The organism is Acidaminococcus hominis (genome assembly GCF_022484025.1).
GTDB classification, from domain to species: Bacteria; Bacillota; Negativicutes; order Acidaminococcales; family Acidaminococcaceae; genus Acidaminococcus; species Acidaminococcus hominis.
The window spans coordinates 1,090,690-1,204,381 of record NZ_JAKVMG010000001.1 but is presented as its reverse complement, the minus strand read 5'-3'; the positions used below and the strand labels follow the sequence as shown (position 1 = coordinate 1,204,381).

Genomic DNA, 113,692 nt, shown 5'->3' with positions numbered 1-113,692 from the left:
CCCCGACGGCGCAGGGGACCGCATCCGGAAGTTTCTGACGGAGCGTTTCCCGAACGCCGGGCAGGCCTTTGTGCCTAAGGCGGAAGCCCTGGCCCACCACGATGTGGGTATTGAACAGGCGCAGCCGGAGGCCATCCGCAAAGCTCTTTCCAAGGTGCATTTTCAGGAAATGAATCCCCGAAAGGAATTTTCCTCTCGGGATTTATTTTTGTCCGGGTTGTCCGGCAGTCCTGAGGCCGCCAGGCGGCGGGACCGGGTAGGGGCCATCTTGGGCATTGGCTACGGCAATGCCAAGCAGTTGGTCAGTCGTTTAAACAATTACGGCATCACCCGGGAAGAATTCCGCCAAGCGGTGGCCCAGGTAGCTGAAGAAGAGAAGTAGGGAGGAACAGTATGCTGCATCCTGTCATTGCCAGTCGGGAAGTGACCCATTATATTTTGCAGACCTTTGGGCTGAAGGCCAAGAAGCGCTTTGGCCAGAATTTCCTCATTAATGAAAAGGTGGTGCAGGCCATTGCCCAGGCTGCCCAAATTGGACCTGGGGACCTGGTACTGGAAATCGGTCCGGGCATTGGTACCCTGACCCAGGCCCTGGCGGAAACCGGCGCCCAGGTAAAAAGTGTGGAAATCGACCAAAGCCTTTTGCCGGTACTGGCCAAAACCCTGGAAGGTTACACCAATGTGGAAATTATTCCTGGGGACGTGCTGAAAGTGGATTTGGGGGAGATTACCCAGCACGAACCTTTCACGGTAGCCGCCAATCTGCCCTACTACATTACCACTCCGATTATTTTTGCTCTCCTGGAACAGCAGCTGCCCCTGAAACGGCTGGTGGTTATGGTCCAGAAGGAAGTGGCTGAACGGATGACTGCTGGCCCGGGCACCAAGGATTACGGTCCCCTGTCCCTGGCTCTCCAGTACTACTCCGAGCCCCGGTTAGCGCTTTCCGTGCCGGCCCGGGATTTCATGCCGGCACCCAAGGTGGATTCCATGGTAGTGGTTTGTGAAAAACGGGAGCAGCCGCCGGTGGACGCAGATCCCAAGCTGTTTTTCCAGGTGGTGCGGGCAGCCTTTTCCCAGCGGCGGAAAATGCTCAGCAATTGTCTAAAGAGTCTGGGGCTCTCCAGTGACCAGGTAAAGACCCTGATGGAACGGGCAGGGATTGACGGCAAGCGCCGGGGAGAATCTCTTTCCATGGAAGAATTTGGCAAACTGACCAAAGCCTACGCCGAAAGCCTGAAGCAAGCATGAGCCAGCGGTATAAATTCTTTTCTCACAAGGACTGTGAATTTTTCCCCTGCCACCCTGGGGCGGACCGGGAAAACTTCAACTGTCTGTTCTGCTTCTGTCCCCTGTATGCTTTGGGGGAGAACTGCGGCGGCAGCTACAGCCTGCTGCCAAATGGCGTAAAGGATTGCAGCCGCTGCCTGTATCCCCATGAAAAAGAGCATTACGATGCCATAATGGCCAAACTGAAAAAATAAAAAATCAAGCCTTTTGAAAAAAAATAGTCAAAGGGCTTGATTTTTTTTTGAAACATGCTATTATAGGTAATGTAGTTAGCACTCCTGTTAAATGAGTGCTAATAAAATCAAAAACACCAATTTGTGATATAAGAAAGGGGATTCGTAACATGTTAAAGCCTTTGGATGACCATGTTGTAGTAGAACCGATTGTACAAGAGGAGAAAACCAGTTCCGGTTTGTATCTGCCCGATACGGCCCACAAGGATAAACCTCAGACTGGCAAAGTGATTGCCGTTGGTACCGGTCGTCTGCTGGACAATGGTACGAGAGTTGCCTCCGAAGTTAAGGTGGGGGATGTGGTTGTATTCGCCAAATACTCCGGCAGCGATGTAACGCTGGATGAAAAAGATTACATCATCCTGAGAGACAGCGATATCCTGGCTGTTGTAGAGTAAGCAATTCCTCTCTGCAAGCAAGACACAATTACCCGATAGAATTTGGAATTAAGGAGAGATTTCAGAATGGCTAAAATGATTAAATTTGATGAAGATGCTCGCCGCGGCCTGGAACGCGGTGTCAATGCCCTGGCTGATGCTGTTAAAGTAACCTTGGGACCCAAGGGCCGCAACGTTGTTCTTGAAAAGAAATTCGGTTCTCCTACCATCACCAACGATGGCGTAACCATTGCTAAAGATATTGAACTGGAAGATCCGTTTGAAAACATGGGCGCTGCCCTGGTGCGTGAGGTTGCTACCAAAACCAACGATATCGCTGGCGACGGCACTACCACCGCTACGGTTCTGGCCCAATCCATTGTGCACGAAGGCATGAAGAACGTAGTAGCCGGTGCCAACCCCATGGTTCTGAAGAAGGGCATCAAGAAAGCTACCGATGTTCTAGTTGAAGAACTGAAGAAGAGCGCACAAGATGTTAAGACCAAAGAAGAAAAAGCTCAGGTTGCTTCCATCTCCGCTGGGGATGAAGAAATCGGCGGCTTGATTGCCGATGCTATGGAAAAAGTTGGCAACGATGGCGTAATTACCGTTGAAGAATCCAAGACCATGGATACTTCCCTGGAAACTGTAGAAGGTATGCAATTCGACCGCGGCTACATTTCCCCGTACATGGTAACGGATCCGGATAAGATGGAATCCGTAATGTCCAACCCGTACGTATTCATTACGGACCGGAAGATCACCCTGATCAACGACATTATGCCCCTTCTGGAAAAAGTGGTTCAACAAGGCCGTGAACTGCTGATCATTGCTGAAGACGTGGAAGGCGAAGCTCTGGCTACCTTGGTTGTAAACAGACTGCGTGGCACCTTCAAGGCTGTAGCTGTTAAGGCTCCTGGCTTTGGTGATCGCCGCAAGGCTATGCTCCAGGATATTGCTACCCTGACCGGTGCAACCGTAATCAGTGAAGAAGTTGGCCGTAAACTGGACAGCGCTTCCCTGCAAGACCTGGGTACCTGCGGCCAAGTTCGGGTAACCAAGGATATGACCACCATTGTTGATGGCGGCGGCGACAAACAAGCCATTGCTGACCGGGTTGCTTCCATCCGTGCCCAGATTCCGGAAACCACTTCTACTTTCGATAAAGAAAAACTGCAAGAACGTTTGGCTAAATTGTCCGGCGGCGTAGCTGTAATCAAAGTTGGTGCTGCTACCGAAACCGAACTGAAAGACAAGAAACTGAGAATCGAAGATGCCCTGAACGCTACCCGCGCTGCTGTGGCTGAAGGTATTGTTGCCGGCGGTGGTACCGCTCTGCTGCAAGTACAGCCTGCTCTGGAAGAACTGGCTGCTGCAGCTGAAGGCGATGAAAAGACCGGCGTTGAAATCGTAAAACGCGCCATTGAAGCTCCGGTTCGTCAAATCGCTGACAACGCAGGCCTGGAAGGCGCTGTGATTGTTGAAGCTGTGAAGAAAGCTGAAAAGGGCATTGGCTTCAACGCTCTGACTGGCGAATATGTTGACATGATCAAATCCGGTATTGTGGATCCCTGCAAAGTAACCCGCAGCGCTCTGCAAAATGCAGCCTCCATCGCTTCCATGATTCTGACCACGGAAGCTGTTGTAGCTGACAAACCGGCTAAGGAAGCTGCTCCTGCTGCTCCTGGCATGGGCGGCGGAATGCCTGGAATGATGTAAACATAAACCCGGAAACCCGCTTCCAGCCTAGGTTTATAGGCCAGAAAACCCGTTAAATTGGGCTGAAATTGGGCTGGAATTGGGCGAAAAATTTTCATAATAAAACCCCGTGTATATTATGCACGGGGTTTTATTTTTATGCAAAAGGGGAAACTATGGGAAACCGTGGGAAAAATGGGAAAAAATCTGGTGAAAATCTGGTGAATGTCTGGTGAAAATCTGGGCGGGAAAAACATGGGAAAAATGATGGCAAAACGTGGGGATTGACTACCGTTCCATCAGTTCTGCAAATTTTTCCGCCGCCCGGCGTTTCATGCGTTTGGTAACATGTAAGTAAATCTTACGTGTTGTGGTATCGTCGGAATGGCCTAACCGTTCCATAATATCTACGAGGTCAACGCCCGCCTCGGCCAGCAGCGACGCATGGGTGTGGCGGAAAATATGGGGATGTACGCGGCAAGGAAGCGGCGGCTTAATAACCTGCTGTATATGATCGATATGGTGCTGGACGCTGCGCTGCGTAAGGGGATACCCCGGGTGCATGGGTGCCGTAAATACAAACCCGGCACGGCTGCCTTCGGGATAATGCCACAATTCCCCAAAAGTAAACCGGCGCGCCGTTACATCCAGGCGGTATTTTTTGAGTTCCGCGACCAACTGGGCGGGCAAGGATAAAATCCGCGCTGACGTCCGCGTTTTGGGTGGCAAGAACGTATAGGCATTGTAACGGCTGGTGGGGTTGTACAGGGTTTTGGTGACTTTAAGGGTCCCGGCGTCCAGATCAATATCTTCCCACGTCAGGGCAAGGGCTTCCCCAATCCGGAGGCCAGTATATGCCAGCAGCATAAAAAGCGCTGTATAATCGCCGTGCTGAGTATGCCGTCTGGATTCGTCCAGAAAACGTTGCAAATCCGCTTTTTCTAGGTATTGCGGTACGTCTTGTTCCGGATCAATGATTTTTCGGGACGGGCGGGGAGGCGATGCGAACTCCGTAGGATCGTTGTAAATGAGTTCAAATTCCCGGGCCTTTTTAAAAATCATTTTGGCCGTTGCGTGTACCCCGCATATCGTGTTGGGCTGTAATTTGTCTTTGAGGTCCAGCAAAAACATCTGGTAATCACGTTTTGTAATCTGCTGCAAGGGGATTTTTGCAAAATACCGATTCAGCCAGGCGATATTATGCTTCCGGATTCGGACCGTCGATATTTTGACTTGCTGGGCATAGATTTTTAACCAGTCCGCGGCAAAGGCTTCAAGAGTTACGCTGGATCCGGGTACGTATTGCTGTTTTTTGACCGATTCCTGGATTTCCCGCAATGCGGCCTCCGCGTCTTTGCGGCGCTGGAAGCCGAACCGGGATACGCGCTTGCGCTTTCCCGTTGCCGGATCAAGGCCAATGACGGTGCGGAAACCCCAGGTGCCATTGGGCGAATGGATGATTTCCATAGTTAGTCCTTTTCTAACTCGTCCCCGTCAATTTCCACTTTAGTCATTGTTCCGTTTTGCTTAAAGTCAAACGAAGCACTAAAAGGGGTGCGGATCATAGCACCAAAAGAATTCTGAGCGTCAACAAAGCCAGATACGATCCCGACGCCGTGAATCTTTCCGAACTTGAAATTGCTAAATTTTGCGGTAGAAGGTGCTTTCAAGTTGGCTTTTACTACCTTTTCAACTTGCTTTTGCATATGTTGCATTTCTCTCTCGGATGGGATATTATCCGTTATTTTTTCAAGCACCTTTCCTTCTTCATACAATGTTACGCCTGAATACATTACAGAATGGACTGTGAAATTTGGATTCAACCATAATCCATAGCTGTACCCTTTCCCGTCCGTAGAGAAGCTATAATATTTTCTTCCGTTTGGGTCCGCTCTGTCCGTTACTTTCCACGCCTTTATTTTCTCCGGATCTATTTCTGTTGATTTTAACGCTGCCGTTATACCGTCTAACTGTTTCTGGTTTTTAAGTTGCATTATTTTGGTAATCTTATTGTTCTCAAAAGCATATTTTCCTCCAGACGGCGATGTGGCATACACGCCTAAAATGATTAGTAGTCCAATTCCTGCAATAGCAATTTTCTTCTTACTCATAATAATATCCTCCTTTATTTAATAACAGATTGTTTTAGCACGGCCAGGCCCAAACAGCGGAAATCCTGGCAATTGTCGGCGTTGAAAACCATGGGCGCATATTTCGGGTTTTCGGACACCAGCATGACGCCGGTGTCCGTTTTATAAAATCGTTTAAGGCATACCCGTTCGCCGCCAATCTCGAAACAACCGATCTGCCCGACTTCCACCTCCGGCTGCTGCTTGATAAAAACTATATCGCCGTCATTGATGCCAGCGTTGACCATAGAGTCGCCGGATATGGTAATACAAAAATCTACTTTATAACAATTGTCAATGTCATAATACGGCGTATCCTGGTTTATATCTTCCAGGGGCGCGCCTGCTGCTGCATATCCCAACATGGGCACACGTTTAAAATTAACAGACGTTAAGCCCGCTTGCATGGGTACGTCTAACCCCATTAGCCAGGCCGGGTTTACGTTTAACGCTTTTGCCATTAAGTATACCTTGTCTTGCTTAGGCACTACTTTCCCGTGGTAATACTGAGCAATGCCAGATGTACCTATTCCGGTCAACCTAGACAACTCTGCTTGCGTCATATCACGGATTTCAAGTGCTTTCTTCAATCGTTCAGCAGTGCTCATTCTTTCACCTTCTTTCCTTAGTATTATACAATTTTTTGAGCAAAAGTTCAAGAAATTTAAATTTATCTATTGATTTTTTGAGCAAAAAGTCGTATTATTAAGTTACTCAAGAAATTGAGCAAAAAAGGAGGTGATGGTAATGAGGTTCAGTTACAAAAAGCTGAAAGGGAGAATCAAGGAAATTCTTGGAACGCAAGAAAAATTTGCCGCGGCTATGGGTATGAGCCAGCGCACGGTGTCTTTAAAGCTAAATAACGCCGCAGCGTGGAGCCAACCGGAAATTTTATTAGCAAGCAAATTATTAAGACTTTCCGTTGCCGAAATCCCGGTTTATTTTTTTACCGTCGACACTCAAGAAATTGCGTAAAACACAAGGAGGTAGCCATGGTTAAAACGGTAGAAATTGATATGAAGAAGGTTAAAGAAATGACCCTTAAAAAGCTTATGAGTTTTGCAGACCTTGCAAAAAGCGCTAATTTATCGCTTGCAACATTATTTGCATTGCAAGCAAAACGACGCAAGGCCAGTGAAAGAACACTGTACAAGATTGCCGCGGCCCTGGACGTATCCCCGGCCGACATTATAAAGGAGGAAACCTTATGAAACGAGATTACACATTGCCGGAAATCCTGCTGACGCCGATACTGGCACCTATCGCCGATTTTATGGACTGGCCAGATTTTGCCAAAGGGATGATGGCGGGGGCAGCTACGACCATCGCGGTGTTTATCATCATCGCGGGCGCGCTGTGTGCAAAGCCATGAGCCGGGAAATATGGAGGGTTATTAGCCGTTGCCGGGGTATGGCCTGGGCCGTTCAGAAAAAAACCTACATCGACGGTTTGCCAGTTTGGGAAACGTTAACGACAGACCCCAAGTGGTCATTTTGCGAATACCGGCAAAGCGACTGGGCAAAGGCGCGAGAAATCTGCGACGAACTGAACGAAAGGGGAAAAAACCATGGAAAATGAAATCACAGAAAAACAAGCCTTTGATTTGGCAGGCAGTGCATTACAAGGCGCTGGATTTAAGCAAGTGTTAATCCTTGCAACGCGTCTGGACAGTGCCGACGACGCGGAAAGAATCGACAAAAAGGAACTCAAGAAATACGGCTCCCATGTATTTCAGGCCATGGATACCGCCACTATGCTGGCGTCCTTAGGGTCTCACATAGGGCAGTTAATCAAGGAGCATCCGGAAGAAAAGGAAAAAGTGGCACATTTTCTTATGAAGCTGATTGATGCCGTCATTGGCGATGACCTGGAAGCCATGAATTAAGAACCTACTGAATTAAAGGGGTGGTTTTATGGAAACCATTGACGCCCGCATTGCCGTACTGGAGCAGCGGGTGAAAAATCTGGAAGCCCGGTTTAAAGGGCCGGTGTTCGGGGCCGCGTTGCCGTCCGTGCTGGATATTGAATCCATCATGAACGCCTTGGATTGTAGCGAATACAGAGCGCGGGAAATCATGAAATCCGGGAAACTGAAGGTTTTTCGGATTGGCAAGAAATACCTGGCCACCAGGGAGCATTTTCTGGAATGGCTGGAGCAAGGAGGGGATGCTAGTGGACAATGAGATGGCAAACAACTTTCGAGATTGGGTACGTTATATCAGAATAACACGGCGTATTACGGGTACAGAGGTTGCAAGGCAAACGGACCACGACAACTCTTGGCTGTCACGGTGGGAAAGGATGCCTCAGTCCACCATCCTGGAGCCGTGGCAATACCTAAAAATCCGGGACTATATCGCGCCCGAAGTACCCATGCGCAGCCTGGTAAAAACGGCCCCGATGCGGATACCGTTCCTGAACCGGGAACAACGCAAAAAGGCCGCGGAAATACTGGAGCGCGCCCGAATTGCTAAATGTGTCGCAAATTTTACTCTGTCCGTTAAAATCGGGATAAGCCCAAACTCATGGGCTTCCTTAATCAGCATAGGCGGGGCGCCCAGTGAGTCTACCATTTATCTGGCCTGCAAGGTTTTGGGTCTGGATTACAAAAAATTATTAAAGGAGGTTGGAGTTGATGAACCTTAAAAGTGCAACGGAGCAGCTGCTGAAGAACATACGGAAAACCAGGTTTAACGACCTGGTGGAGGTCCCCGCGGATTGCGTAGAAGCGTTGCAAAAAGCCCTGGAAGCTGAAAATAAGAAAGAGGTGAATAAGGATGCTTGAATCTGATTACCTGGATTTTACAGCCCCCGTACCTGCTGAGAGCCGGGAGCATTGGAAGCCGGAAAACGATGACCAGGCGAACTGGTGCCTAGAAAAAATCTCCGAAGCGAAAGCGGAAATCATGGACGCCCGGGCTTTTTATGAAGCAAAGAAACGGCAGCTGGACCAATGGCTGGAAAACACCATTGCCCCGTACAACCGGGACTGCGAACATTTCGAAGCCTTGCTCGCCGGATATGCAGAGGAAGCACTGGCCGGAAAGAAGAAGCGGACTATTTCCCTGCCTGGTGGAAAATTGGGATTCCGCAAGGTCCCGGCGAAAGTCGACCGTGACGAGGCCGCGCTGCTGTCATTTGCTGAAAGTGGCGCGCCGGAGTTTATCAAGGTTAAAAAATCCGTTGATTGGGCGGGACTAAAAAAATCCTGCAGGGTGGACGGCGGCCACATGGTCACAGCGGACGGGGAAATCGTGCCGGGCGTAACCGTAACAGAACTGCCGGACAAATTCGTGTGCGAGGTGGTTTAAAAATGGGTATGCCTGTATTGGTCCTGGGGGCCAGCGGCAGCGGAAAATCCGCAAGCCTGAGAAATTTTGAACCTGATGAAATCGGTATCTTCAACGTTGCCGGGAAGCCGCTGCCGTTTCGAAAAAAACTGCCGGTTTTCAACAACGCGGGATACAAAGAAATCGAAGCCGCGTTGAAGCGGCCAAAGCTGAGAACCTACGTTGTCGACGATTCCCAGTATTTAATGGCGTTTTTCTTGTTTGACCATGTTAAAGATATGGGGTACGGAAAATTCACCCAGTGCGCGGTAGATTTCCGCAATCTGATTGACTTTATCGTACGGGAGACGCCTCCAGCCGTGATCGTTTACCTGCTGCACCACACCGAACGGGACGATAACGGATTTATCAAAGCAAAGACAAGCGGGAAAATGCTGGATAACCAGCTGACGGTGGAGGGGCTGTTTTCCATTGTTTTATTGGCTGAGACGGACGGCAAGAATCATTGGTTTACCACTCAAAGCGACGGGTTTACACCGGCAAAGTCCCCCATGGGGTTATTTCCCGAAAAAATCGAAAATGACCTGAAAAAGGTGGACACGGAAATCCGCGAATATTACGAAATGGCACCGATTAAGAACGATGTGAAGGGGGAAACGAACAATGCAGAAAGTTAATTGGAATGATGTAAATGAGTCTACGAACGGTGGTAATCGCCCGCCCGTTGGCGGCTATGTGCTGACCATCATCAACGCAACGGAAAAACCGGAAAAACAGTATTTCCAGGTTGAATGGGACTACAACGAGGGCGAATGGGCTGGACATAACCAAAAAAACGCAACAACAAATAACTGGGGGCTGCCGCGGCTGTTCCGGAGCTATAAACCGGCGGCCCTGGGGATGCTGAAACACTTCCTTCTTGCCCTGGAAAAATCCAACCGCGGCTGGACCATGGACCGTTGGAACAGCTTGCCCGACGCGCAGCAGGCACCGGCCCTGAACGGCTTAATTTTTGGTGCCGTGATCGGGGAAGAAGAATACATCAATAAGGACGGCAAGGTCAAAACGCGGCAATATATCGCCGACACGTTGCCCGTCGCAGATATTCGCGCCGGGAAATTTAAGGTTCCCGCCCTGAAAAAGCTGAAAGGAAACGACAGCAGCGCCACCCCCGCCCCCATTGAAACGGGCGTTGAAGAATGTCCGTTTTGAGCTATGAAGAAATCCTGGGAAAATTAAATAACGTCCATAAGCGCGGCGGTGCCCTGGTGGCGCAGTGCCCAGTGTGCGGTGACGAGGACCATCTGTACATCAACCAGGACGGGGATAAAACGCTGGCATTTTGTCACAAATGCCACGCGTCCCTCCCGGCGGTGTTAAAAGCCCTGGATGTGGGCGGGGAACCGCCTGCACCCGTTGCGCCGTCAAGGCCAAAGGACCACGGGCGGAGAGTAGAGCGGATTGTATACACCTACCGGAACCCGGACGGGAAAGAAGCCTATTGCAAAATTCGGGAAAAATTTGCAGACGGGCACAAAAAATTCAGCTTTTTGTATACTGGGCCGGACGGAACGGTGATTTATAAAAAGCCAAAGCCCTGCAATAACCTGTACAACCTGGACCGGCTGACGGCGGCAAAGAAAACGGAAACGCTGTACATCGTTGAGGGCGAGAAATGCGCCGACGCGATGACGAACGCGGGATTCCTGGCCACCAGCACAAACACGGGGGCAGAGTCGCCGAACTTGTCTGAAACGGACCGAAAGGCCGTCGATAAATTTGCCAAGAAGGTTATCATCCCGGACAACGACGGCCCAGGGGCTGTGTACGGCAAGGCATGGGAAGCACGCGGTGCGAAGGGCCTTCCGCTGCCCGAAATCTGGCCAGAGTGCCCGGTCAAGGGTGACGTTGCCGACTACCTGGAAGCGGGCGGGGATCCGGAAAAAATCCGCGGGTACAACTTCCCAATGGTGGAGTTTTCCGAGGAATATTTCCGGAACCTTGACCGCGCGGACCTTGTTTCCGAGGATTTCCTTTTAAAACTGATTCAGATTGACGACCCGGTGCAGCAGCAGCGGGCGGAGAGCCTGGCCACGTTCCGGGCGTCCGATCTATCCATCAAGCGTGAGTTTTGCAAAAACCTGCAAGCGGCCAGAATCAAGCTGGCACAAGAGCGCAAGGGGAACGAAAATGTTACCCATTTTACGGGGCAGCCGCTGGCCTTGCGGTGCGGCGACTGGATCGCCGATGATGAAGGGATCCGTCGCATGACCACAAAAGGAAATAACGGTGATTTTACCTATCAATGGGCCTCCAGGATTCCCACGTTGCCTACGGGTATTTTGGTTAACGCGGAAACGGGTGAGGAACGTATCCGGCTTGATTTTTACAAGGCGGGCAAATGGGCCAACGTTACAGCCGACCGGGCCGACGTTGCCAATAAAAACCGTATTGTAAACCTGGCAAATAACGGTCTGGAAGTCACGACGGACAACGCACAATACCTTGTTAAATACATCAGCGAATGCGTGACGGAAAACCCGGCAGATATGCCACGAGAGACGTTTATCGACCATTTTGGATGGACGGAGGACGGCGGCTTTGCTCCGTATGTTGACGGGCTGACCATTGACGCCGGACCGACCGGCGACGCCCTGGTTAATGCAATCAAGCAAAAGGGCACACTGGACGAATGGCTCAAGATCGTGCGACCGTTGATGGACAACATTTACCTGCGTTTGACCGTTGCTGCGAGCCTGGCCGCGCCCCTGCTGGAAATCATCAAAGGGCTCCCCTATGTATTTCATCTCTGGGGCGGCACCGGCAGCGGAAAAACGGTTGGTATCATGGTGGCGGCCAGCGTGTGGGGAAACCCGCAATTTGGCGCGATGGTCCGGACCATGAACATGACGGATAACGCATTGGTGGGCATTGCATCGACGTTGCGAAACATCCCGTTTTTCGGCGACGAACTACAGACCATCAAAGACCGTTTTAACGGCTATGACCGCCTGTTATACCGTATCACTGAAAAGACCGGCCGGGCACGCATGACAGCGGACCGGCGCGTGGAAAAGCCCGAAACCTGGAACACTGGATTTATATTTACAGGAGAAGAACCCGTTACCGGCGAAAATTCCGGTGGCGGCGTAAAAAACCGCGTGATTGAAATCGAGTGTGACGGCCCGGTTGTGGAACACGGAAACCAGGTGGTCAGGGCGATTAACGAGCATTACGGCACATTGGGGCCGGAATACATCAAAAAGGCCCTGCAGGTTGACGTCCGCGCTGCCTACGATATGACGTTCCGGGAGCTGATGAAGCTGGGGACGACAGATAAACAGGCAATGACTATGGCGCTACTGACGGTGGCGGATGATATATTTCGGATTTATTTCCTTAAATCCGAAATTCCCGGGCTAATGCCTTCCGACGTTGCCCCGTTTCTGCTGAGCAAAAAACAGGTGGATGTATCGGAGCGTGCATATAGCGCCGTCATTGACTGGATCGCCGAAAACACCGATAAATTTTACGTTGCCCATGTGGGCGAAGCGGAACACCGGGACTGTGACGGGCGTATTTGGGGCGGACGAAGCGGAAATGAAGTGAGCGTAAACAAGTCGGTGCTAATGCGGTTTATGGCCGAGGAAGGATTTAACTTTACCGCGGTCAAGAAAAAATGGGCAGCAACGGGGAAAATCGTTGCAAGGCCAGACGGGAGGGTGCTATGGACTAAATCAATTTGCGGCGTTAAAGCGTCGTACGTGGTTTTGGTGACTGGCAAGTAGTTGCGAGAAAATTCTGAAAGGGTAGAAATGGTAGAACGAGGGTAGAATTTTCGAAACCCGGAAACCCGCACCACGCCTATATATTTAATACTATTTCTACCATTCTACCATTTCTACCATATATATATAGATACGTATGGGATTAAAAATTCCGGAATAAACTGGCTTCCCGGATATATTTATATATTATGCTACCCCCTCTACGAAAAAAGGGTAGAATGGTAGAAAAGTGGCGTAGAGCTAGTATCCATGCGGGTTTCCGGTTCTACCCTGGGGGGGTGCAAAATGGTAGAACTTTGAGGAAAATAAGAAAGTGGGTGTAAAAAGTGGATAAGCTTTACGAAATGTGCGCAATGCTTGACGCAGACGAGGAACGTATCGACGACCTAGAACAGCAAAACGAAGCTTTGCAGGAACGTATCGAGAAGCTGGAGTTTGAAAACCATAAGCTGGGGGCAACGATTGACAGCGATAACAAGATTATCCTGGCGTTAACCCGGGCGTTGCATAAGGGAAGGACGGAGCGGGGATGATTGACCAAAGGGCTTTATGTCACGCTAAAGCAGCCTTGCGCGATGCGCAGAAAATCGCACGTGGCCTGAACTGGAACTTGAGATACCGATACGGATACAATCTGAGATTAAACGATTCTGTGCAACGGCTTGTTGACGCAGAGGATGCAATCGCCGATGCCATTGATCGTTTACGACTGGCGCGGTATCGTTTGCGGGATGCTATCGCGCAGGAGGTGGAGCATGAGCAAAGAAACGGCCATTAATAATGCTACGTTAGTTTTTAGCATGATGGAAAACGCGGGACGGCTTACCATGGCTTCCATGAGCGCTCGCCAGAATGAAATCACATTCCACCCGGAGAGGGGGGAAGAAATCGTTAACACGGCAATCAAGAATCTTGACGCCGTAAAAGACGTCATTAAGGAGCAGCGCCGAAAATTGGTTCGGGCGCGATACGAACTGAGAAAGGAGCAAGAAAATGAGAAAAACGACTAAACTACCGGTGGTGAAAATCAAGGTTTTCCAGGGCGGGCACATGCCCGTCAAGAAAACCAAAGGCGCGGCGGCTTATGACTGTTACGCCCGGATTGATGGGACAGGGGAAGATCAGTATTACGATTCCGACCGCGGCCTGCATTACATCCCTGGCATTAACGGGGTTACGACTAAAACCCCGTTAGGGTTTGCCCTGGAAATTCCAGAAGGGATACACGCGTTTGTCCTTGCCCGGTCCAGCATGGGTTTAAAAACAATGCTGGTTTGCCCCAACGGGGTGGGGCTGATTGATAGCGATTACCGCGGCGAGGTTTGTATGCTGTATCGCGAGATTGACCCCGACTATGACGTCCCTAGTTGGAAGCAGGAGGACGCAATCTATCACGGCGACCGTATCGCACAGCTGCTGTTTAACGTACCGGTTGAGCTGGTGCAGGTGGACGAACTGACACCAACAGAGCGGGGCAACGGCGGCTTCGGGAGCACCGGCCAAACAGACGACCTGGAAACAGAATGGGAGGAGTAAATTATGGATATACTTTTTAAAGCGTTAATGCTGTTTGCCACCATCGACCTGGCTATTTTCGCCATCGAGGAAGGGCGAAAAATCTACCGGCGTTATCAGGCCAAGAAAGCCCTGGAAGCGTTTGCGGCGTGGGCGAAGAAATGCATGGAAGAACGAGCCCAAGCACAGAGGGAGGACAAAAAGAAAGAAGGGTAACGGATGGAGCTGAGGCCATATCAAAGGGACCTGGTGGATAATATCCGGACGGCTATTAACCGCGGCAACCAGCGCGTGTGCGCCGTCCTGGGATGTGGGGGTGGTAAATCCGTTATCATTGCCACCATTGCCAGGGCGTCAACGGACAGCGGGGCACGGGTGTTGTTTTTAGTCCACCGGCGCGAGCTGGTGGAGCAAATCAAGCGGACCATGCACCGGCAAGGCGTGGACTCTGACCTGGGCAGCGTGATGATGGTACAGACGGCCAGCCGACGTTTGCGCAGCCTAGCCCCGCCGGTGCTGATTATCGTGGATGAATGCTTTGTTGCTGGCACACTGGTTGACGGCGTGCCGATTGAAAACATCAGGCCGGGCGACTACGTAAGGTCGTTCGATGAAAAAACAAGAAGGATAATGCCCAAGAGAGTAACGAAAGTCTTCAAGAATCCAATAGGGAACGCCCTGGTTCGTTTAATTATCAATGGAAAAAAGACGGTTTGTACACCGAATCACCCGTTTTTCGTGGTTCCTGGAATATGGAAAGAAGCAGGAGCACTAAAGAAAGGAGATTGCGTATATGTATGTATGCCCAAAATGCGGGGGACCCATGAAGAGTTCGCCGGAGAAAGTCCATCGGTGCATTCGCTGCTACCGAAAAGAAATGGCAGAGCGAAACCGGAAGACGGCTTCAGAAAGAATGAAACTTCACAACCCAATGAAGAATCTGGCAGCAAAAGAGAAGATGCAGAAAACATTAAAGCGAATAGGCCACAGACCATGTATACGCGGCGGAAATGGAACCGGGGATTCTATCCCACAAAAACTACTGAGCAAGGCTTTAGGATGGCCAACAGAGGTGGTCGTTGTAACAAAAATGCGCAACCTAGGGTATCCTCCCTGTTACAAAGTAGACATAGCCAACAGGAAACAAAAGATCGCAATCGAAGCAGACGGAGGTTCTCATGGAGCGCTGCGGGTGAAGGCAGCGGACACAAAGAAAACCAATTATTTGAAATCGCACGGGTGGAAAGTGTTGAGATTTACAAACGATCAAGTTCTGAAAGATTTAAAGAGGTGTGTGGAAACGGTTATGTCTATAACCTAGAAGTGGAGGGCAATCATAGTTATTTTGCCAACGGGATTGCGGTGCACAATTGCCACCACATCTTGTCCAGGACTTACCAAAAAATTATTGAGTATTTCCCAAAAGCCCTGGTAGTCGGTTTTACAGCGACACCCCAACGGATGGGCGAGGGAGGACTGGGCAAGGTATTCCAGCAGCTCATAACGTCGGTAAGCACAAAATGGCTGATTGATAACCATTACCTGGCACCGTACCACCTTTATTCCGCGCCCCTGGCCGACCCCAAGGGACTGCACACCAGAAACGGGGATTACGCCCCCGAGGAGGTTGCAGAGCTGATGGAAAAAGGAGCGATTTTCGGCGACACGGTAAAAAACTGGAAGCATTACGCGGACGGTAAGAAAACCATTGTGTATTGTGCCACTATTAAATCCAGCAAGGGGACGGCGGCCGCTTTTCAGGCCGCCGGGATACCCACGGAACACCTGGACGGACAGACACCCGCGGCGTTGCGACAAAAAATCGTTGAGGATTTCCGCGCCGGGCGTGTCCTGGTGCTGTGCAACGTTGACCTATTCGGGGAGGGTTTTGACGTTCCCGATTGCGAGGCCGTGTGTTTGTTGCGACCCACAAAATCGTTAACGCTGTACATCCAGCAGGCAATGCGGCCCATGAGGACGGACCCGGGCAATCCTGGTAAACAAGCTATCATCCTGGACCACGTGGGCAATTATACCCGCCATGGATTCCCGGACGACGACCGGGAGTGGAGCCTGAAACCGAAAAAGCGGAAAAAACAGGCGGAAACGACGGTGACGCAGTGCCCGGTGTGCTTCCATGTTTTTAAACCGGCGCCGATGTGCCCATATTGCGGCTATGAATTTAAAGCCGCAAAGGACAGCAGCGGCGTGGACAAAGAGCGAGGGCAGGAAACGGTGGACGGCCTGACGCTAGAGGAAATCAAAGAATCTCCGTATGGAGATTACAAGCGTTGCAAGACGTTTACTGAGCTGGAAATTTTCCGCAAGGCCAAAGGGTACAAGTTCGGGTGGAGCCTGCACAAGGCGGCAGAAATGGGTTTGGAGCTGCCCCCGAAATATAGAGGGGTGGCACGGAAATTCAGCGAAGGATGGTTTAGGGGGGACAAATGACAGAAACAGACTTAATGCACGAAATTGAAATCGCTTTATCAGAGCGCGGATGCTACGTCGAGCGCATCAACGTTGGCAAGGTTCAGACCAAGGACGGCCGGTGGTTTTCCACCGGCGCGCCCAAGGGCCGCCCGGACCTGTCCGGGTTCCTTCCCACAACGGGGCGTATGTTTTTCGTGGAGGTAAAAGTTAAACCCAACAAGCCGACGGAAGATCAGTTGCGGTTTATCCATATGGCCAAGTCGTCCGGCGCCCTGGCCTGTGTTGCTTATAGTGTTGATGATGCTGTAAAAATGGTCAATGATGCTATTTTTGACGGTATGGGGCTGGTGGTGATGGACCCAGCGGCGGAACGGCTGCCGGATGATTCCGATTTATGGTTAAAGCTGCTGACGTTTGCCAGTGATTGCCGGGAGCTTTTCGAAGCCCTGGTGACTGTGCGGGATTGCGGGGCAAGGCTGGAAAAGGACGACAAGTTCGGGCTACGGATTGTCCCTTGCGAACGGCAAGACGTTTACCGGGACGCCCAGAAGATGTTTAAGAAATACGCAAAGCCGTTGACTGATGAATTATTTTATTTGGCAAAGGTAGGTGTTTAAAATGCACGAATGGAGAGCAGAAGCGGCCTTAATCGGGCTGGCTATATTTATCGTGGCGACGGCTGCCGTTGCCATCATGGGGCTGGCCAGTATTACGGATTGGGGGCACGCTATCTGATGGGAGCGACGAGAGCAGGGAGCATTGAGGCCAGGCGCCATGTTTGCGACAAATGCGGCAAGGAGTTCATCATCCCGCTGGTGGGCAAATATCCATACACGTTTTACCACAAGCATAAGCGCTACTGGTTTTGTGGCGACCATTGCAAGAGACTGGCCGAGGGCAGCCTAGGACGGAGGCACTATGTATGCAAACCATGATGTTTTCCGGGCGTGCGGTGACTGCGGCGGTGTTTTTCGCTGCACTCCGACCTGGAAATGGTGGACGAAAGACCGGCACGGAAAAAAGATTTGTTTCTGCGGACGGCAATGTTACGAGGATTTTTTAATGAGGAGGCAACAACATGAAAAATAAATTACAAAACCCGCCTGCACCACCTATACACATTGCGGATATTGATGTTTGCAAATTGTGCAGCTATTGTACTTTTAAATTAAGTGCTGACAAGAAGTATTTGGATCCGCGCTGCCGTTACATGAGTACATGCGGAACGCCGCTGTCCGTACTGGACGAGTGCCCCGTTATTGCGACAGCCAAGCGGGTGCCAGCTGGCAAGGCTGACAGCACTGGAAACGATGCAGCAGATCGGTACACCTGGAGGGACGGTATCGAGTGCCGGGAAATCCAGCGCATTATGGCCTGGGGTGCCAGCGCGGAAGAAGCGCCGTACATCTACGACAACGTAAAATATCTTTACCGCTACCCTAAAAAAGGCGGCAGCAAGGACATTCGCAAGGCCATCAAGTGCCTGGAAGAACTGGCCGAACTGGTGGAAGCCAATGAACGTAGCTGACCAATTCCTGGAAGCAGCGGCGGCGATTGTGCAACAGATGAATAGGCTGGAAGAAGAACGGCGTGAGTTTATCCTTGCTATATCTTCCCCGTCCGCCGCTGACCCGAGCCGTGATTATACACAAGGCGGGACCGCCCATGATATAGCTGACGATGTGGCAAGGCTGGAAGAAACAACACAGCGCATTAAAGCGTTAAAGCGCGAGCTAATGATGATGCAAGGATATATTAAACGGATTGACAACGGCCAGAACCGTTACCTGTTATATGCCCATGGTATGTATGGCGTACCGTTGCTGACCATATCCAACACGATCAAGATACCATACACAACATTGCGCCGCGATTACACAGCAGCAAAAAATGCGTTGTGCAAAGCATTGGTAGATTGGCGACCAATAAAGTGGTAAAATGTATTATGTAGGTTTATCCCTTTCGTTGGGTTTTCGGCGTCAAGGACTACACACCTCTTACACTGACAGCAGAGACTTCCGTAAAAATACCGTGTCACTTATTGGCACGGTATTTTTATTGCACAAATTATTCACAAATATTTCACAAGATAGGGGGTATGGTTCGTAAAAGTTGGCACGAAATTTGCAATTCGGCGGTAGGTTTACATTTTTTCTCAAGGTGGTTAACGCAAATGGCTAAAGCGAGCAGAACAAGAGAAATCAATAATCTTTATCAATTTATATACAGTCTAAAAAATAAATGCGACAGTATAAACGACGTCAACAAAGATCTGATATTGCAATATTGCCGTTTTACCATTATGAGCAATGAGGTATCAAAGGAAATTCAGGACGGACTGGGCGTCAAGAAGCCGGAAGAATTGGCAACACTGATTGGACTGTACAAGGAATTTAATAAGATTGCCATTGCGTTATATAAAACCTTAAAATTTGATTCCATCAAAGAAGAACTGAAAGCAGACAAAAACCCATATTTTGAATTATTGGAAGATACCCGAAAAAATGGGAGCGATTAAAAAGCGCTGTCCTACGTGCCACCAGCTGTATACAGGGAAACGCTGCCCAACCTGCACTCGGAAATATCAGAACAAGCGGATGCAGGAAAATGAAGCGCGGAAGATGTACGGCAGCCGAAAATGGGAGAAGTGCCGTAAAAACGTATTCATTAAATACATGGGTTACGATATATGGATGATGGGCATTGGAATTTATTCCCGTCCAGCGCGGCCGGTGGTCCATCATATCATAGAGCGAGACGAAGCGCCGGAGCTGGCCTACCGGCTGGATAATTTAATTACGGTAAGCATTGAGAGCCACGCGGAAATCCATGCCATGTATAAGAAGGACAAGGAAGCAGCCCTGGAAAGAATCCGGGCGGGAACTATGGAATTTAGGAAACGGTTTGGTGGTGGTTGAATGTATGAAAAGGAACTGCGGACCGCAAAGGTCCCCGCGGAACTGAAAAACTACATAGGCGACTATTACCGAGCGTTGGTTGAGCGCGATAAGAAGGGACTGCTGGGGCGGGCGGAGCTGCTGTGCTTTACCCGTTTTTTAAGTCTTGCGAAAAAATATCGTTTTGCCGCCGACGAAATGAAAACGATGTTTAAATTTTTAAATTTGCTGATTTACGTGGACCAGGACGGCAAGGCTAAACACCTGGAATTATACCCGGCGCAGAAATTTATCATGTGCGGGATTTTCGGTTTGAGGCGCCCGGACGGCGGGTATCTAGTGAATACAGCCAATATTTACGTTGCCCGGCGTAACGGAAAATCATTTTTATTGTCCGGCGTGCTGCATTATCTCATGACCATGAGCAAATACCGAAATGAAAATATCATACTGGCCAGCTGCAAGGGGCAGAACGCAGAAATCTGCTTTGATGAATTTGTAAAATTTATCGACAATGACCCATACCTGGCGGAAACGTATACTAACGTAAACCGGACGGCCTGCTGGGCAAAGAGCCGGATTACCAATAACAAGCTGGATATGTTTCGGACCGGCAGCGGCGCGAAAAAATCCCTGGATGGATTTACTAACCGCGTGGCCGTCATCGATGAAGAAATGTTGTGCGACGAAATCATAACAAAGACCATCCAGGATGGGCAAGGACATTACAAGGATAAATTGCTAGTGACCATGAGCACGGCGCAGTTTGAGATCGGCGGGACGAACCATAAAAAATGGTTGAGCCTGGAGAAGAATCTGTTCGAAGGAACGTTGCCAGACGAAATTTTTCTGTTTTTGTGTGAACCGGACAAAGAGGACATAGCGAAAAAAGATTTTTCATCCATCAAAGTGTGGGGCAAGGCAAATCCGGTACTGCTTTTTCAACAGGATGGATACACCGTCAAGGATTATATTAAAAAATCCTACACGGCAAAAGCGCGGGCAGCGAACGAGGTTAAGGGGTTTGATCTGCAATCATTTGCGACCAAACAATGTAATGTGTGGTATTCCGCGGAAGACCGCGGGCTGTGCACGTTTGAGCAAATGAAGGCGTGTGGCGCGCCTATTGATTTTGCCGATGTTGTGGGCAAGGGCTATAAAGATTGGTATTTAGGCATTGACCTGTCCCACACTCTGGATTTAACCTCCGTTTGGTTCGGGGCCATCGTCAAGGAGCAGGACGGGAAAATTTTAAAGGCCGGAAGCCCCAAAGGTGCCCCGCGGATGTTTTGCCACGTCGTTTCCTGGATGCCTAAAAACAAGCTGCAAATGCACGTGGACGCCGATAAATTTCCGTACCGGGATTACGTAGACAAGGAACTGTTTCTCTGCACCGGCGGCGGTGGTGAAAATATTGACGCCGGGCAGGTCCTGGAATTTATCCGGGCGACGATGGAGAAATACGGCCTGCACTATGTGACCATTGCCGCCGACCCCTACGGGATCGCCGGTGTTCAGGAACAGCTGGCCGAGATGTGCGACACGTTTATCCTGCAAAACCAGAGCCCCAAGGCGTTGAGTCAATATATTGAAATCCTGTCCGGACTCTGGAAAGATAAAGCAATCATCTATAGCGCCGAGAATGAAGATATTTTAGAAAAAGCCATGATGAACGCGGTAATGGTCAAGAATCCGACCGGCTATTATAGCCTGGAAAAAATCAGCCTGAGGGCTGATAGCAACGTCCGCATTGACCCGGTGGACGCCATGTTGACGGGGTTCATCGCCCCGTATATTGATTGGAGCCGGGGCGATGTTGACGGCAACGAAATCGTGGACGACTGGCTGGAAATGGTAAGGGGTGAGTAAATGGTAACGTTAGACGAAGTAAAGGAATATCTGAACATTGTGGAGGACGACGACGACCGGATTTTAAACCGGGAAATCGTCGCCGGTTATGGATACCTGGAGGATGCCGTGGATGATTTCCAGGCGATTTATGACAGTAACGAGAGTTTTAAGACAAAGGCTGACGCCTGGGTGCTTGATTTCTGGCTCCCCGATGCCTACGACAATCGGGAAGGCGGATGGGCTGAGGGCAGCGCCGGGATGGACCCCCGCGCCCGGGCCATGATTACCCAGCTGCAATTGTACAGAAAGGAATGAGGGAATGGAAAATCTTAATTTAATCGGAGCCGTTTATGATTGTGAGGCAACGGATGATGTTGTTGCCAGCATCCAGGGGGCCGCGGAAGATTACAGCCTGGACATTAACAGTCCGGGCGGAGATGTGTTTGCGGGCCTGACCATCGTAAACGCCATCCAAAACAGCGGACACAAGGCAACGGCTAACGTCCATGTTATGGCTGCCAGCATTGCCGCCATCATCGCACTTGCTTGCGACGAGGTGGTGGTAGATGAAAACAGCGTTGTGATGCTGCATAACTGCTGGACCGTTGCCGACGGAAATAAAGAGGAATTGCAGAACGCCGTGGAAGCCATGAAACGGATTGACGCCATTCAGCGGAATATCCTGGCAGCCCATTGCCGGGACATTGATAAAGTGAGCGCGGCCATGGACGCCGGGGATTTTTGGATGACCGCCGACGAGGCCGCGGAATATTTTGACAACGTGGTGGTTAAAAAGGTGGAACGCCCTGAAGGTTCCCTGGCCGCTGTCGGGAGCCTGTATGATCTTGTCATTAAATCCAGGGCGAAAGCCGACGACGACGAAAACAAGGACGACGAACCGGAAGGGGGCAGCGATGATGAACCTGCGGAACCTGATGAAGGCGAGCCGGAAAACCCTGAACAGGATGATAGCGAGGACGACGAAAAGAAGCCGAATCCGGATTCCGGTGAAGATGATAAAAAGCCGCAGGCGTACGTTGTCGCACCCGCCCTAGTTGCTTTATTTGCCAGCGTGGACAAGGAACTGGAGGGCTAAATGTTTGAAAAAATCAAGGCTTACATCCGTGGTTATCCCACGGCGAAACAGTACCGAAACCTGGCCCCGGTAGGATATGGCCGCGCGTTTAACATCAGCCCCAACGCCGATGTTATTTTTGCAACGTGCGTAAAAATCCTAGCACAGAACCTGGCACAGTTCCGGTGGACGGTGTATCGCCCCGATTCCACCGCGGAACCGGGCGCCGTGCCCGGCAGCGCCACTGTGCTAAATTACCAGCCGTACCCCGGGATTAATGCGTACGCATTTTGGGAATTTATGGAAAAACAGCGGATTTTATATGGCAATGCGTTTGCGTATATCAAGTGTGACCGTACAACAGCCGTTGCCGCCCTGGTGCCCCTGGACGCCGGGAGTATGCAAGTGGTGTGGGACGACGCGAACATCCTGGATGGAGGGCGGAAACTGGTTTACCGGTATACGGACCCGAGAAACGGCGAAACGTATACAATCCTGCCCGATGAAATCCTGCATTTCCGGGCGTTTTCCACCAACGGGATTCTGGGCCGCCCGGCGGGGGCTGTGCTACGTGATACGCTGCAAGCCAATGCAGAAGCGGAGGGCGCCATCCGGAGCACCATTTCCAACGGTTTTTCCGGTACTATCGTACTAACCTATACGTCCGATCTGAGCAAAACGAAGCAGAAAGAGCTGCAAGCACAAATCAAGGAGCTGCTGTCCAACAGCAACGCCACGATTTTGCCGCTGCCCGCTGGCATGGAAGCCAGCAACATTACCAACGACGTTGGTAATTATTACCAGATTGTCAAGGAGTCCAAGGCGGAAGATATTTCCGCCCTGTTTGGTATTCCGCTGGCCATGCTGAATCGCATGGGCGGCACCGGTGCGGCAACATTTTCCGCGTCGCAGATGATGCAATTTTTTAGTCAAACGATCGCGCCGATTCTGGAACAATACGCAGCGGAATTGTCTGTTAAGCTACTGTCCGAACGGCAGCGGGAAGCCGGGTTACGGTTCGGGACCGTGAACGATGTGTTCGACACACTGGATGCCCAAAGCAAGGCGTCCGTTCTGTGCAGCTACACCGGCGCCGGGATTTTAACACCCAACGAAGCCCGGGCCAGCCTGAAATATCCGCGTTTGGATACGCCGGAGGCGGATATGCTGACACAGCGGGGCGGCACCGGTGCCCTGGGTGACAGTCCGGGAGAAGAACAGGGAAACGAAGGAGGAAAAAATGACAACGATTGATAAAACCGTAAAATTCAAGGCGGGCGGCAAGGAGTACGCCGTGTGTTACCCGTTGAAAGCCGTCATGGGAGCCGAACAGGAGTTGCCCGGGAACAGCCTTTTTAAAGCCGTAGCCGTGGCCAGCCTGACGAATTTTTACATCATGCTGAAATGGGGGCTTATCGGCGGCGGGATGCCGGAGAATACACCGGTGGAAACGTTTGACGAAATCTGGGCCGCCGCCCTGGCAGAGATGAGCGCGCAAGATTTATATATGAAAATCCTTGTGCCCGCATTGATGAAGTCGGGGACGTTTGGGAAGGTCCCAAAAAACCTGGCCCAGGGGACCAAAAAATAAAGTCTTATGAAACCGTTGCGGACCTTGCAACGGAGCTGGAAAAAATTGCCTATGGGGAACTGAACCTAAAGCCGTGGGAATTTGAGCGGCTGACAGTTGGGGAATTGGACGCCCTGTTCGAAGGGTACATGCGGAGGGTAGATCGGGAAGAAGATTTACTAATCAGACGCGTATCCCTGCCCGTGTATCAGTCAATGTTAGGGAAACATGCTCCCACCTATGAGCAACTGACCGCCTACCGGCGGAAAAACAAAGCGCCGGGGAAGATGGACCCCGCCCTGGCAGAGAAATGGAGGAAGATTTTTAATGTTGCACTCCCTGGAGTTAAAAAGGGAGCTGGCCGCAAGCAGGGCCAGCCTGAAAAAGAAGGTTGAAAACAGGGAGCCGGTGAGCGCCGAAGAACAGCAGCGCCTGCAGGCCGCCCTGGATGAATATCAAAAAGCCGTTGCCGCGGAGACCGCGGAGAAAGGAAAGAAAACGACCATGGAAAAAATTACTAGAGGAATGATTAACGCCGCCCTGAAAGATTTTTTGCGCGGTGATCGCGAGAAAATGAACCAGCTGGATGCCACCATGAAAGCAGCGTTCCAGGCAGCGGCTACCGGCCAAAATGGGGCCGTGTCTGCTGACGGCGGGTTTCTGCTTCCCGAAATCCTGCTGCCCATCGTCGAAAATGACCGGCAGGGCGTAGACCTGAGATCCATCGTGACCGGCGTAACCGTTGGTACCCGTTCCGGCAAAATCCCCGTTATCGATTACGCCAACCAGGCAGGCGTAACGCTGGAAGCCTTTGACGAAAACAACGCAATCAAAGAGGGCAAGGCAGCATTTACCCAGCTGGCATTTACCCTGGCCAGCAAGGGCGCGCTGATTCCTGTATCTAATGAACTGATTCGGGACAGCGCCACCGATATTGTGGCCCTGATTGCTACCCTGTTTAACCGCATTTATATCAACGATGTAAACAAAGACATCTTGGCTAAAGCCGTTGCACCGTCCGATGTAAAGAAGAACACCGTCGCCGATTTCGGCACCGTGGGCGCTATCGATGCCATTAAAAAGGCCATCATTACCTGCCCGCTGGATGCAGGCGCCAACGCATCCGTGGTTGTCAACCAGAACACGTTCGCAGCCATGGCACTGGCCAAAGATACCCAGGGCCGTTACCTGCTGGCACGGGATGCCAACAACGAAACCGTGCGGCAGATCGAAAGCCGTCCTATCCACGTTGTAGAAGGGGCTGCCCTGGCTGATAATACGGCTGTTATTGGTGACTATAGAGCACTGTACCATATCGCGTACCCCGCCCTGGAAGTACAGTCCAGCACGGAAGCAGGGTTCAGAACGAATAGCACCGTCGTTCGCGCCGTGGCTAGATTCACGGACCTGAACACCTACGGCAAATGCTTTACCGTTCTGAGCAAGGCCGGAGCATAAAATGTTCCGGAGGAACCCGGGGCGATTTACGGAAACAATTAAACTGATGAAACCCAGCGCCCCTAAACGAGACGCCCTGGGCGGCGTCAGTGCAACAACTTACACGGATTTTTTAAAGCTGCGGGCGCTTGTGACCGTCAAAAGCCAGAGCAAGCAGCAGATTATCGGCGACTATGTGACCGTGGACACCCGCTATTTTTTAGTGCGGGATACCCGGAAAACGTGTCCGGACCTGGACAGTACGTGGCGCCTGGAATGGGGCGGCAAAGCATATAAAATCAACGATGTGTTGTTGATTGACGAAAGCCGACCGGCCTATGTGCAGATTACGGCAACGGCCGTTACGGGGGGCGGTAAATTATGACGTACAAATTACCATTTACCGCGATCAGCAAGGCATTGTACGCGACCCTGAACGGGCAAGGGCTGGAATGGTTTGACAGCGCTGTGCCGATTGCCGAAATCGAGGACTATTTCAGAAGTCAAACGGAGTTTGCTTACGGTATCCTGGGCGCTGCCGACATGGACGCGCGGGATACAAAGACAGGCCCCGTGTGGACCATGGCTATTAATCTGCAAATTTACAGCAATTACCGCGGCCGAAAAGACGTTGCCCAAAAGCTGGAAACGACGTTTTGCCGTTTGGTAAGCACCGACGGGCGAGAAGCGTTAAACAGCAGCCTGAACACCGAAGGTTTTAACCTGGTGGACTTGACCGTTGGGGCCGTGTCTATCAGCTTACCGATCGTAGGGGACGCGGGGGAATGGCAAAACGGCAGCATTGATTTAAAAATTCGTGTAGGACAGTTAAAGGAGGACTAATCTAAATGAGTGTAACTATCACGGCGGAAAACTTGCCGCAATTTGACGGCGCCACCGGTATTTCCGGGAAAAAGCGCCTGTTATATGTTAACTATGGGACCGGTGCCACCGCCGACTCCCCGAAATGGACTCTTATTGGTGGGGCCGAAGATTTTACAATGAGTCCGACGGTTAATACCCAAAGCAAGACCACCAAGGACAGCGGCGGCTGGTCCATCGCGGCCCCGACTGGCAAGAGTTTCGAAATTTCTTCCAAGCTGGTGGCGATCGCAAACGATGTTGGCCAGAATGTGCTGAAATCTTTTGTCTATGACGACAAGTGCACCGATAAAAACGCGCTGCAATTTGCTTACGTCGATGTAGACACCAAGGAATATATGCAATTTACCGCCGTTGTTACGAGTTTCGAGGAAACCAGTGCGGCGGAGGACCTGGTGGAATACAGCATGAAAGCAACCGGCACTGGTAAACCAGAAATGAAAACCGGCTTCACCGCTGGCGAATAACCAAACAGGGCCGCCACAGCGGCCCTTATTTATTATTATTTGAGGTGATCGCGCGTGGAAACCATTGCAGAATTGCGGGCGAAAGTCCAGAAATATACAGACGCGGGGTTTGCCGCGGACGTTGTGAGAGCCGCCCGGGAAGCGCAAAACGCGACCTGCGACTATATCATGCGTACCCATCCACAAACAGGGTTCGGCGGGGTTGAAATTGCGAAACACATACAAAAGGGAAAATTTACAGTTGGAAACGTAGGCGTTGTTAATGCAACGGTTTACGCAAATTATTTTGCCCGATGGTACAACACGGGGTCCTATGGACGCGCAATCCGGAAACGGGGACCGCGGCAAGGCATGAAAGGCCCTGAATATGCACCACATGGGACCTATTTCGAAAAGAACGCGCAAGCGATCGAACAATATTTTACAGACTATCTTTTAAATTACCTGAAAGAACACATTGACCTGTAGGAGGTGGAATAAATGGCAGACGCAAAAATCAATCTGGAAACCTTTACCAATGATGAAGGATTAAGACGGCTGAACAGCGCCCTGGCCGAGGGGGCACAAGCCGCAGCCGCCATGCAGAAGGAATTGCGGGACCTGGAAAAAGCCACGCAATCCGGCACGAACGCGACCTCCGAACAGGCTAGGGCCATGCAGGATTTACGGGAGAAACTGAACGCCCAGAAGCAGGTCAACGCTGAATATAACAAGGCTATCAAGGATACGGTTAGCAACCTGGGAAACGTGGAAGAAAAACACAGTTCCCTGGGGCAGCTGATGGACAGCGTAGCGGGGAAGCTAGGCGTTAACACCGCGGCGTTTACGTCCCTGGATGTTGCCGCCGGGGCGTTTGCTGGTACCCTGGCCGTCAAGGCGGCCTCCGCCATTGCCCAATTTATCCAAAACGTGGCCGCTATGGGAGCGGCCACTGAAAAATCCGCGGCTGTATTCGCGGCCTGGAAACCGGCGGCGGAAGACGCGGCGGAAGCCGGTAAACTGTTTAATGCCGTTGGACGCGATACCAATTACGACCTGACCGCGGTCAAGCAATGGGGCATGGACCTGGTTAACCTGGGTTATAGCGCAAACAACGCCGCCCACATGATTAAATTGTGTGCTGATACCGCCGCGGGTTTGGGCAAAGGACAAGCGGGTGCGGAAACGCTTATCCGTACCTTAGCCAGAATCCAGGCAACGGGCGAAGTATCCTCCCGGCAAATGAAAGAATTGCAGCAGTCCGGGCTGGATATGGACAAGGCGTTTGAATCCGTGGGTATGACAGCCGAAGAGGCCATGGAAGCCATGGACGACGGAACCCTGAACGCCCAGGACGCTGTAAAAAGCCTAACCGATTACATGCACACTTTTGACGGGTCCATGGCTGAGTCCAAGCAGAACATTATCGACGAATGGGGCGACGTTGAGGGCAACATGGTGACTATCTGTGCTGGCATTGGTGGCGCCATCTTTGAGGCTTTTGATAAATCCGGAATAGTACAAACCCTGGTAGATTTTACCCAGGATTTGCTGGACCTGGTGTGGTCCGACGGAACCAGCGCGTTTAGTGAGTTTGGCAGTATTGCCCAGTGGGCGCTTGACGCTATCGACGCCGGACTGGAAGTTGTCCACACAGCAGTCAAAGCTGTAATCATTATTTTTTACAAACTAAACGACGCCGCCCGGAATATCGGGAGTACCATCGCTGGTTATTTGGCACCAATTCTCCGACCGCTGCAAGCTATTTGGGACAAGATTAAATCCATCGTGGCCACCCTGGGCGGGGCGGTACAGGAGTACGTCGGGACCGCGTGGGACGAGCTGGTTGGGCCGCGGAAGGGCGTACCCCGTGAATACGACGAAAGCAAGAACCGTTTTCACACGGCCAGCCGGGCCCCCAAGGCAACCGGCGGCAGCGTGGGAAGCACGCCGCATGAATCCGCCCCGAGAATGAGTCAAGAGGAGCGGGAACAGCAACGGCAGGTTGACGCGCTCATTAAAAAATATACGGACTGGATCGGTGTCAGACAGGCAAACGAGAAGGCGGCCATCGAGGAAATGAAGGTCCGGGCAACGATGCTGACCGGCGAGGCTAAAGCAGACGCCGACCGGAAGGTCAAGCTGGCCGAGTACAAAAAGACCTATGACGATTTAATCGACAGCTACGAAAAGGAAATCAAGCTGGCAGAAAATATCCAGGACGACGGGACCCGGCAGGCCGTTGCGGACCGTATCAGCGAGCAGGAGCGGGACGCCAAAGAGCTTTACGAAGCTCAAATCGAAGCCTTGCAATATGCGGAGCGTCTGAAACAGCAGCAGGCAAATAGCAAGGAATTGATGGCCACGTTTGGTGCCGACCCCAACAGCATTAAAGCTTATGTGGACGCCATTAAAACGACCGTGACGGACGCAATGGCCGAAATCGACCAGGCAATGGCTACAGCAGGCGAGGACCAAGAAGCGGGTATTAACGGCCTGGCAAAAGTCCTGGGCATGAGTCCTGAAGCCATTAAGGACGAAATGGCCGCGAAAAACGAGACGTTGCAGGAGTTTGTCGACAACTATAAACAGAAATTGGTTGACGCTGGGGAAGCTGAAACGAACCAAGTCAAAAATACGAAAAACTGGAAGGATGCCATGGTCAGCTATTGGCAAGAAGCTGGCAAATCCATGGGAGAGGCTTTTGGCAGCATTTTGACCGGGACGAAATCCGCGGGGGCTGCCCTGGGTGATTTTGTCAAGACGATTTTCCAGAACGCCCTTAAAATTGCGTCTGAGTGGTTGGGCCTGTTTGCTGTCTACTCTATCGTAGGCACCCCCAAGCTGGCCGCCCGTTGGGCAGGTTATACCCTGTTTGGCATGGATTTTGGCAACGTCACAAAGGGCAAGTTCGGCTTTGGTCACGCTGCCGGCGGGTATGTTGCCGGACCTGGCACCGGGACAAGCGACTCTATCCCGGCAATGCTGAGCAACGGGGAATACGTCATTACGTCTCAAGCGGTTAACCGCATTGGGCGGGATAACCTGGACGCTATTAACGCCGGACGCGTTCCTGACCTAGGAAGCAACGGGGGCGTTACCGCGATTTCCGGCGGAAACGTCACGTTAAACGTGTCCGCGGTTGACGCGTCCGGATTCAGTGCATTTTTACAGCGCGGCGGCCTGGATGCAATCAAGCAGGCGCTTTTTGATAACAATCGTAATTTTGCCGCTGAGAGCGGGGTGTGGTAATGGCTTCAAAAAAATTCCCCCAGGAAATTAAACATTTGACATGGAACAGTAAGTTTAAGCAAAAATGGAATACGCAGGTACAGACGTCCGGATCCGGAATGGTTCGGACGTTGACCAACCAACTTTACCCGCAATGGACTATCACGGAAACGTTTGGCCTGCTGGATGATGATACGGCGGACAAGCTAATGGCTTTTCTGGCCAGCGTCAAGGGCGGTTATGAGCCGTTTTTATGGTTGGACCACACATTAAACCGGGAAACCGGCCGGGTGTTGCTTGTAATCGTGCCCGGAAAATATCAGGCTGTCTGGAGCCTGGACGGATATGTGGAACCGGCGGATTATATCGAGGACGTGACCGTCTACGTGGACGGCAAGAAGCAAACGAGCGGCTACAGCGTGTCCGACGGTGTTGTCAGCTTCTCCACGGCACCAGCAACGGGGGCTGTGGTCACGGCAGACTATACGTATTGGTTTAAGGTCCGGTTTTCCGATGATGGAGGAGAGTTAACCCGTGTTTTCGAAAACGTTAACAATTCCAGCAGCTTTAAGATGGATGTGGTGAGATGAAACAGGTAGATGCAAGCCTGACGGCTTATTTAAACACACAAAAACAAATACAGAGCTGTGACCTTTACGACATTATTCTGGCCAACGGTAATCATTACTATTACACTGATGCAGATATTGACATTAACAACGGCGGGACGGTTTACCAGCACGAGAAATTGCTGTTTAAACGGCAGCAAATCAAACTAAATTCTACACTGACAGTGGACACGTTAAGCGTGACCATTTACGCCGGTAAAGAGGATATGATCGAAAGCAAACCCGTAATGAAGGCCGCGCTAGACGGGACCATGGACCGGGCGCGGCTGCACCTTAAACGGTGCTTTTTCCGGGACAGCGCCGTGGTGGGAACCGTTGATTTATTTTTCGGAAAAATCGAAATCAAAAACGCGGGCGGCCTGCAGCTGCAGCTATCCATCAAGGCGGAAACCAGCGGGCTAAACATGAATTTTCCCATCCGAAAATACTATCCCCAAGGGAGCTTTTCCACCGGGTCCGGCGGCGTCGTCACGGCGTCCAGCACGGACAGCAGCGCGGTGATCGCGCCGCATATCCCACGCAAGGAGGTGCTGTTATGAGCGAGCAAGGCGACAGGATCGCCGCTGCCGCTTTAACCTGGCTGGGAACACCCCACGTAAACGAGGGCAAGGCCAAAGGACACGGCGTGGATTGCGGGATGCTTTTAATTTGCAGCCTGGAAGATGCTGGCCTGGTAAAACGCGGCGAAATCAAGGTTAAACATTACTCCAATATGTGGCATTTAAGCCACGGGGACGAATGGTTTAAATCCATCGTGGAGCAATATTGTGACAAAGTAGACACCATGGAGCGGGGCGACTTCCTGCTGTATCAGTACGGCCGGTGCGTTAGCCACGGCGGCGTTTATATGGGCAACGGCATTGTGTGCCATGCCCGGGTTGAGCAGGGCGTTATCCTGTCATCCATCGACGACGTGGATTTTTTAGACGCCCACGGCACCAGCCGCCTCCGTGGCGTGTATCGATTTAACACTAAAAAGCGAGACGAGGTGAGAGCGCATGGGGCTATTTAGAGGGCGGACCGTTACGACGCGGGCCAATAAAATCAGTGATTTTACCGTCGCAACGGCCAGTTACGGCGGCGCGGTCCCCGTTGTATACGGCACCAGCCGCCTGGCTGGCAACGTGATTTACTACGACGATTTTACTGCCCACGAACATAAAGAGACACAACGGACCGGCAAAGGCGGCAAAAGCAAATCTGTATCCATTACATATACGTATACCGTTGCTGTTATCCTGGGGCTGTGTGAGGGGCCTATCAATGGTATAGGCAAGGTGTGGTTAGGCAAGGACGTTTACAATTACCCATCCGACCAAATCGGTATGACCTTGTATGACGGGAGCCAAAAAGCCCCGTGGCCGTACGTCACGGGCAAGCACCCGGACAAAGCGTTGACCTATGAGAACCTGGCTTATATGGCGGGCGTTATTGACCTGGGCGATAGCGGATCCATGCCTGATTATAATTTCGAGGTCCGGGGGATGCTAACGGCGACCGGGGATGGGACCGACGCAAACCCGGCCGACGTAATCCGGGACATCCTGGATAAAGTAGGACTGGCCAGCGTTGAAATTATCGGCCTGGATAACTACCGGAAATATTGCCGGGAAGCTGATTTACTGATTTCCAGCCCCACGGACACCACCGAAGCGAAAGCCGCACACGACATTATCAACGAGCTTATGACGTTGACCAATGCGTATATGTTTTGGTCCAACAATAAATTTAAAATCGTGTGCAAGGCCGACCGTCCCGTGGGCAGCTGGGCACCGGATACCACTATCCAATACGATTTAACCGCTGACGATTTCCTGGAAAGCAACGGGGCTCTGGTGACTTGCCAGCGCAAGGACAGTTCCGAAATTTATAACCGTTTTCCAGTAGAATTTATTAGCCGAAAAAACAGCTATGAAACGGAAACGGTTGCTTATGAGTTAAAAGACGACATTGCGGAATACGGACTCCGGCAGGCCAGCAGCACGACGGCGCATTGGTTTTACACAAAGGAACGGGCCGTTAAGGTAGCCGAACAGCTGGCAAGGGATGCCCTGTACGGGCGGAATAAATTCACATTTAAACTGGACTGGGCGTTTTGTCGCCTGGAAGTCGGCGACCTGGTTACACTGACCGACAGTGCCCTGGGCCTGGATAAAACCCCCGTTATGATTGACAGCGTGACGGAAAACACAGACGGTACGTTGACGTTTACCGCCATCAGCCGACCGCCCGTGAAAGCGAGCAAACCTGCTTATGATGTGCATGAGGGCGACCGGCCGTACATTGATTACAACGCCGACGCGCCGGACACGGACACGCCGCTCATTATGCAACCGCCCGCGGAACTGACCACCAGTGGCCTGGAAGTATGGATAGGCGCCAAAGGCAAGGGGGACCTGTGGGGCGGCTGTGAAGTGTACGTTGCCGACGACGGAACGAATTACAGGGCAGCCGGGACCATTGCCAGCAGTGCCCGTGTGGGGACCCTGGCAAAAAGCATTAATGCCACGGATACCAGCGTGGAAGTGTCTTGCAACGGTACGTTTTTATCCGGAAGCCAGCAGGACGCGGAACGCGGCAACACATTGTGCTGGATTGACGGCGAGTGTTTGAGTTACCAGGGCGCCGCGCTATTAGATAACGGGCACTGGATGCTTGACGGCTGTATCCGCGGCCAGCATACAACTACGGCCGCGGCTCATGACGCCGGGGCTCAATTTGCTCGCTTAGATGCAAGCCTGCTCCGTATCCCATTTTTAAGCGAGGATGTAGGCAAAAAGGTGTATTTAAAATTTGTATCCTTTAACGTTTTTGGCGCAGGGGTGCAGGACCTGGCTGCCGTCAAGGCGTACGAGTACACCGTAAAAAAATACTACATCCCTGCCGTCAAAAACGTACGGGCGTATAACCGGTATCGGCACCTGGCAGACGGCGTCAGCAGATACGACGTAGTGGTCCAATGGGACCCGCCGGAACTGGAGAGTTACGCCGCCGGGCAGGTGTGGTATCGCACCAACGCCGGGCAGATGCAGGATTTAACGGCCGTTAACGGCGTACCGGCAAGCGAGCTGGGCTATTACGGTAAATGGATTTTTGGTGGGCAAGGCAAAAACGAGGTTGTAATCCCCCAGGCTGTAGTGGGGGATGCCTACGAGATTGCAGTAACGACCGTTGATAAATGGGCCGCAAGCACGGACCCCGACCTTGCCCCGACGGTTAAGATTACCGTTGCCATGCGGACCATGGTACCAAACACCCCGGATGGGTTTACCATTGCATTTGGCAAGGTGGCAACGGCCACGTGGAACGAGGTAACGAACACCGACGTAATGTACTACGAAATCCGGCGGGACAACGCGCCGGGAGCTGAAACCGCTGGCCTGCTGGCACGAACCAGCGGGACGTCGGCGAACGTAGGGCTGACTGGCAGGACCGGGCGGCTGTACCTGTTCGCCCGAAACGCCCTGGGCAAGTACAGCGTTCCGGCGGTGCTGGATTACAACAAGGTGGCGCCCGGGAAGCCGGACGCGCCGACGGTAAAAAATACCATGACGGGATTTTCCGTTGCCGGGCAAGGTATCCCGGCGGACGCAATCGGAATGATGGTATACATCAACGACGGCGACGCCGTAAAGACAGAAAACCCGGTCATGAGCTATAACTGCGAACCGGGAATTTATGACGTGGCCATTGCATATTATGATATGTTTGGAGCCGGGGAACGGTCCGCAACGGCGCGGACGACGGTAAAAATCATTATCGACGAAACCAACATCAAGGATATGGCCATCAGCTTGCAAAAGGTTGACAAGACCATCCAGGATGCCGTGAAGGAAGCGCAAGGCATTTCCGGTAAAGTTGCTGAAATCAAGCAGACCACGGACAGTATCCAAGCGACCGTTGCAGACGATAAAAAGGAACTGGCCAGTCAGATTACCCAGAACAGCGACAAAATTACATCCGTTGTCACGAATTTGGGCGATAGTGCAAAAGCGAAAGAAGCCTATAGCGCCATTGCCCAGATGCAAGATGATATTGCGTTAAGGGTTAAATCTGGGGATGTTGTGTCCCAGATTAATCTGAGCAAAGAAGGCGTACAGATTGACGGCAAGCTCCTGCACGTTACTGGGGATACGCTGTTTGAAAACAATGTTGTAACCAAAGGCATGATCCAGTCCGGAGCCGTAACGGCAGATAAAATGGATGTTGACAGCCTGTCAGCTATTACGGCCAACGTCGGGAGCCTAAAGGGCGGGACTATCACGGGAACCCAGATTGTCGGGACAAATTTTAAAAACAGCTCCGGTAGTTTTACCGTCGACGACGCCGGGAATATCTACGGAGCCACGTTAAAATCCGGGACCATCGACGGCAATACAATCCGCATTAATGGCTACAACGTCCGGGCCGTCACTATCATGCGGGGGGTGCTTTGGGCTGATGACGATGTCAATAATGGATGCGTCACCGTGCCTCTGCCAGCCGGTTACACAGAGAGTCAGTGTATCTGGGATTGCTATACGCAAGGCGGGGTAAAAAGCGATAATCATTGGAGTTACTGGAAACAGCCTTATCAAGTCCTGTCTACGACTGACACTAATAGCTTTAGCAACAATGACACGCTTAAAAAGGCGTATGGTAGTCGGACATACTATTGCGACAACAGTATGTCCGACCACTGGGTGGCCTACTGGATTATAGGAGTCAAATAATGATTTACTACTTAATCGACGATAAAACTAAACGATGCTACGGATTTGCCGACCAGATGCCAGGGCCGGTAGACGGTACTACGGTTTTTGGGAGCGACCGAACCGTGGACAACCCCCACGACTACGTCCTACGTGACGGAGCCCCGGTCTACGACCCGCCCAAGGAGGTGGCGAAATGAAACAAACAACATTCCAGCTCCCGGAAATCCGCGGGGCTGATAATACAATCATCACAGAGGGGACTTACGGCAAAGAATCCCCTCTAGTCAACAGCGACAATACCGGCGTATTGGACTACATCAATAACAATCTGATGTATCTCTATAACAACATCAATGGCTCCAGAATCTACGTAGCCAACAAGGACGCACTGCCTGCTACGGGCGATTTATCGGCCATGTACATCGCAGAGGATACGGGAAAATGGTATCTCTGGGATGGAACGAAGTACATCGAAACGGACAACGCACGGAAGATTGCTGACGAAGCACTCGCCGCTAGGGACGCCGCAAAAGCCAGTCAGACGGCGGCAAAATCGTCCGAGACGGCGGCAAATACCAGCGAGCAGAACGCCGCAAATAGCAAGACAGCGGCGGAAACGTCTGCAAGCGATGCGGCCAGCAGTGCCAGCGACGCCACCACACAGGCCAACACGGCGAAAGCGTGGGCAACGGCAACAACCTCTCCCGACGGTGCGGCTGACACGGACAGCACTACAGGCAAGACGCAGAGCGCAAAAAGTTGGGCGCTGTACAGCAAAGACCGTGCAACGGCTTCTGCGTCCTCTGCTAGTGCGGCTTCCACGTCCGCCAGCAATGCCAAGGCCAGCGAAACGAACGCCGCAAATAGCAAGACAGCGGCGGAAACCAGTGCCGACAATGCGGCCACGTCGGCAACAGCGGCGGCAAACTCTGCTAAAGCGGCGGCGAACAGTGCAAGAGTCAACCAGGCTGATTGGAACCAGACGGATGATACGCAGACGGATTTTATTAAAAATAAACCCGATGTGCTTTTAAAATCTGGTGGTACTGTAACAGGTACAATAGCGGCTACGGCTTTTTCTGGCCCCTTGTCTGGTGATGTAACCGGCAACGTCACGGGAACGTCTGACAAAGCTAATGCAGACGGCAACGGGAACAACATTGCAAATACCTACGTTACGAGGTCCGCCCTTGCATCCAGCGTGACCACAGCGACCGGGAATGTCGCAACGTTAACGGTGACCGACAGCACGTTAACCAATTTAACCGTGACCGGCGAAACCTCTGTCCCCACCGCCAACGCCGGTAACAGCTCAAAGGCCATTGCCAACACGGAATTTGTTGCAAAATCCCTTGCGGCACTAGTAGATAGCGCCCCCGACCAGCTGAACACGTTGAACGAGCTGGCAACGGCTCTGGGCAACGATGCTAACTTTGCCGCCACCATCACAGCGGAATTGGCCAAAAAGCTGAACAGCGCCGAGGCGGCCGATACGTACGCCACAAAGACGGAAGCCGGGGTGCCGTACCAAATCAAGCGCAACACGGCTTATAAAGTTGGCGACGTACTGACCTCTCCCAGCCTTCCGCCGGGCTGTGTAATCGTTGTCACGCAAGCAGGGACAACGGGTAGCACCGAGCCGGACTGGACGACCATTAAAAGTAACATGGGGGGGGTAATAACTGATAACACTGTAACGTTTTATATCAACGATACACTAAGCAAGCACAGTGTAGGGGATATTGTCTATAAGCCAAAGACAAAGACAGGGGGGCATGAGTACCTTCTGCCGTTGGACGGGCAGACGATTGACGGGACAGCGTATAAACGGCTGGTAGATTACCTGGGGACGAATGTTTTGCCGAACTTAAACGGTAGGTATCTGAGAGCGGACACCACGCCAGGAACGATGGTAGGGGCTGGGTTGCCGAATATCACGGGGAAAATAACCTCTACCGACCAACCCGAAGTTCTAACAATCTCTGATGTTTTTAAAAGCGAGGGTGCATTATGGGTAAGTGACATGACAGATAACGTGATGGGTGGGTATCAAAACACCGGTTCTGGGTGTAGAAGCATCAACCTGGACGCCTCCCATTCCTCTGCTATCTACGGAAAATCCGATACCGTTACGCCATTAACCTACACAGTGCGTGCTTATATCTGCTATGCGTAAAGGAGTAAACATGACTGAATTTACAGATGGGACAGCAAAATTCAAAGTTACAAAATCGTGTGGGATACTACCTGGAACTGTAACGGCGTTCTCCGGCACGTTTGAGGACGGATACCCCGTCGATAAAAACACGGGTTTAGTCAACCGTGAATGGCACCTGTGCGATGGGACCAACGGCACGCCGGACTTGCGGAACCGCTTTATTTACGGCGGGGACGGGACGAACAACGGGGCAACGGGCGGGGAAGCAAACCACAAGCTGACGGAAGCGGAATTACCAGTCGTAGACGGTGCGTGGAACACCGCCGTGGTTTTAAACCATGGGCTTGTTGGCGTGGTAGGCCATGCGTACGGCGCGTTCGGCTTTGACAACAACAAGACCTACTTTGTGGCAGAAGAAAGAAATGACGGTTCGAGTTATGGATACGGGTATAAATTCGGCGGAAACCAACCGCACAACAATATGCCTCCGTATTACGTATTAGCGTATATCATGAAATTGTAAACAAGGAGATTACAGCGTGAACGATATCATCATCGAGGGATTAAGCACCGTAGTGAGCCTAGCCATTGGCGGGCTTATTGGCTACGTCGTGGCCTACGTTACCGGCCTTAAAGCAATCCGCAAGGGGATGCAGTTAATCTTGCGTGCGGCCCTTAACGATATGTACGTGCAATTTCAAAAACGCCCGCCTACGGCGGACGACAAGCGGAATTTTGAAGAAATATTTTCGGTCTATGAAAAGCTAGCCGACAACGGCGTCATGGACGCAAAACACGAAGCCGTTTTAAAAATGAAAGAGGCGGTAAAATGATTAAACGACTCCTCCGGCGGTTGCAACGGTGGAAGGCCGCCGCCCTGTCCCCGATGGGCTTTATTATGATAATCTCCTCGGCCTTGCTGTTTGAGTTATGCCTTATGCCAATGGCCTGGACAACGGGGTGGGTTTACCATCTATCATCTGACTGGTATTTTAAGATGTTAGACGAGCTACGGAAAAACGTAAATACGAGTTTTGCCCCGGCGGTCATATCCGGGGCAATTTTAATTGCCGGGTATCTGGTTAACCGTAATCATGATAAAATCCCGGACAAAATGGAGGGTGAAAATAAGGATGCTACAAGAAATCCAATTCCAGCGGAACAAGCAACGGATTTACGCAATGGACGAAAACTATAATGTAATCGGACAATGGGAGTGCCGGAGCGACTTTTTCCCGGGCTATAATGAGCAGGGCGACCCCAGGGGCAGCTTGCCTAACGGCGACTATACCCACGTGAGTGCTGAGATCACAGACGGCGCGTATGGTCCGGCGTACGGCAATTTTTATATCACGTCCGGCGACCCGCGGGGGCGGGACATCCACGGCGGCGGCAGCGACCTGGAGGACCCGTACGCGGACTATCAGGGATGGGAGCCGACCTATGGGTGCCTCCGGATGCAAAACGCGGACGGCGTGGAGCTGTCAAAAATGATTATTGATAACGGCAACGACGTGTTGTTAACGGTAAGGGATGAATGATGGAGGTTCAAAAAATTGCTGAGATTAAAAACCGTTTGCGCTGCCTGCTGCCTGTCCTGGCTGCTGCTGGCATTGCCTTGTTATGCGGCGCTGCCATCGGATACCAGTACCGCGCCAGGGAAGATGTATACGTTGAGCGAGCAGGAGTTAACGACGCTGGAGCGGAACTCGAACGAGTTAGCGAAAATCAACGAGGAATTACAGAGGACTTGCAACGGGCAGGAAGTACAGTTAACGACATTGCAGAAACAGTTAACGCAAGCGCAGGAACTGTCACTGAGATTGAAAAGTCAAATCGACAGCTTGACAGCGCAATCAGCAGAGCAACAGAACTTAATCGCGAAAACCAACGAATTATTGAAAAAATCCGCGCAAGAGGAAAAACGAACTAGGCTCCGGTTGAAACGGCAGCGTAACGCCTGGGAAGCCGCTGCTGCCCTGCTTGCTTGCGTTGCAATTAAAAAGTAAATCGTTGCAACGAAAATGCAACGAGAAAATTAAATTGAATTGAATTGAGCAGAATAACGTATTACGCCCGCATAAAGCGGGCGGAAAGCGCTGGAAAAGGTTATTAATGGCCAATGGGAAGAAGCCATGGAAGACATCAAACGAGAAGAAGATGAGTTTGTCGACAGACACGCCTGGGATTGAAGGAGCCAAAACCATGAAAAAAACCATCTATATGAACGACCCATTAATCAAGCTGAACGAACAGACCCCGGACGGCGGATTTTCCCGCCGCCTGGGCGAGATTGTGGAACGCTACGACGCAATCATGAAGCTAACGCCTAAACCGCCAAAATTTTCTCCGGAAGAAATGCACATCCTGGGGGAAGTCCTTGCTGGTGCAAAGATTTCCGCAGGGTTTATTTATTCCATTGGTTTTGAGGTCCAGGATAGCGTCCTGGAAACGCCGGAAATCCGGGAAGCCCTTGCTAAAAAAATCGATGCTATGACGGCAGCGGAAAAAGTAAAAATGATTGAGATGTATTTAAAATAAAACCAGCCGCCGGACAGCCCGGCGGCTTTATACATTGTTATACATTTTGGCAAATTGGGCTGAGATTGGGCAAAAATCCCGCAAAAAGTCCACACTGGCCAGACGTTTTCGAGAGACGAAACGACGGAAAACGGCGTATTTCCTAGCGTTCCGACGTTTTTCGTATTATCACAATAGGACGTTCCGTAATGCCTGGAATGATGTAAGCATCAGCTAGGTTTCTGAACCTTAAAAAACCGCATGGAGATTTCCTCCGTGCGGTTTTTTCATAACTGGAAAGCAATTTTCGGTCCGGGTTTTGCTTTTTGCTGTCCTTAGGGCAGAAAGCATGGTAAGATAAAGGGAGTGTTCAGGGCAGAAAAAGGAGGCGGTATAATGGACAAAGAAGAATTTATCAAACGGCTGGAACAGGAAGGCCGCTATGATACCCCGCTGATTCTGCAGTATGCCGGCTGGCTGGAGAAGGAAAGCGCCAAGCTGAATATCCCTCCAGAGAAACTTTACGACAAGGAGTGGCTGGCAGGCGGTTCCATTCCCCGGGTCCGGGGCTATTACCAGGACCGGGAAGGGCAGTGGACCGATAAAATGGACTACCCTTGGAATTTTGAAAAGTAGGGCTTTGGGGCCTTGCTTTATACTGCAGCAACCCCTTGACTAAGGGTAAACCCAAAGACAGCCGGCTGCGTTTCAGCCTTTGAAAGGCTGGGCGCGCCGGCTTCGTTTGTCATACAGACCCAGGCTTGGTGCGGGTTTGGCGAAAGATAAGAGTTATCTAATAAATAGGATAACCCAGAATATATTACCGTACTGTAGGGGATTATGTTATAATACCAGAGTATAGATAGGCTATGAAGTACCAATTTAGGAGGTTGAGTAATGAATAATCCGAATCCCGTTAAAATTGTGGAAACGGTCCTGAGAGATGGTCATCAGTCCATCTGCGCTACCAGAATGCGTACCAGCGATATGCTTCCTGTACTGGAAGCCCTGGATGACTGCGGCTTCTACGCTTTGGAAGCTTGGGGCGGCGCAACGTTTGACTCCTGCCTGCGCTTCCTGAACGAAGATCCCTGGGAACGCCTGCGTACCATCCGTAAACACGTTAAGAACACCAAACTGCAAATGCTGCTCCGCGGCCAAAACATCCTGGGCTACAACCATTACGCCGATGATGTGGTTAGCGAATTCGTGAAACGCAGCGTAGATAACGGTATCGACATCATCCGTATTTTTGATGCTTTCAATGATACCCGGAACCTGGAAACGGCTATGAAGGCAACCAAGGCTGCCGGCGCACATGCCCAGGGCACCCTGGTATACACCATCAGCCCGTACCATAAGGACAGCGACTATCTGAAGCTGGCCAAGGAACTGGTGGAAATGGGCGCAGATTCCATCTGCATCAAAGATATGTCCGGTCTGCTGGCTCCCTATGCCTGCTACTCTCTGGTATCTGCCCTGAAGAAAGAAATCAACATCCCCATCAACGTACATTCCCACTGCACCAGCGGCATGGGCGCTATGACCATTCTGAAGGCTGTAGAAGCCGGCGCTGACATTGTGGATACTGCCATGTCTCCCTTTGCTGAAAGCACCAGCCATACCTGCACCGAATCCCTGGTCTACACCCTGCAAGGTACTGAACGGGATACTAAAATTGATGTGAACAAGCTGTATCCGATTGCCGACCATTTCAAGAAGGTTCGTGCAGATCTGGAAAAGACTTTCAATCTGAACACCAACATTGGCATCAATCCTCAGGTTCTGAGCTTCCAGATTCCTGGCGGTATGCTCAGCAACCTGCGTAAGCAGCTGACTGAACAAGGTGTTGCCGATAAGTACGAAGACCTGCTGAAGGAAATGCCGAAAGTTCGTGCTGACCTGGGTTATCCTCCGCTGGTAACTCCTTCCAGCCAGATTGTAGGCTCCATGGCTACCCTGAACGTTATGTTCGGCCGGTACAAGATGATTCCGAAGGAAGTAAAAGATATCGTGCGCGGCAAATACGGCAAGACTCCGGGACCCATCAGCGAAGAACTGAAGAAACTGGTCCTGAAGAAAGGCGAAGAACCCATTACCTACAGACCGGCTGATGACATCGCTCCGCAAATGGAAAAGATGCGTGCCGACCTGGCAGCCAAGGGTTATCCTAATGCTACCGTGGAAGATGTGCTGTCCTATGCACTGTTCCCTGAAGTAGCCCTGGCTTTCTTCAAAAACAACAGATAAAACAAAAATCCGGGTGCCGCTAGGCACCCGGATTTTTACGTTTAAGGGAGGATAGGTTAAGCTCTTTTGTAGAAGGCTTCAGCAGGGACATATTTCCCTTTTAAGCGGCACAGGAGACTTAGACATAAAGTTGCTTTAACCTAAAAAGAAATCCCATCAGAGGTCCATTTGGACGTTCTGATGGGATTTCTTTTATTGCTTGGGCGGGCGCACCGGAGGAGGTGCAGCGCTGCTCTTGGAACCGCTGGAAGAAGAAGGCGGTTTGGGAACATTGCCGCCTCCTGGCAGGGCATCCTCGTCATTGTTGGAAGAGGTGTCATCACTGCTGGTGTTGGCGTTCTTCTTGTCCGTTGTCTTCTTATCCTTGTCGTCGGTCTTTTTCTTGTCGTCCTTCTTGGTATCCTGGGCAGGAGGTTCAGCCTTGGCTGCAGGCATCTTGAAGCCGGCAGGGGCTTCGAAATCTTCCCGGGGCAGTTCTGCTACCGCACGGCTCATAAAGGTGCGCCACAGCACGGCAGGTTCGCCGCCGCCGGTCATTTCACCCAGGGAGTCGTTGTTGTCATCACCAATCCAGACTGCGCAGGCCAGGTTGGGAGTAAAGCCCACAAACCAGGCATCCCGGTATTCACTGGTGGTACCGGTCTTGCCGGCCGCAGGACGGTTAATGGCAGCTGCCCGGCCTGTGCCGCGGGTCATTACATCCCGCATCATTGAAATCAGCATATAGGCGCTGGAAGGCTTGCAGACAGTTACGGGGTCGTCCTTATGTTCGTACAGAACCTTGCCGTTCCGGTCCAGAATCTTCACGATGGGAGTGGGTTTGTTGTATTTGCCCATGTTGGCAATGGCGCCGTAGGCACCGGCCATTTCCAGCGGCGTTACGCCGTGGGTCAGGCCGCCCAAAGCCATGGCAGAGTTGTTGTCGGATTGGGGTCCGTCTTCTACCAGGGTGGTGATGCCCATTTTCTTGGCCAGGGCCAGGACATTGCTGTTGCCGTACTTCTCACTGATCTTGACCGCAGGCACGTTGTAGGAATAGGTCAGGGCCGTACGCAGGGTCATCCGGCCGTGGAAGCGGCGGTCAAAGTTCTGGGGATTCCAATTGCCAGGAATGGGGGAGTCATCCACAATGTCATTGGGGGTGGCGCCGTGTTCCAGGGCATTCAGATACACAAAGGCTTTGAAAGCAGAACCGGGCTGGCGTTCAGCCATGACTGCACGGTTGAACTGGTCGGAACCCCGGCCGCCGATCATGGCCCGGATGTAGCCGGTCTGAGGATCGATAGCCACAATGGCCGACTGGGGCTGCTTCAATTTGTTGTCATCGGTGTAGTAGGTGGGGGTCAGGGCAGCGGCTTCTTCGGCTGCTTTCTGCATTTCAGGATCCAGGGAGGTATAGACCTTCAGGCCTTGTTTATACACGGCATCGGGACCATATTTGTCCACCAGAATCTGGATGCAGTAATCAATGAAGTACTTCTTGGAACCCGGGCTGTCGTTAAGACTCTTGTAGGTCAGGGGTTCTGCGTAGGCGGCGTCTGCCTGTTCCTGGGTAATGAACCCATACTTGACCATCTGGTCCAGCACGGTCTGCTGCCGTTCTTTGGCGGCTTTGGGGTTGGCCAGGGGGGAGAAGTAGTTGGGGCTCTTGGGAATCCCGGCAATCATGGCACATTGGGCCAAATCCAGGTCCTGGACGTGCTTGCCGAAGTAGGTGTTGGCAGCGGTTTCTACACCATAGGCACCTTGGCCGAAGTAAATCTGGTTCATGTACATTTCCAGGATTTCCTTCTTGGTGTACTTCTGCTCAATCTGCAGGGCAATAAAAGCCTCATGGATTTTCCGGGTCAGGGTTCTTTCCTGGGTCAGGAAGTAGTTTTTGGCCAGCTGCTGGGTAATGGTACTGCCGCCCTGGACTTCGCCGTAGCGGATGTAGGTGTAGATGGCACGGCCAATTCCCCGGAAGTCGATACCGCTGTGTTCGTAGAAGCGGATATCTTCTGCGGCCAGAAAGGCGTTTTGCAGGTTTTGGGGCACCTTGTCGATGGTTACGGGAATCCGGTCTTCTTCCGAATCTACGGTGGTGATCAAATCACCATTGGCATAGAAAAATTGGGAGGAGGCCATGGGAACCATGTCCTTGGAAAGTATTTTGGCTGTCGTAAATTTTGCCAGGGCAAAAAAGGCGGCAACCGATAAAAAGCCCACCAGAATCAAAGCGAGAACAGCAGAAAAAATCGTGCTGCCTAATTTCTTTCTTCTGCGCGGATTTTTCGAACCGAAAAGGTCTTTCCAGTTCTTGTTGGAATTTCTTGTCATCGCGTCAGCTCCTAAATAAAGTGAATAAAGTTCAGAACTCAGTTTATCGGTATTATATCACATTCTTATCATTGCATAAAGAAAAAGGGAATTTGTTCAGGAAAGTTTGCAGACAGGAAACTGGCGGATTTCCTTTCCCGGCAATTTGTAAAAAAATGTGTGAAGCGGGACCTGAAAAGAACCGCTGGTTGGAGAGCCTATCGGCAGACTTCCTAATATAATGAAACAAAATAACGTTCTTCTGGCGGCGTAAGATTGACAAAAAGAGCGTAAAAACCTATAATTTACAAGATACGTTAAGTAAGCAAGCAGTGCCTTAAGGCCTATAAAGGAGTCGTGAACAATGGCTGAACAAACGATACTGACCGAAGAAGGTCTGAAAAAATTAGAAGATGAACTGGATTATCTTCGTTCCGAGAAAAGACAGCAGGTTGCTGAACGCTTGAAGATTGCCATTTCCTATGGTGATATCAGCGAAAACTCCGAGTACGATGATGCCAAGAATGAACAGGCTTTCGTAGAAGGCCGTATTCTGACCTTGGAAAAGATGGTACGCAATGCCAAGGTTATCAAAGATTCCGAAATCAACAAAAGCGTGGTTTCCCTGGGTTCCAAAGTCAAGATTGAAGATATGGAAACCGGCGAACAGGAAGAATATACCGTTGTAGGTACTGCCGAAGCCGATCCCATGGCTGAACCGCCCCGGATTTCCAACGAATCCCCTGTGGGCAAAGCCATTTTGGGACAAAAAGTGGATTCCGTTGTAAAGGTACCCACTCCCGCCGGCGAACTGAGCTATAAGATTGTAGCCATCAGCAAACCCACCACCAAAAAGAAGAAAGCCAAGGAGTGATTTCATGTCCGAAGAAAAGATTAGCCCCACGGACGCAAAGGAAGGCTTGGGCGAAGAAGAACTGAACGAACAAATGGCTGTTCGTCTGGAAAAAGCCCGGAAGCTGGAAGAAAAGGGCATTCTGCCGTTTGGCCATGCCTATGAAGTAACCCATCATACCAAAGAAGTACATGATCAGGTAGAAGCTATGGAAGCTGCCGGTACGGTAGTGAAGGTGGCTGGCCGTTTGATGGCCATCCGCGGCCATGGCAAAACCTGCTTTATGGATTTGCAGGATAAAACCGGTAAGATTCAGCTGTATGTCCGCAAGGACGAAATGGGCGAAGACGCCTACAGCGTAGTAAAACTGCTGGATATTGGCGATATTGTAGGCGTGGAAGGCGTTGTTTTCAAAACCCATATGGGTGAACCTTCCATTCGCGTACAGAAACTGGAATTCCTCAGCAAGGCCCTGAAACCCCTGCCGGAAAAATGGCACGGCCTGAAGGACAAGGAAATCCGTTACCGCCAGCGTTATGTGGATCTGATTGTAAATCCGGAAGTCCGGGAGGTCTTCATCAAACGGACCCAGATTATCAAGAGTATCCGCCATATTTTGGATGACGAAGGCTATCTGGAAGTAGAAACCCCGGTTCTGAACACCATTTCCGGCGGTGCTACGGCCCGTCCTTTTGTCACCCACCACAATGCCTTGGACATTGACCTGTACCTGCGCATTGCTACCGAACTAAACCTGAAGCGCCTGATTGTAGGCGGCATGGAACGGGTATATGAATTGGGCCGCGTCTTCCGCAACGAAGGCATGGACATCAAACACAACCCGGAATTCACCACCCTGGAATTGTATCAGGCTTACGGTGATTTCAATACCATGATGGACATTACCGAAAAGCTCGTTTCGGAAACTGCACAGCGGGTACTGGGTACCATGAAGATTTCCTACGAAGGTACGGAAATCGACCTGACCCCTCCCTGGCCGCGGATGACCATGATTGAAGCGGTGAAGAAGTACAGCGGCAAGGACTTTACCAGTGTCAAGGACGTGGAAGAAGCCCGGAAAATGGCCAAGGAAGCCAATGTGGCTTTCGAACCTGCCTGGGGCGTAGGTAAAATCCTGAACGCTTTCTTTGATGCATACGTAGAAAAAGAATTGGTGCAGCCGGTATTTATTACGGGCCATCCCAAGGAAATTTCTCCTTTGGCCAAAAGCAGCCAAGCCGATCCGGAAATTACCGATCGTTTTGAAGGCTTCATTTATGGACGGGAGCTGTGCAATGGCTTTACCGAACTGAATGACCCCATTGACCAAAGAGAACGGTTTGAAAAACAAGTGGAAGAACGGGCTGCCGGGGACGACGAAGCTGGCATGATGGACGAAGACTTCATCAATGCCCTGATGCATGGCCTGCCTCCTACAGGCGGTCTGGGTATCGGCATCGACCGTCTGGTAATGTTCCTGACCGGAGCCGTTTCCATCCGTGACGTGCTGCTGTTCCCCACTATGAGACCTCTGGAGGCCCAAAAAGCCGACAACAAGGCTGCGGAAGTACCCGCTGCTGCTGGGGAAAAAGTAGTGGAAGTCCAAAGCGCCGCTGTACCTGTGGAAATTGACTTCTCCAAGGTAACCATTGAGCCGCTGTTTGAGGACCAGGTGGAATTTGATAATTTCGCTGCCTGCGATTTCCGGGCTGTGAAGGTCAAAGACTGCTTTGCAGTGCCCAAGAGCAAAAAGCTGCTCCAGTTTACCCTGGATGACGGAACGGGTACGGACCGGACCATCCTGAGCGGTATTCACGCTTTCTATGAACCGGAAGATTTGATTGGCAAGACCTGTATTGCCATCATCAATCTGCCTCCGCGGAAGATGATGGGTGTGGAATCCTGCGGTATGCTGCTGTCGGCAGAATACCATGAAGGAGAAGATCGGAAACTGCAGCTATTGCAGGTAGATCCTCATATTCCTGCTGGTGCCAAGCTTTGCTAAAATAATGAAAGGGTGTGCAGCTGCGGCTGTACATCCTTTTTTTTGAAAAAATTGGGAGGAGGCGGGAAAATGACCGCATGGATTACCACCTATACAGGCCGTCATGTGGACCCGGTGCAGCCGGATCCGGAGCAGCTGGTGCCGGAAGATATCGCCCACGCCCTGTCCCTGATCTGCCGGGGCAACGGCCATGTGAAAACGTTTTATTCCGTAGGGCAGCACTGTATTGCCTGTGCCCGGGAAGCCCTGGCCCGGGGCTATAGCCGCCGGGTGGCTTTGGGAGCACTGCTCCACGACGCCAGTGAATGTTACCTGTCCGACGTACCCAGTCCCTTTAAGCGGACGCTGAAGGGCTACCGGGAGCAGGAGGATGCCCTGTTGAACCTGATTTTCACCAAGTTCTTGGGCAGCCCGCTAACAGAGGAAGAAAGCCGGCAGGTATTTGATATTGACCGGGGACTGCTAGGCAGCGACCTGCGGCAGCTCTTAAACGAGGAGGAGGTCTCTTCGGCCAGCCCCCTCCTTTTGCCGGTGGACTATACCGTTCTGCCCTTTGCCCAGGTGGAGCAGACCTATTTGGAATTGTTTCATAAACTGCAAAATCCTTTTGCCTAAGTAAAACTCCCTGTCTGTGAAGGCAGGGAGTTTTTTGAAATTTTGCCGTATGTTTAGTAGAATTTGCCGTCTTTCAGGAGTTGCAAAAAGTTCCTATAAAAAATGGGAAATTATATAATGAAATAACGTGAAAATATTGAATAATCTTTCTTAGCGTAGTAGGATAGTTCCTGTATGAGGGGCACGGAGCCAGGGGAGAGAGGCTTCCCTGACGGCAGTGGTACAGCTTTTCCAGGGTATAATTGATCCTGTGGGTAATAGGCTGAAGCTGGCGTGCAATCGGATTATTCGCTAAAGGAGGATTTTCAAATGTATTTAAATTTGCTGAAAGACCAGGAAAAAAAGATGTTTTTGGATTTGTGCAAGACCATTGGCAATTCCGATGGGGATTATTCGGACAGTGAGAAAACGATCATTAAGGCCTATTGTCAGGAAATGAACATTCCTTATGATGATGAGCCTTGTCAGCAGGATGGGGAAACCCTGATGAAAGAACTGGCGGCCCAGTGCAGCCCCCGGGAAAAGAAAATCATCGTGCTGGAGCTGATTGGTCTTGCTTTGGCCGATGAACATTTTACTGATGATGAACGGAAATTGATTGCAACGGCTACCCAGATTTTTGGGGTGGGCGAGGAATTTGCCAAGGGCTGTGAAAAGGCCACCCAGGAATACATTGAAGCCCAGAAGCTGTTTGGGCAGCTGGTGTTTGGCGCATAAGAAAATATTGCTGTAAAAAAATCCCTGTCCTTTTGGGCAGGGATTTTTGTCACTTTTAAGAGGCCGGTCAGGCAGACGCCGGATGGCGGAAGGACTTTAACAGGGCCCACAGGGGAACCAGAATCAGGTAGCAGGCAAACAGAATGGATTCCCGGGGGGAACCGGTGGTATCCAGTACCGTGGCGCAGGCAATGGACCAGGGAATCAGGGGAGAAATCACTACGGCAGTGTCTTCCAGGCTGATAGCAAACTGATTTTTGTTGTCTGTTAAAGAGCCGCACAGTTGGGAAGTCAGAATAATGCTCAGGGTCTGATTGCAGGAAATCAGTGCCGTAAAAATAGCTGAAAGGAGGGTGGGGACAAAATAGCCGGTTTTTTGGCTAAGCCGTTCCAGGACGGCATGGACTCCATCCAGCAGGCCGGTACCTTGGAAAATCCCGGCAAAGGAGGAGGACAGGCATACGATGGCACCTACCCGCAGCATGGATACGATACCGCCGCCGTTGACCATGGGTGCCAAAACGGGGTCCTGTACGTGGAACCCAAAGAGCATAATGGACAGTAGCTCTCCGGGGGCACTTCCCTGGACTGCTACGCAGAGGATAAAGGCCAGGATAATGCTGACGCCCATATTTTTCTTTACGTTGACGTGAAAGAAGGAAAGAACCAGGATGGACAGGGCAGGCAGTACCAATATGGGTGAGAACTGGTAAAGAGATTCCAGGGCGTTATTCTGGGCCAAAAGGGTCTGGTCCACCGGCAGGGAAAGGCCTACCCCCAGGTAAATCAGGGAAGCGGCCAAAAAGGGCGGCAGGGTATCCAGAGCCATATTCCGAATGTTGGTGTACAGGTCCGTTTCCGTCAGGACGCTGACCAAAAGGGCGCTGGTGGAAACAGGGCTCATCCGGTCTCCAAAATATACCCCGGACAAAATGGCACCGCCGGTGTAGAGGGCGGGAACCCCCAGGGTATTGCCGATGGACATGGTGATGACGCCCATGGTGGCCGCTGTGCCAAAGGAGGTTCCCAGGAGAAAGGAAATGGCACAGTTTAACAGAAAGGCCAGCAGCAGAAAAATGGAAGGCCGGATGAACTGGGTGGCCAGGCTGATGATGTAGGCAATGGTACCAGAAGCCCGCCACAGACCGGTGAGCATACCGATGAGCAAAAAGACCAGGAAGATGGTCTTCACGTTATTGATGCCGGCCAGGGCCATTTTCAGCACAGCCCCCAGACTGTACTTTTTGTAGAGACCATAGGCAACGAACAGCAGGAAACCAGCAAATAGTGCCAGCAGCAGGGGTACATCCATAAAAATGCAGCCAAAAAGAATCAGGCAGAACAGGGCAATAACCAGATTTTCCAAGTAGATCAGCTCCTTGCGGGAATGGATGATAAAGAAAGAGGGAGCCGCAGCCCCCTCTTATGAATGATGGTTACTCCAGGGATTCAAAATAGGAGAAACGCCAGCCTTTTTCAGTTTTTACGTAGGGGAAGGTCACCTTTTGTACCCGGACTACGTTGGTTTTGCCATGTTCCGGATCCTGCATAATGGGGGTAGAAGCCTGGAGCTCAATCCGGTCAGCACCCTTGCGGACGATGTTGAAGGTGGTGGTTCCCTTGTGGGGATCCAGGGGTTTGCCGTTGGGAGCAACATACAGCTTTCCGTCGAATTCCCGGTAGAAACGGCTGCCACTGATGATGAAGCTGCTCAGGGCATCGGTAAAGTTTTCGTGGACCTTGGCCTTTAACTGGGCCATGGTTCTGATGTTGGTGTCGGAAACGGAATAGTAGATCATGTAGCCGCTGTCCTTTTTGTCATTGCCATCGGTGGGCAGGGGCTGGTGTTCAAACCATTCAAAGACGGTAACGGCATTTTGGAACGCCGTAATCACTTCCTGGTCCGTGGGGGCGCTGGGAGAAGCAAAAGCGGCACCGGCTGCGGAAAGAACCAGGCAGACGGCTAAAAAGAAAGAACGGAATATTTTCATGGTGCACACTCCTTAAATAAATTCTTCTCTATTTTACCATATCTGGGACCGCCTGACCATGGTTCAGGAAGAGTCGTGCTATAATAGGAAAAGATTGAGACAAAAGGAGAATATTATGAAACAGTATCAGGCAGTAATCTTTGACTTGGATGGTACCCTGCTGAATACTTTAACGGATCTGTGGCAGGCGGTTCACTATATTACAGAAAAGTACGGCTATCCAGAGCGTTCCCACAGGGAGGTGCGGGCCGCTTTGGGAAATGGGCTGGAGCAGCTTCTGCGGCTGTCCCTGCCGGAGCTTACGGAACCCCGCTTCCAGGCACTGCTTGGGGAATTCAGGGAGTATTACGTGGCCCATTGCAATGAGGCTACCGCCCCTTATCCAGGAATCTTAGAACTCCTTGGAGAGTTGAAGCAGCGGGGACTTGCCCTGGCCATTGTATCCAATAAGGCACAGCCGGCGGTAACTGCCCTTTGTCAGCAGTATTTTTCTGCGTATATCCAGACCGCCATTGGGGAAAGCCGCCAGGTAAAACGGAAGCCGGCTCCCGATACGGTGCTATTGGCCCTGCGCCAACTGGGAGTGCAGCGGCAGCAGGCCGTCTATGTGGGGGACTCGGAAGTAGATTCCCAAACGGCCCGAAATGCAGGGCTGGATTGTTTTTTGGTCAGCTGGGGCTTTCGGGACCGGCAGGAATTGGAAAAGCTGCCCCGTACCCGTTTGGTGGACCGGCCGGAAGAAATCGCAAAACTGGTATAAAAATAAGGCATCCCTGGAGAGGATGCCTTATTTTTTGCAGGGCGAAGAAACAATTGTCAGACTGGAAAATCAGTCTTCTGGGTTGGGTGGGGTGTTTAGCACTGCCCCTTGGTCAGCCCCTGTTACCAGTGCGGCATAGCGGCGCAGGGCAGGGGTGGCTTTTTTCCGGATAGGAACCAGGTGCTTCAGCCGCCGTTCAATTTCTTCCTGGGGCACGCACAGGGTCAGTTTCCGGTTAGGGATATCGATGATGATTTCATCCCCTTCTTCCACGGCGGCAATGGGGCCGCCGGCAGCGGCTTCCGGGGAAATATAGCCGATACACGGCCCCCGAGTGGAGCCGGAGAAACGGCCATCGGTAATCAGGGCGCAGCTTTCGTCCATGCCCCGGCCAACCAACAGGGAGGTGGTCATGTGCATTTCCCGCATACCGGGGCCGCCCTTAGGACCTTCATAGGTAATTACAATTACGTCTCCTGTATGGATCTGGTCACCGGAAACGGCGGCACTGGCGTCTTCCATGGAATGGAAAATTCGGGCTTTGCCTTTGAAATAGTGCATGGAGGGCTTAACCCCGGAGACTTTTACCACAGCACCTTTGGGAGCCAGGTTGCCATACAAGATGGCCAGGCCGCCTTCCTGGCTCTTGGGGTGGGATAGGGGATAGATCAGGTCATTTTCCACTAAGGGAACATCCTTCAGATTTTCTCCCAGGGTCTTGCCGTTCACGGTCATTTGGGTGGTGTCCAACTTGCTTTCAATGGCCTTGAGCACTGCGGGCACGCCGCCGGCTTCTTCCAGATCCAGCAGGGGATATTTTCCGGAGGGCTTGATATTGCACAGGTAAGGTACCTGGCGGCTCAGGACGTCAAAATCCTTTAGGCTCAGGTCAATGCCGCCTTCGTGGGCAATGGCCGGAATGTGCAGGGTGCTGTTGGTGGAAGCTCCCATGGCCATACTGGCAGCAATACCGTTTAAGAGAGCACCCCGGGTCATGATTTTTCGGGGAGTCAGGTTTTCTTTTACCATTTCCACAATCCGCCGGCCGGATTCTTTGGCCAGACGGCGCTTTTTGGAAGAAACCGCATGGGAGAGCCCAACCCCTGGCAGAGTCATGCCCACCACCTCTGCCAGGCAGCACATGGTATTGGCGGTGCCCAGCATGGAGCAGGTGCCAACCCCAGGCAGAGCGCATTTTTCCACTTCCAGCAGTTCCTCCACACTCATTTTGCCGGTTTGGGTTTTGCCAATCAGTTCTCGCATATCGGTGAGGGTCAAGGTTTTGCCCTTGTATTTGCCAGGGAGCATGGGCCCGGCAGAAACCACCAGGGCGGGGATATTTAACCGCATGGCAGCCATCAGCATACCGGGGACAATCTTGTCGCAGCCGGGCATCAGGACCATGCCGTCAAACTGGTGGGCTTCCACCATATATTCGATGGAATCACAAATCAATTCCCGGCTGGGCAGGGGATAGCTCATCCCTTTATGACCTTGGCAGATACCGTCGCAGATGGCGATGGTGGAAAATTCTCGGGCAATGCCGCCGGCTTCGGCAATGCCCAGTTTTACATGGTCAGCCAATTCCTTCAGGTGAAAATGGCCGGGGACCATTTCTGTAAAGGAGTTGACCACAGCAATCATGGGCTTTTTGAAGTCTTCTTCGTCCAGGCCTGTGGCATACAGCAGGGCCCTGTGGGCGGAGCGCTCGATGCCATTGGTCAGCTGACCGCTGCGGTACGGTTTGTACTGCATCTTGCTTTCGTCAACCATCTTTTTTGCCTCCTTTTGGCAGGTTCTCTTGGTTGTTTCTACCATACCATGGTACAATTACACTGGCAAGATTGAAAAAGATGGAGTGAATACACTCAAAAATGTATTTGTAAAGGAGAACCTATGGAAACGGCCCAAGCCTATTTTTTGGTAGTAGTGCAGGAAAAAAGCCTGAAAAAAGCGGCCCAGCGGCTTTTTCTCTCTCCGCAGAATTTGGGAAACCACATGAAGCGGCTGGAGGACCGCTATGGTCCGCTATTTGTTCGGCGACCCAGGTTTACCCTGACTGCGGTGGGACAGGCCTTGGCGGAAAGTCTTTGGGAAATCAGAAATATTGAACAGGAATTTGCCCAAAGGGCGGCCCAACTGTCCCAGACCCCGCAAGGAGAGCTGCGTATGGGGCTGAACAGCAGCCGGGCCCAGGTGCTGCTGCCCCGGCTGGTACCCACTTTTCGCCAGCAATTTCCGGAGGTAACTTTGGATTTTGTTTACGGGGATACCCAGGTTCTGGAGCAGCAGCTTTTGGAAGGGGAGCTGGATCTGGTATTGGGGGTGGATGCCCAGGAGCAGGCCCAGCTGGAACAGCTGCCGCTTTTGGCGGAGCCTATTTTGTTTGCCTTGGCGGCAGAACTGGCGGAGAAAATCGGGGCCAAGGAAAAGCGGGAATTGACACCTGACCAGGCAGCTTCTTTTCCCCTTTTGCGGAATCCGGAGTCCAGCCATCTGCAGCAGAAGCTAACACGGTTTTGGGCCCGGCAGACAGTGCAGCCCCGCTATGACCTTACAGCCGCCGATTTTCTTCTCCAGCTGGAACTGGCTGCTCAGGGCCTGGGTGGGTGTTTTTTTCCAGCCATGCTGCTGTCCCGGCTGGAGGTTTTGAACCAGCAGCTGCCCCCAGCAAAGCAGCTTTTGGTCTATCAGGTGCAGGACCTTACTGAGAAATCCCAACTTTCGTTGGTATTGCGCAAAAAGCAGTTCCGCCCCGAATTTTTAAAGGCCTGGATCCGGCTTTGGCAGCAGGCTGCCGGCAAAGGGGCATAAAAAAAGAGCCCGGAGGCTCCTAAAGGCATAAAAAATGGTCTCGCAAGTTTGTAGCTCGGAGGTATTCCAAAGGAACACTCCATACAAAAGGAGGCCATTGATTATTATATAACACAACTTTGTGATTTTGTAAAATTTACAGGATGTATCTTTTTAACAGCAAGAAAAAGTGTATTAAATAATACAAAACTTGTTGGAATTTTGTTAAATGAAGGAGAACAACATGGCTAAGACCCGTTTGGAAAAACAGCTGGATTTTATTTTGGAAGTGGACCAGGAAAAGAATATTTTACGGCAGACCCACCTGTCCCGCCACGGCCGGCGGGAAAATGATGCCGAGCATGCCTGGCATATGGCCCTTATGTGCTGCCTATTGAAGGAATATGCCAATGAGCCTTTTGATCTGGCAAGAACGCTTTTAATGATTTTGATTCACGATGTGGTGGAAATTGATGCCGGGGATACTTATGCCTACGATGAAGCCGGTAAGGCTACCCAGGCAGAGCGGGAGAAGCGGGCGTCCCAGAGGATTTTTGGCCTTTTGCCGGAAGACCAGAAAGCGCTGCTTCTGGGGCTCTTTGCGGAGTTTGAGGCGGGGGATACCCCGGAAGCCAAATTTGCCCACGTGATGGATAATTTCCAACCCCTGCTGTTAAATGATGCCAATGGGGGCGGAGACTGGAAAAGCCACGGGGTGCATCGGCAGCAGGTGGAGCAGCGCAACACACGGACCGGGGAAGGCTCCCAAGCCATCTGGTCCTATATGCAGCAGCTGATTCAGAGAAATGTGGACAAGGGAAGTTTGGGGCAGTAACTGGTTTTTATAGAAAGCCGGGCAGATACGTTACAGAGATTGATTTTAATTATGGAAGCAATGATAATTTTGTATGCTTTGCCTTTCCGGAATTGTGATAGGATATTACCAACACGAAAACCCGAGACAATACTGTAAGGCAAAGGAGAGTACTATGGCAGAAAAAATTAGCATGAAAACCCCATTGGTAGAAATGGATGGGGACGAAATGACCCGGATTCTGTGGAAGTTGATTAAGGACATTTTAATCCTTCCCTATGTGGACCTGAAATCGGAGTATTACGATTTGGGAATGTCCTACCGGGACGAAACCGATGACCAGGTGACCATTGATTCCGCTCTGGCTACGAAAAAGTACGGCGTGGCGGTAAAATGCGCTACCATTACTCCCAATGCCCAGCGGGTGGAAGAATACCACCTGAAGAAAATGTGGAAGAGTCCCAACGGCACAATCAGGGCTCTCCTGGACGGTACGGTATTCCGGAAACCCATTATGGTCAAGGGCATCCATCCGCTGATTCCTACCTGGAAAAAGCCCATTACCATTGCCCGTCATGCCTACGGGGATATCTACAAGAATACGGAACTTCGGGTACCCGGTGCTGGCACGGCCCAGCTGGTCTTTACGGGTGCGGACGGAAAAAAGACCGTGCAGACCATCCAGGAATTTGACGGTCCCGGCATTGTGCAGGGGGTGTACAATACCGATGCCTCCATCGAAAACTTTGCCCGGACCTGCTTCCAATATGCTCTGGAGCAAAAGGAAGATCTGTGGTTTGCCACCAAGGATACGGTGTCCAAAATCTACGATCATCGGTTCAAGGACATTTTCCAGGACCTGTACGACCAGGAATATAAGCCGCAATTTGAAGCCGCCGGTATCACCTATTTCTATACCCTGATTGATGATGTGGTAGCCCGGATTATTCGGTCCCAGGGGGGTATGATTTGGGCCTGCAAGAACTACGATGGGGACGTTATGAGCGATATGATGGCTACTGCCTTTGGCAGTCTGGCCATGATGACCTCCGTGCTGGTTTCCCCCAACGGCTGCTACGAATACGAAGCGGCTCACGGCACGGTGCAGCGCCACTATTACCGGTACCTGAAAGGGGAAAAGACTTCCACCAACCCGGTGGCTACCATTTTTGCCTGGACCGGTGCCCTGCGCAAGAGAGGCCAACTGGATGAACTGCCGGAACTGGTAACCTTTGCCGGCCAGCTGGAAGAAAGTGTGCTTGCAACCCTGGAAGACGGGGTTATGACCGGGGATCTGCTGGCGGTATCCGACCTGCCCAACAAGCAGAAGGTCAACAGTGAGGAATTCCTCCTGGCTATTCAGCAGCGGCTGAACGCCCGGAGAAGCTGAAAACGCCTGGTAAGCAAAAAAGCTGTACAGAAACGGATTTTGTCTCTGTACAGCTTTTTCTGTAGGTTTTAGTAAGCGCTTTTGCCGAAAATGGGATGGACCGTGGGCTTTAAGGTCAGCCGCTTGGCCAGTTCTACGGCTTCTTCCAGGTGCAGGTCCGTTTTTTGGCCCCGTTCCTCAAAGATGCACATGGGATTGTCGCTGCCGATTTCGCTGCCCGGCATATACATATACTGCTCATTATCCGGGTCCCCTAAAATCAGGCCGGCCTGCAGTTCTTCTGCTACAATAACTGACATAATACCCTCCTTGTTTATTGCTTCTATCATAACAGAAGGAGGGAAGCTCTGACAAGGGAGTTTCCACAAAAGAGGAAAATTGCTATAATAGAAGGTATCCATTAAAGCAGAACGGAAGAAAAGGAGAATTATATGGAAAAAGAAATTGCCAGCATTGATGTAGGACGGGCAGCTCTCAGAATGGCCCTGACCGCAACCAGAGAAGAAGAAGACCTTTTGAAGAAAAGTCTCCGGGACCAAGGGTACCGGGCTGCGGCTGTGGATTTTGGCGGAGAGTTTTTGCCCAGCGTGAAGAAAATCGTAGAACGGGCCGTGGTAGCTGCCGAACGGCAGAACATTGTGACGGATACCCATGTAGGGGCTGGTACGGTGGCAGGGGCTGCCCATGAAGCCCTGGCCCAGATTATGCACAAAGCCATCGGCTTTAATGTAGGGGGAAAGATTGGCGTGGCCCGCCATGGAGAGCATTTGTGCGTGGCTGTTTATATGAGCGTGGGGGTCCTGAACCTGAATGAATTGTGTGTAGGCATGGCCCACCGGTCCCTGGCAGGAATTGATTAAAAAAGTTTCAAAATCCTATTGACAAAATTCGCATCTCCATGATAGAATAACAAAGTCGTCAGACAAGGTAACATGGTGGATATGGTGAAGCGGTTAACACACTGGATTGTGGCTCCAGCACGCGTGGGTTCGATCCCCACTATCCACCCCACTTTTTGGGGCGTAGCCAAGTCGGTAAGGCACGGGACTTTGACTCCCGCATGCGTTGGTTCGAGTCCAGCCGCCCCAGCCATGATGATTCACTAGCTCAGTTGGTAGAGCACCTGACTTTTAATCAGGGTGTCCCGGGTTCGAATCCCGGGTGGATCACCATTTTTTTTTTACATAAAACGCGGATGTGGCGGAATTGGCAGACGCGCCAGACTTAGGATCTGGTGTCCATGACGTGCAGGTTCAAGTCCTGTCATCCGCACCATACGGTAATTTCACCCGCTTTTCGGTTTCGGCCGGGAAGCGGGTATTTTGTTGTGCCCAAACAGGGGCAGGGTGCCAATGCAAGAAATTTTTACAAGGTATGGGGCTTTATGCTATACTAAATGAGAATATTCCCCTCTGGGAAAGAAAAGAGGTTTTCCCCCATGAAAAACAGCTATTTGATTGTGGTAGATATGCAGAACGATTTTGTCAATGGCAGCCTGGGAACAGAAGAAGCACAGCAGATTACTTTTAATGTGCTGAAAAAAGTGGCCAATTATCCCGGTCACGTGATTTTTACCCAGGACACCCACGGGGAAACCTATCTGGATACCCAGGAAGGAAAGAATCTCCCTGTAAAACACTGCATCAAGGGAACCCACGGCTGGCACTTGATTCCAGGCCTGGAAAAGCTGGCCAAGGAACACCACTGGCCTGTTTACCAGAAACCGACCTTTGGCTCTTTCACTTTGGCGGAAGATCTGAAGAAATTAAACAGCACCCGGCCTATTGAGGAAATTGAATTGATTGGTCTGTGTACGGATATTTGTGTGGTTTCCAACGCCCTGCTGCTGAAAGCGGCCATGCCGGAAGTGCCTATTTATGTGGACAGCAGCTGCTGTGCCGGAGTAACACCGGAATCCCATAACGCTGCCCTGGCCACCCTGAAAAGCTGTCAGGTTCATGTACGCTGAGTAAGCTAAGCAAAGAAAAATCCTCCAAACCTTGTGTGGCTTGGAGGATTTTTTATTCGTCGTCTTCTTCTTTTGCTTTGGGACGGACTTCTACGATGATTTCCTGGACCCGGTGGTTGTTGGCCCGGGTGACGGTAACATGCAGGTTCTTGCAGTCGAAGGAGTCTCCTTTTTGGGGGATGGTCTCCAGGGTATCCACCACCCAACCGCTGATGGAATTGTTTTCCAGACCATAGTCGGTAATGTCCAGATCCAAATATTTGAACAGGTCAAACAAATTGGCGTTTTGGGAATTGGAGGAGCAGGAAATCATATAGCGGTTCTTGCCAATCCGGTGGAAGGACGAAATCACCTTGTCATGCTCGTCCCAGATTTCGCCAACCAGTTCTTCCACAATGTCTTCGGTGGTGACCAACCCCTTGACGGTGCCGTAGCTGTCCATGACCATGGCCATTTCGATTTTGGCTTCCTGGAGGGTTTTCATTACCCGGGAAATTTTGGTGGATTGATGGACGAAGGCTGCTTTTTTCAGCCGTTCTTCCAGTCTAAAATGGGGGTTTTTGATATAGCCGGAAAAAAAGTCTTTAGCGTGAAGAATGCCAATGATTTCGCTATAGTCGTCCTTAAATACAGGAATCCGGGAGAAGCCGTAGTCGGAAAAAATCTTCAGGGCCTTTTGGTTTCCCTCGGAAATGTCCATGGCCATCATATCCACCCGGGGGGTCATGATTTCCCGGACCCGAATATCACTGAATTCAATGGCGGATTTGATCAGTTGGCTATCCTGCTTGTTGATGGCGCCGCCGCTGGCTACTTCATCTACCATCAGAAGCAATTCTCCTTCGGTAGCACCGTGGGCCGCTTTTTTGGACAGCAGATGACTGAAAGCAGTTTTCAGCAGTTGAAACAAATAGTTTAGAGGAGTAAAAAGAAATACCAGAATGCGCAGCAGCCCTGCGGTACTCATGGCAAATTTTTCCGGATAGTCCTTGGCGGCGCTTTTGGGGAGAATTTCTCCAAATATCAGGATGACAATGGTAGTGACTACGGTGGCCAGGGCCAGGCCGGAAGGGCCAAAGTACGCGGTGGAGCAGGCCGCAGCCAGGGAGGCTGTGGCAATATTTACGATATTATTGCCGATTAATATGGTGGACAAGGCATTATCAAATTTGTCCAGCAGCTTCAGCACGGTTTTGGCCCGACGGTTGCCATCTTTGGCCAAATTTTTCAGCCGCAGCTTATTGCAGCTGGTAAGTGCTGTTTCTGTGGCGGAAAAATACGCAGAAAGGGATATAAAAACAATCAGGATACCCGTCAGAAGGGTAGTGGGGATGTTGAATTCTTCCATAGTATGGGATCACGCTTCCTTATTAGTATACTGTCCATTATAGGTGAATTTTCCGGGGCGGTCAACGGAGACAGAAACAAATGGCTGTAAAAAATCTATCACTCTGGGGTGTTTTCGTAAAATAAATTGGGATTTTGTAAAAGCCTGCCCGGGAAATTGGCAGAGTATGCTATAATAGGAATGCTATGATTAAAATTGCAAAAATCATCAGATCCAGACGGCGCACCCTGGCGGTAGAAATCAACCGGGAAGGCCAAGTAATTGTGCGCGCGCCCTATGGGCTGAGCAAAGAACGAATTGAATATTTTTTGGCGTCCCGTCAGGACTGGATTGCGTCCCATGTGGCAAAGGCGGCGGACGAGAAACGGGCCATACAGCCCTTGGAGCTCCGGGAAGGAGCTGCTTTGCTGTTATGGGGAAAGCGGCGAACCCTGCACCTGGTGCCGGGAGAGAATATTTTTCTGACCCAGGAGCAGCTGATTTTGGGAGAGCAGGTGACCCTGCCTAAGCTGATCCAATATTTCCAGGAGGAGCTAGGGACCTATCTTAGGGAACGGGTACCGTACTTTGCCGGGCTCCTGGGACTTCCTGCTCCCCAAATCAAGCTGTCCCAGGCCCGGACCCGCTGGGGCTACTGCAACTACCGGAACCAGCTGGGTTTTTGCTGGCGGCTGGTATTCTGCCCGCCTGGCGTAATTGATTATGTGATTGTCCATGAGCTGTGCCATATCCGCAACAAGTCCCACAATCGGCTGTTTTGGCAGGCGGTGGAAGAAATTTTGCCGGACCGGAAGCAGCGGGAACAATGGTTAAAGACTAATAGAAGGGTTATGATTGTCTTATGAGTATCAACAAACGGATTATTCTTTGCTTGATAGGCTTGGTGCTGGTGGGGGTAATATCCTTTTCCCTGCTGCACAACAGCCCCAAATATCAGCAGCAGCAAAAACAGGCCCAAAACGCCCAGCTGGTCCATTCCAAGGATACCAAGCTGCCCTATGCCTATTTGAATAATGTGATTGCCCAGTCGGGGGCGGCCTGTTCCGTGTATTACCGTTCTTTGGATACCGGGGAAGTGTTCTACAACTACTCCGGCAAGATGCCGGCCGGGGATCTGATCCGTCCCTATGTGGCTGCTGCGGTTTTGGCCCAGGTGGAAAATAAGGACCTGGCATTGGATGAGGTGTACACCCTGCGGCAGCGGGATATTAGAACGGACAGCCCGGCTTTGGGACAGGTCCCCGCAGGCAGCCAAGTAACGGTTCAAAATCTTTTGGAAGATATGCTGCTGCAAAATGACCGGACGGCTTTGTACAAGCTGATCTGGATTGCTGGCCGGGAAGACATCAACGCCTGGCTGACGGAAAAAGGATACGTGGATACGGTGGTGGGAAGCCATGACCTGCCCGTCAAAGAAAACGAGGAAGATAAGCTGGGGGCCCAGGAAAAACGGGAACTGAGCTATACTTCTGTTAACGATACGGTGACCCTGTTGACTCAGCTTTACGAAGGCAAATGCCTGGGGCCCAAGGAAAATGGGTACCTGCTGGGCCTTTTGGGCCGTGCTCCCCGGCCGGATATGCTGGGTGCCCTGCTGTCCCAAAGTGTAAATATTGCAGGCCTTCAGGCCGACCACGGCCAAGTTCTTGATGCGGCTGGCATTGTGTATGCCCGGGAGCGGTACGTGCTGGTAGTCCTGATGGACAAGGCCGTGCGTCCTGGAGAAACCCGGAAAACCATCAATCAGATTTCTTCTATCATATTTAATACGGTAAACGACAAAGAGGTGTTCAAGAAATGAAAAAGAATGTTGATGTAGCGATTATTGGCGGCGGCCCTGCTGCCATTTATGCGGCTTACGAGTTTGTCCTGAAATACCCCCAGGTAAAGGTGCTGATTTTGGAAGAAGGCCATGCCATTGACTTCCGCAGCTGCCCTATTATTGCCGGCAAGGTGGAAAAATGTATCCGCTGCGTACCCTGCAGCATTATGCGGGGCTTTGGCGGCGCCGGTGCGTTCTCCGACGGCAAGTACAATTTCACCACGGAATTTGGCGGCTGGCTCAGTGAGTACATTCCCAAAAAGACGGTTATGGAACTCATTGATTACGTGGATGAAATCAACTGCAAACACGGTGCCCCGGGTACGGTGTATTCCACCAAGAACTGCAAAATCGGCCGGCTGGCTCTGGGCCACGATCTACATCTGTTAAACGCTAAGGTGCGCCATTTGGGCACGGACAACAACCGGAACCTGATGGCCAGCATCTACCACTACCTGCTGGAGCATGGCATTGAAATCCAATGTGATACCCAGGTGGAAACCATCAGCCAGTCCAAAGAAGGCTATGAACTGACCATCAAGGGTTCTGAGCAGGTTATCGGCTGCACCTATCTGATTGGGGCCCCGGGCCGGGCAGGGGCTGAGTGGTTCTCCACCCAGTGCCAGAATCTGGGCCTGCCCATGGCCAACAACCAGGTGGACGTAGGTGTCCGAGTAGAAGTCCCTTACTCCGTATTCCAGGACATTACGGAAGAAGTCTACGAGGCCAAACTGGTGTACCGGACCAAACGGTACGGGGATCGGGTACGGACCTTCTGTATGAACCCCAATGGCTACGTGGTAGCAGAAAATACCGACGGCATTGTTACGGTAAACGGCCACAGCTTCAGCGACCCGGCCAAAAACAGCGGCAACACCAACTTTGCCCTTTTGGTCAGCAATAAATTTACGGAACCCTTTAAGGAACCCCATAAATACGGCAAGCACATTGCTTCCCTGTCCAATATGCTGGGAGGCGGCGTTCTGGTGCAGCGCTTCGGGGACCTGATCAAAGGCCGCCGGACCAACGCCCACCGGCTGAGCCAGAGCTTCCTGCATCCTACCTTGAATGCAGTGCCTGGGGACCTGAGCCTGGTACTGCCCAAACGCCATTTGGACAACATCATTGAAATGATTTATGCCCTGGATAAGGTGGCGCCTGGCACCGCCAACGACGATACCCTGCTGTACGGGGTGGAAGTGAAGTTCTACAGTTCCCGGCTGGACCTCAGCGATAAGCTGGAAACAAAAATGCCCAACTTCTTCGCCATTGGCGATGGAGCGGGCATTACCAGAGGACTTTCCCAGGCCTCTGCTTCCGGGGTGTATGTAGCTCGCATCATTGGCGAGCGGATGAAAGCTCAATTGGCTAACAGATAATTATTCAGGCTTTGGCATAGTTCCATGCCCAGGGTATGGACGGACAGGGGATACCAGGAAGGATCGGCAACGGCTTTTTGGGAAAGCACCTGTCCATTGCCGTCACATAAAACTTGATACAGATCGGCGCAGGTTTTCAGCCGGACATCGTAGCGGGAATACAGCAAGATGTCCTTTACGGCAGAGGCACCTGCGCCTTTTCGCGTCCATTTGTTCCAGACGGTGATGATGCCGGTCTTCTCATCGTATTTCAGACTCTGGGTATCGAAGGAAACGGTGTAGCTGCTGTTTTCTCCCGCAGTCTGCCAGGCAGCCAGCTTGGCGGAAGGCAGGGTGGGGGTATAGACCGTAGTGGTTTCCTTGCCGTTTTCGGTGGTGGTTTCCGTAGTGGTGGCCGTTAGGCCATTGTCCAGTTGGGACGTGGAAGTGGTGCTGGCAGCAGCTGCGGCATCATCAGCTGTTTTTTTGGAGCTGTTTTTTGCGGTGGTTTGGGCAGTGGTTTGACTGGAGCTTTTGGCAGCGGCTGCTTTTTGCCGGGCAGCCCGGACAGCCGCTACCCGCTGCCGGAAGGAAAGGGGCGCTGCAGAAGCTGCATTTTCTGTTACAGCCGTGGTACTTACGGCGTCTGTTTCCGTTTTTTCCTGGGCAAAAAGCAGGGATGGGCAAAGTAAAAGAGAACCTATTACTATAGGGAATAGTGCATTTTTTTTCATGGAATACATCCTTTCTGAATAGCCTTTGCCTTATTGTATCACAAGGCGGCTGTTTCGTCAGGGAAAACTGGAACGGGATTTGCCCAAAGAAAATAAAAACTATGTTATAATGGAAAGGTGTTAACTGAGAGCTTACATACTGATGAGAGAATTTTAGAATAAGGACGGTGCTAATGATGAAAATTACCTTTTGCGGCGCTGACAAGATTGTAACCGGTTCCTGCCATCTGCTGGAAATCAACGGGAAAAAAATTCTGTTGGACTGCGGTATGTTCCAAGGTCCACGGCTGATTCGGGACCTGAACCGGAGAAATTTTATTTTTAATCCGGCGGAAATTGATGCGGTAATCCTAAGTCATGCCCATATTGACCACAGCGGCCTGCTGCCCAAACTGATTAAGGAAGGGTTCAAGGGTTTTGTCCACTGCACCCCGGTTACCGAAGAATTGTGCGAAATTCTGTTGCCCGACTGCGGCCATATCCAGGAATCCGATGCGGAGATTGCTACCCGGAAGGGCCTGCGGGCTGGCCGGGAAGCTGTGGAACCGCTGTATACGGTAGACGATGCCTATCTGGCCCTGAAACATTTTGTGACCCATGATTACGATGAGGATTTTGAACTGTATCCCGGGGTTACGGTCCGCTTCCGGGTGGCCGGCCACATCCTGGGCAGCGCCATTGTTACGTTGCAGTTGGAAGAAAACGGCAAAAAGACCAAATTGATTTTCACGGGAGATGTGGGGCAGCCCAACGTACCCATTTTGGACGATCCCTACCAGATTGCCGGGGCGGACTTTATTATCACCGAATCCACCTATGGTAACCGGATCCACGAAGTGGCGGACCGGGAGCAGGAGCTGTGCGACATTGTGAAGGACGCCCTTTCCCGGGGCGGGAACATCATTATCCCAGCTTTTGCGGTTGGCCGTACCCAGGTGATGCTGTACTACTTCCAGAAGCTTATGTCTTCCGGCAAGCTGCCGGTAGTGCCCATTATGGTGGACAGCCCAATGGCCATTCGGGCCACCCAGGTGATGCTGTTTAACCCTGATGAATATGATGAGGAAGCCAAGTCCATTTTCCAAAAACAGGGCGGACATCTGATTGATATGCCCAACGTGAAATACACCCAGACCACCGAGGAATCCAAGGCCATCAACGAAATGCCCAGCCCGGTCATCATCATTTCCGCCAGCGGCATGGCCGATGCCGGCCGGGTGCTGCACCACCTGAAACACAACCTGTGGCGGAAGGACAGCTCCGTGATTTTCGCCGGCTATCAGGCCGAAGGCAGCTTGGGGCGGCTGTTGGTAGACGGGGCCAAGAAAGTCAAGATCATGGGCGAAGAAATTGTGGTGGGAGCCAAGATCTACAATATGACCGGTTTCTCTGCCCACGCCGATAAGGAACAGCTGTTGGCCTGGTATAAGGGCATGAAAAATAAACCCAAGGCTTTCTTTGTGGTCCATGGGGAATACGATTCTGCCGATGCTTTTGCCCATACCCTGCGTACCGAATTGGGGACGGCGGCCTACATTCCCAACTATGGGGATAAGGCCATTATCGATGGCACCGACTGGCATATTGAAGAAACCCAGATTGTCCAAAGCGAAACTGCCGTCCAGAGCATGCGGGATTATATGCGGGGCTTCGAGAAGAATTACCTTACCTACAAGGGCAAGATTGAACGGATTGCCGCCCATGATCCCAAGAAGGTACCGGATGTACGCTCCAAGCTGGAAAAGATCAAGAAATACATCGACGATGTCATGAAGACCTTATAAAGAAATTTGGGTAAAGGAATTGCCACATATTTGACAGAGTGTGGAGAAAAGCATATAATTAGTAAGTCGAATTGATTTAGTTTATTTGGAGGATGCTTATTGACAAGCATCCTCTTGATTTATCTGTAATGTAAGAGGGGATTGGGCTTTTATGATTAGAAACGATTTACGTAACATCGCCATCATTGCTCACGTTGACCATGGCAAGACTACCTTGGTAGATGCTATGCTGAAACAGAGCGGTGTATTCCGTGCCAACGAACGGGTACAGGAAAGAGTCATGGACTCCAACGATCAGGAAAGAGAACGTGGGATTACCATCCTGGCCAAAAACACCGCTGTCATGCATGACGGCACCAAAATCAATATCCTGGATACTCCGGGCCATGCTGATTTCGGCGGCGAAGTAGAACGGGTATTGAACATGGTTGACGGCGTACTGCTGCTGGTAGACGCCTACGAAGGTCCTATGCCCCAGACCAAATACGTGCTGCGGAAAGCTTTGGAACACCATCTGAAACCCGTGGTGGTCATCAACAAGATTGACCGTCCGGACCAGAGAGTGGAAGAAGTGGTGGATGAAGTTCTGGATTTGTTCATTGAACTGAACGCCAGTGATGATCAGCTGGACTTCCCCGTAGTGTACGCTTCTGCCAAAAAGGGCGTTGCCAAACTGGCTATGGACGATGAAAGCACCAACCTGGAACCGCTGTTCCGCACCATTATCGAAAATATTCCGGCTCCCGATGTGGATACGGAAGCTCCCCTGCAAATGTTGGTCAATACCTTGGACTACGATGATTATGTAGGCCGTATCGTGATTGGCCGTATTGTCAGAGGTACCATCAAAAACGGTCAGAACATCTGCCTGATGCATGATGACAAGCGTTCCAACGCCAAGATTGGCCGTCTGTACACCTACGAAGGCTTAAAGAGAACGGAAGTGCCGGAAGCCAAAGCTGGGGACATCATTGCCCTGATTGGTCTGGCCAACGCTGAAATCGGGGATACCATTGCTGATGTGGACAACCCGGAACAGCTGCAGGGCATCAAGGTGGATGAACCCACCCTGTCCATGACCTTCTCTGTCAACGATTCTCCTTTTGCCGGCCAGGAAGGCGACTTTGTTACCAGCCGTCATCTGCGTGACCGTCTGTACAAGGAAATTGAAACCAACGTTAGTATGAAAGTGGAAGACACCGAATCTGCCGATACCTTCAAAGTATCCGGCCGTGGTGAACTGCATTTGTCCGTACTGATCGAAGCCATGAGAAGAGAAGGCTTCGAATTGCAGGTGGGCAAACCCAAGGTTATTATGCGCCGGGACGAAAATGGCAAGCTGCTGGAACCTATGGAAGCTTTGACCATCGACGTGCCCCAGGATTTCATGGGTGCTGTTATGGAAGCTTTGGGTATCCGCAAGGCTGAACTCCAGAACATGACCGAACTGGCTGGCTACCTGCGTATGGAATTCATTATCCCTGCCCGGGGTCTGATCGGTTTTCGGAACCAGTTCCTGACCGATACCAAGGGCAACGGTATCATGAACCACGTATTTGCCGGCTGGGGCGCTTACAAAGGCGATATCCCCGGCCGTACCAGAGGTTCCCTGGTTGCTTTTGAAGCTGGTGAAACCACTGCCTATGGTATTGATAAATGCCAGGCCAGAGGCACCATGTACATCAACCCGGGCGAACAGGTTTACGAAGGCCAAATCATCGGCGAAAACAGCCGTGAAGATGATATGGACGTAAACCCCTGCAAAAAGAAACACGTCAGCAATATGCGTGCTGCCGGTTCCGATGATGCAGTGCGCCTGATTCCGCCGCAAACCTTCTCCCTGGAACAAGCCCTGGAACACATCAACGACGATGAAACCGTTGAAGTGACTCCCAAGAGCATCCGGATGAGAAAGAAAATTCTGTCCCGTCTGGAACGTGCCCGCACCCGTGCGCGCAACGCCAAGGCATAAGAACGATAATGGCTTCGTAATGAGTATTTGTGGGTAGGGAGGAGCAGATTCCATGTTTTCTGGTTTCCATTCTGAAAAAAAGCATGAAGAAGAATACTTTGACCGGGATTTGACTTTGGTGCGTGCTCCGGCCCTGAAATTGATGCTCAGAACGCCTGCGGACCTGAAGGATATTGCTCACTACGGAAAGTTCCTCCTGGAAGGCAAGGGACTGCTTCTGGCTCTGGATCAGCTGGAGCCAGAGGATCAGACCCGGGCCAGGGACTACTTATCCGGCATCAGTTATACCCTGGGGGTTTCGGAAACGGAAGTTTCTCCGGACGTAATGCTGTATCTGCCCAGTGAGGTAGGAATTATCGAAGCATAAACCTAAAGCTGTGACCCCCTGGTCACAGCTTTTTTTAAAATGGGGGGAGCTGTGCCCCGGAAATTTGCAGGAAAGGAGCAGTTATGGCAGAGCAATTTGTGCATTTGCACACCCATACCCAATACAGCCTGCTGGATGGGTCCTGCCGGATTCCCGAGCTGGTCCGCTACGCCAAGGAGCTGGGCATGCCCGCCCTGGCGATTACGGACCATGGGGTTATGTACGGGGCCATCGAGTTCTATCAGGAATGTGTCAAGGCTGGCATCAAACCCATTATTGGCTGCGAAGTGTATATTACTTCCGGCTCCCGGTTGAAAAAGGACCTGGAAAGCCGGAGCAAAATGTATCATCTGATTCTTTTGGCAGAAAACAAGACCGGTTACCAAAACCTGATGAAACTGGTATCCATCGGGGAAGTGGAAGGGTTCTACTACAAACCCCGGATTGACATGGATGTGCTGCGCCAGTACAGCGAGGGGCTGATTTGCCTCAGCGCCTGCATAGCGGGGGAAGTGCCTCGGCATATCCTCCGGGGGGAATTGGAAACGGCAGAAAAGGTCATGCTGGAATACCTGGATATTTTTGGTCGGGACCGGTACTATTTGGAAATCCAAAATCATGACTTGCCGGAAGAAAAGACCGTCCGGGAAGAATTGCATAAACTGGCCAAAAAACACAATATCAAGCTGGTAGCCACCAACGACCTGCACTATATCCACCGGTCCGATGCTTCGGGGCAGGACATTCTGCTGTGCATCCAGACCAACGCCAATTACCTGGACCCCACACGTATGCGGTTCAACAACGATTCCTACTATCTGAAAAGCCGGGAGGAAATGGAGCAGTTGTTTCCTGAGGACCAGGAAGCTTTGGATAATACCCTGGAAATTGCGGAGCGGTGTAATCTGACTCTGGAATTTGGCCATTTGCTGCTGCCGGAATTTCCCCTGCCGGAAGGGGAAACCATGGATGGGTATCTCCGGAAGCTTTGTGAGGAAAGTTTTCCCAAACGCTATCCCAATGATGATGGAACGGCCCGGAAACGGTTGGAATATGAACTGGGCATCATCAAGCAGATGGGCTACTCCGGGTATTTTCTGATTGTATGGGATTTCATCAATTACAGTCGGACCCACGATATTCCGGTGGGCCCCGGCAGAGGCAGCGCCGCTGGTTCCATTGTGGCGTACCTTACCGGCATCACCAGTATTGATCCGCTGAAATATAATCTGATTTTTGAACGTTTCCTGAACCCGGAACGGGTAAGTATGCCCGATATTGATACGGATATCTGCTACGTGAAACGCCATCTGGTGGTGGATTATCTGGCCCGCAAGTACGGGGAAAGCCACGTTGCCCAGATTATTACCTTTGGTACCCTGGCAGCCAAGGCGGCCATCAAGGACGTGGGCCGGGCCATGGAGATACCGTTAAATGTAGTTAACCAGGTAAACAAGCTGATTCCCAATACGCCAGGCACTACCCTGGCAGGCGTATTGGAATCCAGCAAGGAACTGCGGGCCTTGCAGGAACAGGACCCTAATATCGCCCAATTGCTGGACTTTGCCCAAAAGGTGGAAGGCATGCCCCGGCACACCTCCACCCATGCGGCCGGCGTAGTCATTACGCCGGGGGAACTGACCAACTACGTGCCCCTGCAGATTACCTCCAGCAGTGACGATGAACACGAATACATCTGCACCCAGTACGACAAGGATCGTTCCGAGTCCCTGGGGCTTTTAAAGATGGATCTTTTGGGCCTGCGTACCCTGACGGTGATTGACGATGCGGTGAAAATGGTCCGGAAAAACCGGGGTATTGACCTGCATATTGAGGATATCGACCTGCACGACCCTAAAACCTGTCAGATGCTGTGCAGCGGGGATACGGCAGCCGTGTTCCAGATGGAATCGGACGGCATGACCCGGCTGATGAAGCAACTGGCGCCCGAGGGCATGGAGGACCTGATTCCCCTGGTGGCCCTGTACCGGCCCGGTCCCTTAGGCAGCGGCATGGCGGAAGACTTTATTGCCGGCCGTCACGGACACCGTACGGCCCAGGTACTCCACCCCCTGATGGAACCCATTGTGGCCGATACTTACGGGGTTATCCTCTACCAGGAACAGGTAATGCAGATCGCCTCCGCCCTGGCCGGTTTTACCCTGGGCGAAGCAGATATTCTGCGTCGGGCCATGGGCAAGAAGAAAGCCAGCGTACTGGACAGCATGAAGGAAAAATTTCTCCAGGGAGCAGAAAAGCTCCACGGCATCAGCCGGGAACTGGGGGATAAGATTTTCGCCTTGCTGCAGCACTTTGCAGGCTATGGGTTCAACAAATCCCACTCGGCAGCCTATGCCCTGGTAGCCTATCAGACGGCCTGGCTGAAGGCCAACTATCCGGTGGAATACATGGCGGCCTTCCTCAACAGTATTATCTCCACCGCCGACAAGGTCAGCTGGTATATCGGCGTTTGCAACGGCATGGGGGTAAAGGTGCTGCCGCCGGATATCAACAGCAGTGAAGCGGGCTTCTCTGTGGACGGTAAGAACATCCGCTTTGGCCTGGGGGCCATCAAAAGTGTCGGAGACGCAGCAGTATCCGTGATTTTGGAAGAACGGGAAAAACACGGCGTTTTTAAGGACTTTTTTGATTTTACCCGCCGGGTGGATCTCAGCAAGGTCAACAAGAGAGTGGTGGAAAATCTGATCAAGAGCGGTTCCATGGATACCTTCGGGCTGCGTCGGAGCCAGCTGCTGGCCATTATGGATCCGGCCCTGGATGTGGCTGCCAGCGAACAGCACGACCGGCTTACGGGCCAGCTGGGGCTGTTCGGGGAAGAAGATTTGGCCGGCAGCAATGCCATTCCCATTCCAGATCTGCCGGAAATTCCCCAGGCGGATATTCTCCGGCTGGAAAAGGAACTGATTGGCTTCTACGTTACCGGACACCCGCTGGATCGGTTCCGTAAGGTGCTGAGCCGGTATACACCGCTGTTAAAATGCACGGAAGAAAACTTCCGGGACGGGGAGAGAATTGCCGTAGGCGGCATTATTTCGGACCTGAAAATCCGCTCCACCAAAAATGGGGACCGCATGGCCACGTTTGTGCTGGAAGATTTGTCCAGCAGTCTGACGGTGATTGCTTTCCCCAGGGCTTATGCCAAGTGCCGGCAGAACATTGAAAAAGACCGGGTGGTGAGCATCCAGGGTGTTATCAAATTGGATGAGGAAGCCGTCCGAATCTTTGCCAATGCTGTGGAGCCTTTGCAGGAAATGGCCCAGGAAGTCCATCTCCACATTGGCAAGGGCATGAATACTTCCCAGGTCCAGCAGCAGCTGGGAGGCATTTTTATGGCCTTCCACGGGAAGAATCCCGTGTACCTGCACATTGCCGATACCCGGAAGGTTATCCGCACCGATCCCCGGTTCTGGGTGAATGCAGAGGAACCGGGCTTTGAGGATGCAGTGGTAAAAGTATTGGGTAGCGGCAGCCTGCACTATTAAATACTTGTTTATTTATCTATACCGACAGGAATTTTTCCCAGCTGAGGAAGAATTCCTGTTTTTTTGCTTTTGCGTGCTTGTAGAAAAGAGGGCTTTGGGTGTCTTTTGGAGAAAAACGGAAACAACTTTTTGCAGGCGGAGAAAAGCGGGGCTGGTACCCTGAAATTGAGATAATTCTTCTACAATTCTGTAGATATTTCTGTTACAGAAACCCCATGACCAGGAAAAAGAATGCCAAAATCCGGCGAAAAAGGAAGCTTCCAGGAGGAAATTTAACATTTGTGAAAAAGTGGGAAATAAGAAGAATCTTTTGCAAGGGATTAGCAATCTCTTGCAACAGGGGAAAACACGTGCTACAATGTGAAATGTGTGGTTTTGAACAATAAAGATTTTTAGGAGGTCGCTTTGTAATGAACATCGTTGTATGTGTAAAACAGGTGCCGGATACCGCAGAAATGAGAATTGACCCGGTTACCAACAACCTCGTTAGAGATGGTGTAACAAATATCATGAACCCGTATGACCAGTACGCTCTGGAAACGGCTTTGGAACTGAAAGATGAAATGGGTGCTAAGGTAACGGTTGTTACCATGGGACCTCCTCATGCAGAAGCTGTTTTGAAGGACTGCCTGGCAGTTGGCGCTGATGATGCCAAACTGATCAGTGACAGAGCTTTCGGCGGTGCAGATACCCTGGCCACCAGTGCTGCTATGGCTAACACCATTAAACATTTTGGCATTCCTGATCTGATCCTGTGCGGCCGTCAGGCTATCGATGGTGATACCGCTCAGGTTGGCCCTGAAATTGCAGAGCACTTAGACCTTCCGCAAGTTACCGGCGCTTTGAAAGTTAAGGTTGACGGCGATGAAGTAATCGTTGACAGAGATAACGAATACACTTCCCAAACCTTGGCTATGAAGATGCCTTGCGTAGTTACTGTAATGCGCAGCAAAGACCTGCGTTTTGCCAGCATCAAAGGCAAACTGAAAGCCAGAAAGACTGAAGTTCCCGTATATACCGCTGCTGATTTGCAGATTCCTCTGGACATTATTGGTAAACCCGGTTCCCCGACCCAGGTAATGAAGAGCTTTACTCCGAAAGTTACCCAGGTTCACGGCGAAATCTTCACCGATGAAGATCCTGCAGAAGCTGTAGATAAACTGGTTGCAAAACTGGTTGAAGACAAGATTATTACGAAATGAGGTTTGAAATAAATGGCTAACACGAAAGGTCTGAAGACCGGCAACGAAAAAGATTTATGGGTTTACGTTGAACATTATGATGGCAAACCCGTTCATGTAGTAAACGAACTGCTGGGTGAAGGCAGAACTTTGGCTGACAAATGCAACCAAAAACTGGCTGCTGTTTTGATCACCGATAAAGCAAATGACATTCCTCAACATCTGATTGCCCAAGGCGCTGACCTGGTATACGTAGTAGAAGATCCTTCCCTGAAGGAATATTCCACCGACCTGTACACCAACGCTTTCTGCGAACTGATTGCTGAATACCATCCTTCCGCTGTTCTGATCGGCGCTACCAACGACGGCCGTGACCTGGGTCCCCGCGTTGCTGCCCGTATGAACACTGGTCTGTGCGCTGACTGCACCATCCTGGATGTAGAAGAAAACGGCCTGGTTCATTGGACCCGTCCTGCTGCTGGTGGTAACATCATGGCTACCATCCTGTGCAAAGAACATACTCCGCAAATGGGTACCGTTCGTCCTAAGACCTTCAAGGCTCTGGCTCCCGATGCTTCCCGCAAAGGCGAAGTTATCAACTACACCCTGAAGAACCATGTAGAAGACCGCGTCAGAGTCATCAGAAAAGACCCTGTTGTGGTTGAAGGCGAAATGGCCATCGACGATGCAGAATACATTGCTTCCGGCGGCCGCGGCATGAAAGCCAAAGAAAACTTCGTTCTGCTGCAAGACCTGGCTCATGTACTGGGCGGCGCTGTAGGCGGTTCCCGTGCTGCAGTAGATGAAGGCTTCATTGAACATCCGCGTCAAGTAGGCCAATCCGGTAAAACCGTTACCCCGAAGATTTACTTCGCCTGCGGTATCTCCGGTTCCGTACAGCATAAAGCTGGTATGAGCAAATCCGATACCATCATTTGCATCAACAAGGATCCGGACGCTCCTATGTTCCAAATCTCTCGGTATGGTATCGTTGGCGATGCTTTGAAGATTCTGCCTCTGCTGACTGCAAAGATCAAAGCTTTCAAAGAATCCTAATTCCATATGGAAATCCAATAGTCCGGGCTGTTTCAGCCCGGGCTATTTTTAGAAGGGGATCAATATGAAAAAGACAAAAATTATCTGCACCCTGGGACCAGCTACGGACAAAAAGGACCTGCTGGTCAAAATGATTCGGGCAGGGATGGACCTGGCCCGTTTCAACTTTTCCCATGGCTCCCACAGTGAATGCGAAACCCGCCTGAATCTGTTAAAGGAAGCTGTGAAGGAAACGGGAAAGGTCATTGGCTATGTAGCCGATACCAAGGGGCCTGAAATGCGGCTGGGTCTTTTCAAGGGGGATAAGACCACGCTAGTGCCTGGCAGCCACTTTACGCTGACGGTGGACGAGGTAGAAGGAACGGCAGAAAAGGCCCATGTAAATTATGCCGGCCTGCCTTCGGAAGTCCGCAAAGGGGATAAAATCCTCTTGAATGATGGGAAACTGTCCCTGGAAGTCCAATCCACCACCGACAAGGAAATTGATACCATCGTCATCAACGGTGGGGAAATCTCCTCCCGGAAACGGGTGGCAGTGCCTGGGGCTTTCCTGAAGCTGCCCTTTATGTCCAAACAGGACGAAGACGACATTACCTTCGCTGCCCAGCAGGGCATGGACTATGTGGCGGCATCCTTTGTGCGCAATGCCCGGGACGTTATGGAAATCCGCCGTCTGCTGGAACGGATTGGCTCCTCCATGGGGATTATTGCCAAGATTGAAAACCAGGAAGGCGTGGACAACATCGATGAGATTCTCCAGGTGGCCGACGGTGTTATGGTGGCCCGGGGGGATCTGGGGGTAGAGATTCCCATGGAAGATGTGCCCATTGTCCAAAAACAGATTATTGCCAAGTGCAACCAGCTGGGGAAGCCGGTGGTTACAGCTACCCAGATGCTGGAAAGCATGATTACCAACTACCGGGCTACCAGGGCAGAAGCCAACGATGTGGCCAACTCCATCTTTGACGGTACCGACGCTATTATGCTCAGCGGGGAAACAGCCTCTGGGGCGTATCCTTTGGAAGCGGTGCAGACCATGGCCCGGATTGCTACCCGGACGGAGCAGGCTTTCGATTATGTGACCTTGTTCCAGCATAAGGGTATTGGCGCCCATGTACAGATGACGGATGCCATCAGCCATGCTACCGTGCAGATTGCTACGGAACTGGAAGCCAACGCCATTTTGTCCATTACCGAGTCCGGCTATACCGCCCGGCTGGTGGCCAAATACCGGCCCAAAGCAACGGTGGTAGCCGTGTCACCGGTTCCTGCCAGCCTGCGCCGGATGACCCTCTATTGGGGCGTTACGCCGCTGATGGGGGACAACAGAACCAGCACGGATTCCCTGATTGAAACCTCCATTGAACGGGCTCTGGATGCAGACCTGCTGCACAAAGGGGATTCTGTGGTGGTAACGGCCGGCATGAACGTGGGCAAGGTGGGCAGCACCAACCTGATCCAAGTAATCCACGTTGGCCATAAGCTGGTGCAGGGCCAAGGCATTGGCAAGCGTGCTGCTACAGGCACCATTTGCAAGGTCCGGACCAAGTCCGACCTGGAAAACTTCCGCCCGAGCATGATCCTGGCAGTGGCCGCCCTGGAAAACGAAATGGGTACCACGGCAGCCCAGGCTGGCGGCATTATTGCAGAAGAAGGCGGTTTTACTTCTCCTGCGGCCATTATCGGCATCAACTATGGTATCCCTGTTATTGTAGGGGCTTCCGGCGTCATGGATGCTGTGAAGACCGGTGACGTGGTAACCCTGGATGTAGCTACGGGTTCCGTGTATGCTGGGAAAATCAACGTAAAATAAACCTGGAACCTTTCAGGCTGCAGAAAACCCCATCCGATCGGGTCGGATGGGGTTTGTCTTTGAGAAAGCTCAGGCTGCCTTGGCCTTGGAGCTGCGCAGCCGGTGCCAAAGCACGGCGAACAGGTAAGAGATGAACAAGATAATTACATAGAATAGGGCAATGGAAACGTGTTCCAGGGAGCCAAACAGTTTGTTCGTTACCAGTTCCAGTTGGTCGATGAAGAAGGGGTGGACCAGATAAATCAGGAAGGAACGGTCGGACATTTTCCGCAGGGCGGTTTTACAGGGATACCAGCCCTGTTTCAGCAGCAGGCTGAAGAACAGGATACAGGCAAGGGTGAACACCAGGCCAGGCAGGCTTAGCTGCTGCAGGTAATTGACCGTATCTTCATAGGGCATGCCCCACAGGTTGGTCCAGCGGTAGAACAGCCAGGTATTAAAGCTGGCGCTGAGCCCAAAGAACAGGGCTATGGGCAGCTTATGCCGGGTCAGCAGTCTGTCAAAGGCGCCGTAGTGCCGGGCAATGACCCCGCCCAGCATGAATACGAACAGATAGAAAAACGGAAAGTAGTTCAGCCGGTATTGGCACAGGTTCAGCAGCACGGGATTGTCTGCAATCCAGTCCGGATAGGACCAGAACACAAAGCTGAATTGGTACAGGGCCACCTGTAAAACAAACAAAATAGCCATGCCCAGCTTCAGGCCCATTTTTTCCAGAACCCGCATCATCCCTCGCCACAGGGGGAACAGGATGTAGAACCAGAGCAGAATCACCAGGAAATAGATGTGGTAGACGCCGGTGCCAAAGAAAAGACAGAACAAAACATTCTCTGGCAGCAATAGGTTAGGATTTTGTGAAGTAAAACTGTAATAACAGATGTATAATAGAGAGGTAACCACATAGGGGAGGGCTATGCTTTTTAGCCTTTTCTGAAGGAAGCGGCCATAGGAAAAGGGTTCTTCCAGGGGATGGGTGTAAAATAGCCCGTAGCCCGAAATGAAAAAAAAGGTGGGCACGCTGTAGCGGCTCAGAATATTGGTGATCAGAACCAAAAACGGGGTGGCAGCTTCCGCACTGACGGCCATACTGCCTACGTGGATGGCAATGACCCCCAGCATACAGATGCCCCGCAGATTATCAAATATGGGATTGCGCTTTCTCACGAAAACCTCCAGGCTTACTCCCGGTGCCTGCAAACCAGGCAAAACCAGGAAATTTATGCTAACTTAATCATTATAAGTATCTCCGGAAAGAAGAACAAGAGGTTTTTCTGGTTTCTTACGGAGTATTTTCTTTTTCGCTGATTTTTCTCAGATTCTTGCAAGAAGGGAGACGGTTTTGTGGAAGTGAAACTATTGGTGCGGGGAGCCCTGCTGTTGGCAGTAGGGGCACTTTCCCAGCAGCTGCGGCTGGTACTGCCCCTGCCGGTGCCGGTCTTGACTTTGCTGATAGGGACGCTGGTCAATACGGTACTGTTTCTCAGCAGCCGGTATACCTCCTCCCAGCTTGCCTGGGTCACTGCGCTGGCGCTGCCGGTGATTGCTTTTTTTCAGGGGCATATTCAGCCCTTTTTGATTCCAGTGATTTTTTTGGGCAACGGGATTTATGTGGAGCTGACAGGGCGCAGAAAGAGTTTGCGCTGGACCCTGTTTTGGGCTCCGGCGGTGAAAAGCCTGGTCCTGGGCCTGTGTCTTAGCCTGGGCCAATTGTTGGTGCTCCAGCTGCCGCCTGCCATGCTACCGCCGGTCCTGGCTGCGTTTTTGCCCTTCCAATGGCTTACCGGTATGGCCGGGGTTCTTCTGGGCCAGCTGCTGGAAGGCCGGATTCATGACTAGCTAACATAGATTTATAAACTTTGTTACATTAATAGCCTAATATTCTCTAGCTTTTTTTATAGAGGTAGTGTATAGTTATTTTCATAACAAGAAAAGTAGGAGTTTAGCGAAAATGCAGATTATTGTTGTGGGGTGCGGAAAAGTTGGGCGAACCATCACCACCCAGCTGATTCAAGAGAATAATAATGTAACGGTAATCGATACCAATGCCAGCTTGATTCGTAATATTTCTACCAATTACGATGTCATGGGAATCGTGGGGAACGGTTCCAGCTTTACGGTGCTGAGCCAGGCGGATTTAGAACACGCGGATATGCTGATTGCCGTAACCGAAAGCGATGAAGTCAACCTGTTAACCTGCGTCATTGCCAAACTGAACAATACCCGATGCCATACCATTGCCCGGGTACGGAGTCCCCATTATTCGGCGGAGCGCCATTTCCTTCAGCGGGGGCTGAATCTGTCCATGACCATCAATCCGGAACTGGAAGCTGCTAAGGAAATTGCCCGGCTGCTGAATTTTCCCCAAGCTATTGAAATCTTTAGCTTTGCCAAGGATCGCATTGATATGCTGCGTTTTAGGGTCCCGCGCAATTCTCCCCTTTTGGGCAAATCCCTGAAGGCTTTGGCTCCTCTTACCACCAATCTATTGGTGTGCATTATCGAGCGGAACAATAAGATTATGGTCCCCCATGGGGATACGGTAATCCAGGCCGGGGATATTCTGACCATCATTGCCATGCCGGCGGACGCCCAGGAATTCTTCAAGAAAATCGGCGTGCGCACCAACAAGTGCAAGGACGTGATGATTGTAGGCGGCGGGGATATCACCTATTACCTGTCCAAAATCCTTCGGGACAACCGGATCAATGTGAAAATCATTGAAAAGGATATGGACCGCTGTGAAGAATTGGTGGAAGGCCTGCCGGGGGTTACCGTGGACTGCGGGGACGGCACCGAAGAAGAGTTGTTAAAAGAAGAACATATTGAGAATATGGACGGCTTTGTAGCCTGTACCGGTATGGACGAAGTCAATGCCATCCTTTCCATGTATGCCTTGAAGCAGATGGAAGGAAAAGTGGTAACCAAGGTGAATCACGTGGACTTCGGGGACGTTATCGAAGGCTTGCAGTTGGACAGCGTGGTAAACCCTAAAAAACTTACAGCCCAGCAGATTGTCCAATACGTCCGGGCCGCCGGCAACAGCATGGAATCCAACGTGGAAACCTTGTATCGGCTGATGAACGGGCGGGTAGAGGCCTTGGAATTTTTGATTGACAAGGAGTCCATGATTATTGGCCAAAAGCTGGTGGATATGAAAATCAAGGAAGGGGTCCTGATTGCCGGTATTGTACGCAACGGGCGTCTGATTATTCCTGGCGGCCAAGATGAATTCCATGTGGGGGATACAGTCATTGTAGTGACCGTCCACCTGGGCTTCCATGATATCTATAACATTTTGGCCTAGCAAAGGAGCATCTTATCATGAATTATCCTGTCATTGGACAGGTGCTGTCCTGGATCCTCGCCACCGAGGGGATGATTATGCTCCTGCCCTGCATTATTTCCCTGATCTACCATGAAGACCAGGGAATGGTCTATTTTGCACTTTCTCTCATTGCCATGGTTCTGGGCTATACGGCCAGACGCCGGAAGGTGGAAAACCGGACCATTTACCAACGAGAAGGTTTTGTGGCGGTAGGCCTTTCCTGGGTAATCCTTTCTTTATATGGGGCTTTGCCCTTTGTATTGACGGGAGAGATTCCCAGTTATCTGGATGCCCTGTTTGAGATTGTTTCCGGCTTTACCACTACCGGCTCTTCCATCCTGCCGGATGTGGAGGCCCTGTCCCATACTTCGCTTTTTTGGCGGAGCTTTTCCCACTGGATAGGGGCATGGGGGTGCTGGTCTTTATCCTGATGCTGGTGCCTTCCAGTACCGGCGGCACCCAAATGAATCTGATGAAGGCTGAAAGTCCCGGACCGGACGTTTCCAAGTTTGTACCCCGGGTGAGAAACACGGCCATCGTGCTATACCGAATCTACCTGGGCATGACCTTACTTATGATTTGCCTTCTGGCCCTTACGGGGATGAACTGGTTCCATAACCTGTGCATTACCTTTGGCACTGCCGGCACCGGCGGCTTTGGCATTGTCAACAGCAGCTGCGCCGACTATACGCCCCTTCAACAGTGGATTATTACCATTTTTATGATTGCTTTTGGGGTCAACTTCAGCTACTATTACCTGATGCTCATTCGGAAGGCCAAGGAAGCCTTCCGCCTGGAAGAAGTACGGGCCTATCTTTCCATTGTTGCAGCTGCGGGACTCCTGGTGACCTGGCAGATCCACAGCTATTTCTCTACGTTGGAAGAAGCCCTGCGGGCTGCCTTTTTTCAGGTGGCCAGCATTATGACCACTACGGGTTTTAGCACGGTGGATTTTGACCTGTGGCCCAGCTTTGCCAAATGCATCCTGGTGCTGCTGATGATTGTGGGAGCCTGCGCCGGTTCCACTGGCGGCGGTGTGAAGGTCAGCCGGATTGTGCTGATTTTCAAATCCATTCATTTGGAAATGGAACAGCTGATTCATCCTCACGGAATCCAGCGGATTCGGATGGATGGCAAAGTGGTGGACAGCAAAGTATTGAACTCCATTTATATTTTTCTGGTAACCTACTGTCTGATTTTTGGCATTTCCGTGCTGCTGGTCAGTCTGGATAATTTTGATTTTGAAACCAACTTTACGGCGGTGGCCGCCACCTTGAACAATATCGGCCCTGGGCTGGCCGGTGTGGGACCTACCCAGAACTTCAGCGCTTATGCGCCTTTTTCCAAATTGGTGTTGATTTTTGATATGCTGGCAGGCAGATTGGAGCTGCTTCCCATGCTGATCCTGTTCTACCCCAAAACTTGGAATCGCAACTAAAAAGGGTAAAAAAAGGGATCTTCCTCTGTCTGCTGACAAAGAAAGATCCTTTTTTATGTAGCTGGAAACGGGCTGCTTACCGGTCCCGGTTCAGCCAGGCATTGACCTGCTGGTTGTAATATTCGTTTTTCTTCTTTTCTACCCATTTGTCCCGTTCTTCGCAAATGGCCAGCATTTCATCGGCAATTTCTTCAGCACTGCTGGGCTGGACGTGAATCAGATACTGGGTGAGCCGGGTGATGGTGTTTTCCGTGCCCAGCTGGGCGGCCAGCAGCTGGCCGAATTCGGCGGGGTAGCCCATCTGCACCAGAACCTCTATCAGTTCGTCGGCAGCGGCTGCCGTAGTTTTAGTTGTCATGTGTTTTCCTCCTTGCAGCAGGGCCTTTGAGCCGCTGCAGCAGTTTGTAGAATAAAATGGCGGCAAGGACGCCCAGGCTGTCCAAAAGAACGTCGCTGACCTGGGCGCTGCGGCCTGGGGACAGAAGCTGAAGGGTTTCATCCAGGGCTGCGGCAAGAGCGCCGCAGAAAAAAGCCCAACGGGGGCCTCTGGGGGGCTGAAAGGTGCCGCCTGTAAGCCGCAGCAGCAGGCCCAAAAGGGCAAATTCGGTCAGGTGGGCCAACTTCCGGATGGCGTAGATGTTCAAATAGGCCAGTCCGGGGAGAAAACTCCCCAGGGACAAGGTCCAGTGGAGAACCGTTTCGCTTTCTGAGGCTGAGGCGGAAGCGTTCATCAGGGAATGGCCCCAGATAAAGGCCAGCATACCCAGGGTCAAACTGCGAAGCAGCCATTTGTACATGGAGGGACCTGCCTTTCTGGAGAAATTTTCACTCAGGCAGCCCAAGGCTGCGCCTGAACTATTGTACCATATCCCCAGAAAGCTGTAAAAAGCAGAAATAGCCTGCCTGCGGGGATAATTTGACAAGTTCACCAAATTGCTAAAATACAAACGTTTTCTTTGTATCAATTTTGGAAAACAGGAGGGAAGGCGAACTGTCGCGGTTTGACAGGGAGCTGGAAAATATGGTAGTGTAGAAATTAATAGTAAATGCGAATGATTCGCATAAAGATACAAGCTGGAGGAGGATACCCTTGCTGCGAAGAATCTTATCGATTTGGGGAATCTGTCTGCTGCTGCTTCTGGGAATGGGCAGGGTACAGGCGGCACCCCGTATTCAAGCGATTACGTATGGCGTAGTTCCCCAGGAGAGACTGCGCATTGTATTAGATACCGGCCGTCCTTTGGACTACGATGTGGACCTGGACGATGAGGAGATTACCATTTCTGTGGAGGGTCAGCTTGCCGGAGCCAGGCCGGATACCTATTACCCCAAAAATACCCCCTACATCCGGCGGGTACGGGTGGAAAGTGAGAGCCGTCGGACCCTTTTGCACGTCATTATGAAGCGGGAGCCGGACAAAAAGAGTGTCCATGGGTTTTACCTAAAGGCCAATGCGGAAGCAGGCCGGCCGGGGCGAATGGTCTTTGATATTGTGGCAGGACCTGGAGAAAAGGCGGTCAACGGGTACCGAACCCGGGGCGGCATTAAGGGAAAAATCATTACCTTGGATCCTGGCCACGGCGGAACGGACCCGGGAACCCATGGCTTGGATACGGGCCTTACGGAAAAACAGGTCACCCTGCCGGTGGGACTCAAGGTCAAGGAGTTGCTGGAGGACAAAGGGGCCATTGTCCATATGACCCGCACACGGGACGTAGATGTGTACGGTCCCAATGCTACGGACCGACAGGAATTGCAGGCTCGGGTGGACGTGGGAGAAAAATACCATTCTGACCTGTTTGTGAGCATCCACTGCAATGCCAGTACCAACCGGAGCGTGCAGGGCTTTTCCAGCTATTATTATCCCAAGACCTGGTATGACCAGAAAATTGCCAGCTGCATCCAGCGCGAATTTATGAAGCTGGGGCACCACGAAAACCTGGGGGTGCGGCAGGCTGGTTTCTACGTGATGAAACATAGCTCCATGCCGGCCACCCTTGTGGAAATGCTGTTCATGACCAATCGCCGGGAGGAGCGGGAACTGAATTCCCGGAGCTTCCGGGATAAACTGGCCAAAGCTATTGCCAACGGTATCGAAAAATATTTCTCCTAAGGGTGCTTGTAATTTGAATTGTTTCGACTTTTTGCCCAAAATGTGCTACCATTTGAAGTAACGGACGTGCTGTGTACACGGCAGAGGTTTTCTTTTGAGAAAGAAGGCAGAAAATATGAAAATTGCAATTCCTTTTGCAGAAGGACAAATTTTTCAGCATTTTGGCAAAAGCACCCAATTTAAACTGGTAACGGTGGAAGAGGGGAAGATTACGGATCAGCGGCTTTTGGACGCTGAGGGTCATGGCCACGGGGCCCTGGCTGCTTTTCTGAAGGAGCAGGGCGTGGATACGGTAATCTGCGGCGGCATGGGAGAAGGTGCCAGAACGGGCCTGACCCAACTGGGCATTCAGATTTACGCAGGGGCCCAAGGCGATGTGGCAGCGGCCGTGCAGCAGCTGTTGGAAGGCAAGCTCACCGACGTTCCAGGGGGCTGCGGCCATCATCACGGTCATGAAGAAGGTCATGGCTGCGGCCATAAGCATGACCATGGAGAAGACGGTCACGGCTGCGGTCACCATGAACATCAGGGGCATGAGGAAAAGGACCTGCGGGCGGCAGCCAAGGCCGAGCTGAAGGAAAAGCAGCACCAGGAGAAAAAGGCGGATAAGCACGCCGAAAAACACGCAGAGAAGCACGAAGAAAAGCACAAGGATAAACACGAAGCTAAGCATGTCGATAAGCACGAAGGTAAACACGAAGACAAACATGCCGATAAGCATGAAGATAAACACGCTGATAAACACGCCGAAAAACACGCAGAAAAGCATGAAGAAAAGCATGAAGACAAACACAAGGATAAGCACGGCGCAAAAGAAAAGAAAGCTGCCAAAGAAAACTAAGCGGCAGTTGGAAGAAATGGGGCTGTGAAATAATGAAACTTCTATCGTCGCCTGCGGCGACACTTTCTACACGCTTGCAGGAAGCAATCTATGCCGCTACTAGTCAAGTAATAGATTTGGGTAGTGCAGGTATTTACGAACTATGTTGCTTTGCTATACTCGTTTAGTACATGACTCGTAGGGGTCTAAGACCGGCCCATCCAAGCGTGGAGGGGCTGTCAGTCCGCAGGACTGACTGAGGAAGTTTAGTGGGATAAGGTTATAAAGAACAAGAAAAACGGCTTGCGAACTCTTTTGAACTCGCAAGTCGTTTTTCTTTTGGGGGTAGGTATTATTGCACAGCCCCGGTTTTGTTTTTCTATAGCTCCAAAACTGAAAAAAACGGTACAGTCTAATAGGGGAGATACAGACTTTGTGAATTTTTCTTGACAGGGTGGAAAAAGACAAGTATGATAGGCGGTACAGCAATACATACTATACAGATATGAATTAACAGATGGGAGAGATGCTTCATGAAGAAAAACAAATTGGCAGCCGTGCTGGCAGGCGTTTTGGCACTGGCTCTATTAGCCGCAGGCTGCGGCGGCAGTGATTCCAAAGCTGGCGGGACAAGCAGCAAGCCCATCAAAATTGGTGCTACGGCAGGGCCTCATGCGGACGTGGTCCATGCAGTGGCTGAGGAAGCCAAAAAACAGGGCATGAATGTGGAAGTGGTGGAATTCTCCGATTACATTACGCCGGATAAGGCCTTGGCGGAAGGCGATCTGGACCTGAACAGTTACCAGCACGCACCGTTCTTGAACAACTTCAATACCCAAAACAATACCAAACTGGTGCCCATTGGCAACACTATCCTGATGCGCATGGGTATCTACAGTGACAAGATTCATGACCTGAAGGCTGTGCCCGACGGCGCTGTAGTGGCCATTCCCAATGATCCCACCAATGGCGGCCGGGGACTGGTGCTCCTGGAAAAGGCTGGCCTGATTAAATTGAAGGCTGGGGTGGGCTTTAAGGCCACGGTCAACGATGTGGTGGAAAACCCCAAACATTTGCAGTTTAGAGAGCTGGAGGCTGCGCAGCTGCCCAGAAGCCTGGCAGATGTGGATCTGGCCGTGATTACCATGAACTATGTAATGAGTTCCGGTATGGACGTGAAGAAGCAGGGCCTGTTCTGGGAAGCGGACGATGAACCGTTAGCCGTTATGGTGCTGGCTGCCCGGGAAAAGGATAAGGACAAGCCGGAATATAAGAAGATTGCGGAAATCTTCCATTCTGCGGCAGTGAAAAAATTCATTGAAGACAAATTCAAGGGAACCATTGTTCCTGCCAAATAAGCTAGGGGCTGCAGCGTGGCTGCGGCCCTTTCTTTCTCCGGAAAACTTTCTAAAAGTAAAAAAAGTTCGTTGACAAAGGGATTGCTGCATGATAGAATAATCACTGTTGTGATACCTATCACGCTTTGCCGAAGTGGCGGAATTGGCAGACGCACTTGACTCAAAATCAAGCGCCCTCAAAGCGTGCCGGTTCGAGTCCGGCCTTCGGCACCAATCAAAAAGTAAGACTGTGAAATTTTCACAGTCTTTTTTTGTGCGCCAAAAAGCTTTTGGACAAAAGAAACCCGCTGGAAAGCCCAGCGGGTACGCAGTTCACTTTGCTTTATTTCAGCTCTGCAGTTTTTTCTTCCCCAAATTCCACCAGACCACCCAGGTGTAGGGAAACCACCTTGCCGTCCTGGATATCGGCACCGGCGGTTAATTTGCCTCCGGGCATGGACAGCTCTACTTCCAGGGAACGGCCTTGGCGCAGGGCCAGGGCTGCTGCCACGGAAGCCGCACCGGAACCGCAGCTGTTCTCCCAGTACAGGGTGCCGGTTTTGCACACATAGACTGCGGGAATTACCTCCAGACTGCCTGGATCTACCAGCATCAGCCCATAGGCCTCGGGTTCCGGCCACCGGGAAACTTCCCGCTGAAGGGATTGGAACAATTGTTCTTTGTCCACATAATCCAGGTTGGGGGTGAAATAAATGTAATGGTCGATGCCCGGCAGGGAAATCAGCTGGCACTCCACACTCTCCCGTTCATAGGAAAGGGGAATGGTGCCGGTTTTCAGAGGGGGCTGGAGTTTGATGACCGTTTCGTAGGTGCGGTCCTTGACCTTTTTGGCACGGGCTGGCAGGGCTTCCGAGCAGCCAGAGCAGCTGACCATAAAATCGCCCTGGTCCTTATTTTGCAGCAGCAGGGCATAGGCTGCCGAGGAACGGGAAGCGTTCCCGCAGAATTCGCCGCCCATCATGGTTACGGTAGTGTGGTTCCCGGCAACGGCAAAACAGCCAACCTGTTCCGCCGTTGGTTCCATTTCCAAAAGAAAACGATTGACCACCTTCCGCTGCTCAGGAGGGATGGAATCAAGGACAAAAAGTGTGATGTTGCCGCTGGGGTTAGCAGTGACGTAATGGATTTGCATATTCAAGGACCGCCTTTCTATGGAAACAAAGCATAATAAGCTTTTGATTTATGCCTTTATTATACAGACCTAATGGGAAATAAACAATATCAAAATTTCGATTTTTGCATGATTTCTGAAAATAAATCTGTGTATCCGATTTGTGCTACAATAAGGAACGTGCAAAACGTAAAAATAAGAACAACCCAATGGAGGGATAGTGTGAAAAAGAAAGTCAAATGGTTTGGTTTTTTGTGTATGGGGCTGGCGTCCCTGCTGCCCTGGCATATAGGGGCTGCAGCCGATGCTCCCAACTGGCAGGGGGGTGTTCCTGAATACCAGGAAGTTCAGGGTAAAATTACCCAGGATGGCCCCAAGCTGGTCTTTTCTGATAGCCCAGAAATGGTCAAGGAATGCGGCATCATGTACCGGGATACGGTGCAGGGTCCGGTGCGCCTGTTTTTTCATCATGTGAATGATATGAAAACCGATAAACGGCTGGCAGTGGTGCTGCGCCGGGTGTCCCTGCGGCCCAGTTCGGTGTTGGTGGGGAAAAATGGCGTTTCCCGGCCCAATACGGACTGGCTGGAAGCGGGCAAGGAAGCCCAGGAACGCTACTATGGATCAGTCCCCAGCCGGAAGCCCTTTGCAGTTTTAGGGGTCAAGGATCTTTTGGGCAGCGGCAAAGGCCTGGTAGTAAAGCCCCAGCAGTTGGTTACGGGAATTGTGGACCTGGAAACAGACCAGCCCGTAGAAGTGTCTGTGCTCATGATGCCCATGAATGCGGACCTGAAAATTTCTACGGATCTGTTTTCCATTCTGCCTCCTGACGAAGGCGGCCATGTGCTGCGGGGGACCTTCAATACCTCCAACTGCCATGTAACCCTGGAGGAACCCTTTGATGCGGATAAGAACACCATCTGGGGCCTGGAACTGGCGGATAATGCCAAGAATCCCTACGTTACCGGGGTGGACGCCACCACCGGCCAAAAGGTCATCAATTACGGCAACTATGGGGTAATGTACGACGTGAATTTCCGGACCAAGGGCAAGCGCAATACCATTCTCCGGTTCAATCCCTACGGAGGACCCTATGCCGGGGAAGGGGTGCTGGACGTACAGGATAAGGCCGCCAAATACATCCGCCTGCCGGAAGACGCTACTTCCTTTGGTTGGAGCGGAGACGGGGAAAACATGGTGGTGGGCACCATTCCTGCGGACCGTCGGGCTACCTTCCATTTTTCGCCTCCGGGCTCCTCCAATCTGCCCATTCGGCTGTTTTGGCAGGGTGAGGAGAAAAACGATTTTAGAAATAGATTTAATGGAAAATAATTATCAAAAATACTTGCTTTTTTATTAAAAATGGCCTATAATAAACCTGTAATCGAGATGGATGCATGAAACGTTTTTATCCGCTCGAAATGCTAGAATATAGGGGGAATTGACAATGCCAGAATTAAAAGGTACTCAAACTGAAAAGAATTTACAAACTGCTTTTGCAGGTGAATCTCAAGCGTATAACAAGTATGGTTATTATGCTTCCGTAGCTAAAAAAGAAGGCTATGAAAGAGTAGCAGCCAACTTCCTGGAAACCTCCAACAACGAAAAAGAACACGCTAAGATTTGGTTCAAGGCTCTCCATGGCGGCTCCATTCCTGATACCGTTGCCAACCTGAAAGATGCGGCTGCCGGTGAACATTACGAATGGACCGATATGTACAAAGGCTTCGCTGAAACCGCTGAAAAAGAAGGCTTCACCGAATTGGCTTATAAATTCAGAGCTGTAGGCGCTATCGAAAAACATCATGAAGAAAGATACCAAGCTCTGCTGAAAAAGGTAGAAGATGGGACCATGTTCGAACGCAATGAAAAGACCGTTTGGATCTGCTCCAATTGCGGCCACATTGTTGAAGCTGAAAAAGCTCCTGAAATCTGCCCGGTTTGCGCTCATCCCAGATCCTACTTCATGGTCAACTGCGAATGCTTCTAAGCTGACACAAAAAAAGGTGCCTCAAAAGTTACTTTTGAGACACCTTTTTTTAAAACTGTTTCAGGCTGTACTTATCGGTTGGTGAGCCCCAGTTCCGCCAGCATTTCCATGTCTTCTGCAATGGTGGTGCCGGAGGTGGTGAGCATATTGCCGGTAATGGAAGCAGAAGCCCCGGTGAGCAGCGCAGACTTGCCGTTGTCCGGCAGCAGTTTACGGCCCGCAGCCAGACGGATATTGGCCGTAGGGTTGATGAAGCGGAAAATGGCAATGGTGCGCAGGATATCTTCCGGCGGCAAGGAAGGACGACCTTCCATACCGGTGCCGGGGATGGGCATCAGGGCGTTGATGGGAATGGATTCAATTCCCAGGCCTTGCAGCTCAAAGGCCATATCCAGCCGGTCCTGCCAGGTTTCACCCATGCCGATGATGCCGCCGGAGCATACGCACAGGCCTTCTGCCTGGGCGGCCTTGATGGTCCGGATCCGGTCATCGTAGGTGTGGGACGTGCAGATCTGGGGGAAGTAGCGCCGGGAGGTCTCGATGTTGTGGTGGTAGCTGGTAACCCCGGTTTGTACCAGCCGGTGGAATTGTTCCTGGCTGAGTATGCCGTGGGAGGCGCACAGGTCGATGGTCAGGGTTTTGTGCATTTCCTGGTAGGTGTCCAGGGCTTTCTCAAAATCCTTACCGGTCAGGGCCCGGCCGGAAGTTACCAGGGAAAAACGGTTGGCGCCGGCATCTTGGTCGGCCTTGGCCACTTTCATAATTTCTTCTTTGGGCAAAAAGCCGTATTCTTCACAGTCCGTATGATGGCAGGCGGCCTGGGCGCAGTATTTGCAGTTTTCGCCGCAGCGGCCGCTGCGGGCGTTGATGATAGTGCAGAAATCCACATGGTTGCCGCAGAAATGCTTTTGCAGGCGTCCAGCTTCCCGCTGCAGGTCTTCCAGGGGCAGGGTCAGCATTTCCTGTACAATGGCATCGTCCTTTTGCAGGCGGTACCCAGCCATAATCCGATCGGCAACAGCCGTTAGTGTTTCTTTCATGAAATTAGTCATCCCTTCTCCAATGGTCTATGAGTCATTATAGGGGACGGGAAAAGAACGGTCAACGCATATTACAAACAGGTTAACATAAAACTTTTTATTTCACTAGGAAAAGGAGTGTATCAAAATGGACAAAAAAGAATTGCTGTTCATCTATCTGGAAGGCTGTCCCTATTGCCAAAAGGCTTCCCATGCCTTGGAAGGCATTTTTGCAGAGCATCCGGAGTACAAGAAAATTCCCCTGGTCCGGGTCAGTGAGACCAAGGAACCGGAAAAACTCCAGGGCCGGAACTATTATTACTGCCCCACTTTCTTCTACGGGGACGAAAAGGTCTACGAGGCTGCGCCCGGAGATTCCGAGGAGAAAATGGACAAAATCCTCCGGGACTTCTACCAGAAGGCAATGCAAGGCTGAAACACTTATACAAAAAGCGGCTCCAGGCAATGGCTTGGAACCGCTTTTTCTTTGTGCGTAAAAATCAGCTATTGGCACCGGACAGGGCCTTGGCTTTCATTTCCTGATACTTCCGGGAGTAGAAAGGCTTCATTTGGGCTTCCCGGTGGTCGTAGCCGTAGGCCCGCTTGGAAATGGTCAGGATGGGAGGGGCCTGAATCCGTTTGGCTACTGCCAGGCCGCAGAAGTTTTTCCACCACCGCTCCAGGTCTGCAATAAAGGCTTGGGGAGTGGGGAACAGTTCCTTGACCAGCCCTGGGGCGCAGCCCAGGTGTTCTTCCAGGGTGCCTTCCAGGTACCAGCCCAGCAGGTCTTCTGGAGAAGTCTTGTACCAGTCCTCAATAAAGGAACGGAATAGGAAGTCGTGGTAGGGGTAGACCAGGGGGTCGCCGCCGTTTCCCACGGTTTGGGCTTCGGACAGTTCGGCACTGGGCTTAATGGTGAAAATCTGCTCTGGAATCACTTCTTTGTGGAAAACTTCTTCGTTCAGGTAGTGGCCCAGGGCGTAGACCTGGTGCTTCCACAAATCTCCCAAAAGGGCCAGGACGCCGGCAATGTCGCCGTAGAAGGTGGCGTAGCCCACGGTCATTTCCGCCTTGTTGGAGTTGCAGGAGAAGCCGCCCCCAAAGGAAGCTGCTAGTCCGGCAATTACCCGGGCACCCCGGTCCCGGGCCTGAATGTTTTCCGTAGCAAAGGGGGTAATGGTCAACTTGGAATCTTCTCCCGTAGCGTAGTTGTGGATGGGGGTCTGGCCCAGCTGCTCAATGGTCTTGTCCACTACTTCCTGGATAGGAATGATTACGTAACGGGTACCCAGGGCCTGGGCCATTTGCTGGGCCAGGTTTTTGGTAACAGAGGAATTATAGCGGCTGGGAATGTTGGCCAACAGCACATTATCCGCTCCCAGAATGTCCACATAGAAGGCGGCCGTTACCGCAGAGTCAATGCCGCCGGAGACGCCAATGGTCATTTTTTGGATACCAATCTGTTTAAGAAATTGGGACGCCCCGTAGTGCAGCGCCGTATAAATTTCCTTGGCATCGGAAAATTCCGGTTCCGGTGCTTTGGTCAGTTCCAGCTGCTCAGTTGCAGGATCAAACCGGGCCGTAAGCAGGGTTTCCTGGAAGGCCGGTGCATCGGAGCGGCTTTGGCCATCTGCACTGTAGAAGGTGCTGCAGCCGTCAAAGGTAAAGATGTTTTTGCCGTTGTTTTGGACCCCTACGCTGTTGCAGTAGACCAGGGGAATGCCGCATTCCTTGGCTTGGGCGGCAAAAATCCGGTGCCGCTTGACATTTTTGTGGAAGGTGTAGGGGGAGCAGGAAATATTGCAGAGAAGCTGGGCTCCATTTTCTTTAAGCAGCTGGGGAATATTATAGTAGTAGTTTTCCGTCCAGCCGTCTTCGCAGAGCATAATGCCCAGCTTGACTTTCTGGCCCCGGATGGTTACCGGTACGGGCTGGAGCAGCTCCTTGAGAGACGGGGTGCCGGGCAATTCCAGCTGCAGTTTGGTGGTGCTGTGGAAATACCGACCGTCGTCAAATTCCCGGTAATTGGGCAGGGCAGTTTTGCTGATAAAGGGGTAGGGCAGACCGCCGTGGAGCAGTTTGCCGTTTTGGGCCACAAAGGCCGCGTTGTATTTGCGGATTCGGCCGTCTTCGTTGATTTTTTCAGGGTCCAGGGCAATATTGCCAAAAACGATGCAAAGGTCCTTGCTGGCGGCAATCAGTTCCTTGCCCCAGGCCTCACAGTCCCTGAGAAAAGCGTTCTGTTCCCAAAGGTCTCCCAAAAGGTAGCCGGGGATGGTCAATTCGGGAAACAGGACAATGTCCGCCTGCTGGGCTCTGGCTTTTTCCAAATAGGCCAGGGCCTTTTTTGTATTGGCTTCCGGATTGCCAGGTTCTACCTGGATCTGGGCACAAGCAATCGTGATCTTCATTTGTGTATCACTCCGTTACTTGATATAATATAAGCTTACAGATGGGCTTATCAAACCTGTATGCTTACTATTATAACAAAAGGAGCGGGGATATGAAAGTCAAGAAGACCAATGCGGCTCGTATTCTGGACGAAGCCCATATCAACTATGAACTGAAAAGCTATCCGGTAGATCCGGACCATTTGGACGCCGTCCATGTGGCAGAATCTGTAGGAATGCCCCCAGAACAGGTGTTTAAGACCCTGTGCTGCCGGGGAGATAAAACGGGCGTCCTGTTTGCCGTAATTCGGGGCAACGGAGAGCTGGACCTGAAGGCACTGGCTAAGGCCAGCGGCAACAAGAAAACCGAATTGGTGCATCTGAAGGAAGTGCTGGGCCTTACCGGCTATATCCGGGGCGGGGTAAGCCCCATCGGCGCCAAGAAGCATTATCCGGTATACCTGGACGACACGGCCAAAAACTGGGAGATTATTGCGGTCAGTGCCGGGCACCGGGGACTGCAGCTGCTGTTAAAACCCGACGATTTATTGGCGGCAGTGGAAGGCAGCTACTTTACCAATCAATAAGAAAAGAAGAAGAAACGGCTGAAATAGAGCGAAAATTGCCGAGGTAGTTGCGTACAAGGGGCGCTTATGCTATGATACAATTGCGTAAAGCAGAAAGTAGGGGGACTATGTTATACATTAGTACAAGAGGGAAAACAGATATGGTAAGTTCAGCCCACGCCATTTCCAATGGCTTGGCAACTGATGGAGGGTTATTTGTACCCAAAGAGTTTCCTGCAATCAGCCTGGCTGAAATTGATGCTATGCGGGGTACGCCCTACAGTGACCGGGCACTTACGGTACTGGCAAGGTTCTTGACAGATTATAGTGAAGAAGAACTAAAAACCTGTGTGGAAACTGCCTACAGCAAAGAACGCTTTGGGGATTTTCCTGCACCGCTCCACATGCTGAAGAAAGACCTGGATGTACTGGAATTGTGGCATGGACCTACTTGTGCGTTTAAGGATATGGCCCTGCAAATTCTGCCCCTGTTCCTGACCAAGGCTGTGGTAAAGACCGGGGAAGAGAAAAAACTGGTGATTCTGGTGGCTACCTCCGGGGATACGGGCAAGGCGGCCATGGCAGGCTTTGCCGATGTGCCGGAAACGGAAGTCATCGTGTTCTATCCCCAGGAAGGGGTTAGTGACATCCAGAAATTGCAGATGGTTACCCAAAAGGGCGACAACGTTCACGCCGTTGCGGTGGAAGGCAATTTCGACGATGCCCAGACCGGCGTAAAGAAACTCTTTGGCGATAAGAAACTGGCTGAAGAACTGGATGAACACGCCTGCGCCTTCTCCTCTGCCAACTCCATCAACTGGGGCCGGCTGGTTCCCCAGATTGTATACTATTTCAGCGCTTATGCGGAAGCCGTCAACGGCGGCCGGATTGAAAACGGCGAACCCATCAACTTCTCCGTTCCTACCGGGAACTTTGGGGATATTTTGGCCGGGTTCTACGCCAAGCTCATGGGCCTGCCGGTGAACAAATTCATCTGCGCTTCCAACAGTAATAATGTGCTGACGGACTTTATCAATACGGGCGTCTACAACCGGAAACGTCCTTTCCATAAGACCATTTCTCCGTCCATGGATATCCTGGTTTCCAGCAACCTGGAACGGCTCCTGTTTGAGGAGACCGGTCATAATGCAGCCAAGGTGGCCGGCTGGATGCAGGAACTGGCGGACAAGGGAGAATACAGCATTGACAGTGAGCTGCAAAGCCGGATTCTCAAGGACTTTTTCGGTACCTGGGTGGACGAGGTGGAAACCCGGGAAACCATCGGGGATGTGTACAACAATTACGGGTATGTAATGGATCCCCATTCCGCAGTAGCCTACAAGGCACTGGAAAAATACCGGCTGATGACCAATGACCCCACGTACTCCATTGTGGTTTCTACGGCCAGCCCCTTCAAATTCAATGATGTGGTGCTGCAGTCCTTGAACCCTGATAAGTACGAACAAGCGGACCTGAATCCCTTTGAGGCCATGAAGACCCTGGCCGAGCTTACCAAGCTGACCATTCCGGCCAGCATGAGCGAACTGCCCTATTTGCAGGTGCGGCAGAGCCAGGTGATTGCCAAGGATCAGCTGGAAGCGGAAGTGAAAAAGACCCTGGGCCTGGAATAAGGCCTGGAAAGCATGGGGCCCGGCCCCGAACTTGTATATCGAGAGCTTTCTGTTCCCTGGGGACAGAAAGCTCTTCTTACGTGCAAAAAAGGCTTTTCCAGGGTAAAAAATGCGGCCACAAGTGGTGTCTAAGCTCCTGTAATAGGGGTCATAAGAAAAGTCGAATAAAGTGTTAAAAATGTTTCAGTTCAAACGTAAAATTTCGTGGGAACGCCTTATTTTTTTATAGGAAATATGGTATGATATCCAACGTAGATTACGCGATTCAGAGGGGAAAAAAAATGGAAGTAACAGAAATTACCAAGATCAGACGGAAAGTGCTGACCATGCTTGCCAAGATGACGTATGATGGGAATCTGCCGGACCACGTTTATGACGTGCTGCAGATCGTGAACGAAAACACGCCCAGACTGCGTTGCTGTGTGCACAAGGAAAGAGCCGTCCTGAAGGAACGGATCAACGTTGCCCTGGGTATGGATACGGATATGAACATTATCCAGGCATCCCAAAAAGCCTTGGAGGAACCGGTGGATCGGACCCAGCACGTGATTGCTGTATTGCCGGAAGCCTGCTCCGCCTGCCCTGTAAACAAATATATGATCACCGATATCTGCCGCCGTTGTCTGACCCACCGCTGCATGAACGGCTGCCCCAAAAAGGCCATTTCCGTTTACCAGGGCCGGGCCCACATCGACTATGATATGTGCGTGGAATGCGGTAACTGCAAACGGGCCTGCCCCTACGGCGCTGTAGCGGAAATTGCCCGTCCCTGCGAAAATGCCTGCAAGGTACACGCCCTGCATACCGGCAAGAACAAGAAAGCGGAAATTGACAAGAACATCTGCGTAGAATGCGGTGCCTGCCGGGCTGCCTGCCCCTTTGGCGCTATCGAAGAACGCAGCCATATTGTCCAATTGATCCAGGCCATCAAATCCGGCCAAAAAATCTATTGCCTGCTGGCACCTTCCTTCGTAGGCCAGTTCGGCCTGAAGGTACAGCCGGGCCAGATTGTGGCTGCCTGCAAGAAGCTGGGCTTCAAGGAAGTCCGGGAAGTGGCGGTAGGCGCCGATATGACCACTATTTCCGAAGCGGAAGAATATGTGGAAAAGGTGGAACACGGCACCCAGAAGCTGATGACCAGTTCCTGCTGCCCGGCCTTTGTGGCTACGGTAAAACGCCATGCACCGGCTTTGGCGGACTGCATTTCCGATACCGTATCTCCCATGGTGGCCCGCAGCAAGGCTGTAAAACATGACGATCCCGGTGCGCTGACGGTTTTTGTAGGTCCCTGCATTGCCAAAAAGGTAGAAGCCCGGGAACACCCCGAAGACATCGATTTTGTGCTGACCTTTGAAGAACTGAAATGCATGATGGACAGCATGGGCATCAACCCGGCGGACTGCGAAGCCGCTCCGTTCCACGCTGCTTCCTCTGCTGACGGCTGCAGCTTCCCGCAGGCAGCTGGGGTAAGCACCGCCGTCAATGACTACACCAAGGAAAAATACAACCTGGAAGTAAGCGGTCAGTACTGCAACGGTTTGGACCAGTGCTTGCAGGCCCTGAAGGATTATCAAGACGGTAAGCTGGATGTGAAATATATTGAAGGCATGGCCTGTGAAAAGGGCTGCCTGAACGGACCGGGAGCCATGACAGAACCGGGCATTACCCGGGTGCTGCTCAAGCGCTTTGCCGCCACTACCGCCATGACCTGCGCCGGGGACAACGAATTGGCCCAGCAGGGCGTGAAAAACGTGGATATGGAACGGGTATATTTGCGCAAATAAGCGTAGTGTGATAAAATAGCCGAGTAGCTATATCAAGGTAGGAGGAGAATTTGTATGTCGGGACACTCTAAGTGGGCAAATATTAAATTCAAAAAAGGGAAAACAGATGCACTGCGTGGGAAGATTACCACGAAAATTGGCAGAGAAATTACTATTGCTGTCCGCATGGGAGGTTCTGATCCTACTGGCAACATGAAGCTGAAGTTGGCTCTGTCCAAGGCTAAAGCCAACAATATCCCTAAAGATAATATCAAAAGAGCCATTGCCAAGGGCGAAGGCACCACGGAAGGCTCTGATTACGAACAAATTACCTACGAAGGGTACGGCCCTGCAGGGGTGGCCATTATGGTCAGCGCCCTGACGGATAACCGGAACCGTACGGCTGCCGATGTGCGCCACGTCTTTTCCAAAGGCGGCAACATGGGTGAATCCGGCTGCGTAGGCTGGATGTTCAAAAACAAAGGTGTATTCACCGTGGAAAAAGAAGGCGCTCCCTCTGAAGACGAATTGATGGAAATCGCTTTGGATGCAGGCGCTGAAGACATGGAAACCACAGATGACAGCTATGTGATTACCACCGCTCCGGAAGACTACGATGCCGTGGAAAAAGCCCTGGCTGATCATAATATTGAGGTTGCCATGAGTGAGTTGTCCCTGATTCCTGACAACACCATCACCGTTACGGGTGAAGATGCAGTAAAGGTACAGAAGATGCTCGATAACTTCGAGGACCTGGACGACGTGCAGGACGTTTATACAAACGCTGACCTGCCTGAAGAATAACAAGAAGTATGGCCGGCCAGCTGGGGGTTTCCCCGCTTGGCCGGTTTTTCACTATCAGGAGGAATTTTATGCTGGTATTGGGCATCGACCCGGGAACGGCGATTTGCGGCTACGGGCTGGTTCGTCTGGAAAAAAGCCGGCTGATTCCTGTGCATTACGGAGCCGTTTTTACGGATAAGGATATGCTGCCGGAATTGCGGCTGAAGAAGATTTTTGAAGAATTGAATGGATTGATTGCGGATTACAAGCCGGATTTCATGTCGGTAGAAAAGCTGTACTTCAACCGGAACGTGAATACGGCTATTCCTGTGGGACAGGCCCGGGGCGTTATTGTGCTGACAGCAGCCCTGGCTGGGATTCCGGTGTTTGAATACACCCCCATCCAGGTAAAGCAGGCCATTACCGGTACCGGCCGGGCGGACAAGAATCAGGTGACCTATATGGTCCAGAAGCTGCTGCACATCCAGGAGAAACCCAAACCGGATGATGTGGCGGACGCCCTGGCCATTGGCATCTGCGGCCTGAATTCCATTCGGGAAAAAGATTTGCTGGAGAGGTTATCATGATCGGATTTATTAACGGCAGAGTGGACCATATTGGGGTGAATTTTTGCCTTTTGGAAACCAGCAGTGGGGTAGGGTACCGGATTTTCATGAATACCGGGGACCTGGGCCGGCTGACGGTGGATCAGCGGACAAAGGTGTACACCTATCTGGCGGTCCGGGAGGACGCCCTCCAGCTGTATGGCTTTTTGACCTATGATGCCTACAATCTGTTTACCCAGTTGATTACCGTCAGCGGGATTGGCCCCAAGGTGGCACTGGGTATTTTGTCGGCCTCCAAGGTAGATGCCTTCTACCTAGCCCTAAAGAACCGGGACCTGAAGTATTTGACCAAGCTTCCCGGCATTGGGAAGAAAACGGCAGAACGGATGCTCCTGGAGCTGAAGGATATCCTGGGACCGGAAGGCACGGAAGAAGCTGGGGGCGGCGAAAATCTGGGAAGCCTGGAAGAAGGCACCGGCGTGCTGGGGGCGGTCTCTGACGGCCTGACCTATCTGGGCTATACCCAAGCAGAAATTGCGGAGGTGCTGAAAAAGCTCCCCGTAACACCTGACAGTACGGCGGAAGAACTGCTGAAGGCAGCGCTGCGGCTTATGGCCAGGAGGAGCTAATGGAAGAAACCAATCGCGTGATTGCAGGACAGGAGCAGGAGCAGGACGGCTGGCAGTACAGCCTCCGGCCCCGGCGCCTGGCGGAATATATCGGACAAACCAAGGTGAAGAAGAACCTGGAGATTTTTATCCAGGCGGCGTTGAAACGGAAGGAAGCCCTGGACCATGTGCTGCTCTACGGGCCTCCGGGACTGGGGAAGACCACCCTGGCCAATATCATTGCCAACGAGCTGAATGTAAACATCCGCATTACCAGCGGCCCGGCCTTGGAACGGCAGGGGGATCTGGCGGCCATTCTTACCAATCTGAACGAAAGTGATGTGCTGTTTATTGATGAAATCCACCGGCTGCCCAAGACCGTAGAGGAAATCCTTTATTCGGCCATGGAAGACTACGCCCTGGACATTATCATCGGCAAGGGGCCGGCAGCCCGGAGCGTACGGCTGGATTTGCCCCGGTTTACCCTGATTGGGGCAACCACCCGGATGGGCTCCGTGGCGGCTCCCCTGCGGGACCGTTTTGGGGTCATCTGCCATTTGGAATTCTACACTCCGGAAGAATTGCAGATTATTGTGGAACGGGCTGCGGAAATTTTGCAGGTGAAGATAGACCCGGAAGGGGCCTACGAAATCGGCCGGCGGAGCCGGGGTACCCCCCGGGTAGCCAACCGGCTGCTCAAGCGGGTGCGGGACTTTGCCCAGGTGGCGGATCTGGACCATATTTCCACGGAAGTTTGCCGGGAAGCCATGCAGCGGCTGGAAATCGACGATTTGGGTCTGGACCGGAACGACCGCCGGCTGCTGCACAAGCTGGTGGTGGACTTTGGGGGACGGCCCGTGGGGGTGGATACCCTGGCGGCGTCCCTTAACGAAGAAACGGAAACCCTGGAAGATGTGTATGAACCCTACCTGATGCAGCTGGGAATGCTGCATCGGACGCCCAAGGGACGGCAGGCTACGGCTGTGGCGTACCAGTATTTGGGCGTACCCTATCCAGAAGAGAGGAATGTACCGTGAACCTATTGCTTCATGCCTGCTGCGGCCCCTGTTCCACCTATCCTGTAAAAACCTTGACGGAGCAGGGAAAGAGCTTTACAATTTATTACTTTAACCCCAACATCCATCCTTATAAAGAATTCAAGCGGCGGCTGAATACCCTGCGGGAATTCTGCGAAAAACGAAAATACAAACTGGTGGTGGACAAAAGCTATCCCCTGGAGCAGACCCTCCGGGGTATGTTGGACGAACCCACCGTGCGCTGTGCCTACTGCTACCGGGTGCGCCTGGAGGCGGCAGCCCGCTACGCCAAGGAAAACGGCTTTGATGCCTTTTCCACCACGCTGCTGGTGAGTCCCTACCAAAAGCATGAATTGATTAAGGAAATTGCCGAAGAAATCGCAGAGCGGGAGGGGATTCCCTTCTACTATGAAGATTTCCGGGTTGGCTACCAGGAAGGAGTGGACATCAGCCTGGAGCTGGAAATGTACCGGCAGCCCTACTGCGGCTGCATCTTCAGCGAGCGGGATCGGTATGAACGGGTGAAAAAGAAGAAGCACCCGGCGGCCCAGCCCCAGCAGGAAGGCAGCAGCCTATGAAGAAAAAGCTGACGATCATCGGAGTTGTATGTCTGGTTCTTCTGTTCCAGGGTCTTGCCCTGGCAGCAGGAGGCGGCCCGAAAATTCGGGTGGGCCTGGCAGTGGAGCAGTTTTCCGCCCAGGTGCAGTCCAAGGGCAAAATCAAGGTCATTGACGGAAGCGGGAAAACTACCGTGCTTTCGCCGGGCCAGCATTTTGTCAGTGTAAAAAACGGCAGCCTATATGCAGATGATAAGAAGCTTTCCGGGGGTCAGCTTTCTCTGGTAGCTGACAACGCCAAGAACCCCATCTATATCAACCAGAAAAACTACCGGGGTGCCCTGACCGTGCTTTTAAACAGCGGCCGGAAAAACCTGACGGTGGTAAATACCCTGCCGGTGGAGCAGTATCTGTACGGGGTGGTTTCCAAGGAAGTGATTCCCCTGTGGCCCGACGAAGCCATCAAGGCCCAGGCTGTAGCTGCCCGCTCCTTTGCCCTGTACCACCTGGACAAGGACCAGTACCCCAACTTTGACATCAAAGCTACGGATATGGGACAGGTCTACGGCGGGGCGGCGGCAGAACACGCCAACACCAACAAACTGGTGGACGCAACGGAAGGAATGGCGGCTACCTACAAGGGAGACCTGATTCAGGCCTTCTTTCACAGCAGCAGCGGCGGGTATACGGAATCCGCCTACAATGTTTGGGGAAAGGATATTCCCTATCTTCAGGCAGTGCCCGATGAGGACAAGGATTCCCCCCAGTACACCTGGACCAAAAGCTTTACCAAGGTCCAGCTGAACCGGCTGCTGAGCCAGAACGGCTACAATGTGGGGGACCTGGAGGGCATCCGGCTGTCCGCCCGGGCAGCGGCGCCCATGAAATGGACCCCGGACCGGGGAACCTCCGGCCGGGTGAAGCGCATGACCTTTATTGGCAAGCGGGGCTCTGTGACCATCCCCGGCAATAAGGTCCGCTCCATGCTGGGCCTTAGCAGCACCCTGTTTGAAATCCAGATTGGACCGGAACGGCCGGACAAGTTAGAAGTACCCATTACCAACCGGTATGGGTATCAGATTGGGGAAAAAACCATACCCATCCGGGAAAAGGACCAGGGCGGCACGGCCGTAGGGGATCTGCGGCTGTTTAGTGACGTACCCGGGGAAAAGGTGACCTTTACCGGAGGCGGCTGGGGCCACGGCGTTGGCCTTAGCCAGTGGGGCGCCCGGGGCATGGCCCTGTCCAGGGAAGCCCGGGGTAAGAAAGATTATTATAAAACCATCCTGGCCCATTATTATCCGGGCATTCGGGTGGAAAAAGAATATTAGGAGAAAAAATGGACGTTACAGATTTTGATTATGAGCTGCCTCAGGAATTGATTGCCCAGCATCCGGTGGAACCCCGTGATTCTTCCCGGCTGTTGGTGATGGATAAAAAAACGGGTGAACTGGAACACCGGCATTTCTACAACCTGCCGGAATACCTGAAACCCGGTGATGTACTGGTTTTTAACGATACCCGGGTAATCCCGGCCCGGCTCCACGGGGTGAAAACCACCGGAGCCCATGTGGAAGTTTTTCTGCTGACCCGGAAAAATGCCACGGACTGGGAAGTGCTGGTACGGCCCGGCAAGAAGCTGCAAAAGGGAGCCCAGATTAATTTCAGCGAGGAGCTGAGCTGTGAAATTCTGGAAACCACCGATTTTGGCGGCCGGATTGCCCGCTTCCACTATGACGGCGTCTTTGAGGAAATCCTGGACCGGCTGGGAGAAACGCCCCTGCCGCCCTACATCCACGAACCCCTGGCCGACAAGGAACGGTACCAGACCGTGTACAGCCGGGAACGGGGCAGCGCTGCGGCACCTACTGCCGGCCTGCACTTTACCAAAGAACTGCTGAAAAAAATCAAGGATATGGGCGTGGAAGAAGTTTTTGTAACCCTCCATGTGGGTCTTGGCACCTTCCGGCCGGTCAGCGAAAGCCGAATTGAAGACCACAAGATGCACAGCGAGTTCTACTCGGTGACCCCGGAGGCGGCGGAAGCCATCAACCGGGCCAAGCGGGAAGGCAGACGGGTCATTGCCGTAGGCACCACTTCCGTCCGGACCCTGGAATCTGCTGGGGCAGACGGGATTGTAAAGCCCGGCGGCAGCTGGACAAGCATCTTTATCTACCCGGGCTACCAATACAAGATTGTGGACGCCCTGGTCACCAATTTCCACCTGCCCCAAAGCACGCTGATTATGCTGGTGGCTGCCCTGACCAGTCGGGAAATGATCCTGAACGCCTATAAGGTGGCCGTTCAGGAAAAGTATCGTTTCTTCAGCTTTGGCGATGCCATGTTCATTCGGTAAAGGAGATTCCATGCGCCAAGTCTATTTCGAACTGATTAAAGAAGACCCCCGCAGCGGGGCCCGGCTGGGCAAGCTGCACACTCCCCACGGCACCTTTGACACCCCCATGTTCATGCCCGTAGGTACCCAGGCCACGGTAAAGACCTTGACCCCGGAAGAACTCTACGCCATGAACTCCCAGGTGATTCTGTCCAATACCTACCACCTGTTCCTCCGTCCTGGCACGGAGTTGGTGAAGAAGGCCGGGGGCCTGCACAAATTTATGAACTACAACCGGGGGATGCTTACGGACTCCGGCGGCTTCCAGGTCTTCAGCCTGGGAGAAATGCGGAAAATTACGGAAGAAGGGGTCATGTTCCGGTCCCATTTGGACGGCTCCAAGCAGTTCCTGAATCCGGAAGTGGCTACCAAAGCCCAGGAAGACCTGGGGGCCGACGTTATTATGGCCTTTGACGAATGCATTCCCTATCCTGCGGACCACGCCTACGCCAAGCAGTCCACCGAGCGGACCACCCGCTGGGCCAAGCGCTGCCTGGACGCCAAAACCCGGGATGACCAGGGCCTGTTCGGCATTATTCAGGGGGGCATGTATCCGGACCTGCGGGAATACAGTGCCAAAGCCATTACGTCCATGGATTTTGACGGCTTTGCCATCGGCGGCCTCAGCGTAGGGGAACCCCATCCTCTCATGTACGATATCCTGGGAAAAACCACCCAGTGGATGCCCAAGGACAAAGCCCGGTATCTGATGGGCGTTGGCACGCCGGACTGCCTGGTGGAAGGGGTCAACCTGGGGGTGGATATGTTTGACTGTGTGTATCCCACCCGGGTAGCCAGAAACGGTACGGCCATGCTGCCTACCGGCCGGCTGGTAGTGCGGAACGCTGCCTATATGGAGGACTTCCGCCCCATTGACGAAAACTGCGATTGTTATACCTGCCGCCACTTTAGCCGGGCCTATATCCGCCACCTGTTTAAGGCAGAAGAAATCCTGGCATTGCGGCTGCTGTCTATACATAATCTCCATTTTCTGTTAAAATTTGCAGAGAATATGCGCAAGGCAATTGCTAATGACACGTTCCCGGAATTTCGGGCAGCGTTCTTAGAGAATTACAACACTACAGGGAGGTAATCGAATGGAAAGTATGATTCAAATGGCCTGGCCTTTCATTCTGATGGCGGCGATCTTCTACATGATGATCTACCGTCCCCAGAAGAGAGATCAGAAAAAGAGAGCAGACATGCTCAACGCGCTGAAGGTCGGTACCCGGATTGTGACCATCGGGGGCATTTTCGGCGTTATCACCAAGGTGCAGGAAGACAAACTGCGTATTAAAGTGGCAGAAAACGTGGAATTCCATATCCGCCGTTCTGCTGTGGGCACTGTGCTGACCTCTGCTTTTGACAAGGACAACAGCCCCAAAGAAGAAACCCAGGAAGAAGTGAAGGAAGAAGCCAAGGCTCCGGAAGCTGCCAAGGCTGAAGCTCCTGCAGAAAACGCTGCCGATGCTGCCAAAGCTGAACCGGCTGCAGAAACCAGTGAGGAGTCTAAATAATGGAAAAAAAGACAGTTCGCCTGGAAATCAAAGAGAAACTCAAAAAATTGAATCAGCGGGAACTGCACAAATTCCATAAAGAAATCAACAGCCATATTTCCAACAGCCGTTTGTTCCTGGAAGGCAAAGTCATTATGGCCTACCTGGCAGTGCCAGGGGAAGCCAGCGTGGACGCCTCCATTTCTACGGCGCTCAGTATGGGCAAAACAGTCTGCGTCCCCTTCATCCTGGAGGAAGAAGGGCAGATGCAGGCTGTTCGGCTGGTTTCTTTAAAAAAATTGGGCACGGACCGCTTCGGCATCCGTACGCCCCAGGAACCGGTGGAAGTCATCGCTCCTGAAGATATTGACCTGGTGCTGGTTCCCGGTCTGGGCTTTACGGCCCAGGGCGACCGGCTGGGCAAGGGCAAGGGCTACTATGACCGCTTCCTGCCCAGATGCACCAAAGCAGTTACCATGGCTATAGGCTATGAAGCACAGGTATTGAAAGAACTGCCTGTGAATGCGCACGACGCAAAAATTCGTTACCTGTGTACAGAAAAGGGCCTGCGGGTCTGCCGGTAACGATGTCAAGGAGGAATCATCTTGAAGGGTAAAAATCGGGCCAAGCTGCTGATTTCGGTGCTGGCCATTTTGATTTCTTTTGCCGTATTCATCAAGCCGCTGGCTAGTACGGTAAAACAGGGCCTGGATTTGCAGGGCGGCACCCACGTGGTTTTGCAGGCCCAGGATACACCGGAGTCCAAGGTGGACGATGATGCCATCAACCGTTCCATCAAAATCATTGAACGCCGGGTCAATGAACTGGGTCTTACCGAACCGGTAATCCAGCGTCAGGGCCGGGACCGGATTATTGTGGAACTCCCCGGGGTCAAGGATCCTGAAAAAGCCATTGCCATGCTGGGCCGTACGGCCATGCTGGAATTTAAGGACATGAATGGCAACACGGTGCTTACCGGTAAGGATCTGAAGGATTCCAAAGCCAGCGTAGACCAAAGCGGTCAGCCTGTGGTTACCCTTCAGTTCAATGACGAGGGCGCCAAAAAGTTCGGTGAACTGACGGCGGCCAATGTAGGCAAACAGATTGCCATTTTGTTAGACGGGGAAGTGCTGACGGCTCCCCGGGTCAATGAACCCATTACCGGCGGCAACGCCCAGATTACCGGCTCCAAGGATGCCCAGGAAGCAGAACATCTGGCCATCTTGCTGCGCAGCGGCTCCCTGCCGGTGAAACTGGAAATCGTGGAAAACCGGACCGTAGGACCTACCCTGGGCCAGGATTCCAAGGATGCCAGCGTCAAGGCCTTTGCCATTGGCCTGGCCGGCGTATTCTTGTTCATGTTGCTGTACTATCGGCTGTCCGGACTGGTAGCCGACATTGTGCTGCTGCTCTATACCCTGCTGCTGCTGGCCGTGATGAAGGGGCTTAATGCAACCCTGACCCTGCCGGGCATTGCCGGTATCATCCTGTCCATTGGTATGGCCGTAGATGCCAACGTGCTGATCTTTGAAAGGTTTAAGGAAGAAATCGCGTCGGGCAAGACCCTCCGGGCTGCGCTCAATGCCGGTTTCTCCCGGGCCTTTGTGACCATCTTCGACTCCAACGTGACCACCCTGATGGCAGCTGCTGTGCTGTTCTATTTGGGTACCGGTCCTGTAAGAGGCTTTGCCGTTACCCTGGCACTAGGTACCTTGATCAGTATGTTTACGGCCATTACCGTAACCAAATTTATCCTGAAGGCACTGGTGGGCAGTGAATTCACCAAGAATCCTGCCGTATTTGGTGCCAAGGCACCGAAGAAAAAAGAGGAGGCGGCACAATGAAAAAGTTTTCCATTGTAAAACATGCCAAAATCTTCTTCTCTCTGACGGCCATTGTGTTGATTGTTGGTATTGTTTCCATGTTTACCCGGGGTTTTAACCTGGGCATCGACTTTACCGGCGGCAGCATCATTGATTTGAAGTTTGCCCAGCCGGTTTCCACTTCCCAGGTCCGGACGGTGTTGGATGACCATGATTTGGGCAGCAGCATTATCCAGCTGGGAACCAACGGCCAGAATACGGAAACCAGTGAATCCGTGCTGATCCGCACCGGCCTTATCAGCGACAGCCAGCGTAAGGCCGTTATGGACGACCTGACCGCCAAGCTGGGAGAAAACCAAGTGCTGAAGGTGGAGAACGTAGGCGCTACGGTGGGCAACGACCTGGTCAAACAGGCCATTGGCGCGGTGGTACTCAGCTGGGTGCTGATGATTGCCTATATTACCTTCCGTTTTGAACTGCGCTTTGCCCTGGCAGCCATCATCGCCCTGATTATCGACGTTATGGTGACCTTGAGCTACTTCTCCCTGCTGCATCTGGAAATCGATTCTTCCTTTGTAGCAGCCCTGCTGACGGTAGTAGGCTATTCCGTTAACGGTACCATCGTTATTTTCGACCGTATCCGGGAAAACCTGCATACCCACAGACGGAATGAAAGTATGGAAGATATGGTGGATAACAGTATTTGGCAGACCATGACCCGGTCCATCTACACCACCCTGACCACCCTGTTTGCTGTAGTAGCCATCTTCCTGTTTGGCGGGGAAACCATCCACAATTTCTCCTTCGCCATGCTGGTGGGCTTCTCCAGCGGTTTCTATACCTCTACTTTCCTGTCCGGGACCATGTGGCTGTTCCTGCGGAAAAAATTGAAAAAAGCGGCCTGAGTTTCAGGCTCCCTAAGCGGATGTGCCTTCGGGTGCATCCGTTTTGTTTTCCCTGGGGCAGGAGAGTTTTCTCAGAAAAGACTATTTTTCATCGGCCGCTTCTATGGTATTATATAAAGAGAACTTTGTTGCCAAGTACTAGGAGGTCGGAGCAAAAATGGGATATTTGGGAATTGAACTTGATGAACTCATCTGTTTATTATCTAGAGGACATGAAGCAGTATTTTCCCTGAACGGCAACCAATATATTATCCAGCCGGTACAGAGCGACTCTTTATACGGGGACCTGGTGATGTACCAGTTCAAGCCCCATTTGGTTTGGCTGTGCAGAATCCCCATCAGTCCGGACCATTCCATCGATAAGGCGCCATTTATCCGGTGGCCGGTGGGGGTTTCCATGGTGGAACAGCTGCTAAATGAACGCTGCCTGAACGGCAAGTCCTTTATGGACAGACTGCTGGAGATTCACGTGGACGAAGTGTTTTAGCGGTGAAACAAACCTGGCAGCAGCAGAAAATTAAGCCGGTGTGGTTTTCCCTGGAGGGACAGCCGGCTCCGAAAGATGGGTATATGCATTGTCATATATCCATTTTTTGTTACACTTTTATCAGTATTTGTATAAATACAAGAAATTTGGCGAACAAAGGAACAAGTATTTGAGTCATGGGCCGGAATCTTGTAAAATAAAATAGATAAAATGCAAAATAAATTCAATTGATAATCGTTTTCTTTTATTAGGAGAAAGGGTGAAGCATATGAAGATTGCAGTAACTATGCCGGTTTTGGCTTACCATAAAACAGAATTGGAAAAGGCGGCTCCTGAAGCAGCGTTTTATTATGGCAAGGACCTGGAAAAATTAAAGGAAGCGGAAGTGATTTTGGGCAATATTCGTCCGGAATGGGTGAACCAGCTGCCCAAGCTGCGCTGGCTGCAGCTGAATTCCGCTGGCGCAGATGCCTACTGCAAGCCCGGGGTGACGCCGGAAGACGTACAGCTCACCAATGCCACCGGTGCCTACGGTCAGGCCCTTTCTGAGCATATGCTGGCACTTACCTTGGCCATGCTGAAAAAACTCTACCGTTACTACGATAACCAAAAGCAAGGGCTGTGGCACGATGAAGGCACCGTTACCTCCCTAAAGAATGCCGTGGTGCTGGTGATTGGCTTTGGGGATATTGGCAAAGCCTACGCCAGATTGGTGAAGGCCATGGGCGCCTACGTAATCGGTGTGCGCCGCCGTCACGGGGAAAAACCGGCGGAAGCCGACGAAATGGGTCTGATGGAACATTTGCCGGAGCTGCTTGCCCGGGCCGATATTGTGGTTTCCGTTTTGCCGGGAACCCCTGCCACCACCCACCTGTATGACGCCAAGCTTTTTGGCGCCATGAAGCAGGGTGCCTATTTCATCAACGTAGGCCGGGGCAGTGCCGTGGTCCAAAAGGACCTTAGGGCCGCCCTAGAAAGCGGTCATTTGGCCGGCGCAGCGGTGGACGTAACGGAAGTGGAACCGCTGCCCCAGGACGACCCCCTGTGGCATACGCCCAATATGTACATTACGCCCCATATTGCCGGAGATTTCCATCTCCAGGCCACCCAGGACAACATTGTGCACATTGAAGCAGCAAATCTGCGGCGCTACGTGGCTGGCGAGCCTCTCCAGAACATCGTGGACCGGAAAACCGGCTACAAGAAGTAAGCAATGGAAAGTGCGGTGGGGACTTGCCTGAGGGCGGAAAGGAAGGGATGTAAATGCTGTATATTATTCTCATGGGAATCATTTCCCTGGCTGTAGCGATTTTTGCCATTCAAAATGCCGTATCGGTGGAAATCAGCTTTTTGTTCTGGCACTTTACCATGAGCTTGGCCCTGATTATCCTGGGGTGTTTGATTTTGGGCTTTATCATCGCCAGCCTGTGGACTTTAAAGGCCAAAACCAGTCATTTTATGAAAGAAAGAAAATATAAGGAGCAAATCCGCCAGCTGGAAGAAGAACTGGATGAAATGCAGGCTGCCGCACCACGGTTTACCGAAACCAAGGTGCCCCGGTCCGATTTCGCCGGAAAGGGCTATGACCCCAAAAAGGATCAGAATCCCATTATCAGACCCTTCCGGCCGGAGGACTAGAACGCTGTATGCTATATAGAAAAATCGAAGCCATACCGGAACAGGAACAGGACCAGGCCCGGCAGCTCAGCCGGGACACAGGAATTTCGCCGCTTTTGGCGGAAATCCTGGTACGCCGGAAAATTACGGAGCCCAATCAAATCAAGGAATTTCTGGAAGGAGTGGAGCAGCCCTACCTGGACCCCTTCCTGCTGCTCAATATGGACAAGGCTGTGGACCGGATTCTTAGGGCCCTGGAACAAAAGGAAACCATTACGGTCTACGGGGATTACGATGTGGACGGGACCACGGCCAGTTCCCTGCTATATCGCTATCTCACCGGGGAAGGGGCTAAAATCAAGGTGTATATTCCCCGGCGGGATACAGAAGGCTACGGCCTTAACAGCACCGCCCTGGAAACTCTTGCGGCAGGGGGCACTACCTTGCTGGTTACGGTGGATACGGGCATCAGCGGGTACCAGGAAGTAGCTGGGGCGCCCAGTTCCATGGACATTATTGTTACGGACCACCATCTGCCGCCGGCCCAATTGCCCCCGGCCTATGCAGTGGTAAATCCCAACCAGCCCGGAGACCAATATCCCAATAAGGGAATCTGCGGGGTAGGGGTGGCCCTAAAGCTTTGCCAGGCCCTGTACCAGCGGCTTCACCACACCCAGGAATACTGGGACGAACTGATAGAACTGGTGAGCCTGGGTACCGTGGCGGACATGGTTCCCCTCTTGGGAGAGAACCGGGAAATTGTCCGCCGGGGGCTTGCCAAAATGCGCAAGACGTCCCTGCCGGGACTAAAGGCGCTGTTAGACGTTTCCATCAGCCCGGACGCAGCTGTCAACGCGGGCACCATTGGCTTTGGCCTGGGCCCCAGAATCAACGCTGCTGGCCGGCTAGATGACGCCATGGCAGCGGTGCAGCTGCTCACCACCGATGACCCTAAGAAAGCCCAAAGCCTGGCCCAGAAGCTGAATACGGCCAACCAGGAACGGCAGGCCATCAGCCAGGAGATTTTCCAGGCAGCAGAAGAACAGCTGTCCCAGCTGGGCAGTCCGGAATGGGGCATTGTGCTGGGAGCCGAAGGGTGGCACCCAGGGGTTATCGGCATTGTGGCCTCCCGGATAACGGAAAAGTACCATTTGCCTTCGGTGCTGCTGTCCATCCAGGGGGAAACGGCCAAAGGCTCCTGCCGAGGCATACCGCCTCTGCAGCTGTACAATGCACTGCAAAGCTGCAAGGAATACCTGCTCCAGTTTGGCGGCCACGCCCAGGCGGCGGGACTGACTTTGGAAACCCGGCAATTGCCGGCCTTTCGGCAGGCTTTCCAGGCTGCCGTCAAGGAGCAGCTTCAGGGCATTCCCTACCAGCCCTCCCTCCAGCCCGATTATTTTGTGCCGGAAGGAATGCCGGTGGACGAACACCTGGTAGAAGAATTGGATCAGCTGGCACCGTTTGGCATGGGGAATCCTTCTCCTGTGCTGGGCTTTGCCAAGGCAAAAATTACGGAGGTTGCGCTGCTGGGCCGGGATAAAACCCATTTGAAACTCACGGTGGCCCACGGCAAAAGCAATTATAAGGGTCTTCTGTGGAAGGCAGGGGACCAGTACCATACGTTTTACGGCGGGGAACAGGCGGTGGTTGCCTTTTCACCCCGTCTCAATGTTTTTCGGGGCAAAACGTCGGTGGACCTAGAAGTATGCGGGGTTATGTCCCCCTATACCATCTTGGACTGGCGGCAGGACAATACGGACCGAAAAACACTTTTGCAGGGGATTTTACAAGAACACAAAAAAACGGTAGTATATGTCCAGGATATGGAGACCCAGGCTGCCCTCAGCGGCAAGGCCCAGGTCCTGATTTACGGGGAGCCCCTTCCCAAGGAAGCGGAGGCAGTGGTGTTTTACGACAGCGGGGCCCGGCGGGTGATGAACCCCAAGGACTTTCCCCTGGGCCCAGACCAGCCTGCCCTGCTGTACCTGCTCTACGACCGGGATGAACTGGTGGCAGAGGTGGAACAGCTGCGCCGGCAGTATCCGGATTTGAACGGTATGCGCCGCTGCTATGCAGCCCTTAGGGAAATGCTGCGGGAAAAGCCGGCGCTGCCGGTGGAGCAGGTGCTGGGGCAGACCACCCGGGAGGGGTACCTTCTGGGCTCCCAGGTCCTTGCCGTTTTTTGTGAACTCAATTTGCTGCACCAGGAAAAGGGGCTTCTTTCCATGGGGGAGACAACCCGGAAAAATATGCAGGATTCCGTGCGGTTCCAGGAAATGCGGGAACTGTACCGGGAAAAATTTGAGGAACTGAACCGTTTATGGAAGCTCCCCGCCGGGGAAATTGCGGAATTCTGGTCTCAAGGAAGGTGACATTGTGGAACAATTAGATGATAAGCCGGTCAGTGCGGAAGAATTTTATGCTATGATCGGAAAATATTTGACTCCCAGACAGGTGGAATTTGTCCGGGAAGCCTATAACTTTGCAGCAGAAGCCCACGCCAAGCAAAAAAGAGCCTCCGGAGAACCGTACATTATCCATCCCCTGGGAGTGGCCACCATTCTGGCCCAGCTCCAGATGGACGATGTTACCCTGGCAGCCGCTTTTCTCCATGATGTGGTGGAAGATACGGATGTGACCATGGAACAGCTTCAGGACATTTTTGGCCTGGAAGTGGCCATGCTGGTGGACGGCGTAACCAAATTGGGCCGGATTGAGTATATCTCCCGGGAAGAACAGCAGGTGGAGAACTACCGGAAAATGTTTTTGGCCATGGCCAAGGATATCCGGGTAGTGCTCATCAAACTGGCAGACCGGCTGCACAATATGCGGACCATGAAGTATATGCCGCCCAATAAACAAAAACGGATTTCCAGTGAAACCCTGGAAATCTACGCTCCTTTGGCCCACCGGCTGGGCATTTATGCCATCAAGTGGGAACTGGAGGATTTGGCCTTCCGCTACATGGAACCCCAGCATTACTACGAGCTGGTGGAACAGGTAAAGGTAAAGCGCCATGAGCGGGAAGCCATGGTCCAGGAGGCCATGGACGAGTTAAAGAAGCTGTGCGGCGAAGCCGGCATCAACTGCGAAATCCAGGGCCGTCCTAAGAGCTTCTACAGCATCTACAAAAAGATGCAGCGGGACAACAAGACCATCAACGAAATCTACGACCTTTTGGCCGTCCGGGTGCTGGTGGATACGGTAAAGGACTGCTACGGGGTTCTGGGGATTGTCCATGGCAAATGGAAACCCATTCCCGGCCGGTTCAAGGACTACATCGCCGTGCCCAAATCCAACGGCTACCAGTCCCTGCACACCACGGTGGTGGCCACCAGCGGCCAGCCCCTGGAAATCCAGATCCGCACCTTTGAGATGCACAAGATTTCCGAATACGGCGTGGCAGCCCACTGGCGCTACAAGGAATCCGGGGGCTCCAAAATGCCCAGCTCTTCCGACAAGAGTACCGATGCCAAAATGGCCTGGCTGCGCCAGCTGCTGGATTGGCATAAGGATATGCGGGATCCCCATGAATTTGTGAACACGGTAAAAATGGACGTGTTCTCCGATGAGGTGTTTGTGTTTACGCCCCAGGGGGACGTGCTGGACCTGCCGGAAGGCTCCGTGCCCATCGACTTTGCCTACCGGGTGCATACCGGGGTGGGCAACAGCTGCGTAGGGGCCAAGGTCAACGGAAAAATCGTGCCCCTGGACTACAAGCTGAAAAACGGGGATATTGTGGAGATTATCACCTCCAAGCAGTCTCCGGGACCCAGCCGGGACTGGCTGAACTTTGTAGGTTCCAGCCAGACCAAGAACAAGATCAAACAGTTCTTCAAAAAGGAAAGACGGGAAGAAAACATCGCTACTGGCCGGGAAATGCTGGAACGGGAATGCCGGCGCCTGGGCTACGACGTGAATACCATGCTGACTTCCGAAAATCTCAAGGAAGTAGCGGCCCGGAGCCATATGGACGGCAGTGAGGAAAACCTGCTGGCAGCCCTGGGCTACGGCGGCCTTACGGTAAACAACGTCATGGTCAAGCTGGTGGAAATCTACAAGAAGGCCCAGCGCCAGAACACCACCAAGAACCTGTCCCAGCTGCTGAACGAATTGAAGCCCCGGACCATCAAGGCCCATAAGGGCAGCCACGGCATCCTGGTCAAAGGGGAAGACGACATTATGGTCAAGCTGGCCAAGTGCTGCAACCCCATTCCTGGGGACGCCATTGTGGGCTACATTACCCGGGGCCACGGGGTTTCCGTCCATCGGGCCGACTGCCCCAACGTGCTGGCCAATAAGGAAGACGCGGACCGGATGATTGAAGTGTCCTGGAACGTGGCTACCGATGTGACCTACAAGGTGGTGCTGCGGCTGACCTGCATGGACCAGACCGGGGTGATGGCCAATATTATGACGGTCACCAGCGAAACCAAGGTGAACATCAACTCCCTGAATGCCCATACGGACGCCAACCGTACGGCCTATGTGGATATGGGCCTGGACATTACCAGTCTGGAACAGCTCAACTACGTGATTGGCCGGCTGCGTCGGATTAAAGGCGTTATTCGGGTAGAGCGGAAAATTTCGGGGGTGTAGGATGAGAGCCGTAGTACAGCGGGTGACAAGAGCGTCCGTTACCGTGGAAGGCCGGGAAATCAGCGCCATTGGACCGGGCCTGATGGTACTTTTGGGTGTGGAAAAGGAAGACACCGAAAAAGATGCCGCCTATTTGGCAGAAAAAATCACCGGACTAAGGATTTTTGAAGACGAAAATGATAAAATGAATCTATCCCTGCTGCAATCGGGAGGAAGCCTCCTGTTGGTGAGCCAATTCACCCTTTTGGGAGATGTGCGCCACGGAAGACGCCCTTCCTTTACCCAGGCAGCGCTTCCGGACGCAGCCAGGGAATTATACGAAAAGACAGCGGAGCTGATCCGCAGCCAGGGAGTAACGGTGGCTACCGGCCAGTTCCAAGCCCATATGCAGGTGGAGCTGGTAAATGACGGCCCGGTTACCCTGCTGCTGGACAGCCGTAAAACGTTTTAGGAGGAACCGATGAAGATTTATCGCGTAGTGGTGGGCCCCATCCAGGAAAACTGCTATATTATCAAAAACGACGAAAACAACGAAGGCATTATTGTGGATCCCGGTGATGAAGGCGACCGGATTATGGAAGCGGTGAAAAAGGCGGAAATCACCAAGATTGCAGCCATTTTCATTACCCATGGTCACGGCGACCACGTATCGGCCCTGGATGAAGTGAAAAAAGCCACGGGCGCTCCGGTGTACATGAGCGAGGCCGATGCGCCCATGCTCAGGGTCTGGAACAGCAGCCTGTCCTATTCCACGGACCGGAACAAAAGCTTTGATCCCCCGGATTATTATTTTAAGGACGAGGAAAAACTCACTGTGGCCGGGCTGGATTTCCGGATTGTGGCCACGCCGGGCCATACCCGGGGCGGTGTCTGCATCATTACGGACGGGGTGGCCTTTGTAGGGGACACCATCTTCCTGGAATCCATCGGCCGGACGGACCTGCCCGGGGGTTCCTACGATGCCCTGCTGAATTCCATCCATACCAAGCTGCTGACCCTGCCCGATGACACCAAGCTGCTGCCGGGTCACGGACCTGGCACGACGGTGGGCTGGGAAAGACGCAGAAATCCGTTCCTCCAATAAAAAAGGAGCATGAATTCCATGATGAGTTCTGGAAGAAAACCCCGGGGACTGATCAGCAAGCTGCTGATTGCGGTCCTGGCCTTTTTGGCCTTTTATCTGGCGGCCAGTATCTTTCTTCCGGTATTTCTAGCCATCGCCTTGAGCTTTCTTTTGTATCCCATTGTGAACCGACTGGAAAACACGGAAATCCTGGGCAGGCACCTGCCCAACACCCTTTCGGTGCTGATTGCCTTTCTGGTGTTTGGGCTGTTTCTGTACCTGGCCTCCCTGGTGCTGATTGTGCCCCTGGTCAATCAGGTGAACACCCTGATTAAGGCCATGCCTTTTCTGGCCTCCCGGGCCAACGAAAGCATTACCCTGTTTCTGGGGTCCGGAGCCCAGCAGCTGCCGCCCAATGTGCGGGACATGCTGCAGCAGGCTACCAGCACCTTGAGCACCAACCTGATGGCCGTGCTGCGGGATATGCTCAATTCCACCTTCAAGATGGCCAAAAGCCTGGTCAGCCTGGTACTGGTGCCGTTCCTGTCCTTCTATTTCCTGAAGGACTGGCGGACCTTAAAGGGCATGGTGGTACGGATTTTCTCCTACGACCAGCAGGCACTGGCGGACCAGGTATTCTCGGACATTGGCAAAATGCTCTGCGCCTACGTGGACAATATGTTCAAGCTGTGC

General features: G+C 52.0%; 120 protein-coding genes, 5 tRNA genes and 1 pseudogene (2 of these 126 running past the window's edge). 110 read left to right on the top strand and 16 right to left on the bottom strand.

The features are described 5' to 3' along the window. The 5 genes from rnmV to groL all read left to right on the top strand — a co-directional run. Window positions 1-382, top strand: partial view of a ribonuclease M5 gene (gene rnmV / locus LKE88_RS05295; RefSeq protein ID WP_118286829.1) — the 3' portion only. It extends 164 nt beyond the left edge of the window; only the last 382 of its 546 coding nucleotides appear in the window; the start codon falls outside the window, past its left edge; its stop codon occupies window positions 380-382. Between the two features lie 11 nt (window positions 383-393). Beyond that, on the top strand, window positions 394-1,251 hold the full coding sequence (gene rsmA / locus LKE88_RS05290; RefSeq protein WP_105327144.1) for a 16S rRNA (adenine(1518)-N(6)/adenine(1519)-N(6))-dimethyltransferase RsmA: 858 nt from the start codon (window positions 394-396) through the stop codon (window positions 1,249-1,251). Then, window positions 1,248-1,484 carry a cysteine-rich small domain-containing protein gene (locus tag LKE88_RS05285; RefSeq protein ID WP_105327145.1) on the top strand — a complete coding sequence of 79 codons (237 nt, stop codon included), beginning with the start codon at window positions 1,248-1,250 and terminating at the stop codon, window positions 1,482-1,484. Before rsmA ends, LKE88_RS05285 begins: the two co-directional genes overlap by 4 nt. Window positions 1,485-1,633: 149 nt before the next feature. After that, complete coding sequence (gene groES / locus LKE88_RS05280; RefSeq protein WP_105327146.1) at window positions 1,634-1,921, top strand: co-chaperone GroES; 288 nt, start codon at window positions 1,634-1,636, stop codon at window positions 1,919-1,921. A gap of 66 nt (window positions 1,922-1,987) precedes the next feature. Then, window positions 1,988-3,619 (top strand): chaperonin GroEL, encoded by a 1,632-nt coding sequence (gene groL / locus LKE88_RS05275; RefSeq protein ID WP_105327147.1) that lies wholly within the window; start codon window positions 1,988-1,990, stop codon window positions 3,617-3,619. Between the two features lie 267 nt (window positions 3,620-3,886). Here the strand turns inward: groL and LKE88_RS05270 are convergent, their stop codons facing one another. Genes LKE88_RS05270 through LKE88_RS05260 form a run of 3 tightly spaced genes read right to left on the bottom strand, consistent with a single transcriptional unit; the run spans window position 3,887 to window position 6,335 of the window. Then, window positions 3,887-5,065, bottom strand: coding sequence for a site-specific integrase (locus LKE88_RS05270; protein WP_276802971.1), 1,179 nt, complete (start codon window positions 5,063-5,065; stop codon window positions 3,887-3,889). 2 nt (window positions 5,066-5,067) lie between these two features. Then, window positions 5,068-5,709, bottom strand: coding sequence for a hypothetical protein (locus LKE88_RS05265; protein WP_276802970.1), 642 nt, complete (start codon window positions 5,707-5,709; stop codon window positions 5,068-5,070). A 14-nt stretch (window positions 5,710-5,723) separates the two neighbouring features. Further along, window positions 5,724-6,335: a LexA family protein gene (locus LKE88_RS05260; protein WP_276802969.1), complete on the bottom strand. Its 612-nt coding sequence runs from the start codon at window positions 6,333-6,335 to the stop codon at window positions 5,724-5,726. A gap of 139 nt (window positions 6,336-6,474) precedes the next feature. Here LKE88_RS05260 and LKE88_RS05255 point away from each other — a divergent pair, with 139 nt between their 5' ends. From LKE88_RS05255 to LKE88_RS05025, 47 genes are all read left to right on the top strand, one after another. After that, entirely contained in the window at window positions 6,475-6,702 is a 228-nt protein-coding gene (locus LKE88_RS05255; protein WP_276802968.1) for a DUF739 family protein, read from the top strand. 17 nt (window positions 6,703-6,719) lie between these two features. Further along, complete coding sequence (locus LKE88_RS05250) at window positions 6,720-6,938, top strand: helix-turn-helix domain-containing protein (RefSeq protein WP_276802967.1); 219 nt, start codon at window positions 6,720-6,722, stop codon at window positions 6,936-6,938. Further along, window positions 6,935-7,099 carry a hypothetical protein gene (locus LKE88_RS05245; RefSeq protein WP_276802966.1) on the top strand — a complete coding sequence of 55 codons (165 nt, stop codon included), beginning with the start codon at window positions 6,935-6,937 and terminating at the stop codon, window positions 7,097-7,099. The genes LKE88_RS05250 and LKE88_RS05245 overlap by 4 nt, the downstream gene beginning before the upstream one ends. A 195-nt stretch (window positions 7,100-7,294) precedes the next feature. Continuing rightward, window positions 7,295-7,612 carry a hypothetical protein gene (locus LKE88_RS05240; protein ID WP_276802964.1) on the top strand — a complete coding sequence of 106 codons (318 nt, stop codon included), beginning with the start codon at window positions 7,295-7,297 and terminating at the stop codon, window positions 7,610-7,612. Window positions 7,613-7,640: 28 nt separating this feature from the next. Continuing rightward, window positions 7,641-7,910 (top strand): helix-turn-helix domain-containing protein, encoded by a 270-nt coding sequence (locus LKE88_RS05235; RefSeq protein ID WP_276802962.1) that lies wholly within the window; start codon window positions 7,641-7,643, stop codon window positions 7,908-7,910. Further along, complete coding sequence (locus LKE88_RS05230; RefSeq protein ID WP_276802961.1) at window positions 7,900-8,373, top strand: hypothetical protein; 474 nt, start codon at window positions 7,900-7,902, stop codon at window positions 8,371-8,373. Before LKE88_RS05235 ends, LKE88_RS05230 begins: the two co-directional genes overlap by 11 nt. Next, window positions 8,363-8,512, top strand: a complete 150-nt coding sequence (locus LKE88_RS05225; protein WP_276802960.1) for a hypothetical protein — start codon at window positions 8,363-8,365, stop codon at window positions 8,510-8,512. The genes LKE88_RS05230 and LKE88_RS05225 overlap by 11 nt, the downstream gene beginning before the upstream one ends. Further along, window positions 8,505-9,038: a host-nuclease inhibitor Gam family protein gene (locus tag LKE88_RS05220; RefSeq protein WP_276802959.1), complete on the top strand. Its 534-nt coding sequence runs from the start codon at window positions 8,505-8,507 to the stop codon at window positions 9,036-9,038. The genes LKE88_RS05225 and LKE88_RS05220 overlap by 8 nt, the downstream gene beginning before the upstream one ends. 2 nt (window positions 9,039-9,040) lie before the next feature. Beyond that, window positions 9,041-9,694, top strand: coding sequence for a DEAD/DEAH box helicase family protein (locus LKE88_RS05215; RefSeq protein ID WP_276802957.1), 654 nt, complete (start codon window positions 9,041-9,043; stop codon window positions 9,692-9,694). Further along, on the top strand, window positions 9,681-10,229 hold the full coding sequence (locus tag LKE88_RS05210; RefSeq protein WP_276802956.1) for a hypothetical protein: 549 nt from the start codon (window positions 9,681-9,683) through the stop codon (window positions 10,227-10,229). The genes LKE88_RS05215 and LKE88_RS05210 overlap by 14 nt, the downstream gene beginning before the upstream one ends. Continuing rightward, a complete protein-coding gene (locus LKE88_RS05205; RefSeq protein WP_276802954.1) occupies window positions 10,226-12,805 on the top strand; it encodes a DUF927 domain-containing protein in 2,580 nt (859 codons plus the stop codon). Before LKE88_RS05210 ends, LKE88_RS05205 begins: the two co-directional genes overlap by 4 nt. Window positions 12,806-13,158: 353 nt before the next feature. Continuing rightward, window positions 13,159-13,338 carry a hypothetical protein gene (locus LKE88_RS05200; protein WP_276802953.1) on the top strand — a complete coding sequence of 60 codons (180 nt, stop codon included), beginning with the start codon at window positions 13,159-13,161 and terminating at the stop codon, window positions 13,336-13,338. After that, window positions 13,335-13,583 (top strand): hypothetical protein, encoded by a 249-nt coding sequence (locus LKE88_RS05195; RefSeq protein WP_276802951.1) that lies wholly within the window; start codon window positions 13,335-13,337, stop codon window positions 13,581-13,583. The genes LKE88_RS05200 and LKE88_RS05195 overlap by 4 nt, the downstream gene beginning before the upstream one ends. Further along, window positions 13,561-13,815, top strand: a complete 255-nt coding sequence (locus LKE88_RS05190) for a hypothetical protein (protein WP_276802949.1) — start codon at window positions 13,561-13,563, stop codon at window positions 13,813-13,815. The genes LKE88_RS05195 and LKE88_RS05190 overlap by 23 nt, the downstream gene beginning before the upstream one ends. Continuing rightward, window positions 13,799-14,341, top strand: a complete 543-nt coding sequence (locus LKE88_RS05185) for a dUTP diphosphatase (protein ID WP_276802947.1) — start codon at window positions 13,799-13,801, stop codon at window positions 14,339-14,341. The genes LKE88_RS05190 and LKE88_RS05185 overlap by 17 nt, the downstream gene beginning before the upstream one ends. 3 nt (window positions 14,342-14,344) lie before the next feature. Continuing rightward, the gene (locus LKE88_RS05180; RefSeq protein ID WP_276802945.1) at window positions 14,345-14,536 is read left to right on the top strand and encodes a hypothetical protein; all 192 of its coding nucleotides are present in this window, start codon (window positions 14,345-14,347) and stop codon (window positions 14,534-14,536) included. A gap of 3 nt (window positions 14,537-14,539) precedes the next feature. After that, window positions 14,540-16,771, top strand: coding sequence for a DEAD/DEAH box helicase family protein (locus tag LKE88_RS05175; RefSeq protein ID WP_276802943.1), 2,232 nt, complete (start codon window positions 14,540-14,542; stop codon window positions 16,769-16,771). Further along, entirely contained in the window at window positions 16,768-17,370 is a 603-nt protein-coding gene (locus tag LKE88_RS05170; RefSeq protein WP_276802941.1) for a VRR-NUC domain-containing protein, read from the top strand. The genes LKE88_RS05175 and LKE88_RS05170 overlap by 4 nt, the downstream gene beginning before the upstream one ends. Window positions 17,371-17,675: 305 nt before the next feature. Then, window positions 17,676-17,816: a hypothetical protein gene (locus LKE88_RS05165; RefSeq protein WP_276802940.1), complete on the top strand. Its 141-nt coding sequence runs from the start codon at window positions 17,676-17,678 to the stop codon at window positions 17,814-17,816. 147 nt (window positions 17,817-17,963) lie between these two features. Continuing rightward, window positions 17,964-18,281 (top strand): hypothetical protein, encoded by a 318-nt coding sequence (locus LKE88_RS05160; RefSeq protein ID WP_276802939.1) that lies wholly within the window; start codon window positions 17,964-17,966, stop codon window positions 18,279-18,281. Further along, window positions 18,268-18,690, top strand: a complete 423-nt coding sequence (locus LKE88_RS05155) for a hypothetical protein (protein WP_276802937.1) — start codon at window positions 18,268-18,270, stop codon at window positions 18,688-18,690. The genes LKE88_RS05160 and LKE88_RS05155 overlap by 14 nt, the downstream gene beginning before the upstream one ends. A gap of 236 nt (window positions 18,691-18,926) precedes the next feature. Beyond that, complete coding sequence (locus LKE88_RS05150) at window positions 18,927-19,271, top strand: hypothetical protein (RefSeq protein ID WP_276802936.1); 345 nt, start codon at window positions 18,927-18,929, stop codon at window positions 19,269-19,271. Between the two features lie 157 nt (window positions 19,272-19,428). Then, the gene (locus tag LKE88_RS05145) at window positions 19,429-19,671 is read left to right on the top strand and encodes a hypothetical protein (RefSeq protein WP_276802935.1); all 243 of its coding nucleotides are present in this window, start codon (window positions 19,429-19,431) and stop codon (window positions 19,669-19,671) included. Continuing rightward, entirely contained in the window at window positions 19,672-21,519 is a 1,848-nt protein-coding gene (locus tag LKE88_RS05140) for a terminase TerL endonuclease subunit (protein WP_276802933.1), read from the top strand. It begins immediately after the preceding gene. Continuing rightward, window positions 21,520-21,816, top strand: coding sequence for a head-tail connector protein (locus LKE88_RS05135; protein WP_276802931.1), 297 nt, complete (start codon window positions 21,520-21,522; stop codon window positions 21,814-21,816). A 4-nt stretch (window positions 21,817-21,820) separates the two neighbouring features. Continuing rightward, complete coding sequence (locus LKE88_RS05130) at window positions 21,821-22,597, top strand: ATP-dependent Clp protease proteolytic subunit (RefSeq protein WP_276802930.1); 777 nt, start codon at window positions 21,821-21,823, stop codon at window positions 22,595-22,597. Further along, window positions 22,598-23,830 (top strand): phage portal protein, encoded by a 1,233-nt coding sequence (locus LKE88_RS05125; RefSeq protein ID WP_276802929.1) that lies wholly within the window; start codon window positions 22,598-22,600, stop codon window positions 23,828-23,830. After that, window positions 23,817-24,167 carry a hypothetical protein gene (locus LKE88_RS05120; RefSeq protein WP_276802927.1) on the top strand — a complete coding sequence of 117 codons (351 nt, stop codon included), beginning with the start codon at window positions 23,817-23,819 and terminating at the stop codon, window positions 24,165-24,167. Before LKE88_RS05125 ends, LKE88_RS05120 begins: the two co-directional genes overlap by 14 nt. A gap of 306 nt (window positions 24,168-24,473) precedes the next feature. After that, window positions 24,474-25,604: a phage major capsid protein gene (locus LKE88_RS05115; RefSeq protein WP_276802926.1), complete on the top strand. Its 1,131-nt coding sequence runs from the start codon at window positions 24,474-24,476 to the stop codon at window positions 25,602-25,604. 1 nt (window position 25,605) lies between these two features. Then, window positions 25,606-25,968: a phage head completion protein gene (locus LKE88_RS05110; RefSeq protein WP_276802924.1), complete on the top strand. Its 363-nt coding sequence runs from the start codon at window positions 25,606-25,608 to the stop codon at window positions 25,966-25,968. Beyond that, the gene (locus LKE88_RS05105) at window positions 25,965-26,426 is read left to right on the top strand and encodes a hypothetical protein (RefSeq protein ID WP_276802923.1); all 462 of its coding nucleotides are present in this window, start codon (window positions 25,965-25,967) and stop codon (window positions 26,424-26,426) included. Before LKE88_RS05110 ends, LKE88_RS05105 begins: the two co-directional genes overlap by 4 nt. Window positions 26,427-26,431: 5 nt before the next feature. After that, window positions 26,432-26,932: a phage tail tube protein gene (locus LKE88_RS05100; protein ID WP_276802922.1), complete on the top strand. Its 501-nt coding sequence runs from the start codon at window positions 26,432-26,434 to the stop codon at window positions 26,930-26,932. 54 nt (window positions 26,933-26,986) lie between these two features. After that, on the top strand, window positions 26,987-27,400 hold the full coding sequence (locus tag LKE88_RS05095; protein WP_276802921.1) for a hypothetical protein: 414 nt from the start codon (window positions 26,987-26,989) through the stop codon (window positions 27,398-27,400). A 12-nt stretch (window positions 27,401-27,412) separates the two neighbouring features. Further along, window positions 27,413-30,163, top strand: a complete 2,751-nt coding sequence (locus tag LKE88_RS05090) for a tape measure protein (protein WP_276802920.1) — start codon at window positions 27,413-27,415, stop codon at window positions 30,161-30,163. A gap of 98 nt (window positions 30,164-30,261) precedes the next feature. Further along, on the top strand, window positions 30,262-30,732 hold the full coding sequence (locus LKE88_RS05085) for a DUF2460 domain-containing protein (protein ID WP_338076934.1): 471 nt from the start codon (window positions 30,262-30,264) through the stop codon (window positions 30,730-30,732). Then, a complete protein-coding gene (locus tag LKE88_RS05080) occupies window positions 30,729-31,310 on the top strand; it encodes a baseplate hub domain-containing protein (RefSeq protein ID WP_276802916.1) in 582 nt (193 codons plus the stop codon). Before LKE88_RS05085 ends, LKE88_RS05080 begins: the two co-directional genes overlap by 4 nt. After that, window positions 31,307-31,783: an NlpC/P60 family protein gene (locus LKE88_RS05075; RefSeq protein ID WP_276802914.1), complete on the top strand. Its 477-nt coding sequence runs from the start codon at window positions 31,307-31,309 to the stop codon at window positions 31,781-31,783. Before LKE88_RS05080 ends, LKE88_RS05075 begins: the two co-directional genes overlap by 4 nt. Continuing rightward, window positions 31,770-35,483, top strand: a complete 3,714-nt coding sequence (locus LKE88_RS05070) for a phage tail protein (protein ID WP_276802913.1) — start codon at window positions 31,770-31,772, stop codon at window positions 35,481-35,483. The genes LKE88_RS05075 and LKE88_RS05070 overlap by 14 nt, the downstream gene beginning before the upstream one ends. Window positions 35,484-35,658: 175 nt before the next feature. After that, window positions 35,659-37,641: a hypothetical protein gene (locus LKE88_RS05065; protein ID WP_276802911.1), complete on the top strand. Its 1,983-nt coding sequence runs from the start codon at window positions 35,659-35,661 to the stop codon at window positions 37,639-37,641. 10 nt (window positions 37,642-37,651) lie between these two features. Next, window positions 37,652-38,146 carry a hypothetical protein gene (locus tag LKE88_RS05060; protein WP_276802909.1) on the top strand — a complete coding sequence of 165 codons (495 nt, stop codon included), beginning with the start codon at window positions 37,652-37,654 and terminating at the stop codon, window positions 38,144-38,146. A gap of 16 nt (window positions 38,147-38,162) precedes the next feature. Next, on the top strand, window positions 38,163-38,456 hold the full coding sequence (locus LKE88_RS05055; RefSeq protein WP_276802907.1) for a hypothetical protein: 294 nt from the start codon (window positions 38,163-38,165) through the stop codon (window positions 38,454-38,456). Next, window positions 38,453-38,821, top strand: a complete 369-nt coding sequence (locus tag LKE88_RS05050; RefSeq protein ID WP_276802906.1) for a hypothetical protein — start codon at window positions 38,453-38,455, stop codon at window positions 38,819-38,821. Before LKE88_RS05055 ends, LKE88_RS05050 begins: the two co-directional genes overlap by 4 nt. Further along, window positions 38,805-39,164, top strand: coding sequence for a hypothetical protein (locus LKE88_RS05045; RefSeq protein WP_276802904.1), 360 nt, complete (start codon window positions 38,805-38,807; stop codon window positions 39,162-39,164). The genes LKE88_RS05050 and LKE88_RS05045 overlap by 17 nt, the downstream gene beginning before the upstream one ends. 15 nt (window positions 39,165-39,179) lie before the next feature. Then, complete coding sequence (locus tag LKE88_RS05040; protein ID WP_276802902.1) at window positions 39,180-39,632, top strand: hypothetical protein; 453 nt, start codon at window positions 39,180-39,182, stop codon at window positions 39,630-39,632. A gap of 106 nt (window positions 39,633-39,738) precedes the next feature. Further along, entirely contained in the window at window positions 39,739-40,164 is a 426-nt protein-coding gene (locus LKE88_RS05035) for a hypothetical protein (RefSeq protein ID WP_276802900.1), read from the top strand. Between the two features lie 375 nt (window positions 40,165-40,539). Beyond that, window positions 40,540-40,779: a hypothetical protein gene (locus LKE88_RS05030; RefSeq protein WP_105327148.1), complete on the top strand. Its 240-nt coding sequence runs from the start codon at window positions 40,540-40,542 to the stop codon at window positions 40,777-40,779. Between the two features lie 261 nt (window positions 40,780-41,040). Next, the gene (locus tag LKE88_RS05025; RefSeq protein WP_105327149.1) at window positions 41,041-42,393 is read left to right on the top strand and encodes a pyruvate carboxylase subunit B; all 1,353 of its coding nucleotides are present in this window, start codon (window positions 41,041-41,043) and stop codon (window positions 42,391-42,393) included. Window positions 42,394-42,585: 192 nt separating this feature from the next. Here LKE88_RS05025 and LKE88_RS05020 read toward each other — a convergent pair whose 3' ends face one another. Beyond that, complete coding sequence (locus tag LKE88_RS05020) at window positions 42,586-44,520, bottom strand: transglycosylase domain-containing protein (RefSeq protein WP_231085914.1); 1,935 nt, start codon at window positions 44,518-44,520, stop codon at window positions 42,586-42,588. Between LKE88_RS05020 and LKE88_RS05015 the strand changes: the two genes are divergently transcribed. From LKE88_RS05015 to LKE88_RS04990, 5 genes are all read left to right on the top strand, one after another. Further along, window positions 44,519-44,731: a hypothetical protein gene (locus LKE88_RS05015; RefSeq protein ID WP_231085913.1), complete on the top strand. Its 213-nt coding sequence runs from the start codon at window positions 44,519-44,521 to the stop codon at window positions 44,729-44,731. The two genes, LKE88_RS05020 and LKE88_RS05015, sit on opposite strands and share 2 nt — an antisense overlap. A gap of 324 nt (window positions 44,732-45,055) precedes the next feature. Continuing rightward, window positions 45,056-45,565 carry a transcription elongation factor GreA gene (gene greA, locus LKE88_RS05010; RefSeq protein ID WP_276802897.1) on the top strand — a complete coding sequence of 170 codons (510 nt, stop codon included), beginning with the start codon at window positions 45,056-45,058 and terminating at the stop codon, window positions 45,563-45,565. A gap of 4 nt (window positions 45,566-45,569) precedes the next feature. Further along, a complete protein-coding gene (gene lysS, locus LKE88_RS05005; protein WP_105327152.1) occupies window positions 45,570-47,549 on the top strand; it encodes a lysine--tRNA ligase in 1,980 nt (659 codons plus the stop codon). A gap of 69 nt (window positions 47,550-47,618) precedes the next feature. Beyond that, window positions 47,619-48,164, top strand: a complete 546-nt coding sequence (locus LKE88_RS04995; protein ID WP_105327153.1) for a hypothetical protein — start codon at window positions 47,619-47,621, stop codon at window positions 48,162-48,164. A gap of 309 nt (window positions 48,165-48,473) precedes the next feature. Then, window positions 48,474-48,881 carry a tellurite resistance TerB family protein gene (locus LKE88_RS04990; protein ID WP_276802894.1) on the top strand — a complete coding sequence of 136 codons (408 nt, stop codon included), beginning with the start codon at window positions 48,474-48,476 and terminating at the stop codon, window positions 48,879-48,881. A gap of 67 nt (window positions 48,882-48,948) precedes the next feature. Here the strand turns inward: LKE88_RS04990 and LKE88_RS04985 are convergent, their stop codons facing one another. Then, entirely contained in the window at window positions 48,949-50,247 is a 1,299-nt protein-coding gene (locus LKE88_RS04985) for a Na+/H+ antiporter NhaC family protein (RefSeq protein WP_160101867.1), read from the bottom strand. A gap of 70 nt (window positions 50,248-50,317) precedes the next feature. Further along, entirely contained in the window at window positions 50,318-50,872 is a 555-nt protein-coding gene (locus tag LKE88_RS04980) for a hypothetical protein (RefSeq protein WP_105327156.1), read from the bottom strand. 115 nt (window positions 50,873-50,987) lie between these two features. On the opposite strand from LKE88_RS04980, the gene LKE88_RS04975 reads away from it, so the two are divergent. Then, window positions 50,988-51,632, top strand: coding sequence for an HAD family hydrolase (locus LKE88_RS04975; protein WP_105327157.1), 645 nt, complete (start codon window positions 50,988-50,990; stop codon window positions 51,630-51,632). Window positions 51,633-51,701: 69 nt separating this feature from the next. Here the strand turns inward: LKE88_RS04975 and ilvD are convergent, their stop codons facing one another. After that, window positions 51,702-53,405: a dihydroxy-acid dehydratase gene (gene ilvD, locus LKE88_RS04970; protein WP_199614567.1), complete on the bottom strand. Its 1,704-nt coding sequence runs from the start codon at window positions 53,403-53,405 to the stop codon at window positions 51,702-51,704. A 123-nt stretch (window positions 53,406-53,528) separates the two neighbouring features. Between ilvD and LKE88_RS04965 the strand changes: the two genes are divergently transcribed. The 3 genes from LKE88_RS04965 (at window position 53,529) to LKE88_RS04955 (ending at window position 56,629) form a co-directional block, all read left to right on the top strand. After that, window positions 53,529-54,446 carry a LysR family transcriptional regulator gene (locus LKE88_RS04965; protein WP_105327158.1) on the top strand — a complete coding sequence of 306 codons (918 nt, stop codon included), beginning with the start codon at window positions 53,529-53,531 and terminating at the stop codon, window positions 54,444-54,446. 223 nt (window positions 54,447-54,669) lie between these two features. After that, window positions 54,670-55,260 carry an HD domain-containing protein gene (locus tag LKE88_RS04960; protein ID WP_105327159.1) on the top strand — a complete coding sequence of 197 codons (591 nt, stop codon included), beginning with the start codon at window positions 54,670-54,672 and terminating at the stop codon, window positions 55,258-55,260. A 154-nt stretch (window positions 55,261-55,414) separates the two neighbouring features. After that, window positions 55,415-56,629, top strand: a complete 1,215-nt coding sequence (locus LKE88_RS04955; RefSeq protein ID WP_105327160.1) for an NADP-dependent isocitrate dehydrogenase — start codon at window positions 55,415-55,417, stop codon at window positions 56,627-56,629. A gap of 68 nt (window positions 56,630-56,697) precedes the next feature. Here the strand turns inward: LKE88_RS04955 and LKE88_RS04950 are convergent, their stop codons facing one another. Continuing rightward, on the bottom strand, window positions 56,698-56,928 hold the full coding sequence (locus LKE88_RS04950) for a hypothetical protein (RefSeq protein WP_105327161.1): 231 nt from the start codon (window positions 56,926-56,928) through the stop codon (window positions 56,698-56,700). 132 nt (window positions 56,929-57,060) lie between these two features. Here LKE88_RS04950 and LKE88_RS04945 point away from each other — a divergent pair, with 132 nt between their 5' ends. From LKE88_RS04945 to LKE88_RS04920, 6 genes are all read left to right on the top strand, one after another. Next, window positions 57,061-57,489, top strand: coding sequence for a HutP family protein (locus LKE88_RS04945; RefSeq protein WP_105327162.1), 429 nt, complete (start codon window positions 57,061-57,063; stop codon window positions 57,487-57,489). 75 nt (window positions 57,490-57,564) lie between these two features. Beyond that, window positions 57,565-57,640: transfer RNA gene (locus tag LKE88_RS04940), tRNA-His, on the top strand. Between the two features lie 5 nt (window positions 57,641-57,645). Further along, window positions 57,646-57,721 (top strand) — tRNA-Gln (locus LKE88_RS04935). 4 nt (window positions 57,722-57,725) lie between these two features. Further along, window positions 57,726-57,801: transfer RNA gene (locus LKE88_RS04930), tRNA-Lys, on the top strand. Window positions 57,802-57,820: 19 nt separating this feature from the next. Then, window positions 57,821-57,904: transfer RNA gene (locus LKE88_RS04925), tRNA-Leu, on the top strand. 163 nt (window positions 57,905-58,067) lie between these two features. Continuing rightward, complete coding sequence (locus tag LKE88_RS04920; RefSeq protein ID WP_105327163.1) at window positions 58,068-58,598, top strand: cysteine hydrolase family protein; 531 nt, start codon at window positions 58,068-58,070, stop codon at window positions 58,596-58,598. Between the two features lie 52 nt (window positions 58,599-58,650). On the opposite strand, the gene LKE88_RS04915 is transcribed toward LKE88_RS04920, so the two are convergent. Continuing rightward, a complete protein-coding gene (locus LKE88_RS04915) occupies window positions 58,651-59,946 on the bottom strand; it encodes an HlyC/CorC family transporter (RefSeq protein WP_105327164.1) in 1,296 nt (431 codons plus the stop codon). Between the two features lie 185 nt (window positions 59,947-60,131). On the opposite strand from LKE88_RS04915, the gene LKE88_RS04910 reads away from it, so the two are divergent. From LKE88_RS04910 to LKE88_RS04900, 3 genes are read left to right on the top strand one after another with little or no spacing between them, the layout of a single operon-like run. Then, the gene (locus LKE88_RS04910) at window positions 60,132-60,791 is read left to right on the top strand and encodes a M48 family metallopeptidase (protein WP_105327165.1); all 660 of its coding nucleotides are present in this window, start codon (window positions 60,132-60,134) and stop codon (window positions 60,789-60,791) included. Continuing rightward, window positions 60,788-61,747 (top strand): serine hydrolase, encoded by a 960-nt coding sequence (locus tag LKE88_RS04905; protein WP_105327166.1) that lies wholly within the window; start codon window positions 60,788-60,790, stop codon window positions 61,745-61,747. Before LKE88_RS04910 ends, LKE88_RS04905 begins: the two co-directional genes overlap by 4 nt. Then, entirely contained in the window at window positions 61,744-63,147 is a 1,404-nt protein-coding gene (locus LKE88_RS04900; RefSeq protein ID WP_105327167.1) for an NAD(P)/FAD-dependent oxidoreductase, read from the top strand. Before LKE88_RS04905 ends, LKE88_RS04900 begins: the two co-directional genes overlap by 4 nt. Here the strand turns inward: LKE88_RS04900 and LKE88_RS04895 are convergent. Further along, window positions 63,129-63,860, bottom strand: a complete 732-nt coding sequence (locus LKE88_RS04895) for a hypothetical protein (RefSeq protein ID WP_105327168.1) — start codon at window positions 63,858-63,860, stop codon at window positions 63,129-63,131. The two genes, LKE88_RS04900 and LKE88_RS04895, sit on opposite strands and share 19 nt — an antisense overlap. A gap of 176 nt (window positions 63,861-64,036) precedes the next feature. Between LKE88_RS04895 and LKE88_RS04890 the strand changes: the two genes are divergently transcribed. From LKE88_RS04890 to pyk, 7 genes are all read left to right on the top strand, one after another. Next, window positions 64,037-65,644, top strand: coding sequence for an MBL fold metallo-hydrolase RNA specificity domain-containing protein (locus LKE88_RS04890; RefSeq protein WP_118286877.1), 1,608 nt, complete (start codon window positions 64,037-64,039; stop codon window positions 65,642-65,644). A 151-nt stretch (window positions 65,645-65,795) separates the two neighbouring features. Then, complete coding sequence (typA, locus tag LKE88_RS04885; RefSeq protein ID WP_105327169.1) at window positions 65,796-67,616, top strand: translational GTPase TypA; 1,821 nt, start codon at window positions 65,796-65,798, stop codon at window positions 67,614-67,616. Window positions 67,617-67,668: 52 nt separating this feature from the next. Next, the gene (sepF, locus tag LKE88_RS04880; protein WP_105327170.1) at window positions 67,669-67,983 is read left to right on the top strand and encodes a cell division protein SepF; all 315 of its coding nucleotides are present in this window, start codon (window positions 67,669-67,671) and stop codon (window positions 67,981-67,983) included. An 83-nt stretch (window positions 67,984-68,066) separates the two neighbouring features. After that, entirely contained in the window at window positions 68,067-71,486 is a 3,420-nt protein-coding gene (locus LKE88_RS04875; RefSeq protein ID WP_105327171.1) for a DNA polymerase III subunit alpha, read from the top strand. Window positions 71,487-71,896: 410 nt separating this feature from the next. Then, window positions 71,897-72,688, top strand: a complete 792-nt coding sequence (locus tag LKE88_RS04870; RefSeq protein WP_105327172.1) for an electron transfer flavoprotein subunit beta/FixA family protein — start codon at window positions 71,897-71,899, stop codon at window positions 72,686-72,688. Window positions 72,689-72,700: 12 nt separating this feature from the next. Further along, on the top strand, window positions 72,701-73,723 hold the full coding sequence (locus LKE88_RS04865) for an electron transfer flavoprotein subunit alpha/FixB family protein (RefSeq protein ID WP_105327173.1): 1,023 nt from the start codon (window positions 72,701-72,703) through the stop codon (window positions 73,721-73,723). A 64-nt stretch (window positions 73,724-73,787) separates the two neighbouring features. Beyond that, window positions 73,788-75,536 carry a pyruvate kinase gene (gene pyk, locus LKE88_RS04860; RefSeq protein WP_105327174.1) on the top strand — a complete coding sequence of 583 codons (1,749 nt, stop codon included), beginning with the start codon at window positions 73,788-73,790 and terminating at the stop codon, window positions 75,534-75,536. 69 nt (window positions 75,537-75,605) lie between these two features. Here the strand turns inward: pyk and LKE88_RS04855 are convergent, their stop codons facing one another. Next, window positions 75,606-76,700 (bottom strand): acyltransferase, encoded by a 1,095-nt coding sequence (locus LKE88_RS04855; RefSeq protein ID WP_105327175.1) that lies wholly within the window; start codon window positions 76,698-76,700, stop codon window positions 75,606-75,608. Window positions 76,701-76,877: 177 nt separating this feature from the next. On the opposite strand from LKE88_RS04855, the gene LKE88_RS04850 reads away from it, so the two are divergent. The 3 genes and pseudogenes from LKE88_RS04850 (at window position 76,878) to LKE88_RS04835 (ending at window position 80,299) form a co-directional block, all read left to right on the top strand. After that, complete coding sequence (locus tag LKE88_RS04850; RefSeq protein ID WP_105327176.1) at window positions 76,878-77,372, top strand: hypothetical protein; 495 nt, start codon at window positions 76,878-76,880, stop codon at window positions 77,370-77,372. Between the two features lie 112 nt (window positions 77,373-77,484). Continuing rightward, window positions 77,485-78,840, top strand: a complete 1,356-nt coding sequence (gene trkA / locus LKE88_RS04845; RefSeq protein WP_105327178.1) for a Trk system potassium transporter TrkA — start codon at window positions 77,485-77,487, stop codon at window positions 78,838-78,840. 17 nt (window positions 78,841-78,857) lie between these two features. Continuing rightward, window positions 78,858-80,299 (top strand): annotated as a pseudogene (locus LKE88_RS04835) (TrkH family potassium uptake protein). A 76-nt stretch (window positions 80,300-80,375) separates the two neighbouring features. Here LKE88_RS04835 and LKE88_RS04830 read toward each other — a convergent pair. After that, the gene (locus tag LKE88_RS04830; RefSeq protein ID WP_105327180.1) at window positions 80,376-80,657 is read right to left on the bottom strand and encodes a hypothetical protein; all 282 of its coding nucleotides are present in this window, start codon (window positions 80,655-80,657) and stop codon (window positions 80,376-80,378) included. Further along, window positions 80,647-81,096 (bottom strand): VanZ family protein, encoded by a 450-nt coding sequence (locus LKE88_RS04825; protein WP_105327181.1) that lies wholly within the window; start codon window positions 81,094-81,096, stop codon window positions 80,647-80,649. The genes LKE88_RS04830 and LKE88_RS04825 overlap by 11 nt, the downstream gene beginning before the upstream one ends. A 293-nt stretch (window positions 81,097-81,389) precedes the next feature. Here LKE88_RS04825 and LKE88_RS04820 point away from each other — a divergent pair, with 293 nt between their 5' ends. The 4 genes from LKE88_RS04820 to LKE88_RS04805 all read left to right on the top strand — a co-directional run bounded on the left by LKE88_RS04820 (window position 81,390) and on the right by LKE88_RS04805 (window position 84,803). Further along, complete coding sequence (locus tag LKE88_RS04820; RefSeq protein WP_231085906.1) at window positions 81,390-82,412, top strand: N-acetylmuramoyl-L-alanine amidase family protein; 1,023 nt, start codon at window positions 81,390-81,392, stop codon at window positions 82,410-82,412. A gap of 115 nt (window positions 82,413-82,527) precedes the next feature. Next, entirely contained in the window at window positions 82,528-83,253 is a 726-nt protein-coding gene (locus LKE88_RS04815) for a NifB/NifX family molybdenum-iron cluster-binding protein (protein ID WP_200820219.1), read from the top strand. Between the two features lie 512 nt (window positions 83,254-83,765). Next, window positions 83,766-84,590 carry a MetQ/NlpA family ABC transporter substrate-binding protein gene (locus LKE88_RS04810; RefSeq protein WP_105327182.1) on the top strand — a complete coding sequence of 275 codons (825 nt, stop codon included), beginning with the start codon at window positions 83,766-83,768 and terminating at the stop codon, window positions 84,588-84,590. A gap of 127 nt (window positions 84,591-84,717) precedes the next feature. Continuing rightward, window positions 84,718-84,803: transfer RNA gene (locus LKE88_RS04805), tRNA-Leu, on the top strand. A 109-nt stretch (window positions 84,804-84,912) separates the two neighbouring features. On the opposite strand, the gene LKE88_RS04800 is transcribed toward LKE88_RS04805, so the two are convergent. Continuing rightward, on the bottom strand, window positions 84,913-85,722 hold the full coding sequence (locus LKE88_RS04800) for a histidine racemase CntK family protein (RefSeq protein WP_105327183.1): 810 nt from the start codon (window positions 85,720-85,722) through the stop codon (window positions 84,913-84,915). A gap of 201 nt (window positions 85,723-85,923) precedes the next feature. On the opposite strand from LKE88_RS04800, the gene LKE88_RS04795 reads away from it, so the two are divergent. Then, window positions 85,924-87,033, top strand: coding sequence for a copper amine oxidase (locus LKE88_RS04795; RefSeq protein ID WP_105327184.1), 1,110 nt, complete (start codon window positions 85,924-85,926; stop codon window positions 87,031-87,033). Between the two features lie 115 nt (window positions 87,034-87,148). Continuing rightward, window positions 87,149-87,691 (top strand): rubrerythrin, encoded by a 543-nt coding sequence (rbr, locus tag LKE88_RS04790; protein WP_105327185.1) that lies wholly within the window; start codon window positions 87,149-87,151, stop codon window positions 87,689-87,691. A gap of 71 nt (window positions 87,692-87,762) precedes the next feature. On the opposite strand, the gene bioB is transcribed toward rbr, so the two are convergent. Continuing rightward, window positions 87,763-88,731, bottom strand: a complete 969-nt coding sequence (gene bioB, locus LKE88_RS04785; protein ID WP_105327186.1) for a biotin synthase BioB — start codon at window positions 88,729-88,731, stop codon at window positions 87,763-87,765. Between the two features lie 127 nt (window positions 88,732-88,858). Here bioB and LKE88_RS04780 point away from each other — a divergent pair, with 127 nt between their 5' ends. Beyond that, window positions 88,859-89,146 carry a glutaredoxin gene (locus LKE88_RS04780; RefSeq protein ID WP_105327187.1) on the top strand — a complete coding sequence of 96 codons (288 nt, stop codon included), beginning with the start codon at window positions 88,859-88,861 and terminating at the stop codon, window positions 89,144-89,146. Window positions 89,147-89,210: 64 nt separating this feature from the next. On the opposite strand, the gene nadE is transcribed toward LKE88_RS04780, so the two are convergent. After that, window positions 89,211-91,121: an NAD(+) synthase gene (gene nadE / locus LKE88_RS04775; RefSeq protein WP_105327188.1), complete on the bottom strand. Its 1,911-nt coding sequence runs from the start codon at window positions 91,119-91,121 to the stop codon at window positions 89,211-89,213. Between the two features lie 92 nt (window positions 91,122-91,213). Between nadE and ybaK the strand changes: the two genes are divergently transcribed. The 23 genes from ybaK to LKE88_RS04660 form a co-directional block, all read left to right on the top strand. Beyond that, window positions 91,214-91,687, top strand: a complete 474-nt coding sequence (gene ybaK / locus LKE88_RS04770) for a Cys-tRNA(Pro) deacylase (RefSeq protein ID WP_105327189.1) — start codon at window positions 91,214-91,216, stop codon at window positions 91,685-91,687. Between the two features lie 107 nt (window positions 91,688-91,794). Continuing rightward, window positions 91,795-93,297, top strand: coding sequence for a threonine synthase (gene thrC, locus LKE88_RS04765; RefSeq protein WP_105327190.1), 1,503 nt, complete (start codon window positions 91,795-91,797; stop codon window positions 93,295-93,297). A 281-nt stretch (window positions 93,298-93,578) separates the two neighbouring features. Further along, window positions 93,579-95,081: a 4Fe-4S dicluster domain-containing protein gene (locus LKE88_RS04760; protein ID WP_105327191.1), complete on the top strand. Its 1,503-nt coding sequence runs from the start codon at window positions 93,579-93,581 to the stop codon at window positions 95,079-95,081. 54 nt (window positions 95,082-95,135) lie between these two features. Further along, window positions 95,136-95,864 carry a YebC/PmpR family DNA-binding transcriptional regulator gene (locus tag LKE88_RS04755; protein ID WP_105327192.1) on the top strand — a complete coding sequence of 243 codons (729 nt, stop codon included), beginning with the start codon at window positions 95,136-95,138 and terminating at the stop codon, window positions 95,862-95,864. Window positions 95,865-95,932: 68 nt separating this feature from the next. Continuing rightward, entirely contained in the window at window positions 95,933-96,430 is a 498-nt protein-coding gene (ruvC, locus tag LKE88_RS04750) for a crossover junction endodeoxyribonuclease RuvC (protein ID WP_105327193.1), read from the top strand. After that, window positions 96,427-97,038: a Holliday junction branch migration protein RuvA gene (gene ruvA / locus LKE88_RS04745; protein ID WP_105327194.1), complete on the top strand. Its 612-nt coding sequence runs from the start codon at window positions 96,427-96,429 to the stop codon at window positions 97,036-97,038. Before ruvC ends, ruvA begins: the two co-directional genes overlap by 4 nt. Then, window positions 97,038-98,054 (top strand): Holliday junction branch migration DNA helicase RuvB, encoded by a 1,017-nt coding sequence (ruvB, locus tag LKE88_RS04740; protein WP_105327195.1) that lies wholly within the window; start codon window positions 97,038-97,040, stop codon window positions 98,052-98,054. The genes ruvA and ruvB overlap by 1 nt, the downstream gene beginning before the upstream one ends. Next, complete coding sequence (locus tag LKE88_RS04735) at window positions 98,051-98,632, top strand: epoxyqueuosine reductase QueH (protein WP_118286849.1); 582 nt, start codon at window positions 98,051-98,053, stop codon at window positions 98,630-98,632. Before ruvB ends, LKE88_RS04735 begins: the two co-directional genes overlap by 4 nt. Then, the gene (locus tag LKE88_RS04730) at window positions 98,629-99,942 is read left to right on the top strand and encodes a SpoIID/LytB domain-containing protein (protein WP_105327197.1); all 1,314 of its coding nucleotides are present in this window, start codon (window positions 98,629-98,631) and stop codon (window positions 99,940-99,942) included. The genes LKE88_RS04735 and LKE88_RS04730 overlap by 4 nt, the downstream gene beginning before the upstream one ends. Before the next feature lie 8 nt (window positions 99,943-99,950). Beyond that, window positions 99,951-100,967 carry a tRNA preQ1(34) S-adenosylmethionine ribosyltransferase-isomerase QueA gene (queA, locus tag LKE88_RS04725; protein ID WP_105327198.1) on the top strand — a complete coding sequence of 339 codons (1,017 nt, stop codon included), beginning with the start codon at window positions 99,951-99,953 and terminating at the stop codon, window positions 100,965-100,967. Window positions 100,968-100,977: 10 nt separating this feature from the next. Then, entirely contained in the window at window positions 100,978-102,099 is a 1,122-nt protein-coding gene (gene tgt / locus LKE88_RS04720; RefSeq protein WP_105327199.1) for a tRNA guanosine(34) transglycosylase Tgt, read from the top strand. Window positions 102,100-102,103: 4 nt separating this feature from the next. Beyond that, window positions 102,104-102,523 (top strand): preprotein translocase subunit YajC, encoded by a 420-nt coding sequence (yajC, locus tag LKE88_RS04715; RefSeq protein WP_276802873.1) that lies wholly within the window; start codon window positions 102,104-102,106, stop codon window positions 102,521-102,523. Beyond that, window positions 102,523-103,086: a 5-formyltetrahydrofolate cyclo-ligase gene (locus tag LKE88_RS04710; RefSeq protein ID WP_105327201.1), complete on the top strand. Its 564-nt coding sequence runs from the start codon at window positions 102,523-102,525 to the stop codon at window positions 103,084-103,086. The genes yajC and LKE88_RS04710 overlap by 1 nt, the downstream gene beginning before the upstream one ends. 21 nt (window positions 103,087-103,107) lie before the next feature. Further along, on the top strand, window positions 103,108-104,346 hold the full coding sequence (gene secD / locus LKE88_RS04705; protein ID WP_105327202.1) for a protein translocase subunit SecD: 1,239 nt from the start codon (window positions 103,108-103,110) through the stop codon (window positions 104,344-104,346). Next, window positions 104,343-105,230, top strand: a complete 888-nt coding sequence (secF, locus tag LKE88_RS04700) for a protein translocase subunit SecF (protein WP_105327203.1) — start codon at window positions 104,343-104,345, stop codon at window positions 105,228-105,230. The genes secD and secF overlap by 4 nt, the downstream gene beginning before the upstream one ends. 157 nt (window positions 105,231-105,387) lie before the next feature. Next, on the top strand, window positions 105,388-105,717 hold the full coding sequence (locus LKE88_RS04695) for a hypothetical protein (protein WP_105327204.1): 330 nt from the start codon (window positions 105,388-105,390) through the stop codon (window positions 105,715-105,717). Between the two features lie 268 nt (window positions 105,718-105,985). After that, complete coding sequence (locus LKE88_RS04690; protein ID WP_105327206.1) at window positions 105,986-106,927, top strand: D-2-hydroxyacid dehydrogenase; 942 nt, start codon at window positions 105,986-105,988, stop codon at window positions 106,925-106,927. A 53-nt stretch (window positions 106,928-106,980) separates the two neighbouring features. Next, window positions 106,981-107,355: a LapA family protein gene (locus LKE88_RS04685; RefSeq protein ID WP_105327207.1), complete on the top strand. Its 375-nt coding sequence runs from the start codon at window positions 106,981-106,983 to the stop codon at window positions 107,353-107,355. Between the two features lie 8 nt (window positions 107,356-107,363). After that, a complete protein-coding gene (gene recJ / locus LKE88_RS04680) occupies window positions 107,364-109,709 on the top strand; it encodes a single-stranded-DNA-specific exonuclease RecJ (RefSeq protein WP_105327208.1) in 2,346 nt (781 codons plus the stop codon). Window positions 109,710-109,713: 4 nt separating this feature from the next. Next, window positions 109,714-111,936 (top strand): RelA/SpoT family protein, encoded by a 2,223-nt coding sequence (locus LKE88_RS04675; protein WP_118286852.1) that lies wholly within the window; start codon window positions 109,714-109,716, stop codon window positions 111,934-111,936. Window position 111,937: 1 nt separating this feature from the next. Next, window positions 111,938-112,387 carry a D-aminoacyl-tRNA deacylase gene (gene dtd / locus LKE88_RS04670; protein WP_105327210.1) on the top strand — a complete coding sequence of 150 codons (450 nt, stop codon included), beginning with the start codon at window positions 111,938-111,940 and terminating at the stop codon, window positions 112,385-112,387. Window positions 112,388-112,396: 9 nt separating this feature from the next. Beyond that, on the top strand, window positions 112,397-113,020 hold the full coding sequence (locus LKE88_RS04665; RefSeq protein ID WP_105327211.1) for an MBL fold metallo-hydrolase: 624 nt from the start codon (window positions 112,397-112,399) through the stop codon (window positions 113,018-113,020). A gap of 18 nt (window positions 113,021-113,038) precedes the next feature. Continuing rightward, window positions 113,039-113,692, top strand: the 5' portion of a protein-coding gene (locus tag LKE88_RS04660) for an AI-2E family transporter (protein WP_105327212.1). The gene runs 429 nt beyond the window's last position; 654 of the gene's 1,083 nt are visible here — the first part of the coding sequence; the start codon lies at window positions 113,039-113,041; its stop codon lies off the right edge, out of view.

Bases quoted from the DNA above. Each gene is read 5' to 3' on its own strand.
- LKE88_RS05260 (WP_276802969.1), bottom strand. From the start codon at position 6,335: ATGAGCACTGCTGAACGATTGAAGAAAGCACTTGAAATCCGTGATATG.
- LKE88_RS04760 (WP_105327191.1), top strand. From the start codon at position 93,579: ATGGAAGTAACAGAAATTACCAAGATCAGACGGAAAGTGCTGACCATG.
- LKE88_RS05025 (WP_105327149.1), top strand. From the start codon at position 41,041: ATGAATAATCCGAATCCCGTTAAAATTGTGGAAACGGTCCTGAGAGAT.
- LKE88_RS04825 (WP_105327181.1), bottom strand. From the start codon at position 81,096: ATGTACAAATGGCTGCTTCGCAGTTTGACCCTGGGTATGCTGGCCTTT.
- LKE88_RS04865 (WP_105327173.1), top strand. From the start codon at position 72,701: ATGGCTAACACGAAAGGTCTGAAGACCGGCAACGAAAAAGATTTATGG.
- LKE88_RS04890 (WP_118286877.1), top strand. From the start codon at position 64,037: ATGAAAATTACCTTTTGCGGCGCTGACAAGATTGTAACCGGTTCCTGC.
- LKE88_RS05135 (WP_276802931.1), top strand. From the start codon at position 21,520: ATGGTAACGTTAGACGAAGTAAAGGAATATCTGAACATTGTGGAGGAC.
- LKE88_RS05030 (WP_105327148.1), top strand. From the start codon at position 40,540: ATGGACAAAGAAGAATTTATCAAACGGCTGGAACAGGAAGGCCGCTAT.
- LKE88_RS04950 (WP_105327161.1), bottom strand. From the start codon at position 56,928: ATGTCAGTTATTGTAGCAGAAGAACTGCAGGCCGGCCTGATTTTAGGG.
- LKE88_RS04965 (WP_105327158.1), top strand. From the start codon at position 53,529: ATGGAAACGGCCCAAGCCTATTTTTTGGTAGTAGTGCAGGAAAAAAGC.
- tgt (WP_105327199.1), top strand. From the start codon at position 100,978: ATGCGCCAAGTCTATTTCGAACTGATTAAAGAAGACCCCCGCAGCGGG.
- LKE88_RS05050 (WP_276802906.1), top strand. From the start codon at position 38,453: ATGATTAAACGACTCCTCCGGCGGTTGCAACGGTGGAAGGCCGCCGCC.
- dtd (WP_105327210.1), top strand. From the start codon at position 111,938: ATGAGAGCCGTAGTACAGCGGGTGACAAGAGCGTCCGTTACCGTGGAA.
- LKE88_RS05035 (WP_276802900.1), top strand. From the start codon at position 39,739: ATGGCCAATGGGAAGAAGCCATGGAAGACATCAAACGAGAAGAAGATG.
- LKE88_RS05180 (WP_276802945.1), top strand. From the start codon at position 14,345: ATGGATATACTTTTTAAAGCGTTAATGCTGTTTGCCACCATCGACCTG.
- thrC (WP_105327190.1), top strand. From the start codon at position 91,795: ATGTTATACATTAGTACAAGAGGGAAAACAGATATGGTAAGTTCAGCC.
- typA (WP_105327169.1), top strand. From the start codon at position 65,796: ATGATTAGAAACGATTTACGTAACATCGCCATCATTGCTCACGTTGAC.
- LKE88_RS04755 (WP_105327192.1), top strand. From the start codon at position 95,136: ATGTCGGGACACTCTAAGTGGGCAAATATTAAATTCAAAAAAGGGAAA.
- rsmA (WP_105327144.1), top strand. From the start codon at position 394: ATGCTGCATCCTGTCATTGCCAGTCGGGAAGTGACCCATTATATTTTG.
- LKE88_RS05200 (WP_276802953.1), top strand. From the start codon at position 13,159: ATGCTTGACGCAGACGAGGAACGTATCGACGACCTAGAACAGCAAAAC.
- LKE88_RS04710 (WP_105327201.1), top strand. From the start codon at position 102,523: ATGGAAAAAAAGACAGTTCGCCTGGAAATCAAAGAGAAACTCAAAAAA.
- yajC (WP_276802873.1), top strand. From the start codon at position 102,104: ATGGAAAGTATGATTCAAATGGCCTGGCCTTTCATTCTGATGGCGGCG.
- groES (WP_105327146.1), top strand. From the start codon at position 1,634: ATGTTAAAGCCTTTGGATGACCATGTTGTAGTAGAACCGATTGTACAA.
- LKE88_RS04980 (WP_105327156.1), bottom strand. From the start codon at position 50,872: ATGAAAATATTCCGTTCTTTCTTTTTAGCCGTCTGCCTGGTTCTTTCC.
- LKE88_RS04900 (WP_105327167.1), top strand. From the start codon at position 61,744: ATGAAAAAGAATGTTGATGTAGCGATTATTGGCGGCGGCCCTGCTGCC.
- LKE88_RS04780 (WP_105327187.1), top strand. From the start codon at position 88,859: ATGGACAAAAAAGAATTGCTGTTCATCTATCTGGAAGGCTGTCCCTAT.
- greA (WP_276802897.1), top strand. From the start codon at position 45,056: ATGGCTGAACAAACGATACTGACCGAAGAAGGTCTGAAAAAATTAGAA.
- nadE (WP_105327188.1), bottom strand. From the start codon at position 91,121: ATGAAGATCACGATTGCTTGTGCCCAGATCCAGGTAGAACCTGGCAAT.
- LKE88_RS04955 (WP_105327160.1), top strand. From the start codon at position 55,415: ATGGCAGAAAAAATTAGCATGAAAACCCCATTGGTAGAAATGGATGGG.
- LKE88_RS05075 (WP_276802914.1), top strand. From the start codon at position 31,307: ATGAGCGAGCAAGGCGACAGGATCGCCGCTGCCGCTTTAACCTGGCTG.
- LKE88_RS04875 (WP_105327171.1), top strand. From the start codon at position 68,067: ATGGCAGAGCAATTTGTGCATTTGCACACCCATACCCAATACAGCCTG.
- LKE88_RS05070 (WP_276802913.1), top strand. From the start codon at position 31,770: ATGGGGCTATTTAGAGGGCGGACCGTTACGACGCGGGCCAATAAAATC.
- LKE88_RS05160 (WP_276802939.1), top strand. From the start codon at position 17,964: ATGAGTACATGCGGAACGCCGCTGTCCGTACTGGACGAGTGCCCCGTT.
- LKE88_RS04915 (WP_105327164.1), bottom strand. From the start codon at position 59,946: ATGGAAGAATTCAACATCCCCACTACCCTTCTGACGGGTATCCTGATT.
- LKE88_RS04665 (WP_105327211.1), top strand. From the start codon at position 112,397: ATGAAGATTTATCGCGTAGTGGTGGGCCCCATCCAGGAAAACTGCTAT.
- LKE88_RS05240 (WP_276802964.1), top strand. From the start codon at position 7,295: ATGGAAAATGAAATCACAGAAAAACAAGCCTTTGATTTGGCAGGCAGT.
- LKE88_RS05150 (WP_276802936.1), top strand. From the start codon at position 18,927: ATGGCTAAAGCGAGCAGAACAAGAGAAATCAATAATCTTTATCAATTT.
- LKE88_RS04695 (WP_105327204.1), top strand. From the start codon at position 105,388: ATGGGATATTTGGGAATTGAACTTGATGAACTCATCTGTTTATTATCT.
- LKE88_RS05265 (WP_276802970.1), bottom strand. From the start codon at position 5,709: ATGAGTAAGAAGAAAATTGCTATTGCAGGAATTGGACTACTAATCATT.
- ruvC (WP_105327193.1), top strand. From the start codon at position 95,933: ATGCTGGTATTGGGCATCGACCCGGGAACGGCGATTTGCGGCTACGGG.
- LKE88_RS05225 (WP_276802960.1), top strand. From the start codon at position 8,363: ATGAACCTTAAAAGTGCAACGGAGCAGCTGCTGAAGAACATACGGAAA.
- bioB (WP_105327186.1), bottom strand. From the start codon at position 88,731: ATGAAAGAAACACTAACGGCTGTTGCCGATCGGATTATGGCTGGGTAC.
- LKE88_RS05215 (WP_276802957.1), top strand. From the start codon at position 9,041: ATGGGTATGCCTGTATTGGTCCTGGGGGCCAGCGGCAGCGGAAAATCC.
- LKE88_RS05185 (WP_276802947.1), top strand. From the start codon at position 13,799: ATGAGAAAAACGACTAAACTACCGGTGGTGAAAATCAAGGTTTTCCAG.
- LKE88_RS04990 (WP_276802894.1), top strand. From the start codon at position 48,474: ATGTATTTAAATTTGCTGAAAGACCAGGAAAAAAAGATGTTTTTGGAT.
- LKE88_RS05155 (WP_276802937.1), top strand. From the start codon at position 18,268: ATGAACGTAGCTGACCAATTCCTGGAAGCAGCGGCGGCGATTGTGCAA.
- sepF (WP_105327170.1), top strand. From the start codon at position 67,669: ATGTTTTCTGGTTTCCATTCTGAAAAAAAGCATGAAGAAGAATACTTT.
- secF (WP_105327203.1), top strand. From the start codon at position 104,343: ATGAAAAAGTTTTCCATTGTAAAACATGCCAAAATCTTCTTCTCTCTG.
- rbr (WP_105327185.1), top strand. From the start codon at position 87,149: ATGCCAGAATTAAAAGGTACTCAAACTGAAAAGAATTTACAAACTGCT.
- LKE88_RS05065 (WP_276802911.1), top strand. From the start codon at position 35,659: ATGAAACAAACAACATTCCAGCTCCCGGAAATCCGCGGGGCTGATAAT.
- LKE88_RS05115 (WP_276802926.1), top strand. From the start codon at position 24,474: ATGTTGCACTCCCTGGAGTTAAAAAGGGAGCTGGCCGCAAGCAGGGCC.
- LKE88_RS05190 (WP_276802949.1), top strand. From the start codon at position 13,561: ATGAGCAAAGAAACGGCCATTAATAATGCTACGTTAGTTTTTAGCATG.
- LKE88_RS05285 (WP_105327145.1), top strand. From the start codon at position 1,248: ATGAGCCAGCGGTATAAATTCTTTTCTCACAAGGACTGTGAATTTTTC.
- LKE88_RS05060 (WP_276802909.1), top strand. From the start codon at position 37,652: ATGACTGAATTTACAGATGGGACAGCAAAATTCAAAGTTACAAAATCG.
- LKE88_RS04730 (WP_105327197.1), top strand. From the start codon at position 98,629: ATGAAGAAAAAGCTGACGATCATCGGAGTTGTATGTCTGGTTCTTCTG.
- LKE88_RS04810 (WP_105327182.1), top strand. From the start codon at position 83,766: ATGAAGAAAAACAAATTGGCAGCCGTGCTGGCAGGCGTTTTGGCACTG.
- LKE88_RS05235 (WP_276802962.1), top strand. From the start codon at position 7,641: ATGGAAACCATTGACGCCCGCATTGCCGTACTGGAGCAGCGGGTGAAA.
- LKE88_RS05045 (WP_276802904.1), top strand. From the start codon at position 38,805: ATGGACGAAAACTATAATGTAATCGGACAATGGGAGTGCCGGAGCGAC.
- LKE88_RS05220 (WP_276802959.1), top strand. From the start codon at position 8,505: ATGCTTGAATCTGATTACCTGGATTTTACAGCCCCCGTACCTGCTGAG.
- LKE88_RS05170 (WP_276802941.1), top strand. From the start codon at position 16,768: ATGACAGAAACAGACTTAATGCACGAAATTGAAATCGCTTTATCAGAG.
- LKE88_RS05080 (WP_276802916.1), top strand. From the start codon at position 30,729: ATGAAACAGGTAGATGCAAGCCTGACGGCTTATTTAAACACACAAAAA.
- LKE88_RS04910 (WP_105327165.1), top strand. From the start codon at position 60,132: ATGATTAAAATTGCAAAAATCATCAGATCCAGACGGCGCACCCTGGCG.
- lysS (WP_105327152.1), top strand. From the start codon at position 45,570: ATGTCCGAAGAAAAGATTAGCCCCACGGACGCAAAGGAAGGCTTGGGC.
- LKE88_RS05020 (WP_231085914.1), bottom strand. From the start codon at position 44,520: ATGGCCTCCTCCCAATTTTTCTATGCCAATGGTGATTTGATCACCACC.
- LKE88_RS04945 (WP_105327162.1), top strand. From the start codon at position 57,061: ATGGAAAAAGAAATTGCCAGCATTGATGTAGGACGGGCAGCTCTCAGA.
- LKE88_RS05100 (WP_276802922.1), top strand. From the start codon at position 26,432: ATGAGTGTAACTATCACGGCGGAAAACTTGCCGCAATTTGACGGCGCC.
- LKE88_RS05125 (WP_276802929.1), top strand. From the start codon at position 22,598: ATGTTTGAAAAAATCAAGGCTTACATCCGTGGTTATCCCACGGCGAAA.
- LKE88_RS04800 (WP_105327183.1), bottom strand. From the start codon at position 85,722: ATGCAAATCCATTACGTCACTGCTAACCCCAGCGGCAACATCACACTT.
- LKE88_RS04960 (WP_105327159.1), top strand. From the start codon at position 54,670: ATGGCTAAGACCCGTTTGGAAAAACAGCTGGATTTTATTTTGGAAGTG.
- LKE88_RS05145 (WP_276802935.1), top strand. From the start codon at position 19,429: ATGGGTTACGATATATGGATGATGGGCATTGGAATTTATTCCCGTCCA.
- LKE88_RS05105 (WP_276802923.1), top strand. From the start codon at position 25,965: ATGACGTACAAATTACCATTTACCGCGATCAGCAAGGCATTGTACGCG.
- LKE88_RS05090 (WP_276802920.1), top strand. From the start codon at position 27,413: ATGGCAGACGCAAAAATCAATCTGGAAACCTTTACCAATGATGAAGGA.
- queA (WP_105327198.1), top strand. From the start codon at position 99,951: ATGGACGTTACAGATTTTGATTATGAGCTGCCTCAGGAATTGATTGCC.
- LKE88_RS04870 (WP_105327172.1), top strand. From the start codon at position 71,897: ATGAACATCGTTGTATGTGTAAAACAGGTGCCGGATACCGCAGAAATG.
- LKE88_RS05245 (WP_276802966.1), top strand. From the start codon at position 6,935: ATGAAACGAGATTACACATTGCCGGAAATCCTGCTGACGCCGATACTG.
- LKE88_RS04920 (WP_105327163.1), top strand. From the start codon at position 58,068: ATGAAAAACAGCTATTTGATTGTGGTAGATATGCAGAACGATTTTGTC.
- LKE88_RS05270 (WP_276802971.1), bottom strand. From the start codon at position 5,065: ATGGAAATCATCCATTCGCCCAATGGCACCTGGGGTTTCCGCACCGTC.
- LKE88_RS04975 (WP_105327157.1), top strand. From the start codon at position 50,988: ATGAAACAGTATCAGGCAGTAATCTTTGACTTGGATGGTACCCTGCTG.
- LKE88_RS04685 (WP_105327207.1), top strand. From the start codon at position 106,981: ATGCTGTATATTATTCTCATGGGAATCATTTCCCTGGCTGTAGCGATT.
- LKE88_RS05015 (WP_231085913.1), top strand. From the start codon at position 44,519: ATGGGAACCATGTCCTTGGAAAGTATTTTGGCTGTCGTAAATTTTGCC.
- ruvA (WP_105327194.1), top strand. From the start codon at position 96,427: ATGATCGGATTTATTAACGGCAGAGTGGACCATATTGGGGTGAATTTT.
- LKE88_RS05120 (WP_276802927.1), top strand. From the start codon at position 23,817: ATGACAACGATTGATAAAACCGTAAAATTCAAGGCGGGCGGCAAGGAG.
- LKE88_RS04690 (WP_105327206.1), top strand. From the start codon at position 105,986: ATGAAGATTGCAGTAACTATGCCGGTTTTGGCTTACCATAAAACAGAA.
- LKE88_RS05130 (WP_276802930.1), top strand. From the start codon at position 21,821: ATGGAAAATCTTAATTTAATCGGAGCCGTTTATGATTGTGAGGCAACG.
- LKE88_RS04815 (WP_200820219.1), top strand. From the start codon at position 82,528: ATGAAAATTGCAATTCCTTTTGCAGAAGGACAAATTTTTCAGCATTTT.
- LKE88_RS05110 (WP_276802924.1), top strand. From the start codon at position 25,606: ATGTTCCGGAGGAACCCGGGGCGATTTACGGAAACAATTAAACTGATG.
- LKE88_RS05195 (WP_276802951.1), top strand. From the start codon at position 13,335: ATGATTGACCAAAGGGCTTTATGTCACGCTAAAGCAGCCTTGCGCGAT.
- ybaK (WP_105327189.1), top strand. From the start codon at position 91,214: ATGAAAGTCAAGAAGACCAATGCGGCTCGTATTCTGGACGAAGCCCAT.
- recJ (WP_105327208.1), top strand. From the start codon at position 107,364: ATGCTATATAGAAAAATCGAAGCCATACCGGAACAGGAACAGGACCAG.
- LKE88_RS05210 (WP_276802956.1), top strand. From the start codon at position 9,681: ATGCAGAAAGTTAATTGGAATGATGTAAATGAGTCTACGAACGGTGGT.
- LKE88_RS04895 (WP_105327168.1), bottom strand. From the start codon at position 63,860: ATGAAAAAAAATGCACTATTCCCTATAGTAATAGGTTCTCTTTTACTT.
- ilvD (WP_199614567.1), bottom strand. From the start codon at position 53,405: ATGGTTGACGAAAGCAAGATGCAGTACAAACCGTACCGCAGCGGTCAG.
- LKE88_RS04995 (WP_105327153.1), top strand. From the start codon at position 47,619: ATGACCGCATGGATTACCACCTATACAGGCCGTCATGTGGACCCGGTG.
- trkA (WP_105327178.1), top strand. From the start codon at position 77,485: ATGCAGATTATTGTTGTGGGGTGCGGAAAAGTTGGGCGAACCATCACC.
- LKE88_RS05255 (WP_276802968.1), top strand. From the start codon at position 6,475: ATGAGGTTCAGTTACAAAAAGCTGAAAGGGAGAATCAAGGAAATTCTT.
- LKE88_RS04905 (WP_105327166.1), top strand. From the start codon at position 60,788: ATGAGTATCAACAAACGGATTATTCTTTGCTTGATAGGCTTGGTGCTG.
- LKE88_RS05165 (WP_276802940.1), top strand. From the start codon at position 17,676: ATGCAAACCATGATGTTTTCCGGGCGTGCGGTGACTGCGGCGGTGTTT.
- LKE88_RS05140 (WP_276802933.1), top strand. From the start codon at position 19,672: ATGTATGAAAAGGAACTGCGGACCGCAAAGGTCCCCGCGGAACTGAAA.
- groL (WP_105327147.1), top strand. From the start codon at position 1,988: ATGGCTAAAATGATTAAATTTGATGAAGATGCTCGCCGCGGCCTGGAA.
- LKE88_RS05250 (WP_276802967.1), top strand. From the start codon at position 6,720: ATGGTTAAAACGGTAGAAATTGATATGAAGAAGGTTAAAGAAATGACC.
- pyk (WP_105327174.1), top strand. From the start codon at position 73,788: ATGAAAAAGACAAAAATTATCTGCACCCTGGGACCAGCTACGGACAAA.
- ruvB (WP_105327195.1), top strand. From the start codon at position 97,038: ATGGAAGAAACCAATCGCGTGATTGCAGGACAGGAGCAGGAGCAGGAC.
- LKE88_RS05175 (WP_276802943.1), top strand. From the start codon at position 14,540: ATGGAGCTGAGGCCATATCAAAGGGACCTGGTGGATAATATCCGGACG.
- LKE88_RS05085 (WP_338076934.1), top strand. From the start codon at position 30,262: ATGGTTCGGACGTTGACCAACCAACTTTACCCGCAATGGACTATCACG.
- LKE88_RS04830 (WP_105327180.1), bottom strand. From the start codon at position 80,657: ATGACAACTAAAACTACGGCAGCCGCTGCCGACGAACTGATAGAGGTT.